Here is a 114,105-nt window from a genome sequence, read left to right on the forward strand (position 1 = left end):
GGACGGGCAATGATAGTTTGTCTGGCGGCGCAGGGGATGACACTTATCTGTTCGCCAGTAACGACGGGCAAGATGGGGTGGGTGATTACGGTGGCGGTACGGATACCGTCAAATTTACGGATGTCACCGCAGCAGACGTTACCGTGAGCCGCGATCCCTATAATAATTTGGTGTTTGCCTACGGTAACGGTAGCCATCTAACGGTCGGGTCTTATTTTTATACGGACAGCTACCGTATCGAGCAATTCCAATTCAGCGACGGGACGGTATGGGGTTCGGACGACATTAAGGCGAAAGTTTTACAGGCGACGGACGGTAATGATTTTTTGGTCGGCGATGACAGCAACAATGCCCTGAACGGTTTGGCGGGCAATGATACCTTGATCGGCTACGGCGGCAACGATACGTTGGACGGCGGCATAGGCGATGATACGATGTACGGCGGCACAGGCGATGATACTTATAGTGTCGATAGCACCTTAGATGTCGTGTTTGAATATGCCAATCAGGGTAATGACAGCATCTTCAGTTCGGTGGACTTTAGTTTATCGGGGGCGGGGGTGTTCAATGTGGAGAACCTTAGCTTACTGGCAGGTGCGACGGCAGCGAAAACGGCGGTCGGCAACCCATTGGACAATGCCTTAACGGGTAACGCCAATAATAATAATTTGTTTGGCGGCGACGGCAACGACACCCTGTATGGTAATGACGGCAACGACAGTCTGATGGGCGGGGCGGGCACTGATATTTTGCTTGGCGGTAATGGTATCGACATTGCCCAATACTACAGCGCCACGGCGGGCGTGACCGTCAACTTGGCGATAACAATCGCGCAAGGCACGGGTGGCGCGGGGGTGGATACCCTAAGCGGCATTGAAGTCGTCAACGGCAGCGCCTATAACGACACCCTAACGGGCGATGCCGCCAGTAACACGCTGCTGGGGGGCTTGGGGGACGATGTGCTGGACGGCGGTTTGGGCGGCGACGCGTTGAAAGGCGGCTTAGGCCAAGACACTTTCGTCTTTGGCAGTGCCTTAAGCGCGGCTAATAAAGACGTTATCACCGACTTTAGCGTCACCGACGATACTATCCGCTTAGACCACAGCATCTTTACCGCCCTGACGGGTACGGGCGCGTTGGCGGTGGCGGAGTTTGCCGTGATCGGCAACGGTAGCGTGGCGGACAGCACCGACCGTGTCCTCTACAACACCGTGTCCGGCGGCCTGTTTTATGATGCCGACGGCAACGGCGCGGGCGCGGCGGTGCTGGTCGCATTGCTGGGCAAAGGCTTGGCGATGACGGCGGCGGATTTTATGGTGGTGTAGGGTAAGGTAAAAACACCGGGCTTTTGTTATCACCCAACAGGGGCGGCTTCTAACGGAGCCGCCCCTGTTGCCGTTTTGGGGGCGACAAAAAACACCCCGTTGATAAAACCGTTTCTCGCGATTGTCATCAATAGGATCTATAATTACTATCATAGTAGTAGGTTTTTTTTAACGGCAACCCCCCCCACGGTGAAAGGCAAATGGCGATTTACAACGGCGATAACGGTAACAATATTTATACAGGCACATCCGGCGACGATATTATTAATGGTTTTGGCGGTAACGACAACCTGGTTGGTGGGGATGGTAACGACATTCTGACTGGCGGGATAGGCTTTGATACGCTGTTTGGTGAAGCAGGTAATGACGTTTTAAATGGCGGAACGGATTTTAATTATCTCTATGGCGGGATGGGCAACGACACATACCTAATCAGTAAAGCTAGCTTAGGGGCTAGTGTTTTGGATGATGGGGGAACTGATGCGCTCAAGTTTACCGACCTTGCCGCCACCGACATTACGGGGGTTAGCCGGATGGATTACAGCGGCAGCGACTTGGTGTTGACTTATGGCGTTAATAGCGTTTTGACAATAAAGTCTTATTTTTGGTCTGCATACGGCAGTATCGAGAAATTCAAGTTTAGTGACGGAACCGTTTGGAGTTGGGCAGATATTAAGGCAAAAATCGTCCAGATCCCTACCAGCGGTAATGACGATTTATCTGGCTATGATGACAGCAACGACACGCTGAACGGCTTGGCGGGCAATGATGCGCTGCATGGCTATGGCGGCAACGACACGCTGAACGGTGGGCAGGGCAATGATTTTTTGGAAGGCGGGTTTGGTGACGACACATACCTGATCGCCAAAAATGACGGCCAAGACACTATTGCAGATTATGGGATTGTAGATTCTAACGGTGTGCCTCAAAAAGACAACGATGCCGTCCAATTTAGCGATGTCGCCAGTACCGACATTAGCCAAGTCAGCCGTATCGACAATGGCACTGATTTGTTATTGGCCTATCCTGGGGGGCAATTGACCGTAAGAGATTATTTTTCTGAGGCAAAGGCACTTATTGAACAGTTCCGCTTCAGCGACGGTGTGGTGTGGGGCTGGGCAGATCTCAAGGCGCATACCCTCCAAACACCTACCCGTGGCAATGACATTATATATGGTTATTATGACGGCAATAATACCCTGAACGGCTTGGCGGGTAATGATACCCTCATCAGTTATGGCGACAACAATACCCTGAACGGCGGCTTGGGTAATGATACCCTGAATGGCGGGTATGGCAACCATAACACCTATTTGATCGCCAAAAATGATGGTCAGGATACGCTTGCTGATCCTAACGGTAACTATACCGTCAAATTTACCGATATGACCGCCGCCGACATCACCCAAGTCAGCCGGGTAGGTAGCTCAAGCGCCAGTTTGCTGCTCAAATATGGCAGTAACAGCCAATTGACGATTCAAAGGTATTTTGTAAATCCTTTTGCGTTAAATGACCGTACCGAACATTTCCAGTTTAGCGACGGCACGGTTTGGGGGTGGGAAGACATCAAAGCCAAAACCCTGCCTCCAGCCACTGCCGGTAATGACTCTTTATTAGGCGCTGATGGCAGCGACGACACGCTGAATGGTTTGGCGGGCAATGACAGTTTAAGCGGTTATGGCGGTAACGATAGCCTGATTGGCGGGCTGGGTAACGATGGGTTGTATGGTGGGGACGGCAATGATACCTTGGACGGCGGTTTAGGCAATGATAGGTTGGACGGCGGGGACGGCAACGATACCTTAAATGGCGGTTTAGGTAATGATTCCCTAACTGGCGGCTTGGGGGATGACACGTTTCTCATTGCCAAAAACGACGGCCAAGACACGCTTGTCGACACTGGCGGTAACGATACCGTCCAATTTACCGATATGGTCGCCGCAGACATTAGCCGAGTCGGCAGGGTAGGGACTTATGGCACGGATTTGCAATTAAATTATGGTAATGGCGGTCAATTGACGGTGAGTTTTTATTACTACGCCGCTAGCATCACAGAGGATTTTCGTATCGAGAAAATCCAGTTTAGTGATGGGGTGGTGTGGGATTGGGCGACTGTAAAAACTAAAGTGATCCAGCAGACCGCTGGCGATGACACGATATACGGCTATAGCGATAGCGACGACGTGTTGGACGGCTTGGCGGGCAATGATACGCTGATGGGCTTTGCCGGCAATGATACCCTGAAGGGTGGTGCGGGTAACGATTATCTGTCCGGCGGGAACGGCAATGATAGTCTTAATGGCGGTCAGGGTAATGATCACTTATCGGGTGATGCAGGCGATGATACCTATTTGATCGCCAAACATGATGGCCAAGATACGATTAGCGATTATGGCAGCGGCAATGTGCTGAAGTTCACCGATGTCGCTACTACTGACCTCGTGCGGGTAAGCCGCGTTAGCTATGATTTGGTGTTGAATTATGGCGGCGGCAACCAAGTGACGGTCACCGATTTTTATTATGCTGCGCCCGGTATCGGCCAATTCCAGTTTAGTGATGGCATTGTTTGGGATGTGGCGGCCGTGAACGCTAAAGTATTGCAAGGTACAGCGTGGAATGATGTCCTTTATGGTTATGCCGGGCAAAATAATACCTTGGACGGATTGGCGGGCAATGACCGTTTGCTGGGCGATAACGGTAACGACACCCTAAATGGCGGAGCGGGCAACGATACCCTGAATGGCGGGTCTGGCAACGATAGCTTGAATGGCGGTACAGGCAACGACACGATGGATGGCGGCTATGGTGACGACACCTATCTCATTGCCAAAAATGACGGGCAAGATATTATTTTCAGCTATAGCGGCCACGATGTGGTTAAGTTTACCGATAGGGTTGCTGCCGATATTGCTTCTGTCAGCCGTGTGAATAACGATTTGATACTGGGTTTTGGCAATAGTAACAGCTTGGTTCTCAGTGATTATTTTTATAGCAATAACTACCATCAGGAGCAGTTCCAATTTAGCGACGGCACACTGTGGGCTTGGGCCGACATTGAGCCAAAAGTGTTACATGCGACGGCGGGCAATGACACTTTGCGCGGCTATGACGACAGCGATGACACGCTAAATGGCTTAGCGGGTAATGATGTGTTATTGGGTGGTGCCGGCAACGACACCCTAAACGGCGGGGATGGCAACGATGCCTTATATGGTGGGTATGGCGATGATGTCTTGAATGGCGGCGCAGGCAACGACACGATGCAGGGTGAATACGGAGATGATACTTACTGGGTAGACAGTGCGTTAGACTCTATTTATGAATACAGCAATAGGGGTAATGATAGTGTCTATAGTTCGGTGAATTTCAACCTACAGACTTCTGATCATTACGCATTGGAAAACCTCATTTTATTGACTGGAGCGCAGACGGCTATCGGTAACCAACTGGATAACGTCCTGACGGGTAATGCCGCCGATAACACCTTGTTTGGATATGTCGGTAACGATACCCTCAATGGCAATGACGGCAACGACAGCTTGATAGGAGGCGCGGGTGACGACACCCTTAACGGCGGTAATGGCATCGATATTGCCCAATACTACGGCGCGACGGCGGGTGTGACCATCGACTTGGCGATAACAACCGCGCAAGACACGGGCGGCGAGGGCGTGGATACCCTAAGCGGCATAGAAGTTGTCAACGGCAGCGCCTATAACGACACCCTGACGGGCGATGCCAACAACAACACCTTGTTGGGCGGTGCGGGCAACGACGTACTGGACGGCGGCTTGGGTAGCGACGTGCTGCAAGGCGGCTTAGGCCAAGACACCTTTGTCTTTGGCAGTGCCTTAGGTGCGGCCAATAAAGACACCATCACCGACTTTAACGTCGCCGACGACACCCTCCGCTTCAACCACAGCGTTTTCACCGCCCTGACGGGCACGGGCGCATTAACAGCGGCAGAATTTAAAATCATTGGCAACGGCACTGTTGTGGACAGCACCGACCATATCCTCTACAACACGGTGTCCGGCGGCCTGTTTTATGATGCCGACGGCAGCGGCGCGGGCGCAGCGGTGTTGGTCGCATTGCTGGGCAAAGGCTTGGCGATGACGGCGGCGGATTTTATGGTGGTTTAAGGCCCGCTTACATAAACCTAAGTCCTGTTGCGGGGAGGTTTTTTTCTCTCCGCAAGCGCGGGCAAGATGTCCATCCCTAAGTGAGAGGGTTGAGAACGGATAATATCTGCAACCGCAAAGCCATCATGGTTCTACGCGCCATGATGGCCCTGACCTCACCCTGCCACCAATTTCGCCAAGGCCTTAGCCAACACCACCAGCGGCAATAAATCCAGCGGTGGGGCGTTGCTGACTTCTTGATAAACCCGCCGATACTTTTCCAATAAAGGTGTGTTAGCGGCTAGGGCGAAATAGCCGGCGCAACTGGAGGCCGGGCTGGCTTGGATGGTTTGGCTCAGCCTGCCGACCGTCTGTTTCAGTTCGGCTTTCAGGTCGGTGGCGACAGTGCGCTCCCACGCATCGTGGCAGGGTACGCCCGCTAGGCGTTCGAGCATCTTGCTAACGCCCAAATACTCGGCGGTGTCGTTGTAGCGTTGCAGCATCACGCTGATAGCTTGGTTGTCCGCTAGGGCGACCAGTAAGGGGAAATCATCCAGACAGGCCAACAGGGCGATGGCTTCCGCCAAATCGGCGGGAATGCCTTGTTGCAAATAGGTTTGGCGCAATTGCACTAACACTGGCGGCGGCTGTTGCCGCAGGCAGTCAAAATAGTCTTGCAGATAGCCACGGTAGCGGCTGATGGTGGCGCTGTCGGGGCGTAAGGGCTGAGTTGCCAACGTCCATTGGCAGGCGGTCAGCAGGGTGGTTTCCAGTTGCAGCCATAAGGCGTATTGGCTGGCCGTGGGGATATGATTATCCAGGGCGGCAATGGCGGCGCGTAAGGCATCGGCGTTGAAGATCCGGTCAAAACTCAAATAACAAGCTACCGCCTCCAGGACATTGTCGGCTTCGGCGGTGAGGTTTAAAAAGCCACAACCTGCTTGGTTGATGATCTTATTGCTGATCATCGTCGCCTTAATCTCTTTGGCTAAGGGGTGGTTGCGCAAATGGGCGGCGTAATGCCAGGACAATTGCGCCGGAAAATACCCCTGCAAATAACAGCCGCAGCATTCGTCGTTGAGCAACTCGGCTTGCTGGTGGATGCGCCACGTCAGATAACGTTTGCTGGCCGCCAGCAGCACTGCCCATTCAGGGCGGGTGAGGCTTTGTCCGGGGCGTTGCAACAAGACCTTATTGGGCGGGAACGACTCGACCGCCTTATCGAGGAAACCCGCCGCTTCCAAGCGTTCGGCCAGATGCAGATAGGCTTCGATAGCCCCTGCCCCGCGCAGTTGCTCCAACGACAGGCAGCCGCTTTGGCCGATATTGTTGGCTAAGACCAGATGGCAAACCGCTTCGGTCATATCGGTGAATAAGGCTTGATAATCGTTGATGACGGCTTTTTTCTGCAAGCCCGTCAGAAGGATTTTTAAATTGACCTCATGGTCGGAGGTGTCCACCCCCGCCGAATTGTCCACGGCATCGGTATTGATGCGCCCGCCGCGCAAGGCAAATTCAATCCGCGCCTTTTGGGTAAAGCCTAAATTCGCGCCTTCGCCGACCACCGCCGCCTGTAAATCACAGGCGTTAATACGGACATTATCATTGCTGCGGTCGCCGACTTCCTCGGTCTTTTCGCTGCTGGCCTTAACGTAAGTACCGATGCCGCCCAGCCATAACAAATCCACCCGTGCCGCCAATAAGGCGCGGATCAGGGCTTCGCCGTCCAAGACCTTATAACGCAAGCCCAGCCACTCGCGAACGGCGGGGGAGATGGGAATGTCCTTATCCGCCCGCGCATACACGCCGCCGCCTGCGGAAATTAGGCCACGGTTATAGCAATCCCAGGTTGAGCCGGGCAAGTCAAACAGGCGTTGGCGCTCGTTAAAGGCACTGCCGTCAGTGGGAGGGTTCGGGTCGATAAAAATATGCTGGCCACTGAACGCCGCCAATAAACGGATATGCGGCGACAATAACATGCCGTTGCCAAACACATCGCCGTCCATACTGCCGATACCGACCACCGTAAAGGCTTCTTGTTGGATGTCTTTGCCAAGTTCCCGGAAATGCCGTTTGACGCATTCCCATGCGCCCCGTGCGGTAATGCCTAAGGCTTTGTGGTCGTAGCCGTAGGAGCCGCCGCTAGCGAAGGCATCGCCCAACCAAAAATGGTAGTCGGCGGCGACACCGTTGGCAATATCGGAAAATTGCGCTGTGCCTTTATCCGCCGCCACCACCAGATAAGGGTCGGGGTCGTCATAAGTGACCAGGTTGGGCGGGGCGACGATTTGCCCGTCCACATAATTGTCGGTCAAATCCAACAGGCCGTGCATCAGTTTAAGGTAAGCTTTTTTCCCCGCCGCTTTCACATCCAGCTTGCCGCCGTTCTTTTTCACGACAAAGCCGCCCTTGGCTCCGGTCGGGATAATCAGCGCGTTCTTGCTGATTTGGGTTTGCATCAGGCCTAAAATTTCGGTGCGGAAATCATCCTGGCGATCCGACCAGCGGATGCCGCCGCGTGAGATTTTGCCGCCGCGCAAATGGATGCCCTCCATATCGACGGCATGGACATAAATTTCATATTGCGGCTTAGGCATGGGCATATCAATCACGCCTAAGCTATTAACCTTAAAAGCAATAAAATAATCGTCTAACTGGCGGCGGACATGGAAGTTACTGCGCATAGTCGAATCCAGCAGATTAAACAGTGTCCGCAAAATGCGGTCATCGTTCATATCCGCCACCGCTTGCAGGCTTTTCAGCAACTGCAAACGTAAAGGGAACAGGGCCAACTCTTCACGGCGCATGGCGGATTGCCAAGCCGGATTGGGGCGGAACCGCGCCTCAAAATAATTGAACAGGCTATGCGCCACCCCTGCATTATTAATCAAGGCATGGTTAACGCTGGTGCGGCTGGTGTGGTGGTCGAGCTGCAAGAAGTAGTTGCGGTAGGCACGGAGCAGGTCAATATCCTGCCAGGCCAGTCCGGTCAGCACACACAGTTTATTGAGGGGGTCGTTCTCAATCTTGCCGTCCATCACCGCCTGCAAACAGGCCAACAGCCGGGGCCGCAACAGCCTAAAATCCGCCTGTTGCCCACGCGCGGCCTTAATGGTAAAACTTTTGATAAAAAACAGCTTAGCGTCCACTACCACCTTAAACTGCACCTGATCCAGCACCCGCAAGCCGACATGTTCTAACAGCGGGATATATTCATCCAAAAAGCGTTCTTGCTGGCTGTAAAAATGCAGCCGAAACTCACCGACGTTTTGGCAAGGCCGTAACAGGCTGACGCTGTGGGCTTCGTCGTCCGCTAAGCGTTCCAGATGCAGCATATCTTGCAGTGCGAAACGCGGCGATACCAAGGCCTGATAGTCGCCGCCCAATAAGGGCGGGTAGGTTTGGCTAAGCCGCGCCGCCGTGGCCGACCCCAAGGCGCGTGCCGCCAAGTGCTGAAAGTGCTGATGCCAAGCTAATGAGAGTGCGTCCGTATTCATAAAAATTTAATTATCTCCAGCACGTTACCGTCGGCCTGTTGGGTATAAGTGACCGAGTCCATAAAGGTTTTAATAAAAAACAAGCCCATGCCGTGGTCTTGGGGGTTGTCGAAATCAGGTGCCGCCACCGTTTCCAAATCAAAGCCTTGACCATGGTCATAGACCTTAATGGTCAGTTGCTTGTCTTCGATGTGGATACAAATCCTGACCGTATCCTTGGCCTCTTTAGTGTCTTTAAGCTCTTGGCTATTTTTATCATGGGCGTGCTTAATGGCGTTGGCCGTCGCTTCGGTCAAGACCAGGTTAAGGTGGTAGGCCAGCGCCGTCCGGTCGCCCGTATAATTGTCCAATTCTTTGGCGATATGTCCGCCGATACTGCCGATCAGATCCAAATAACGGGTTTGGGTCGGGATAATGACATCGACCTGAATAATCGCCGGACTCATCGCATTTCTCCAAAGTAAGGGCTAGGCTTGCGCGGTAAGCGCTTCGTCAAGGTCGGTGTAAATTTCAAACACCCGGTTTAGGCGGGTGATTTCAAACATCGACAATACCGGCGGCTGAATGTTGACCAATACCAATTTGCCGCCGTGCAGCGCCGCCTGTTTATGGCCCGATAATAACGCCCCCAAACCGGAGCTATCGATAAAGCGCACCTGCGCCAATTGCACTATCAGCGTCCCGCCGCCTTGCTCAAGCTGCTGTAACAGCTCGGTTTTTAAGGCGATAGAATTATGCGCGTCAATCCGTTCCTCTTGGACGAACAAGACCTGACAGCCGTTATGGTGTTCCAGCGTAAAATTCATGGTGATTTCCCTTAAGGTTTTAGTGATTGTTATACCACTGGCGGTGACTTAAGCAAACTAAACAATGGCAGTAAGGTATTGGTGCATGGGAAGCCGGACAAGTTCAATGCGGAGGATTGTGCGGTTACAATAAAATAACTAAACGTATGGCAGGATGTGGCAGGCAGATTGTTTGGAAAGATTCTATTGTAAATAGGGCGATTGCAGCTAATATTATAGGCAGGGGATGTTTTGTCTGCGAGGTGCCTTGAAGGCTTTTGAATGGGGTAAAGCCCATCATTTTAAAGCCTAACCTTATAGGGGTTTTGCGGTTTCTTTACCGTTAATGAATACAAGGTCTATAACTCCCCGTCATGCCGGCAATCCCTTTATGCGCCTGAGGGTATGCCGGAATGGCGATGCTTTCTATGCACTTATAATACGAATTCGCCAGACTTTTCAAACTACTTATGTTATTATTTTAAAATCACCGCGCTTTAAGCGAAGGGATTACTTATTGTTAATATTAAAAAGGATAGATAATGCCCTTACCGAAAGGCTATATAGATAGCGATGCCCTCGATAAAATTGCCGAATTGCTCGGAGACATCAAGCAATCCAGCTATGCCGCTATGGATATCCAACCAAGCCATAAGGTTTTTGATTTAGGTTGCGGGCCAGGTACCGACACCATTCCGCTCGCTTCGCTTGTCGGTAGGGAAGGGCTGGTGGTCGGGGTTGATTATGATGCCGATATGCTAGTACACGCCCAGCAACGTGCCGAACAGGCGGGGGTTGCTACTTGGGTCAGGCATGAGCAAGCCGATGCAATGGCTTTGCCGTTTGCAGACAATTATTTTGATTCTGCACGCAGTGAGCGGGTTTTCCAGCATTTACCGGAACCTACACAGGCCTTGTCCGAACTGGTGAGGGTAACCAAGCCCCAAGGTTGGGTGGTTATTATCGATCCGGACTGGGGGAGTTTCTCCATTGATAGCGAGGACACCGACATAGAACGGCGGATAGCCCGTTATGCGGCTTCGCCGGCGTTGAATAACGGTTATTCAGGCCGCACCTTGAACCGTTTGTTTAAGCAACAAGGCTTAACGGACATCCGTGTCCAAACCTTTCCCGTTACGGTCACTAGCAATGCCTTCCTGCGTTTGTCGATACAGGCGGATAGGAACGAACAGGCCATGCTCGAAGCCGGCCTGCTTAGCCCGGAAGAGCTTCAGCAATGGCGGAGCAGCCAAGCCCAAGCAGATGCCGAAGGGGTGTATTTTGCCGCCGTTAATATCATACTGTGTGTAGGCAGAAAACCTTAGGAAGGGCTACGCAATAACAATGCGTTAATTTTTAAGACAAGCTTTAGGGATAGCCTAAACATTTAAAAATCAATAGAAGCCTCAAAATAAAAGCTCCGGCCTGCTAAAGGCAAGTTTTGTGGGAACGATGAAACGGCGGGTTCGAGCGGGTGTACGCCAAACGCATTGCGCAAGGAGGCGGAAAAGTTAAGGTGTTTCAATAGCTTTTTACCGCGCAGGGTCAAGTCCACCGTTTCGTAATCGTTCAGCGGGCGGAAATCGCCTATGGCGCTAGTCCTGCCGCCTATCCAGTTAATTTGGGGTTGTAAATGCCACTGGGGGGAGAATCGCCAACCCAAAGCGGCGTAAACATGGTGCTCAGGTACGCCAGTGACGCGCAGGTTGGTCGCTTCGTTAATGGCATGTTGCCACGCATAATTGCCTTTAAGTTGCCATTGTTGGCTTAATTGCCAATCCCATTCAAATTCCGACCCATAGCCGTTTTGGTTGCCGATGTTTTGGTATTGCGGGGTGGAGGCATCGCTTTTTGCCACCGCTAAGATCAGATTGTTGATTTCGTAATAATATAAGTTTACCGTTGTCCGTAAAGCCGACCAAGGCCGGTAGTCAAAAGACAATTCTGTGGTGTTGATGGTTTCCGGCTTTAAGTTTCTGTTACCCAAGACAAAAGGATTGTTTTGGGTGCCCAATTCAGAAAAATTAGGGGCGCGGAAGGCCCGTCCATAAAGCAGTTTGCTGGTCATCTGCTCGGTCATATCCCAAACCAAAGCGACCCGAGGGTTTACCGTGCCGCCAAAATCGGAATAATTGTCGTAACGCACCCCTGAAGTCAGTTGCCAGTCGCGGGCTATTTGCCATTCATCTTGGGCGACCAAAGACCCGACGGAGCGGCTGGTATCTGCCAAGTAGACATAGGACGTACCCGTGAGGTTGGTCAATTGCCCGTCTATGGCCGTTTGTGCCGTGTTAGTGATGACGCCGGGGCCAAAGTTTTTGCTTTCCGTCGCAGAAAATTGCTCGTAACGGTAAGCCGTATTGGCGCGTAAGATATGGCTGTCCAAGCCACGGTAAATAGAGGTAAACTCCAGTGACGGGATATTCTCCACCCGGCCAACGTTGGCATTGACACCATTAGGAAAATTGATTAATGCCACCGGATCCGTGGTATTAATATTGCCGTCAGCACCAATTGGCAGGCGGGCGTTATTAGGGAACAGTTGCAGTTGCGCGAGAAAATCAGAGTGCAGATAACTGGTATGGGCGATAAACTCCCAGTCAGTAAATTCATCTTCTGTCGAATAACGCACATCACCCAGATATTGTTCGCCATTGGCTAGCCCATTAGGGTCTAATGCCGAGGCATTGCCGCCCCTTACGCCGTCATTAATCGAATTGAACGTCCAAAAACCGATATCCCAGTGCTTGCGTTCCAGGTTCAGATGCGCGTTTAAGCTTTCGTTGCGCGTATTTAAGGCACCGGGCGCGAGGGAGGCATGGGTGCCAAAGGCATTGTCTAAGGTGGTCTGCACATCCTGATGGATAATCCGGCCATTATCGCCTTGGCTATGTTGGTATTGCAGGCTGGTGGCGACTTTCCAACCGCCCCATTCGCCGCCATGTTGCGCCCAAGCGTTTTGGCTATCCCAATTGCCGGCCCGTACCCCGACTTTGGTGCCGTTAATGTCATCGGCTTTTTTGGTGATGATATTGATGACCCCGGCAAACGCATCCGCCCCATAAAGGGCCGAACCGGGGCCGCGGATCACTTCCACGCGCTGGATGGCGGCCAGCGGCAATTCTGTGGTGGTCATCAGGGAGCCGCCAAACGGGGTAGTGATGCGGGTGCCGTTCAAAAGGATCAGCACTTCTGAGTTATTGCTGTTACTGATGCCGCGTATGCTATAGCTATAATCGTAATCGCCCGGTTTCAAGGTGGCATGGACACCCGGCACGGTTTCCATCACTTCATGCAGTTCGGTAGCGCCCATAGCCTTAATCTGGTCGGCAGTGATGACACTGGTGATCGCTGCCGATTGGAAAATAGGCTTAGGGGTTCCGGTGGCGATGGAGACAGGTATATTGGCCAATTCCGCAGGCGACAAGGCAAAATAATCGTCAACTTCAGCTTTTGCGCAAACCTTGTTGGGGCTGGTGCAAAAAGCAAACAGTAGAAAACTCGCGGAAGTGATGGCCTTGATGTTCATTAACGGTCACATGGAAAAGGGGATTATCAGTTTTAACTCATTCAAAGGCACTGGTTTGCCAATACCGTAGCCTTGAGCATAATCTACACCTAACTCTTTAAGCAAGTTAAATATTTTTTCGTTCTCAACAAATTCTGCAACCGTTTTTTTACCCATCATTTGTCCGACTTCGTTAATGGCTTTGACCATGGCGAGGTCTATCTTATCGTCCAAAATGTCTTTGACAAATAAGCCGTCGATCTTTAAAAAATCCACCGGCAGATTTTTTAGGTAGGCGAAAGACGATAGGCCGCTGCCAAAATCATCCAAAGAGAACGAGCAACCTTTATCACGCAATTGCTGGATAAATTTGGTCGCACTGGTCAGATTGGCGATGGCGGCGGTTTCGGTGATTTCAAAACAGATTTTATGGGTGGGGATTTCCCAGACCGCAAACTGCTCAAGGATAAATTTAAACAAGGTTTCATCCGAGAGGGATAGCCCTGATAAGTTGACTGAGCATAAGGCCAGTCGGTTAAGAAAGCCGGGGGTGGTGGCAATCCATTCGAAGAGGTTTTTAATAACCCAGCGGTCCATCAGCGGGGCGAGGTTATAGCGCTCGGCGGCAGGTAAAAAGGCCCCCGGCGGGATAATCAGGCCTTGGGTATCGCGGTATCTGATCAGGGTTTCAAAATGCAGTTTTTCATCACGGTGGGCGATACTGGCAATCGGTTGCCCATACAGGCAAAACAAGTTTTGTTCCAAGCCTTGTTCGATACGTTGCACCCACTGCATTTCGCCGTGGCGCAGGGCCAACTCCTTATCGTCAGGGCGGTAGACATGCACGCGGTTACGGCCCTTGTCTTTGGCCGCGTAACAGGCGGCATCGGCTTCTTTCAGCAGGTTGACGGCATTGCCGCTGGTGTCGGTGATGGAGGCGATGCCGATGCTGACCCCGACCGAAAAGCGTCGGTCATCCCAGGCAAAATGAAAGTCGCGGACAAAATCGCGGATTTTCTCGCTGGCGGCAATGGCTTGATCGACGCTACAGTTATACATCAGGACACCAAATTCGTCGCCGCCTAAGCGGGCGATGAAGTCGTTCCGGCGCAGTTGTTTTTTCAGTAAGTCGCTCAGTTGCCGGAGCAATTCGTCACCCGCCATGTGGCCGCAGGTGTCGTTAACAATTTTGAACTGATCAAGGTCAAGATAACACAAGGCATGTTCGGAGTTGTCGGTATGGGCCAAGGCGATGGCTTCTTTGATGGCTTTGTCGAATTCACTGCGGTTAGCCAGTCCGGTTAGGGCATCATGGCTGGCTTGGTAGGCGATTTGCTGGCTGAGGTTATAGGCTTCGGTGACATCTTCGCACACTAACAGCAGGCTGTTCTGCTGCTTATCGTAGGCGACTAACCGGGCCGTGGCCCTGACCCAAATAATCCGCCCGTTTTGGCAAACTTGCCTGAGCTCTTGTTTATGGACGATGGATGGGGACGTAAGGCACTGCTGCATCAGTTCGTGCATCAGCGCCAAATCGGCAGGATGGACAAAATCCAGAATCGAGCAGTCTTCTAAGGCACTGACCGCCGCGCCCAAATAGTGGGCGCCCGTCAGGTTGGCCGACATGATCTGCCCCTGCTCACTGAGGTTAAAAATCATCGTGGGGTTATCGTCGTACAGGGCCAAGTAACGGTCTTTGGCGCGGGTCAACGCCTGATTTTGGGTTTCCACCTTATCGATCAGTTCGTTAAAGGCATCGACCAGCAAACCCAGTTCATCTTGGTAGTGCTTGTTGGCGCGTAAAGAATAATCTTTGGTCTCGCTGATGGTTTTGACGGTGGTCACCAACTGTTTTACAGGTAAGGCAATCAGTTTAATGAACGGGGCGGTCAAAAAGAACGCCAAGACCGAACCGCACACCAAAACGAGAAACACCACGACGGTGAACTCTATTTTATGCCAGTAGGCTTCGGCATAATTGGCATGGACGAGGATACTCCCTTGCGGGCCGTCTTTATCGGTAATGGGTTCCGTCACCCACAGCAGGCTATGCTCATAATGGCTAGATAGCCCGGCACTGGTAGGCGGGCAATGCCAAGCAGTAGGTTCTGATACTTTGATAAAATCGGCAAACAATAGCCCTTGTTTGTTATAGACGCAGGCGGCCTGCACGGCGGGTTGGAAATTCAGGGCCGCCAAGTTTTCTTCCGCTAAGCCAGGGTCGCCGAACATCAGCGCGGCGGTGCTGCGGTTGCCGATGACGGTCGCTAAGGTGGTCAGGTCGTTCTGGGCGACTTTTTTAAATTCTACCGTCTCCAGCATCAATAAAAAGAACCCCGCCAAGAACAAGGAGATGATGCTAGGGAATAAGACCGTCAGCAGCAGTTTGCCGTGGATGGACAAGTTGCGGATTTGATTAATCATGGCCATCACCGTCAATAACGTCGGCAACTTCAAAGAGTTTGGCACTGACTTTCAAGTCGCTACGCCTTAGTGCCTGCCGATTGATTTGTAATTTAATCCGGCCATCTTCATTGACAAAGCCAATCATGCCGCCTTGCAGCGCAAAATTTTCGCTCTCACCGACAATTAAAACATTTTTTGCGTCTTGCACGGGGATATGCTCAATGGCCGAACTGATAAAGAGAATATGGCATATTGTGGATTTGCTGATGCTGACCAGTGCTTCGGCGCTGTCTAAACGGATCACTTTAATCGCTTTGTCGAACGCTTGGTGCTGTTGGATAGGGTCTATTAGGCCGCCAAACGGGTCTTTGCCGAAGATGCACAGATTAAACTTGGCGGAGGTGTCCGGTGGCCAAGTGATAAATTTAGTGAAATTATAAAGATAACCTGCCTTAACTTTATATTCGACATCATCGGCACACACAGGTGGCGACAATAATAGCCCACCAAAAACCAGACACAGCACTGGAGATCTTACGGTTTTTATTATCGTACCTAGCAAACGCTGGTGGCAGTAAGAGAAAAGGGGGTGCAAAAGGCCGGCCTACAAATAGAATTAATTGGGGTGCTCTAAGTATAGTTGCATTATTAGCCACAAAAGAATCTTTTCAGAGCCAAAATCATATAATTGTGATCCAGTACCCCTGCGCTTTCGCGGAGGCTGTGCATGGCCCACATAGGATTACCGACATCGACACAACGGATGCCCAGTTTTGCCGAAGCAATAGGGCCTATGGTGCTGCCGCAAGGCAGGTCACAGCGGTGGGAATAGTATTGGTAAGGTACCCCCGCTTCTTGGCAATAATGGGCGAACAGGGCTTCCGAGCCGCTTTCGCTGCTGTAGCGGCGGCTGGCGTTAACCTTAATGACCGGGCCGTTATTGACAATGGCTTTGTGTTCGGGTTCGTAAGCCAACGGGAAATTAGGGTGGTAGGCGTGCGCCATATCGGCGCTGACCATCAGGCTACGCGCCAAGGCTTGGTGGTAGGCTTCGGGGGAGGTGCCGGTGGCGAGGGCGATGCGGTTGAGGACATCGGGCAAAAAACTGCCCGCCGCGCCTTTATGGCTTTCGCTGCCGATTTCTTCATGGTCAAAAAAAGCGCAGACGACGGTATTGCCGCTGTCTAAGACGCTCGCGTCCAAGAAAGCAGTCAGGCCGGCATGGCAAGAGGCCAGGTTGTCTAATTGGCTGTCGGCATAAAATTCTTGGTTAGCCCCCCAAAACGCGCCGGGCTGGGTATCATAGACCGCCAAATCCCACGCTAGGATTTGTTCGGCGCTACTGTCCAATTGTTCTTGGAGCAGGCAGGTAAAATAATCCGGCGGCAGTTGCGCCTCCGTCCATTTGCTTAACAGTAAGGGCAGCTCGTTTTGTTTTTGCAGCTTGAGCCCGTCGTCATTGACCCCCCGGTTTAAGTGGATAGCCAAATTGGGTAATCTGAGCAGGGCCTGTTCAAAGCGCAACAAACCACTGGCGATTTGCCCGTCGGCGGTTTTGTAGCTGACCCGTCCGGCCAAGCTCAAATCGCGGTCGGTAAAGGTCGCCAGAATCGGCCCGCCATAAATTTCCACGCCCAAGCGCACAAAGCCTTCTAAGCAACTACCGGCATTAGGGCGGATCCGCAGGCCCGGCGAGTCGGTGTGGGCGCCCAGGATTCTAAAGCCGGTGTCATCAAGCGGCTGCTCGCCTAAGGCAAAGAAAATGATCGAAGAATCGTCACGGACGACATAATAATGTCCGCCCGCCCGCAATTGCCAAGGAGCCGTTTCATCTAAGGCAACAAAGCCGAGGTTTTCTAAGCGTTCGGTCAGGTTAGCCACCACATGCCAAGGGCTGGGGCTGGCATCAATAAAGGCCAAAAGTTCTTGGGTGTGGTGATGGGCGTTCATAAGGCCTCTTGCAAATTAAGTGCCGCAGAGTTAATGCAGTAACGCAACCCGGTCGGGGCCGGGCCGTCGGTAAAGACGTGGCCCAAATGGGCGGCGCAACGCCCGCAGGTGACTTCGACACGGCGCATACCATAAGTGGTGTCGCTGTGTTCGGCAACGCTGTCGGGGCTGAGCACCTCCCAAAAACTGGGCCAGCCGGAACCGGAATCATATTTAGTAGACGAGGCAAACAAGGCGTTGCCGCAGCAGACACAATGATAAGTGCCGACTTTTTTGCAGTCGACATATTTGCCGGTAAACGGCGGCTCCGTGCCTTTTAAACGGCAAATGCTGTATTGTTCGGGAGTGAGGGTGGTTTCATCTGGGGGTTGGCGATCAGTCATCAACGGCTTCCTGAGAGTGTGGCAACGCTTGGCGGTCGGTCGGTTAGTGGCTTATCCGCGCCGTGCCTGAATTAATGAAAGGTGTTCAGTTAAGGTGTAATGCCGCTTCGGCGGCGTTATTGCACTTGACTTTTGAGTTAGCGTTATACTACCAGATAATGGCTTTTTGTACAGATAAGCTATTGTATAACAACATTATTCGTAGTGTTTATAGTGAATGGCAGCAGGTGTCCGAACGGCCAAGCTTAAACAAGGCTTGCCAAGGTTTCTAGGCCATGCCAAGCCAGCAGGCCAGTCATTGTGTCATAACTGGCCACTAAAAACCAAGTGTCGGCACTGAGAAAAATGCCCCGCGCTTGTAACAGGTGACGCGTTTCTGGCCGGTTGAGCTGTGTTACCAACAGCTTAAGGCGATGTGTTTCCTCTGGGCTATCGGCATTGGCAGTGAGCAGCAGGATTTTATTGGCCGTTGTCTGCGCCAAACCTTGGGCGGTTAACCACTGGGCTAAACGGTCGATGTCCGCCTCTGTGCTAACTGATAACAACGGATTGGGCAGTACACCTAAGCATTCTGCCAAAAGCTGTGCCAAGACTAGCGGTGCGGCCAGCATCGCGCTCAGATAGCGGCCTATTCCATGCGCCAAGCCAGCCCGGCCAAGTAGGGTGGAACTGGCGGCAGCGGGTCGGATCAGCGTTGCCAAGAGGCCATTGGCATAGTTAGCGCTATGAATAATATGCAGCGGCACTAATGCCGTACACGGGAGATTAGGCTGTGTCGCCAAGGCTTGCTGGTAATGGTGGCGGTCGGCAGCTTGCCAGAGCCTTGCGCGTACGCTTAAAGGCAGGGCATCCAACAGCGCCAGCAGTTCCAGCAGGTCGGTTTTTGGCCAATCTAGCACCTGTCTGGCCGTCAGGCCTAGATGTTGGCAGAGCCGGAATAAGCGCCAAACACTATCGCCTGGCGCGGGGCTACGGGCCAGGCGGCGTTGCCTCAGTACCAGCACATCGGCCAGATGCTGCCAATCAGGGCGGCATTGGCGTTCTGAACCGGAACGGATAATCAGGGCTTCGGCCTGTTGGCTAAGATATTCCGGCAAGCCGCCTTGGTATAGGTGCAGGCGTACCCAAAATTCCGATAAATTTTTTTGGAAATAGCTCTGTAGGGCATGGGCGTTGGCTTCAATTTTCCATAAGTCATGGCACACTTGGTTGAGCCATAGCCTGTCCAGCGTCAGGCGAATGGCCAAGGTGTCCGCCAAGACGGTGGCGGATGCAGGGTTAAGTCCAGGCAAAAGCGGCAACTCTTGGCTTAAATGGCGCAAATAGGCCGCCCATTGGCCGGGCGGTATATCGAGGCTGTGCAGTTGCCAGACGATGGCCGCTATCGCCGTGTCCGGCAGTTGGGCAATAATGTCTTGCCAGTCCGGCAATTGCTGTAAAAACAGTCCGGCATCTTGGCGGGCGAGGAGCCGCCACGTTCCGTACCCATCCGCCACTTGGCCGTGTGCGCCCCAAGCACTGGGCGCGGCCGCCAGCGCGGTGCAGATTTGCCGCAAATGGCCATCCACCAAGGTCTTCAGATCCGTGCCGCTGAGCGCTTGAACAACATCGCGTAAACTTGCGGCGCTACCTAAGGTGGCCAGTAAACGGGTCAGTTCGGTATCGGCCAGTTGCCTTAATTCGGTATGTATAAAGCCGCCTGCCCCCTCGTCACGCGTGTCGGGGTCTGTAGCCCCGTCAGGTATCTCCAGCATCTCTACCAAGGCCGCCCATAGGGCTTGCAGCATTGGGGCTTCGGGTTCCGCCGCCAATAATTGGCGGCGTACGGCTACCGGCACATCCGCTTGAATATGCTGGAACGCCGCGCGTTCTTCAATATGCCAAGCCAATTGGCAAGGGTTAAGGGCAGATAAGTCAAAGAGTAGGGCAATCCGGCAGACGGCTTGGCGGGTGGGGGCAGATGCCGATAGGGGGGCGGTTTGGCAACCCAAATCAGTGCCGAAGGCGGCCGCGAGGTCGTCATCGGTAATGCGGCCTTGCCAGTACAGTTCGCGGTAACGGGCTTCCGGTAAGGTGTCGCCAGAAGGGGGCGCGGCTGTTGCCGCTAACGCGTGGAGTAGTGCCTGGACGTGGGCGGCATCGTTTGGGCTAGGCGTACGCATCGGTTCTAAGGCTCCCTGAAGGCCTGTTGCCAGTGTGCGGTGGTACTGGCGGACAAGTCCAGCAAACCGTTGGGTTGTAGGCCTAAAGCCAGCAACGTGGCGACCAGCACCCCGGCCGCCAGTTGTTCGGCAGGGCGCAGATCCGCCCAGGTTGCACGGTCGGGCTGGGTGCTGATAAACAGTAGGCTGAGGGTGCGGATAAGGTAAGCGGCGGTGATTAACAGGCTCAGTGCCACGGCCAGCCATAACCAGCCCGCTTGTTGGTAAAAAGCCGTCAGGGTCTGCACTTCGGCGACAAACCCTAAAGTACCCGGTATGCCCATGGCGGCGAACAGACTGAACGCCATCAGTGCCGACCAGCGTGGCATAGCCTGCACCAAGTTACCGTAATCTTGGCTATGGCGGTTATGGGTGCGTTGGTACAGTTGCTCGCCTAGCAGCAACAAGGCCGCGACGGTCAGGCTATGGGCGACCATTTGCAGTAGGGCGCTGTCGGCTCCGGCTTGGTTCAGGCCGCTGATACCCAGCAAGACCATACCCATTTGGCTGATCGAAGCATACGCGGTCATGGCTTTTAAATGGCTTTGCCGCCAAGCCAGCAAGCTACCGTAGAGCATTCCTATCAAGGCCAATAAAACCAGCAGCGGTTGCAGGATACGCGCGGCATCGGGCAAGATGGGCAAGACCCTGAGCAAACCATAAGCCGCCATTTTTAACAGCACCCCGGCAATAAGGATGCTGACGGCGACCGGGGCTTGGATATAAGCGGACGGCAACCAGCCGTGGGCGGGGAAAATCGGCACTTTGATGCCAAAACCCAGCAAAAACCCCAACAATACCCAGATTTGCTGTTGCACGGGCATAGCTTTGGCCGAATGTCCCAAGGCGGTCATCAGCGAACCGTTGGCGGCAAGATGGTATTGGCTGAGCGCCAAGAAACTCAGCAGCAAAAACACCGAGCCGGTTAAGGTATAGAACACGAAGCTAAGGCTGGCTGTGTGGCGGCGTTTGCCGCCCCAACGGCTGATCAGAAAAAATAGCGGAAATAAAGTGACTTCCCAAAAGATATAAAACAGCACCCAGTCTTGGGCAAGCAAGACCCCCAACATGCCAAACTCTAACAGCAACAGGCACAGATGATAGGCTTTGGCTTGGTTGTCTACGCTTGCGGAGGCCAACAAGGCCACTGACGTCAGCAGGGTGCAGAGCACCAACAAGGGCATGGATAAGCCGTCTACGCCTAGGGAATAAGCGCTGCCTGATGTTGGGTTGACGGCGACATATTCGGTCAACTGTAAAGCGGCGTTATGGGGGTCGTAATGGCCCAACAGCCACAGGCTGAGCAGCAAGGTCACGGCGGCGACCCCTTGGGCTGCGGTACGCACCCAATGCGGCTTATCGCCAGGCAAGCCCGCCAGTAAAAGACTGCCCAGTGCCGGAGTCCAGAGCAGTAGACTGAGTATCCCCATGATATTAGGCCTTTCAATCTGATGCGATCAGGTAGTTTGTTTAGATAAAGGCGATGCCCTATTCGGTCGGCAGATTGTCCGGGCCATCGGCAAAGGCCTGTGCGCTCAGTTTATAAGGGTGGTATGGTTGTTGTGCTACATCCCACCTGTCCCGAAAGCCATAGCCTAAAGCGTCCCGTCATGGCATTTACGGCGCATCACCCGCCGATTTTTGCTGAACGCTACGTCTGTCGTGGGTGGGGAGGCGAGTTGCAATAAACTACGGCTTTCAGTATAGTTTTGCTCTATAATTAATGCTATATTTACTTATAGCGATTTATTCGGGTTAGGCATGTTTGTTCAACGACAGCTCAATGGCAAAGCGCCGTGTCCATTGGTCATTGCGCTGGTCACTGATTTTTTTGATAATCGAGCCTTGGACTGGCATATAGACCGTGTTGGGGTTGGCCGCGACGTAGGCGGCAATGCGTTGCAGCACTTTAACCACGTTCTCGGCAATGTCTTCGTAGCTAATGCACAGCGGGTAAATGCTGTTTTCATAAAAATAGCTTTGCCAACCCTTTTCTTGGACGACGATATGGTCATACCAATATTTGATGGTGGCGTAATCATACTCTAAATCGTGCAGCTTCGCCAAAGCCTCTGGGCTATGTTCGGTGTCGGTGTGGAACACCCCGGTCGCCGTGGCTTTATATAACGACACGGCCTGCGCGGCCAAATTACGGCGGGTCAGGTAGATATATTTAAACCCCGCCAAATAAACCCGGTCATCCATGTAGCCGGTAAAGTTTTCAAACTGGAACCAGCTGGTTTTTAAGCCGGACACACCATTATCCGTTTGGCGGTTGCGCAGGATGTGACGGAGATATTCGTCAGGCGTACGCCCCGGCGCATCCTTAATGTGCTTGGCCAAACCATCTTGGTTAAGCAATTCGTTAGGTTGGCCAAATCGGCTGATACTGCTCATTAAGTCACAGAGGTAAGTGCTGCCTGAGCGTGGGGTCATGGCGATAACATAGCGGCTGGCCGGATCCGCTTGCGCTTGCAGGGCGTTTAAGCGTTTTATGTCAATAGTGGGGTTATAAAAAATTTCCGCAATTTTGTTCATTATGACCTTTTTTATAATTGTAAATGCGTCAGTGGGTGGGGGCTGTCGGCGCCGGAATTTGCTTGTCGTCAGCAAATAGCTTGGCGGTTGACAGTCTCCGGTCATCCGTCAATATAAGCAGCGGTAAAAATTCACATATTCTAACGTATAAAGCCACAATTATTAATCGTATATGACAAAAATATGAAAAAATCCATAATTTTTTAACGATTAGCCACTCAGGTGGTCGCTAAAGGCACGGGAGATGCGGTCATAACCCTTGCTGTGCCCTTAGGCCCCTGCCCAACGTGCGCCTGTTCCCGGCACTAAGGCCTATTCCGTGCGGTAGTTAGGCGCTTCTTTGGTAATGGTGACATCATGGACATGGCTTTCGCGCATTCCGGCACTGGTCACTCGTACAAACTGCGCTTTCTCGTGCAGGGAGTCGATGCTATGGCTGCCGGTATACCCCATGCTGGCGCGGATGCCGCCGAGCAATTGGTGGATGACCGCCAATAAGCTGCCTTTGTAAGGGACGCGGCCCTCAATGCCTTCGGGGACCAGTTTTTCCACTGAATCGGCTTCTTCCTGAAAATAACGGTCACTGGAGCCTTGCTGCTGCGACATTGCGCCCAATGACCCCATACCGCGGTAAGATTTGTACGAGCGGCCTTGGAACAGCTCAACCTCGCCGGGGGCTTCTTCCGTACCGGCAAACAGGCCGCCCAGCATTACCGCATACGCGCCTGCCGCCAAGGCTTTGGCGACATCGCCCGAATAGCGGATACCGCCATCGGCAATCAACGGTACGCCTGTGCCTTTGAGCGCGTCGGCGACATCACTGACGGCGGTGATTTGCGGTACGCCAACCCCGGCGATGATGCGCGTGGTGCAGATTGAGCCAGGGCCGATACCGACCTTAACCCCGTCCGCCCCGGCTTCAACCAAAGCCAACGCGGCGGCGGCGGTGGCGATATTGCCGCCGATCACTTGCACATCGGGGTAGTGTTGCTTAACCCAGCGGACTTTATCCAACACGCCTTGGGAATGCCCATGGGCGGTGTCGACGACAATCACATCCACCCCGGCGGCCACCAATGCGGCGACCCGCTCTTCGGTGTCATAACCGGTGCCGACTGCCGCCCCGACCCGTAAGCGTTCTTGGCTGTCTTTGCAGGCTTGCGGATAGTCTTTGGCTTTTTGGATGTCCTTAACGGTAATCATGCCGCGCAAATGGAAGCCGTCGTCAACGACCAGGACTTTTTCGATGCGGTGTTTGTGCAGCAACGCCACCGCCTCTTTCGGGTCGGCGTGTTCGCTGACGGTAATCAGCCGCTCCTTAGGGGTCATCACTTTCGAGACTGCTTCGTCAAAACGCGTTTCAAAACGTAAGTCGCGGCTGGTGACGATGCCGACCAGTTGGTCGCCGACCACGACCGGCACCCCGGAGATGTTTTTGGCGCGGGTCAACTTAATGACATCGCGGATACTGGTGTCCGGCGACACGGTAATCGGGTCTTTAATCACGCCGCTTTCATATTTTTTCACATGGCGGACTTCCCGCGCCTGTTGCTCGACCGTCATATTTTTATGGATGATGCCGATGCCGCCCTCTTGCGCCATGGCTATCGCCAAACGGGCTTCGGTCACCGTGTCCATCGCCGCCGAGACCAGCGGGATATTGAGCGTGATTTCGCGGGTCAATTGGGTTTTCAGTTCTACGTCACGGGGCAGCACAGTCGAGTGCGCCGGAACCAATAAAACATCATCAAACGTGAGTGCTTCCTGAATAATTTGCATAAACCACACCTAAACAAGCAGTAAAATAACTCTCTATTATACGGCTACCCCGTGTATTTAGTAACCTTAAAGATAGCCCGATAAGCCAATTGCCCCACAAATGCGCAATAGACTAGAATGCGCGTGAATAAAATGCTAAAGTTTGGGGCTTTCGCATGTCACTCGGTGTCCCCGTTTTTCGTGGCCCAGCCCCGATGGGGCGGGTTAAGTGGCCGGCCCGCTTTAGGGTTTACCGCTGGTTGAAAACCTGGGCATAGAGTATGAGTCACTGGCTTTAGACCCATCAAGCCCGTGCCCCGTTCAACTGTCCGCAAGCCGTGCGCCCTTTAACCTTGCCAACTTGTTAACGCTTATGAAGACTTTAACCTTACCAAAAACCGTGTTTGCCGCCCTGTTGTGCGGCGTAGTGGCCTTAACCGTCACCGCCTGTTCCGACGACAAACCGGAAAAACCGACCGCCAGTGCCAGTGCCGCCGCACCTGCCAAACCGACCCATAACCCTAATCCGTTCGACCATTCCGGTGACATTAAAGTGACCGACAGCGAAAAACAAAAATTTGAACAAGAATTTGCTGCCCAATGCGTCGCGCGGGAAGTGCATAACTCAGGTAACCCTGAAGACAAAGCCCGTTTTGACAAACCATGCACTTGTATCGCGACTTTTTTAATGAAAGACCTGACTTATCAAGAGGCCGAAAAGTTCTTGACCGAGCATGAAAACCCCCAGTCGCTGCGTATCAAATACGAAAACGCCGCCTACCATTGCTTGCAAGAAAAAACGCCGCCCAAAGAGCCGGACTTTTCCCGCCCAGCCCCCGCTGCCGTACAGTAATACGGGCAAGATGGATATTAAAGCCGCCCTCCAGACCGTTTTAGAGCGCCAAGACCTCAGCCTTGCGCAAATGCGCACGGTAATGCGCCTGATTATGTCCGGCCAAGTGACCGATGCCCAACTGGGCGGGTTTTTAATCGCCCTGCGTTGCAAAGGCGAAACGGTTGATGAAATTACGGCGGCGGCGCAGGTGATGCGGGAGTTGGCCGAACCGGTCCATATCAGCGGTGCGCATGTCATCGACACCTGCGGCACGGGCGGCGACGGGGCCAACACCTTTAACATTTCCACCACTTGCGCGTTTGTCGTTGCGGCGGCGGGCGGGCAGGTCGCCAAACACGGCAACCGTTCGGTGTCCAGCAGTTCCGGCAGTGCCGACGTGCTGGAAGCGGCGGGCCTTAACCTCAACCTGAACGCCGAACAAGTGGCCTTATGCGTCAACACCTTAGGGGTGGGCTTTCTGTTCGCCCCTAACCACCACGGGGCGATGCAGCATACCCGCCAAGTGCGCAGGGATATGGGGGTGCGGACGCTGTTTAATGTCTTGGGGCCGTTGGTTAATCCCGCCGCCGCCCCCAACCAGCTGATCGGCGTATTTGCAAAAGACTGGCTGGTGCCCTTGGCGGAAGTGCTCAAACAGCTCGGTAGCCAGCATGTGCTGGTTGTCCATGCCGACGACGGCCTGGACGAGCTGAGCATCGCCTGCGCTTCCAGTGTCGCCGAACTGAAAAACGGCCAAGTGTCCACCTATACGGTCAGCCCCGAACAGTTTGGCCTGCAACGCGCCGGTTTAGACAGCTTGGCGGTGGCCGATGCCGCCGCCAGCTTGGTCATGGTCAAGGCGGTGCTGGACGGACAGCTAGGGCCTGCCCGCGATATTGTCCTGCTCAACGCCGGGGCGGCTTTATATGCCGCCAACGTCGCCACCGATTTGGGTGCGGGTATCACCTTGGCGCGGCAAGCGATTGATAGCGGTGCGGCCCGCACAAAAATGGCGGCTTTGGTCGAGTTTAGCCAGCGTTTTTAAGCCTGCCGCCGCCCCACGCCGAAGCGGCCATTACTGCCGCCTATTCGCGCAAATTCATATAATTGCCTAAATAATCAATTGGTTATATAATTAACAAAGGCCTTTTCGGTCGTATAGGTTTGAGCCTATGCCAATAGCCTTAGGAAATAAGCCGGGGTTTAGGATAAACGCGGTGCAGGCTCTGTTTTACCGGGTGGCCTGTGGTCGGTTTGATTTTGCAACCCCACGGCCCGTCCGCCTCCTTTCCATTTTTTGCCCCTTACTGATACCCTTAGGATACCCCCAAGATGAGCAACGAACCTGATATTTTACAAAAAATCCTGAGCCAAAAAGTCATCGAAATCGCCACGCGCAAGCAAGCCATGACGATTGCCAACTTGGAGGATATGGCGGAATCCGTCGCCAGTCCGCGCGGCTTCGCCCATGCCCTACAGCGGCAAGTGCAGGCGAAAAAACCCGCCATTATTGCCGAAATTAAAAAAGCCTCGCCCAGCCAAGGGGTCATCCGCGAAAACTTTGAACCGGTCAGCATTGCGCGTGATTATGCGATGAGTGGGGCGACCTGTTTGTCGGTGCTGACCGACAAGGCATTTTTCCAAGGTTCCGAAGTGTATCTGCAAATGGTCAGGGAGCGCTGCCCGTTGCCGGTGCTGCGCAAAGATTTTATGATTGACGTTTATCAAGTCTACGAAGCGCGGGCCTTAGGGGCCGACTGCATTCTGCTGATTGTCGCGGCGCTGACCGACGGGCAAATGCACGAACTGGAAGATGTCGCCACCCAATTGGGCATGGATGTGTTGGTGGAAGTCCATAACGCTGATGAGCTGACCCGCGCCCTGACCCTAAAGACCCGCTTATTGGGCATCAACAACCGCAATTTGCGCACCTTTGAGACGTCCTTGCAAACCACCTTAACATTGCAGGCGGCCATCCCTAGCGACCGCATCATCATCACCGAAAGCGGCATCCATAGCCATGACGATGTACAATTGATGCTCGATAACGGCATTTATGGCTTTTTAGTCGGCGAAGCGTTTATGCGTGCCGACAGCCCCGGACAAAAAATGCGTGACTTGTTCGCGCTCTAATGGCTTTGTCTGACCAAGCTGTGCTCTTGCATTTAACTGACCGTGGGTGATTTTATGGCTGAGAAAAAAAATCTGACAATTAAGGTCAAATATCCGACTGCCGCCAAAACCAGTAAGGCCTTATCGCCCAGTGCCGCCGTGATTACCGTCTGGAATGTCCAACGGATCGGCTTGGCGGCGGCGGCATTGCTGGGGTTTTTGCTGCTGATCGTGTATGCGTTCAGCGATGATGATACGCCACCGCCCGCCGTAGTGGCGGACAGCCCTAGCGCCCAAGCTGCACCCGCACAGGCAGTGCCTGCCGCGCCTAAAACGCCCGCCGCACAACCGCCGGTAGTAACGCCTGTGCCCGTCGCGGCAAACCCGTCGGTGGCCGTTGCGTTGCCGCATGAGCAAGCACGGATACGGCGGGCAGTGCTGGCGGCGCGTATCACCGATAAAGAACCGGCAGACGAAATTGTCCGGGGCGTGACCGTGCCGCCAGGACAATTGAAAACCGCCTATTACTTCAACGAATTGCGTGGCATGACCGGAAAAATACTCTATCATGAATGGCTCCGTGATGGGGTTTCGGTCATGAAAGAGCCTTTGCAGGTCGGTGCCGACCGTTGGCGGGTCAGCTCGCATAAAACCTTTGATGATAAGGCCGCTGGGCAATGGACGGTAAGGCTTTTGGACGATACCGGCAAGCTGTTGGACGAAAAAACGTTTGCTGTCAGTGTCGGGCAGTAAGGAAAAATAACGGCAACTTGAACTCCCCGCCGCCGCCTTCTGTCTTACGCGTAGTTTCCCGCTGTCGGCACTGTTCAGATTTTATTCATGAAGGCTTTAGTAGACTGAAGCCAATTTTATAACCAACCCATGCAGGACATTTTATGAACAAACTCTCCATCTGTATCGCCCTTACCGGAGCCGCATTACTGTCTGGTTGCGCGAGCCAGACGGGCTGGGCTCCCACCGTTGATACCTATAACGACCCTAAAGCTTTCCGTCTTAACCAAGATATGCAAGAATGTCAGCAACTGGCGGCACAGGCTTCCGGCGGCACGGCTAAGGAAGCGGCGATTGGCGGTGGTGTCGGTGCGGTAGCCGGTGCGGCGGGCGGTGCTATGCTCGGCGCTATTGCCGGTAATGCCGGCACCGGCGCAGCCTTAGGCGCGGTGGTCGGCGGTCTTGGCGGTGCTGGCCAACAAGGCCTTGAATCCGACAAACGCTATAAAAGCGCCTATAACAACTGCCTCAGTGGCCGCGGCCATCGGGTCATCCGCTAAAGCGTTTTGCCAACACCGTATTTTAGGGGGGCTGCGTGCCCCCCTTTTTATTGACGAACCTTTCATCTGACGAGTATCACTGTGACGCAAACAGCAACCGACATCCACGCCCATAAAATCCTGATTTTAGATTTCGGCTCCCAATACACCCAACTGATTGCCCGCCGCATCCGCGAAATCGGCGTGTATTGCGAAATTTATTCCTGCGAATGCAGTGCGGCGGAAGTGGCAAACTTCGCGCCCAACGGCATCATCCTGTCCGGCGGCCCGGAAACCGTCACCAGCGCCGACACGCCCCGCGCCCCGCAAATCGTCTTCGAATTGGGCGTACCCGTATTGGGGATTTGCTACGGTATGCAGACCATGGCGGAACAACTGGGCGGCAAAGTCGAAAGCTCCAACCACCGCGAATTTGGTTATGCGCAAATCCGGGCGCGGGGCCATTCCAAACTGCTCAACGGCATCGAAGACCATCTGTCACCCGAAGGCTTCGGCCTGCTTGATGTCTGGATGAGCCACGGTGACCGCGTGAGCGTCCTGCCCGAAGGCTTTAGCCTGATCGCCAGTTCCGAAGGCGCACCGATTGCCGGTATCGCCAACGAAGCCCAAGGCTTTTACGCCGTGCAATTCCATCCCGAAGTGACCCACACCCACCAGGGCGGGCGTATCCTATCGCGCTTTGTCTTGGACATTTGCGGCTGTGAGGCCTTATGGACAGCCGGACATATCATTAATGACAGCATCCAAGCGGTACGCGCCAAAGTCGGTAGCGATGCGGTGATTTTAGGCCTGTCCGGTGGGGTCGATTCCTCCGTGGTCGCGGCCTTGCTGCATAAAGCCATCGGTACGCAACTGACCTGCGTATTCGTCGATACTGGACTGTTGCGCCTGCACGAAGGCGACCAAGTGATGGCGATTTTTGCCGAACATTTGGGCGTTAAAGTCATCCGCGTCAATGCCGAATCCCGCTATCTCGCCGCCTTGGCAGGGGTCAGCGACCCTGAGCAAAAGCGCAAGGTTATCGGCAACCTGTTTGTCGACATCTTCGACGAAGAAGCGGCGAAATTGACCGATGCCCGCTGGCTGGCACAAGGCACCATTTATCCCGATGTCATCGAATCTGCCGGGGCGAAAAGCGGCAAAGCGCATTTGATCAAATCCCACCACAATGTCGGCGGCTTGCCGGAAAACATGACACTGAAACTGGTCGAGCCGTTGCGCGAGCTGTTTAAGGACGAAGTGCGCAAAATCGGCTTGGAATTGGGTCTGCCCGCCGAAATGGTGTTCCGCCACCCCTTCCCAGGCCCCGGCCTAGGGGTGCGGATTTTAGGCGAAGTCAAAAAATCCTATGCCGACCTGCTACGCCAAGCCGATGCGATATTTATTGAAGAGCTGTATCGCCATGACCTGTACCACAAAGTCAGCCAAGCCTTTGCCGTATTCCTGCCCGTCAAATCGGTCGGGGTGATGGGCGACGGGCGGCGTTATGATTACGTCATCGCCATCCGCGCCGTCGAAACCATCGACTTTATGACCGCACGGTGGGCGCACTTGCCTTACGAGTTCTTAGACCTGATTTCCCGCCGCATCATCAACGAAGTGGCGGGCATTTCCCGCGTCACCTACGACATCTCCGGCAAACCGCCCGCGACCATTGAATGGGAATAAGGTATGGGGAGTAGCGCCAGCCCCGATGATGAAGCCTGGCTGCGTTATGCCATTCGCTTGGCACAACGCGCCGAAGCCCAAGGCGAAGTCCCGGTCGGCGCGGTCGTGGTCAAGGATGGCCGCTGCATCGCCGAAGGCTGGAACGCCCCCATCGCCCAACACGACCCCACCGCCCACGCCGAAATCATCGCCCTGCGCCAAGCGGGCTTGGCGGTGCAAAACTACCGCCTGACCGATGCCACCCTGTACGTCACCTTAGAGCCGTGCGTGATGTGCATGGGCGCGATCAGCCACGCCCGCATCAAACGCTTGGTGTTCGGCGCTTTCGACCCCAAACGCGGCGCAGTCTGCCACGCCCTCAGCCTGACCGACGCGGCGTTTTTAAACCACCGGGTCGAATGGCAGGGCGGGGTGTTGGAGGAGACGTGTGGGGAGTTGCTGCGGGAGTTCTTTCGGGCTAGGCGGTAGGGTGTTGCCGTTTGGCTGAGCTTTTGCAGGGGGGTAGGAGTACGCACCCTAAGTTATCCCTCAGCGCATAAGTGCCTTTCATTCTCGCCAACCCTGCCGGATATCGCTTACCATAAAACAGAATAAACTGCTTGATCCACTGTGCATAAAGCGCATCCGTACTGATGCTATATACTGGACACGGAGGCGGTCACGCACTTGGCTCAAGAGCGTCGGAGGCTGAATAACCACTGTGGAACGCATCGGCATAAAAAGTTTGCTAACAATATAATTGGGTAGTATATTCTTGAAAAAATATAAGTAATGTTATATGCCTTTTTATATGTCATTCAATGTGTGTTTACAGATACACCATTAATATTAGACCTTAAATCGAGTATTTCGATTCACAGTAGGAGTTTAAACATTGAGCATTGAGTTCTTAGAAACTGATTTTGACAAAGTAAGCTACCTTGTTAATTTGCTAACGGCACGAGCGACTGGCATGGCTGCCGATTCAGGAGAATTTGAAGTTCTTAGGCGTGAGCTTCTGAGTAACCCAAAGCTAATGCCGTATTTACCGCAATGGCTAAAGCAGCATCCTAATCTTGGTTCATTTTGGAGTTTCATTAAGCCCAAGTTTGGTAGTTATGCCGAGCGACGTACATATCTATCGGAACAATTTACCCCACTGTTAGATTTTTTAGAGCTTGGGCAGCAAGCAACCCTTCCAAAAAATGAACCAATTCAAAATGAGATTAAGCTATCAAAAGTTGCAAGAAATAAACGAAAGGTATTTATTGTTCATGGTCGAGATAATGGAGCCAAGCAGGAAGTCAGCCGCTTTATCGAGCAGCTTGAATTAGATGCAATTATATTACATGAGCAAGCCAGCTCTGGAATGACAATAATTGAAAAAATCGAACGATATTCAAATGATGCAGATTTTGCACTTGTGCTTTATACGGCTTGCGATCAAGGAAGAGGTGTGCATGAATCAAACATCCATCCTAAAAATCGGGCACGCCAAAATGTAGTTTTTGAACATGGATATCTTATGGCGAAACTTGGTAGGGAAAATGTCTGTTCTTTAGTTAAAGGCGACATTGAAACACCTAATGATATTAGTGGTGTTGTGTATGTTGATTTAGATAGTTATGGTGCGTGGAAAATTGTAGTGGCAAAAGAATTAATAGCTTGTGGTTACGCAATTGGTAATATTTTCTAATCAATACCGAAAACCTAACAAGCCAGTCAAAGGGGCTGCTCGCCATTCCCGTTTGCGAAATTTTTAGCTTTCACAGGTAAACGGCTTTGCTGTAGGCCATCGGGCGGGGCTGCCCTTTACCGTAACGTTATGCCCACTGATCGAAAAACATCCGATACAACGTAAACATCGTTTAAACTGAAAAAAGAGGTGAAAAATGCTCTCTGAAGTGGAACGTTTTCAGCAGGATTTGCTTGGGTCAGCCAAACAAATGTATATAAATCAACGGGGCTCGGTCTTTCTCAGCAACGCATCGTCGAGTACCCGTCGGGTTGTCATAGAGCCATGGGCAGTGGAGTTTGAGCTTCCAAGCAAGTCATACTGTGAGGTCGTTTCAGTTGGGGGATCGCTTCCCCCCGACATTGAAGTCGAAGATGACGAATATGGGTTCATGTTCTGGATCAACAACATGGGTGCAATCTACGAGTATTGGCAGGATGGAGAACTGATCGATTGAGGTTCCTCAAAACTTAAGGGCATTGAAGCCATTTTTACAATGGAGAACCCATTTTGTCTGGTTTTTTGCCGTCACTTTATGAGCGAGTAATGGAGGTTGCTGCATGAATGCAAAAATTCAACCTATAACGTTCTGAGCTTTTGCCGGAAAAACCCAAACCCACCGAAAAATAAACAATATCCCACGAAACCCTACTGCTTCCCCGCCAGTATTGTTATCATAAGCTATTGAATGGCGGCAGTTCGCCGCTGTTCGCTTGCCTACAAGAGCCATTCGTGAATACTGCCGCTTTTTCGTCGTTACCCCTCAACCCAGCTTTGCTGGAAAATATCGCCTCGTTGGGCTATACCCACCTGACCCCCATCCAAGCCGAAACCCTGCCGCCCATCCTGGAAGGCAAAGACGTGATTGCCCAAGCGAAAACGGGCAGCGGCAAAACGGCTGCGTTCGGCATTGGCGTATTGTCGCGTTTGGAGTTTAACCGCTTCAATGTCCAAGCCTTGGTGATTTGCCCGACCCGCGAGCTGGCCGACCAAGTTTGTAAAGAAATCCGCCGCTTGGCACGGTTTACCCAAAACGTGAAAGTGCTGTCCTTATGCGGCGGTGTGCCGTTTGGCCCGCAACTGGGATCTTTGGAGCATGGTGTGCATATTGTGGTCGGTACGCCGGGGCGTTTGCAGGAGCATTTGCGCAAGCGCAGCCTGCGCCTGAACCATCTGAAAGTGCTGGTGCTGGATGAGGCGGATAGGATGTTGGACATGGGTTTTGAAGAAGCCATTTCAGATGTCATTTCCTACGCGCCCACGCATCGGCAAACCCTGTTGTTCTCGGCGACTTATGCTGACCCGATCCGCGAGATCAGCAAGAAATTCCAATTTAAGCCGATTACCGTCAGCATCGACAGCAGCCACCACGATAGCGTTATCGGCCAGCATTTCTACCAAGTCGACAAGGCGCGGCGCATGAGCGCTTTAGGCTATCTGTTGGCCTATCACCGCCCCGAATCGACGGTGGTGTTTTGCAATACCAAGCGCGAGTGCCAAGATATTGCTTCGACTTTGGATAACTGCGGCTTTTCGGTGCAAGCTTTGCACGGCGATTTGGAGCAAAAACATCGCGACCAAGTGTTGGTCAGGTTTGCCAATAAAAGTTGTTCGGTGTTGGTCGCCACCGATGTCGCGGCGCGGGGGCTGGACATTAAAGAATTGCAAGCGGTGATTAATTATGAACTGCCTTGGGACCCGGAAATATACGTCCACCGCATAGGCCGTACTGGCCGCGCGGGCAAGCTGGGCTTGGCCTTAAGCTTATGTACCGAAGCCGAATTGCCGCGCGTTAAGGCCATAGAAGACTATCAGGGTGTGGCGGCAAAATGGGATGAAGTCGCTCCGTTCCCGATGGCTTACGCCGAACGCTTCCAACCGCCGATGGTGACGCTGTGGATAGACGGCGGGCGGAAAAACAAATTGCGCCCGGGCGACATTTTAGGAGCGTTAACAGGCGACGCGGGTCTGGCGGGCAGTGCCATCGGCAAAATTGACATCTTCGACGACCATGCTTATGTGGCGGTTAGCCAAGATAGCGTTGATGAGGCGTTGGCGTGGCTGAAAAGGGGCAAGATTAAGGGGCGTAGCTTTATGGTGCGCAAGTCGCAGTGGGGCTAAAGTTGGTACACTCGGTTATATCGTGCAATGGCTAAAGACCATTGCACTCCGTTCGGTGCGGTCTCTCCGTTGCGGTTGCCTTGGGCATAGTTATATGGCTTTTATACGGTTGACGTAGGTATTTCATACACATACAATAACCTTTCGTAATTCCTCGGTATTTTAGGATAGGCAACTATGGCGACAAGAAAAGTGACGGTGAATCTGCCAGAAGATCAAATCGAGTTTCTCCAGCAGATTGCTGCAAAAGATCACCTGACATTTACTGATGCCCTGCGTAGGGCGATCAACTCCGAAAAGTTCTTTGTGCAACAGGAAAATGCCGGGTGCAAGGTGCTTGTTGAAGGCCCTGACCAGCGCATCCGCGAAATTTTACGCAAATAGCGGCACATTGGAGGCTTTATGACCCAAGGCGATGGTCTGTCAGATAGTGTCATGGTTAGTGGTGACGCATTAGTAGCGTCATCCGGGCAAGACGATAGTTTGGATTATTCGGGTGATGCCGCCAGTAAGAACCCTGTTGTTACGCCGCAGTTTGGTGATTTCTATGATCCGAGACCCCAAGAAGATGGGGCCCGAAGGATCATAGCGTATCTTTTAATCGGGCTGCTATGGTTTGTTGTGGGTGGCATGTTTGTGCTGTTGGCCTTCGGGTCAATTAAGGTTATTGATATTAAAGAGTTTGCTGTAGTGCTCGGCCCTATAGTCACTCTGGTCTCGGCGGCAACGGGTTTTTACTACGGGACAAAATCCACCGTACCGTCAAATAATGCCTAAAGCGGCTTTGCTGTCATGCCCTGCATTTGGTTAGCGTAGTCTTTTCCGCTGGTTGCTGGCGGTAAAGGCTTACCGCTTCTTATCGACAGGGCAATGCTTGCCTCGGCTATCTCACAAAGTTCAGAGAAAACCTGTTTTTCGTCCTTACCGTGGCAACCGCCATAAAACAGCCCCGGACAACTGCCGATAAAGCATTGGTCTTCATCCGACCATGCCATGATTTTTGCATAACGCTGTGCCGTCTTCACTTTATGGTTCCCTAATCAGCCTTATTCGGCTAAAAATGGTTTTACTGAGGCGAACACAGGGCGGTAACTGATGACGCGCCCACCAACCCGGCAACCGTGCAAGCGGCTTCTGCAAACAGTCTCAAAAAACTAGTTGCAGAAGCCTCCTGCTTCCGGTGCTTAGCGTTGCGGCGGTATTGGGTTTTATCTTGGAAGACGTGCGCCTTATTAAACTGGTGGGCGAACTTGGCGACGGGATTTTGTAAAACAATCTCCGGCGTTGGCTGTTGATTTTTACGTTTTTTCATGGATTACCTCTTATAATATGCACATTAATGCGCCGCGCCGTTGCGGCACTATGAACAGAGTAAAGTAAAAGCCATGAAATTCAAAAAAGATTTTGATGTGATTGTGGTCGGTGGCGGACACGCGGGTACTGAAGCGGCGTTGGCGGCGGCACGGGCAGGGGCTAAGACCTTGTTATTGACGCAAAATATCGACACCTTAGGGCAAATGAGCTGCAATCCGGCCATTGGCGGCATCGGTAAAGGCCATTTGGTGAGGGAGATTGACGCACTGGGCGGGGTAATGGCGCAAGCCATCGACGTGGGCGGCATCCAGTTCCGCACCCTTAACGCCAGCAAAGGCCCGGCGGTACGCGCCACCCGTGCGCAAGCCGACCGGAAATTATACAAGCAAGCCGTGCGCACGGTGTTGGAAAACCAGCCGAATTTGGCCTTGTTCCAGCAAACGGTCGCCGACTTGATTGTCGAAAACCACCGCGTCGCCGGGGTCAAAACCCAAATGGGTTTGGACTTTAAGGCCAAAGCGGTGATATTGACCACAGGCACATTTTTGGCGGGTAAAATCCATATCGGTTTGGAAAATTATAGCGGTGGCCGGGCGGGCGATTCGGCTTCGGTCGCCTTGGCGGAACGCTTGCGGGAAATGCCGTTTCGGATTGACCGCTTAAAAACAGGTACGCCGCCGCGTATCGACGGGCGCACCATTGATTTTAGCCAATTGCAGGAGCAGCATGGCGACACGCCGATTCCGGTGTTTTCGTTTATGGGCAAGCCGAGCCAGCATCCCCGGCAAATCCCTTGCCATATCACCCGCACCACGCAAAAAACCCATGATATTATCCGCGCCGGGCTGGACAGGTCGCCGCTGTATTCGGGGGTGATCGAAGGCATCGGCCCGCGTTATTGCCCGTCGATAGAAGATAAGGTGGTGCGTTTTGCCGACCGCGATTCGCATCAGATTTTTATCGAACCGGAAGGTTTGGACACCCACGAGATTTATCCGAACGGCATTTCCACCAGCTTGCCGTTTGATGTCCAGTATGAATTTGTCCGCTCTATGCCGGGCTTTGAGAATGCCGAAATCATCCGTCCGGGTTATGCGATTGAGTATGACTTTTTCGATCCGCGCGATTTAAAAATGTCCTTGGAAACCAAGCATCTGGATGGGCTGTTTTTCGCAGGTCAAGTCAACGGCACGACCGGTTATGAAGAGGCGGCGGCACAGGGGCTGATTGCGGGCTTAAATGCGGCGCGGCAGGTGCAGGGCTTGGAAGCATGGTGTCCGGCGCGGGATGAGGCCTATATGGGCGTGATGATTGATGATTTGATTACCCGTGGCACCCAAGAGCCGTACCGCATGTTCACCAGCCGCGCCGAGTACCGCTTGTTGTTGCGCGAAGATAACGCCGATTTGCGCCTGACCGAAAAAGGGCGTGAATTGGGGCTGGTCGATGATGCCCGCTGGCAAGCGTTTAGTGCCAAGCGCGAGGCGATTGGCGGCTTGCAAGAGATCCTGAAAAAGACCTGGGTGCGGGCGGACAGCGAAGCCGCCGCCCAAGCGGAAGCTTACTGGGGTAAGCCGTTGTTAAAAGAAGCCAATTTAATGGAATTGTTACGCCGCCCTGAAGTGGATATCGCCCGGTTATTGGCTTTTGTGCCGGATACCGACGGCTTGTCCGAAGCAGTCAGCGAGCAGGTGGAAATACAGGCGAAATATGCCGGGTATATCGTCCGGCAGCAATCGGAAATTGACAAATCTTTGCGCTATGACCATTTAAAACTGCCGGAAAGCCTCGATTACAAAGGCATTCCTGGCTTATCTAACGAAGTGAGCGAGAAGCTGAAAAACCAACGCCCGGAAACCTTAGGGCAAGCCTCGCGCATTCAAGGTATCACCCCGGCGGCCATTTCCTTGCTGCTGGTCCACTTAAAGAAGAAATCGGCCTAATGGACGCTTGCGAACACGAATTACACCACGGCTTACAGGCTTTAGGGCTAACGGTAGAACCAGCCGCCAGCACCGCGTTGCTGGCGTTTATCGCCCTGATGGAAAAATGGAATAAGGCTTATAATCTGACCGCCATCCGTCATAAGGAGGCGATGGTCGGGCTGCATTTGTTGGACAGTTTGGCGATTATGCCGCACCTGCACGGGACACGCATTATCGACATCGGTACGGGAGCGGGCTTGCCCGGCATCCCGTTGGCGATTTGTTGCCCCGAAAAATCCTTCACCTTGCTGGATAGCAATGCGAAAAAAACCCGTTTTGTCCAACAAGCCATCTTGGAACTGAAACTGAAAAATGTTACTGTCTGCCATCAGCGCGTGGAAGATTATCACCCCGAACAGGGTTTTGACTCTATACTGACCCGTGCTTTTGCCAGTTTGCCGGACATTATCGCCTTAACGGCGCATCTGGTGGCGGCGGACGGGGTGCTTCTAGCCATGAAAGGCCAGGCGGCCGAGGCGGAAATGGCGCAAGTCACCGCGCCGACAACACTGATACCTATCACCGTGCCGGGCATTGCAGCCGAAAGATGTCTGGTGCGTGTCACAACGCTAGACCAACCGAGGTAAGGAAGTGGGAAAAATAATTGCCGTCACCAACCAAAAAGGGGGGGTAGGAAAAACAACAACTAGCGTTAACCTTGCGGCTTCCTTAGCCGCCGCCAAACGCCGCGTGTTGCTGATGGATTTGGATCCGCAAGGCAATGCCGCGATGGGCTGTGGGGTTGATAAGGACAATGTGGCGTATTCCAGCTATGATGTGCTGATGGACGATGTCCCCGCCAGTGCGGCGGTGGTGGTGCGCGACGAATTGGGCTTCTCGGTGATTCCCGGCAATGCCGACCTGACCGCCGCCGAAGTGCAGTTAATGAACGCCGACCGCAAGGAGTTGCGCCTGCGCGATGCTTTGGGGCAAATCACCAGCCAATACGACTATATCCTGATCGATTGCCCGCCGTCGCTGAATATGCTGACCTTAAACGCCATGGTCGCCGCCAATAGCCTGCTGATTCCGGTACAATGCGAATATTACGCCTTGGAAGGCTTGTCGGCGTTGATGACGACGCTGAAAAACATCCAGAACACGGTTAATCCCGGTTTGTATCTGGAGGGTATTTTGCGCACCATGTTCGATGACCGCAACCGTTTGACCAAAGATGTCTCCGAGCAACTGCTGCGCTATTTTGGCGACCAAGTGTTCAGGACGTATATCCCCAGGAACATCCGCTTGGCCGAGGCCCCCAGCCACGGCTTGCCGATCTTGGCTTATGACAAATCCTCACGCGGGGCGGTGGCCTATAACGCGCTGGCCGAAGAAATGATAAACAATGAAAAGAAATAACCCCTCTAACGAAAGAAAACGCGGTGGCCTCGGTAGGGGCTTAGAAGTCTTGTTGGTCGACACCAGCCCCGTGGAAGGTGTTGCCCCACCGCCCGCCGCCGCATCAGAAACGGCCCCCGCAGCGAATGCCAGTACCATCGCCTTGCAAGGCGCCTTACACGTTGAGCGTAAGCAATTATTGCAGGAAGCCGAGGCGTTAAGGATTTTGTTGCTGGAATTTGACTTGCTGGTGCGGGCGGATTTGCATTGAGGGCGGGGCGGCTTTCATTATAGTTAATGGCTATTTGCCAAAATTCGCTTAAGTAGGTGTGCCTATATTTTTTAACATTGTTATCTCTGCCTTGCCCTGAGCGAAGCCGAAGGGAACAGGGGGAAGGGGCTTTTTCCCCTGACTTTCACCTGTACGACGGGGAGATGGCTGGGGCGGGGTTTATTCACGAATGTTAAAAGATATAGGCACATCTACTTATGCTCGATCATCAAGTTTTTCATAAAACCCGCCCTGAATAGGGTAGGGAATTTGTTAAAAACACAAATGTGTAGGGTAAGACTGCTCCCTCCCCTGATGGGGAGGGTTGGGGTGGGGAGAATAAAATCAATGATTTATACTTATGGCTTAGAGATTTTAATCAGACTGCTTTCTGTCTGATTAATGAAAAAAGCCTTATTTAGATTCTCCCCACCCCATCCCTCCCCATCAGGGGAGGGGGGGGGGCGGATTCCATTGCAACTTGTTGTTTTAAATTAATTTGTTAAACTTTTCAATATCCGGTAGCTGAGCTATTTATCCGAATATTAAAAACTGGATGATCGAGTTATAGGGTTCTTATTCCAACCATCAAACCGACAAGTAGCAAGCAATGGCTGTACAAAAACGTGGATTAGGCCGTGGCCTGGATGCTTTATTGGGAGAAATAACGCCAAAAGACGGCGGGATGGCTGCCGATGACAGCGTTGTGGCAGTGGCTAAGCAGCAACCGCAAAATTTGCCGATAGAATATCTGCAACGGGGCAAATACCAGCCGCGTAAGGATATGAACCCTGAAAAATTACAGGAACTGGCCGATTCTATCAAAGCCCAAGGCATTATCCAGCCTATCGTGGTGCGTCAAGTGGCGGCGGAAAAATACGAAATCGTTGCAGGCGAACGGCGTTGGCGGGCGGCGCAATTGGCTAGCTTGCCAGAAGTGCCGGTGCTGATCCGGGAGATTGACGACCGCGCCGCGATGGCGATTGCCCTGATCGAAAATATCCAGCGCGAAGACCTCAATCCCTTGGAAGAGGCCGATGCGTTGCGGAAATTGCTCGACGAGTTCGCCATGACCCATCAGCAAATTGCCGATGCTGTCGGCAAATCCCGGGTCACCGTCACTAATTTGTTGCGCCTGCTCGAACTGAACTTCGAAGTCAAAAAACTGCTGGTGAACCGGCAGTTAGAAATGGGCCATGCCCGTGCCTTGTTGTCGCTGGGCGACCCGCAGCAATTGGCGATTGCCCAAAAAATTGTCAAAGATGGCCTGTCCGTCCGCGCCGCCGAGCAATTGGTCAAGCAATCCCACGCCGAACCGAAAACGCCGGCGGAAAAGCGGCTTGATAACGACACGTTGCGCTTGCAGGATGAATTGACCGCGAAACTGGGCGCGAAAGTGGTGATCGACCACAAAGACCACGGCGGCGGCAAGGTGGTGATTAGCTATACCAGCTTAGACGAATTAGACGGGATTATCGGGCAAATAAAATAAGCCCGTCAAACCCGCAGCGTAGGGTGGCTTACTGGGGAGCGCGGTCATCTTGACCGCAAGCCGAAGGTCTGCCTTCCCTAATTTTTTGACCAGCCAGTAAAATCGATCATGCCTACCTTACTTCATCACCTGCTTTCAGAAACGCAAGCCTTACGCCCGGATGCCGAGGCTATCGTCCACAAAAAAACCGCATGGACGTATACGCAATTGCACACCTTAGTTGGGCAACAGGCCCGCGCCCTGCAAGCGGTGGGTTTACAGCCGCAGCAGCGGGTGGCGGTGTATTTGGCCAAGCAAATCGAAACGGTCAGCAGTTTTTTGGCGGTTAGCCAAGCGGGCGGGGTGTTTGTGCCGGTCAATCCGGTGTTAAAAGCTGCGCAAGTGGGCTATATCCTCAGCAACTGCAATGTCACCATCCTCATCACCTCCAAAAACCGTTTGGCAGGGTTGGCCGAGGTGTTGGCGGCTTGCCCGGATTTGCATACCGTTATCATTACCGAAGCGGAAGAGGCGGCTTATCCGCCTGTAGCGGCAAAGGCGGTGTTCGGTTGGCAAGCCTTTTTGGCGCAGGCGGCCGATTTTACGGTACCGCCGACTATCGACACCGATATGGCGGCGATTTTGTACACTTCCGGCAGTACCGGCAAGCCGAAAGGTGTGGTCATTTCGCACCGCAACCTGATTACGGGAGCGTACAGCGTCAGCGAGTATCTGGGTATCGGCCCTACCGACCGCTTGCTCGCGGTGTTGCCGTTTAGCTTTGATTATGGCCTTAACCAATTCACCACCGCGCTGTTAAAAGGCGGCTGTTGCGTGTTATTGGATTATCTATTGCCGCGTGATGTGGTGTTGGCTTTGGCACTGTATCAGATTACCGGCCTGGCCGCCGTGCCACCGCTGTGGGCGCAATTGGCGAACGTCAACTGGCCGGACGGCATCAATAGCCATTTGCGCTATATGACCAACTCAGGGGGCAAAATGCCTAAGGCCATTTTGGCGACTATCCGCGCCAAAGTCCCCGACGCACGGTTTTTCCTGATGTACGGCCTGACCGAAGCCTTCCGTTCGACCTATTTGCCGCCTGAGCAAATCGACCTGCGCCCCGATTCGATGGGCAAAGCCATCCCCAATGCCGAAATTGTTGTGGTGCGCGAAGACGGTAGTTTGTGCGCGGCGCACGAGCCGGGCGAGTTGGTGCATCGCGGTTCTTTAGTGGCGATGGGCTACTGGAACGACCCGGAAACCACCGCCGCCCGCTTCAAGCCCGCCCCCGGCCAACTGCCGCAACTGCCGTTGACGGAAATTGCCGTGTGGTCAGGCGATACCGTGACCCGCGACGAGGAAGGCTATTTGTATTTTGTGGGCCGCAAGGACGATATGATTAAAACCTCCGGCTACCGCGTCAGCCCCAGCGAGATTGAAGAAGTGGTTTATACGTCGGGTTTGGTGAAAGAAGCCGCCGCTTTGGGTATCGCCCATGACAGCTTGGGACAAGCGGTGGTGGTGGTGGTCAGTGCCGAAGCGCCGGACAGTTTCGACGCGCCCGCGTTGCTTGCCGTTTGTAAAAACCAGCTACCTAATTTTATGGTTCCCGCCAAAATCATCGCCTTAGCTGCCTTGCCGAGAAACCCTAACGGCAAAATTGACCGCAAAGCCTTAACTGAACAGTTTGCCGCCCTGTTCCAAACCGGAAACGCGTCATGAGCATTACTCCGCCCCAACATGCCGATATGGCGGATTTTCCTGTCCAGGGCAATGACTTATTGGTGGGCGGCATCCCTTTGCCGCAATTGGCGCAACGGGTCGGCAGCACGCCTTTTTATGTCTATGACCGCCGCCTGTTAAGCCAACGCGTCGCCGAGTTGCGCCATGCCATGCCGCCAGACTTAAAAATCCATTATGCCTTAAAGGCCAATCCTATGCCCGCCGTGGTGCAGCATCTGGCAACCTTGGTCGATGGTTTTGATCTGGCTTCGGCAGGGGAAATGAAAGTCGCCTTAGATACGGTTATGTCGCCCGTACATATCAGCATGGCGGGGCCGGGTAAGCGCCCCGCTGAATTGTTGCAGGCCTTGGCGGCGGGTATTACCGTCAATGTCGAGTCTTTTCATGAGCTGGAGACCCTCGCGCAATTGTCGGCACAAACCGGGTTGAAAGCGCGGGTGGCGGTGCGCATTAACCCCGCGTTTGAGCTGAAAGCGTCGGGCATGAAAATGGGCGGCGGCGCGAAGCCGTTCGGCATTGATGAAGAGCGTCTGCCGGACGCGTTACAGCGTATTAAAGCCCTTGATTTGGCCTTCCAAGGTTTCCATATTTACAGCGGCTCGCAAAACCTCAAAGCCGAGTCCATTATCGAAGCCCAGCAACAAAGTCTAGATTTGGCTTTACGCTTGGCGGCGTATTGCCCCAGCCCGATCCGCACCCTGAATATCGGCGGCGGCTACGGCATCCCGTATTTTCCCGGCGAAAGCCGTTTAGATACCCGGCAAGTCGGCACCGCTTTAGGGGCGGCAATGGCGCGGTTTAAGGCCGAGCAGCCGGACACCGAGATTGTCATCGAATTGGGGCGTTATCTGGTCGGTGAAGCGGGCTTGTATGTGGCGAAAGTGCTTGATAAAAAAATCTCGCGCGGGCAGGTTTTCCTGGTGGTTGACGGCGGTTTGCACCACCATCTGGCGGCATCGGGTAATTTCGGCCAAGTCATCCGCAAGAATTATCCGGTGGCGATAGGCACTAACATGCGCGGTACGGCCTTGGAAACGGTCAGTATCGTAGGGCCTTTGTGTACGCCTTTAGACATTCTCGCCGATAAGATGGCCTTGCCGATAGCGGACATCGGCGATTTAGTGGTGGTCTACCAATCTGGCGCGTATGGTTACACCGCCAGCCCCGGCCTCTTCCTGTCCCAGCCTAAGGCAGAAGAGCTATTAGTTTGACACGCTGTCTGGCTAACGCCCTAGGCAATGAAGGCTTTATTAACTGACGTTACGCAGTAACGTGCTTTACTCCCGTTTGCCGCGCCGAGCATCGCAGGTTTTGTCGGGATAAGCCCGCAGGGGCGCGGCAGGGATGCCGCGCGTCGGTAAATGGGCAGGAAGCCCATTTTACCGACCCCCGACAAAACCGAGAAGCGCAGGAAGAAGCGGCAACTGGGCCGCCTTTTCTTTGGATACTTTCTTTTCGACTGCAAGGATGCAGGAGGTAGAGCAATGCAGGAGCAATTGCCGAGGCGGAGCAAAAGAAAGTATCTCGCCTTCGGGTGCGAGAACCCGATTAAAAAAACCGTCGCGACAGCGACTCATCGCTACATTTTTCAATACCGAAAAAGTGACTGCGTAATATCAGTTATTAACCTCACCCCGAAAACCCATTTTGAACAGCATCAATAAGTCGTTAATTTACTCTCTGGCGGAAAGCTATCTGTGTATGCTGATCCAGATAGCATCCAGCATGATTATTGCCAGATTACTGACCCCCAGCGAAATCGGCAAGTTTTCCATCGGCATGGCCGCGTTAGCGATAGCGCACATGCTGCGTGATTTTGGGGTCGGGGCTTATATGGTACACGCGAAGGAGTTGACCAAACAGGATATGAAGGCGGTGTTCGGCATTGCCATTTTGACCGCGTGGAGCCTTGCCGCCGCCCTGTATTTTGCCCGTTACGCCATTGCCGGATTTTACCATGAACCCGCTTTGGCAGAGATTTTGGGCTGGATGTGCATTAACTTTCTGGTTATCCCCTTTAGCTCGACAGTCTTCCCGTTGCTGATGCGGGAAATGAAATTCCATCTGCTGTTTTATATTAACTTGATCCCGACCTTATTGTCGTCTGGACTGTCAATTTATTTGGCCTACCATGGCTATGGCTATATGAGTTTGGTCTGGGGGTCATTAGCCAATATCAGCTTGGCGGCGGTCATGGCGACTGGTTTGCGGCCCCGTTATTCCTTCGTATTGCCTAGCCTAAAAGGTAGCCTTCATATCCTCGCGTTTGGCGGCAAAGCCAGTCTGACCAATATCGTGGCGCAAATCGGCAATAATGCCGCCGAGCTGATGATAGGCAAAACCTTAGGCTTTGCCAGCGTCGCGTTGTTCAGCAAGGCGCAAACCTTGACGGAAATGTTCTCGCACCAATTTCTTGGCGCGATCACGAAAGTGTATTTTCCGGCAATAGCCCAACGCCATCGGGATGCGTTGCCGATTAATTCCGCTTATGCCGATTCCACCGTCTACATCACCGCGTTCGCTTTCCCGTTTTTCGGTTTTATGGCCTTATACGCCGAAGAAATTATCTTAATTATGTTCGGTAGCCAATGGTTAGCTTCGGCGGAACTGATCAGAATCTTGGCCTTAGGCGGTTGCCTGTACGCCATCACTGCGTTTGCCCCCAATACTATCAACGCCATCGGTAAGCCGGGTTTGCTGTTAAGGATACAACTGTTTATCCAATGTTTCCGCATCGGCGTTACCCTGCCTGCCGCTTTTATGTCGTTAAGCATGGTCGCCTGGGCGCAAACCGTTGCCTTTGGAGTGGGTTTGTTCATCTATCTGCCCGTACTCCGTTATTTAATCCAACTGAATGCCTGGCGGCTGTTAGGGCGGATATTCGCCGCTAATTTGATTATGGCTGCGCTAGCTTTAGCCCTCCCGTTTGCCATCAAACATTATCTGGAAGTGCAGGGCCTGCCCACGGTTGGCTTGCTGGCCTTAGCGGGCGGCAGTTTTGCGCTATCGTGGGTAGTGGCGTTATTTGTGACCCGCAACCCGTTGGCGGGGCAGTTTATGAAAATATTAGGAAAAAAACCATAACTTAAAAAAAGCCGGGCAAACCGCTTAAACCAGTGAACGTTACGCCCAACTAGGCAAGTATGTGAACATTTGTCACTCCCAGCCGTTTAGGCGCAGAAAAAAGCATATAAAATCCCCAGAAAGCCGTAGAATAGTAGGGTTAAGGCCTCACTATTTAAGCGGAATTCATGGGTTCAAAATTATCAGTCAATAGCCATCGTGCCGATATTATCGGCCTGACCTATATCTACCCGGTGCTGTCCAGACGGGCGGGCGGATTGTCTATCGGGATTAACTTTAACACCAACAATACCTGCAATTGGCGGTGCGTCTATTGCCAAGTGCCTAATCTGACCCTGGGCGCGGCTCCGGCCATTGACTTTGCCTTATTGGCGGCAGAATTGCGGCAGTTTTTGGCGGATGTCCTGCACGGGGATTTTTATGACCGTTTTGAAGTCGATGCCGATAAGCGGGTGATTAAGGATATTGCCATTGCGGGTAATGGCGAGCCGACGACGCTGAAGGAGTTCGCGCGGGCGGTCGGGCTGATCGGGCAAATCGCCACCGAGGCGGGGGTATTTCCGGCCAGCGATTATGTGCTGATCACCAACGGCAGCCTGTTGCACCAACCTAGGGTGCAGGAAGGCTTGCGGGTGCTGAACGCGTATCACGGGCAAGTGTGGTTTAAGTTTGACAGCGCCACCGAAGCGGGGCGGTTGTTGGTCAATAATTCTGGCCAAAGCTGTCAGGCGGCGGTGCAAAATGTCCTGACCGCCAGCCAGCTCTGTAAGACCAAGCTGCAAACCTGCCTGTTCGATTTTGCCGGACGCGGCTTGCCGGAGAGCGAAAAGCAGGCGTATCTGGCAATGTTAAGGCAACTGAAAGACCACTGTAATGTCCGGCAGATTATGCTCTACACCATTGCCAGACCATCGGTGCAACCGGAAGCGGCACAGTTGGCCAAGCTGCCGGTTGAAGAATTGGCAGCGTTTGCCGAAGAGATCCGCCAACTAGGTTTTACCGTGTCCGTAAGCGGCTGAGCGGGCTTATCCCTTAGCTTTTAAGGCTTACAACGGCCTGCCGTACCCGGCGGGCTGTAAGGCCCGGCGATAAAGCCCTTGTTGCTATCGTAAATCATGCTGTTATTGGCCAGCACCGATAGCTGATGGGTATAATCCACCATTGAACTCATGATTTGCTGCACGGCAGCGGACACCAGCATGGCGATAGGGTCAGCACCGCCGGAGCCTTGGCTGGCTTCTTGTTTGCCCTGCCAAAGCACTTGCCCGGTCGCAGTATCCACCAGCTTGGCATGGGCGGTAATGACTGTCATCGATTGGATGGCGATATATTTTTGCCCCCATTCTTCAATCATAATATACAGGACGGCATCCGCTCCGATGATGCTTCTGATCTTATCCAAAGCGACCCCGTGCATCTCATCAGGGTAAGGCAGGCCGTTTTCCTTCAAATACGCATCCACCACCGCCACCGGAAACACATAATAGCCGCATTCGGCTAACGGTTGGGTAATGGTCGATAAGTCAGTATAAGGGGCATTAACGTTAGTGGTCTTATTTAAGGGCGGTAAGACCAAAATGGAGCGGGGGCGGTGATTGCGGAACGCCACATAATCGGTACCTGGCGGTGTCGCACAGCCTGCAACCGCCATAACCGCGCTGAGCAGCGCCACGTTTAAAGGGTACTTGACGGGCTTCATTTTTTTAACCTCCCTATCATGCCATCGATAAAAGTTACCGACTCAGGAAACAGCACTTTTTCCGCGCTAAACTCGGTCAGTGCGGCTTGGGTATTGCCCTGCAAAAAATACATATAGCCTAGATGGGCATGTAAGCCCGGCGGCACTTTTAGCCCTGCCGCCTTGGCGTTGGCGAGGTCTTCCTGTAATTTTACGACTTGGGTGTCGGGTTCCGCCGAACCGGGTTTGTTATACATAGTATAAATCAGCCCTTCATATTCACCCCAATAGTATAGGGGTTTAGGCGCACAGCCTGCCATTATCAGACCACCTGCCACTAATCCGGCTTTTAGCGCTTGCTTCATAGTGACGGTTTCCACGCACCTTGCTCCAGCCCCGCCACCAAATGCTGGACGGCTTCCATAATCGCCAAATTGATGACTTTACCGTTCAAGGTTGCATCATACCCCGCGTCCGAACCGAAGCCGATAATTTCCCGGCTGCTCAGCTCATATTCGCCCGCGCCTTGTGCCGAATACAGGATGCGCGAGGTTTTGACATCGACCACGTTTAAGGCGACTTTAGCATAAGCGGTTTGGCTTTTACCGTAGCCGAGTATCCCGAACAGTTGCGTATCGCCCGTGGTACGGCGGCCAAATTCGGTGACATCGCCAGTCAACACCACTTGGGCACCTTGAAGCTGTTGCCCCGCGCCGCGAAACTTGGCTTCTTGGGCAATTTCGTCCATATTTTCCCGGTCAACCACATCAAAACGCCCCGACTGTTGCAAATGGGTTTTTAAGATCGTCTTGGCCTGATTACCTAACTGGTCAACCCCATCGGAAAAAATGCCGCGCATATAGGTCGAGCGGTTCTGGAATTTGCCGACCACCAAGACTTGCTTTTCGCCAAAATAAGGGCGCTGGTAAGTCGTGACCGTCTCTGGCACTAATGCCTTATGTGATTCGGTCGCGCAAGCGCCCAACAGCAGGGTTCCGGCCATAACCAAACCTGCGCTAAGACGGCTTGGCTGAGATAATAAACGCCCCATAAAATGTTTCCCTCTAGTTTATCGTGATCAATGCGGATGGATGGCAAATACTGCCGGCCTAGTAATGGTGGGATAGTGTAAGGCTTTGGAGGATTTTAGCCTATAGGTATTTATACCAAGACCTTATCCAACAGGTCTTTAAATTCTTGCCCCTTGGGTAAGTGTAGGGCATGGAGGCCGACCGCCTGCGCCCCTTGCACATGGCCTAAGGTATCGTCAATAAAGATTGTTTCCTCAGGTTTGAGGCCGTTTTCCTCTAAGACTAACTGAAAAATGTCCGGGTCGGGCTTGCGCAACTTCACGTCGCAAGAATAGTAGACTTTATGGAAAAACGGTTGCAAGTTCGCCACCGCATGATGGTCGGCTAAGGTTTTTTCAAAGGTGCGGATGTGGGTGGTGTTGGTGTTGCTTAACAGAAACGTCCGGTAATGTTGTTTGTAAACCGTCAGTTGCGCTAAGCGGTGGCCGGGAAAATCCAGCAACATGGCGTTCCAAGCCCGCTCCAATTCGGCAATGGGCTGGGGTAAGTGAAAGTCGCTTTTAAGGGTGGCGAAAAAATCATCTTCGCTGATCAGCCCCTTATCGAATTGGTCAAACAACGGAGTTTGCGCCAATTGGCTGAACACCTGGGCAAACTCGGCAATGCCCAAGGCTTCAAACGCGCGGATAGTGCGGGGTATATCAAGGTTAATGACCACACCGCCTAGGTCAAAGATAAGGTTTTTAATGGTTGGCATATCGGCTTTGCTCAGGGAATGTGAGGTATCCTGCTCCCTGAGCGAAGCCGAAGGGAGCGGCTATTATCAAACAATGGCGTTTATCCGCCCCTTAGCGGTTATACAAAGCCAGCACTTGCCGGACATAGTTTTGGGTTTCTGGGTAAGGGGGGATGGAGTTGTTGTGTCTGATGACGGCGTTTTCGCCGGCGTTATAGGCGGCGACGGCCAAGTCGATATTGGGTTCAAACATCGTGATCAGATGCTTGAGATAGCGGGTGCCGCCATCGATATTTTGTTCGGGGGCGGAACTGTCCATCACCCCAAACCGCCGTGCGGTGGCGGGCATTAACTGCATTAGCCCGACCGCCCCTTTCGGTGATACGGCATCGGCATTATAAGCCGATTCGGTTTGGATAACGGCATGGACTAGCTTAGCGTCAACTTGGTGTTTGGCCGCCGCCTGTTCGATCAGGTCAGCAAAGCGTTGCTTATTGGCTTCGTTATAACGGCCTATCCTGGGGCTAGTATTAGTATTGGTGCTAAGGTAGACGTTGGTAAAATAATTGCGTGACCGCCGTTCGGCTTTAGATTTAATAATCCGTTTATACATACCGCCTTTCGGCTCGTCAGTATAATAAGTGTGTCCGTCGCTATCGACATATTTATAAATATCAGCACCAGCCTCTTGGGTGAGGCTCAAGATGAATACAATAAACAGTTTTTTTACCATAAGAATACCTTTAGGCGGTTTTAATCACGATTAATTGCGCAGCTTGTACGGCTTTGCTACGCGCGGCTTCTATACTTGTCCCGGTGGCTAAGGCTACGCCCATACGCCGATGGCTATAGGCGACCGGCTTACCGAACAGGCGGATGTCGCTATCGGGTACAGCCAAGGCTTGGGCAAGACCGGCATAGACTACACCCTCGGCATCCACTCCGCCAAGAATTACCGCACTAGCACCGATGTTTTGCAGGGCGGGGTTAACCGGCAAGCCTAAAATGGCGCGGGCGTGCAGGTCAAATTCGGTTTGGCGTTGCGTTACCATCGTCACCATACCCGTGTCGTGCGGCCTAGGGCTGACCTCGCTAAACCATACGGTATCGCCCTGCACAAACAGCTCGACCCCAAACAGCCCTAAGCCGCCTAAGGCGGCGCAGATTTTTAAGGCTATCGCTTGGGCATTAGCCAATGCGGCGGCGGTCATGGCTTGCGGTTGCCAGCTTTCGCGGTAATCGCCTTGCTCTTGGCGGTGGCCGATAGGCTCGCAAAAATGGGTTTCTATTTCGCCTTGGGCATTGAGGGCACGGACGGTGAGCAGGGTAATCTCAAAATCAAACTCAATTTTCGCTTCGACAATCACCTTGCCCGTATCGACGCGGCCACTGGCTTTGGCGGTGTCCCAAGCGGGGCGCAATTGTTCGGCGGATTTGACCATAGACTGGCCTTTGCCGGACGAAGACATGGTCGGTTTGATAAAGCAGGGGTAGCCGATACCGCCGTCGACCGCCGCTTGCAGTTCCTCAAACGATTCGGCGAAGGCATAAGCCGAGGTGGCGATGCCCAGCTCTTCGGCGGCTAAGGCGCGGATGCCCTCGCGGTTCATGGTCAATTGGATGGCGCGGGCGTTCGGGACGATGGTGCAAAGCCCTTCAGCCTCAATCTCCGCCAGTGCCGCCGTGGCAATCGCCTCAATTTCTGGGATGATAAAATGCGGCCGCTCCAAGGCAATCAGTTGCTTAACCGCCACCGCGTCGGTCATATCAATGACATGGCTGCGGTGTGCGACTTGCTGGGCGGGGGCATTGGCATAGCGGTCAACGGCAATGACCTCGACCCCGTAACGTTGCAGGGCGATAGTCAGTTCTTTGCCCAACTCGCCACTGCCCAAAAGCAAGGCGCGGGTGGCGTTGGGGGTTAATGGCGTACCTATCATCATTTTGTCTCTGCTAAATAATTGTCGATGTCTTCTTTAGAAAAGCCGATTTTCTTGGCGACCCGGTCGGCATGGCTGACGCGGGAAATGCCTTCCACCAGCCGATAGGTCGGTGCGTCATTGGCAAATTCGACTTGTTTGGGCATCCCTATCCTTTTCTTAACGAAGTGGTCGACCAATTGGTGGTTATGGGTAATCAATACCGTGCTGTTGCCCTTGCGGTAAAAACCGTCGAGGACATTGGTGGAGGATTCCATTTTTTCTTCAAACGTGGTGCCTTCCGATAATTCATCAAGCACCACCAAGCTTTTCGCGGTGGTCGCCAAAAAGATGTCCTTGGTGCGTTTTAGTTCCGTACCGAAGCGGCCTTCGCCGTCATTCAAATGACTAATTTCCGGCACTTGGTAGAAAATCCGGTCGGCTACCGTCAGGGTGGCGGTTTTGGCAGGGACAAAACAGCCAATCTGCGCCAGCAATTGGATTTGGGTGATGGTCTTGCAAAAGGCGGTTTTGCCGCCGCTGTTAGGCCCTGTGACCAGCAACAGTTTTTCGTCGTCTAAAGCCAAATCATTGCCGACATAATCATTGTAGGCCTTGCTTAACACCGGATTTCTGGCCTCGGTCAGGTTCATCCGGTGGTGTGGGCTGTCGATCAAGCTGGGTAGGACCACATTGTGGCCAAACTGCTCGGCAAATTTTAAGAACGACAACAGTTCATCCAGCTGCCCCAGCGCGTCTAAGGTTTCGCCGACGGCGGCGGAACTGCGGTAAATGCCGCGCAACGGCACAATGGCCTTGTCGCGGTCAAAGCCACCGATAATCGGAAAATACAATAGCAGCAACGGTGACAAAAACACCACCTGATCGGGCAATTCCACGCGCATATCAGCCGGGGCAAAAGTGCTGATCAGCCAGTACAGGGCAAACACCGTCACCAGCAATAAAGGCTTAAGGATACGCGGCACAAACACCACCGCAGGCAACAGCGAACCGCGCCGTTCTTCGCGGCATTGGATACCGCGCTCGGTCAGGTACACAGGCCCCTTCATCAGCGAATAGGAGCGGGTGTCGGCGAAGTTGCTGATGGTGGCGAACAGCTCTTGCAAGTACGCGCTGTCAGGCTTTTCAATAGCCTGGATGTGGTCGACCGCATCAAGCAGAAACTGTACGCCTTTTTTGTATTGCGCATAGCCATAACCTTCGATCTCGTGGGCTTCCCGCGCCGTAGTGAATGAGCCGAGGAAGTTGCCGAACAGTAGGCGGTAAAAATGGCCTTCTTGCTGGGCCGCGTGGTCAATCAGCGCGGTCAGGGCTGCCGCCAGATGCGGCTTGTCGCCCAGTTCCTGCACCGCTGCCTGCTTGGCGTGCAGCACTTCTAGCGAGTCTGAGGGTTGGGTGAGCGAGCGGTACAGCACGGCTTGCCCGGCGGTGGTGGTGGCGTAGTTGACGGCATCGAACACTTTATCGACTTCTAGGGTACTGAACGCGCTTTCGTCGATCACCCCCTCGCCCGTCGGTAACGGCTGGGAAGCTTTTATGTTAGGCCAGACATCTTGCCAGAGGGTTAACAGGGTCTCTTTCATAGTTGCGTCTCTTTAATTATTATTTTGAGGGCTAGAGGTTTTTTAACGGCACGGCTGTGGCATGTTACGCGTGCCGCACTGCTAAAGGTATATCCTGTACTGAAATACTACGCAAGCTTGGAGTGCAAAGGTCTTTAGCCTTTGCACGATGGCCTAAATTGCTTACTTAGGAACGTGCATAAAAAAAATCTGTTGAACAGGCAAAAGTACGGCAACTCCCTCCCTCCTGAGCGAAGCCGAAGGGCTCCCCCTTGTCAGGGGGAGGGGCGTTTTCCCCTTGATTTTCGCCTGTATGACGGGAAAGTCATTTGCTCCCTCCCCTGCCAAGGGGAGGGCTGGGGTGGGGTTTAACACGCAGAGATATAATGGAACGCCCACTTAATTTCATGCGCCTTCCTTAACGCCGGAAGACAGGTTGACCTATCCGGTTAGGCCATCGTGCAATGGCTAAAGAACATTGCACTCCACTCTGTGCCGCGCAACGGGTGACGGTTCTTATAACGGATAGCTGGCCGTCTACTTAAACCCTACTGGCTACGGCGTTGCGGGGTCTGCACCACAGGTTTGGTCGGGGCCATTTCGGTGACGATGACATTCGCGCCCATGGTTTTTAGGCGCAAACGGATGTCGTTGACGCTCTTCATCTGCGTGAAAGGCCCTAACTTGACACGGTGGGTGGTCACGCCGTCGATTTTTGCCTTATCCACTTTCGAGGCGATGCCCATTAAGGCCAGCTTGGCGCGGAGTTGGTCGGCTTCCTTAAAAGTTTGGAACGAACCCACCTGCATGACATATTTGGCATCTTTTGCCTTACCGATACGCTCTTCACGGACACGGGTTTTTAGCTCATAATCGGGCACCACCACTTCCTTATCGGGCAAGACGGTGTAGAACTCAAAATGCGGGGGCTTAGGCTTGGGCGGTTCTTTGGTCTCAGGCACCGCCGCTGCCGTACCTTTTTTAGGGTCGGTAGCTGTGGCCGTAGTGCCCGTACCCGCCGCCGTGTTGTTACCCGCCACATAAGACGGCGGCGGCTCTTTTGGGGAGGTGAGTTTTAGGTAGGCCAAAAAGGCAATGAAAGCAAACACCAAAGCCCCAACCAACAGCCCTTGCCAGCGGGTAATAACCCGTTTGGAAGACGGGCTTTTCTTTTTGATGGTACCCCGGTGTTTGTAATCTTTAGCCATACATCACATAACTTCAGGCGTGTTAATGTTTAATAGGTTTAGGCCGTTTGCCAACACTTGCTTGACGGCGCAAACCAGATTCAGCCGCGCATTGCGCAGCGGTGCATCGTCAACCAAAAATTGGTGGGCGTTATAATAAGTATGCAATTCAGTTGCCAACTCACGCAAGTATAGCACCACTTGGTGCGGTTCATACTGTGCCGCCGCCTTTTCCAAGACTTCGGGATAACGGCCCAAGGTTGCCAACAAGGCCAACTCATGACTTTCCGCCAACAGCGGCAAGTTCGCCATGCCCAAATCAATATCGCGCGACCAACCTTTTTCATCCAATTGCCGTAACACGCTGCATACCCGCGCATGGGCGTACTGGACATAAAACACCGGATTTTCATTGGTTCTGGAAGTCGCCAACTGCAAATCGAAATCCATGTGCTGCTCGGAGCGGCGCATCACATAAAAAAACCGCGCCGCATCCTTGCCGACTTCGTTACGCAATTGCCGCAAGGTGACAAACTCGCCGGAACGGGTCGACATCTGCACTTTTTCTTCGCCCCGGTACAAGGTCGCAAACTGCACCAGCAACACTTTCAGCTTTTCGGCATCCGCACCCAAAGCCTGTATCGCCGCGCGTACGCGTGGGATATAACCGTGATGGTCGGCACCCCAAATATCAATAATCTGGTCGAAACCCCGCGCCAGTTTATGGTGGTGGTAGGCAATGTCGGAGGCAAAATACGTGTACTGGCCGTTTTCGCGCACCACCACCCGGTCTTTTTCGTCGCCCAATTGGCTGGACGCAAACCATATCGCCCCGTCTTGCTCGTACAAATGCCCGCCCGCCCGCAACTGCGCCAAGGCCTTTTCCACCGAGCCGTCATCCATTAACTGCCGTTCTGAGAACCATTGCTGATAATCGACACCAAACTCGTGCAAATCGTCCTTAATGTCGCCTAAAATGTCGTTCAGGCCGATTTGGAAAAAATCCCGGTACAGTTTGCTGCCCAGCAACATTTTTGCCCGCGCGATCAGGGCATCAATATGGACTTCCTTATCACCGCCTTGCGGCTCGTCGGGCGGAATGCTTTCCTGCACCAACGCCGCCGGACGGCGGTAGTCGTTGCCTGCATTTTGGTGGATGCCCCGTGCAATGTCGCGGACATAATCGCCGCGATAGGCGTTGCTCGGAAACGGCAACACTTCGCCGCATTCTTCCAAATAGCGCAACCAGATACTGGTCGCCAAAATGTCCATTTGCCGGCCCGCATCGTTGACATAATACTCCCGGTGCACCTCAAAGCCCACCGCCGCCAACAAGTCCGCCAGCACCGAACCATACGCCGCACCGCGCCCGTGGCCGACATGCAAGGGGCCGGTGGGGTTGGCGGAGACAAACTCCACCTGTACTTTCTTACCCGCCCCGCTTTGGCTTAAACCAAACGCCGCGCCCTGTTCGTTGATACGCGGGATAATCTGATACTGGGCATCTGGATTAACAAAAAAATTGATAAAGCCAGGGCCTGCCAGCTCCACTTTAGTGATCGCCGCATCAGCGGGTAGGGCGGCAATGATTTTCTCGGCCAATTGTCGTGGGTTGGCTTTGGCGGGTTTGGCCAGCATCAAGGCCAAGTTAGACGCAAAATCGCCGTGTTGTGCATCACGGGCGCGCTCTATCACTATTTGCGGCGCAATGTCCTGCGCCAAAACACCCTCAGTTTTCAGGCTCTCAAGCGCCTGCCGGATCAGTTCCTCTATCTTTTGTTTCATCGCCACACTGCACAGTTAAATCAAATTAAAGTGCTTCATTATCCACGAAAATTAGCCGATTATCCATTAAGACCTGCAATTGGCTGGCTAGCCCTTATTTACAAGCCACACCAAAGTGCCGATAATGATTCGGTATAAGGGGGGCCTTATGGCATCAGCCTGTTTTTGTTGTGGAAAATAAAGCCGCCGCTAGATACCGTTATCCGCCGCCTAAAAGGTGATGCGCGGCTTTAGCGGCAAAAATGAAAAAATTCAACAAAAGCATTGAATTTTTCGGCTAAATTCCATATTCTTTACGGGTTTAACTTTGCGTCGGACTGTACACTTAAATTAAAGCAATACAGTTCTTTTTTTAACATCAAGAGAGGTCATTATGAAAAAATCATTAATCACAATCGCAGGTATTGCTTTAATCGCTTTAAGTGGCCAAGCATTTGCTGACGAACAAATCGAAGTCGGTAAAAAAATCTATGAACGCGCTTTTGGCCGTGGTTGCGGCACTTGCCACGACATCGCTTCTAACCCACAACTGACCGCTTTAATCAAAGCTGGCCAATTGGACCGCGCTAAATTTGAAACCACTCTGAAAGAAGGCAAAGGCGGTATGCCTAAAGCCATCGCAGAAATCATGAAACAACCTTCAGTGGCTAAAGCCGGTTACGGCGAAGACCAAGCGGTTGACGCACTGTACAAATATTTGGAAACCAAATAAGCGTACTGTTGACCTAAATCGGGCCTTTCTTTAGCCCGAAAAAAAGCCGCCCCAAGTGCAAACCTGGGGCGGCTTTTTTGTGTCGGGACTTAAGCCTAAGCTTAGGAACGTGCATAAAATAAAATCTGTTAAACAGGCGAAAGTACGGCAACCCCCTCCCAGCCTCCCCCTTGGCAGGGGGAGGAGCGTTGTCCCCCTGATTTTCGCCTGTATGACGGGGAAGCCATTTGCTCCCTCCCCTGCGAAGGGGAGGGCTGGGGTGGGGTTTAACACGTTGAGGAGCAATGGAACGCCGACTTAATTTTATGCACATTCCTAAGCCTAAGCTTACTTGCCGCTTAAATACCGGACAATCTTTTCCCGCAACGGCAGTTTTTTGAGGTTTCTGATCCAGATGCCCGCCACGGCGGCGATCATCAGGCTACAGGAAGCCAGCGTCCAATAAATCAGCCGCTTTAATTGCGACATTTCCTGCATCAGTTGCGCATTTGATAAGCTGGCCGCCGGAGTAGGGGCAGCTTGGGCGGGTCCCGAATAGGTGCGCAACACCCGCACATCGTTTTTAATGTCTTCCAACGCCCCTAAAGACGCGGGAACCGCCCCGGCGCGTAGGCTTTCTTCTAAAGAACGTAGCTTGCTTTCAATCGAGCCGCTGACCAAACCGACCATTTGCCCTTTCAGTGCGTTAACTTCCGCCGACAACTGCGGACTGTCCGCCGTTACCGTGCCATCATCCGCCGTCACTTTTTTATAAGCCGTCAAAAAATCATTGCTGGGCAGTAACAAAAAGCCCGTGACAAAAATCACCGTCATAAGGAAAAACACCCCCCTCAGCAACCATCGGTTGGTTTTCATCAACTGCTGGTGGGATGGCACACTTTGCAAAACAACAATTTCTGAATGGGTTTTATTTTTCTGGCTCATTATTAACTTCCTCTCGAAACGCACAACAGCCGCTTCGGACAAATTATTTATTATTATGGCTCTAATGGGTTTAGGGATACACGGCACAACAGGGCGTTAGGCTCACCAATACGCAAAGTACAAGGTGATACTGCCCCCTCCCCTGATGGGGAGGGTTGGGGTGGGGAGAATCTAAACAACACTTTTTTCATCAAATAGACTGAAAAATAAGTTGCTCAAAATGGCTTACACACAAAATACCCATCATTTCGGCAATCCCTTTATGCCTCGTGGGTATGCCAGAATGATGGGGGTTGAAGGTCGCTATGTTTATACTCTGAACAGTCCAGCCTTCGACAGGCTCAGGCCGAACGGTTAATCCTAAAAACCGAAAACTTGACCGTTTGAAGTATATTAATAGACAAAAGACCTTAAAACCCCTATATAGCCTCGTTTTATTCTCCCCACCCCAGCCCTCCCCAGCAGGGGAGGGAGCGGTTAGCCAATGCGCTTGGGCTTTTATAAAGCTCCTCGCCCTATTTAGGGCTGATGGTATAAAAAGCTTAAGCATCAGCTAACCCCCAAAGCCGCCGTGCCAATTCCCAAGGCGTAACTAACGGCCAATTATACAAGCTAAATGGAAATTTGTTCTGGGTTTTATTTCAGACGCTTGGCGGCGGCGATACGCATCCGCAACGCGTTGAGCTTAATAAAGCCCTCGGCATCTTTTTGGTTATACGCGCCGCCGTCTTCTTCAAACGTGGCGATGCTTTCGTCAAACAAGCTGTCGGTATCAGAGGCGCGGCCTACCACGATGACATTACCCTTATACAGTTTCAGCCTAACCTTACCGTTAACCGACACTTGCGACGCATCAATCATGGTTTGCAGCATCTGCCGTTCAGGGCTCCACCAGTAGCCGTTATAAATCAACGACGCATAACGCGGCATCAACTCATCTTTTAAATGCGCCACTTCGCGGTCTAAGGTTAATGACTCAATCGCCCGGTGCGCTTTCAGCATCACCGTACCCGCTGGGGTCTCGTAACAGCCGCGCGACTTCATGCCGACATAACGGTTTTCGACAATATCCAAACGGCCAATACCGTTTGCCCCGGCAATCGTGTTCAGCTTTGCCAACACCTCAGCAGGCGAATGCGGCACATCGTCAATGGCGACAATATCGCCTTGGCGGAAGGTCAATTCTATATAAGTCGCTTGATCCGGCGCGGCTTCAGGCGATACCGTCCAACGCCACATATCTTCTTCCGGCTCCGTCCACGGATTTTCCAAGACGCGGCCTTCGTAAGAAATGTGCAGCAAATTCGCGTCCATAGAATAAGGCGAGGTTTTGCCTTTTTTCATCTCGACCGGAATGCCGTGCTTTTCGGCATAATCCAACAGCGTTTGCCGTGAGGTCAGGTTCCACTCGCGCCAAGGGGCGATAACATGGATGTCAGGACGCAGCGCGTACGCGCCCAGCTCAAAACGCACTTGGTCGTTACCTTTGCCGGTCGCGCCGTGGGAAATGGCATCCGCGCCGGTTTCGTTGGCAATTTCAATCAAACGTTTAGCGATTAAAGGCCGCGCAATGGAGGTGCCTAACAGGTATTCGCCTTCGTAAACCGTATTGGCGCGGAACATCGGAAACACAAAATCCCGCGCAAATTCTTCGCGCAAATCGTCAATGTAAATTTCCTTAATGCCCATGCTTTGCGCCTTAGCCCGTGCGGGTTCCACTTCCTCACCCTGGCCCAAATCCGCCGTAAAAGTCACCACCTCGCAGTCATACACATCTTGCAACCATTTAAGGATAACGGAAGTGTCCAACCCCCCGGAATAAGCTAAAACAACTTTATTGATGTCCGACATAGTTCTCTTGATCTTGATGTTGAAAAATGGGGGGATTATACCTGAAAATGGCGCGGGGCAGTGTAGGGATTCGGTGGGGTTAACAGCATTGCTTGCGCCCTGTCGGGCGCATTAGTGTTTATCCTTTCCATTACGGGGTACTCGCGTACAACGCCCAAGCCCTTAACCCGCGAAAAAAACAACCGCAAGAACAAAACCGCCAACGGTTTAGGCTTCCCTTCTGCTATACTCAAACTGACTTTAGCCCTATCCGAACCGCTAAGCCCTACCTACACCAACAACCCAACCGCCATACCTATGACTTTAGAAACCGAAACTGAAGGCCTGCGCATAGCGCGTGAACGTATCGCCCAAGAAGCCGAGCAACGTAGCGGCTTTTTGGATTTGGGAATGCTGGGTTTAAGGGCTTTGCCGGAAGAATTGTTTAGTTTACGGCATTTGCGGGGGGTGAATTTGGGCTATGGTTATATAGACCAAATAGATGGTGAATGGCAGGACGCATCCGGTATTGATAGCGACAATATTTTGGAAAATAGTTTAACTGGCATCGGTGCGTTAGTAGAATTAGAAAATTTATCTTTATGTGGCATAGCTATACATGATTTGTCGGCGCTGTCCGGCCTTGCCGCCCTGCAAACGCTGCATTGCTCTGATACAGCGGTCAGCGACCTGTCGGTGCTGTCCGGCCTTGCCGCCCTGCAAACGCTGCATTGCTCCGGCACAGCGGTCGGCGACCTGTCGGCGCTGTCCGGCCTTGCCGCCCTGCAAACGCTGCATTGCTCCCGTACAGCGGTCAGCGACCTGTCGGTGCTGTCCGGCCTTGCCGCCCTGCAAACGCTGTATTGCTCCGGCACAGCGGTCAGCGACCTGTCGGCGCTGTCCGGCCTTGCCGCCCTGCAATCGCTGGATTGCTCCCGTACAGAAGTCAGTGACCTGTCGGCGCTGTCCTGCCTTGCCGCCCTGAAAACGCTGGATTGCTACAATACAGCGGTCAGCGACCTGTCGGCACTGTCCGGCCTTACCGCCCTGCAAACGCTGGGTTGCTCTGGCACAGCGGTCAGCGACCTGTCGGCGCTGTCCGGCCTTGCCGCCCTGCAATCACTGCATTGCTACAATACAGCGGTCAGCGACCTGTCGGCACTGTCCGGCCTTGCCGCCCTGCAAACGCTGCATTGCTCCGGCACAACCGTCAGCGACTTGTCGGCGCTGTCCGGCCTTGCCGCCCTGCAATCGCTGGATTGCTCCCGTACAGCGGTCAGTGACCTGTCGGTGCTGTCCGGCCTTGCCGCCCTGCAATCGCTGCATTGCTACAATACAGCGGTCAGCGACCTGTCGGCACTGTCCGGCCTTGCCGCCCTGCAATCGCTGGATTGCTCCGGCACAGAGGTCAGTGACCTGTCGGCATTGTCCGGCCTTGCCGCCCTGCAATCGCTGGATTGCTCCCGTACAGCGGTCAGCGACCTGTCGGCATTGTCCGGCCTTGTCAATTTGCAAAGATTGAATTGTTCTGACTGCAAATTGACGAATATCTCTCCTGATTTTTGGGTAAAATCCTCTTTGCAATGGCTTTATCTTTATCAAACCGAACTCCCCAATATCCCTGCTGAGGCGTTATCCCAATCGAGTTATAGCGACTGCCTCCCCTCCCTACGCGCCCATTTAAACGACCTAGAAGCCGGAAGCGAAGCTATCCCCGATGTAAAGCTGATGATCTTGGGCAATGGTCGGGTCGGTAAGACACAAATCTGCCGTAGATTACGCGGGGAAGCTTACGATAGCACTATCAGCTCCACGCATGGCATTCGCCTAGCCACTGCCGATTTGCCGCCTACCGATACCTACGAAGCGGCTAATTTAGCGATTTGGGATTTTGGCGGGCAAGACATTTACCACGGCACTCACGCGCTGTTTTTAAAAACCCGCGCCATTTTCCTGCTGGTCTGGATTCCCGCCAGTGACGGGGCGGCTAGCCATGACTGCGATGGCTTAGTGTTCCGTAACCATCCCTTAAGCTATTGGTTGGCCTATGTCCGGCATTTGGGCGGTGCGGACAGCCCAGTGCTGATAGTGCAAACCCGTTGTGACCGTATCGAAGACGAGGCGCGGCGGTTGCCGATAGAGGATAGCGAGTTGGAGGGCTTGGGTTTTGTCAAAAGCCTGCATTACAGCGCCTTGAAGGATAGGGGAAGGGCGGCGTTAGATGAAGCCTTAGGCGAGGCGGTGGTATGGTTGCGTGAGCGGCAAGGTACGGCGTTGATCGGGGCGGGGCGCTTACGTTTGCAACGGCGCTTGGAAGCCTTACGCGCGGCGGATGCGGTGGCAGCAGAACAACGCCAATACCGTACCCTTAGCCAAGCCCATTTCCGGCAATTGTGCGAGGAAGTGGGTGGCATCAGTGCGCCAGAGCATTGTTTAAGCTATTTGCACAATGCCGGGGTAGTGTTTTATCGCCCCGGCTTATTTGGTGAGCAGATTATTTTAGACCAAGCCTGGGCATTGGAAGCGATTTATACCGTTTTCCAGCGCGGTAGCTGTTACCGCGAACTGCAACGCTTGCGCGGGCGGTTTAGCCGGACGTTACTGGCCTTGTTAGTCTGGCGCGACTACAGCGACGCGGAACAGCGGCTGTTTTTGGACATGATGCAATCCTGCGGGATTTGTTTTGTCCATAAACACGGTGACAGGCAATTAGGCACAGAAGACGAATACATCGCCCCCGAACTGTTGCCGGATAAAGCCGCAGTTGCTAGCGAATTGGCGGAAAAGTGGTCGGCACAGGCGGACATGGTAACAGCGTTATACCGTTACCAATTGCACCAGCCCGGTTTATTGCGTAGCCTGATGGCGGAGATTGGCCAACAAGCGGGGGTGAACGGGATTTATTGGCAGAACGGCGTGTGTGTTTATGAGCAGACCACCCGCAGCCACGCGCTGATTGAGCAAGAAGAAGTCGGCACTTGGCAGGGCGTGTTACGCATCAGTTGCCAAGGCGGGCAAGCGGGGCAGTTGTTGGCGCAGTTACGCGAACGGATTACTCAGCAAAACCACCATTGGGGTTTGGAGCCTATCGCCGAACCTGCCGAGGTTGCCTCACGCGCCCAGCCGGAGCCAGTAAACGCGCCGCCGCTGGCCTTTGTCCAGCCGCCTAAAGCAGGTATTACTTATTGTGTGTCGTATGCGTGGGGCGATGATACGCCGGAAGGCAAGCCGCGTGAGGCGGTGGTTAACCAGCTTTGTCATGCAGCGGAGGCACGGGGTATTCATATCCTGAGGGATAAGGGTGATTTAAAATTCGGCGATCAGCTATCGGCGTTTATGGGACGCATCGCCCAAGGCGATAGGGTGTTTGTGATCCTCAGTGATAAGTATCTGAAATCCGCTAACTGCATGTATGAATTGTTTGAGATTTGGCGCACTAGCCGTCATGATAACGCCGAGGCCTTACAGCGGGTACGGCTGTTCAGCACGGATTGTGCGCGGATTTTTTCGGCGTTGGATAGGGTAAATTATGCGATATATTGGCGGCAGCAACATAACGCGCTGCAAGCGGTGATTAGCGAACACGGCGCGGCAGTGTTAGGCGAGACCGATTTCCGCCAATTTAAGTTAATGGATGATTTTGCCCGGCATATCGGCGATATATTGGCGGCTTGCGCCGATACCATCCACGCGCGAAAGTTTGAAGATTTGATCGCTTATGGCTTTGATGACCCCCATGATGAGTAAAACCTAACCATGCCCAGCAAATACCTTAACCCTTACACCGATTTCGGTTTTAAAAAGCTGTTCGGCGAAGAAGCCAGCAAAGATTTGTTGGTGGATTTTTTAAACCAACTGTTGCCGCCCCAGCACCAAGTGGCGGAGCTGAGCTTTAAGAACCCCGAAAAAATCCCCGGCACGGCGAAAGAGCGCAAGGCGATTTTTGACATTTACTGTAAGAACGTCAATGGCGAGCAGTTTATCGTCGAGATGCAGAAAGCCAAGGTGAAGTTTTTCAAAGACCGTTCGCTGTTTTACTCGACCTTCCCAATTAAGAACCAAGCCCAAAAAGGCGGCTGGTCGTTCAGGCTGTTGCCCGTATACATGATCGCCATTTTGGATTTTGTCTATGACGAACAGGAAGAGGTCGCCAAGTTCCGCCGCGATGTTTGCCTGAAAGACCAAGACGGCGATGTCTTTTACGACAAGCTGCATTTTAAGTTCCTGCAAATGCCCTTGTTTAACAAGCAGGCGCATGAGTTGGTGACGCATTTTGACAAGTGGCTGTATTTTCTTAAAAATCTGGAGAACTTCGACCATATCCCCGCGATACTTAACGAGCCGATTTTCCAAAAAGGTTTTGAGATTGCCGAATTGGCACGTCTAAAGACCAAACTGCTCAACGACTACCGCCAAAGCTCGCTGGATTATTGGGAAATGAAAAACGTGAGGGATGCGTCGTTTGAAGACGGATTTCTGGCTGGTATTAGGATCGCTAAGGAAAAAACCCTTACGGAAAGCGGAGGAGAGAGAAGCGAAGCCATCGCCAAAATGATGCTGGCAGAGGGAGAACCCTTGGACAAAATCATCAAATATACCCAACTGTCAGCCGAGCAGATTAAGGCTTTGGAGTAGCTTAGGAATGTGTATAAGTAGGTGTGCATATATCTTTTAACATTTAAAATTGTTATCTCTGTAACCCCCTCCCAACCTCCCCCTTGCCAGGGGGAGGGGCTTTTGCCCCTCATTTTCGCCTGTTCGACGAGGAAGATGCCCCCTCCCCTGCGAAGGGCGACTGCACGGATGCAGGAGGTAGAGCAACGCAAGGAGCGGTTGCCGAGAGGGCTGGGGTGGGGTTGAATTCGCAAATGTTAAAAGAGATATGCATACCTACCTACTTAAATTAATTTCGCCAACAACTTAATGAGCAAGTTTTTCATAAAACCCGCCCCCCAAATTTTACGCAAAAAAAAGCCCAAACCCGAAGGTTTGGGCTTTTTACCCTAAGCGATGTAAAGCCTTAAGAGGCCATCCTTAGCGGACAGCCTCAAAAGCTCAAGCGTCAGCCGCGATAACGGTCATAAACCATTTGCAGCATTTGCACTTCGCCTTCTTCGGGCTTGCTCCAGCCTTGGATTTGGATGTCCTGCAAAATTTGCTTGCCTTGGTCATCTTCGGTCATGGCGGTGAGGATTTCGCCTAATGCTTCGGCTTGGTTTTGTATATGCGGGGCGACCAAGAACAAATGGCAGGCGAAGTCGGTTTGGCTTTCGTCCAATTTGCGGACGCTGTTTTTACTGAACGAAGACAGGCCTTCGTAAGTCTTTTTCAGCATAAACGCCAGGTCGGCTTTTTTCCGAATTAACGTCTGCAAGGCTTTAATTTCATTGCCTGAAAAATCAAAGGTCAATTTTGACGAATCCAGGCCGTTCTCATCGCACAAAAAGCGTCCTAGCAGATAGACAAAGCTGCTTTCGGTGGCGGTACTGACGCAGACATTGGCGTAGTCGGCCAAGGTGCGGGTATCGTCGGAACGGGTCAAGATCACCACTTCGTCGGCTTCCGAGGAAGGGCGCATCACGGGGATAAAGCCGTGCCGCTTAATCATTAACGACGCTTCAAACGGTTTGGCAAACAGCAGGTCGGTGCTGTCCGGGTTTGGCGTGTCCACTGTTTGCTCAAAGTGGATGGCTTTTTTCATGCGCCGTTGCAAATAGGTATTGAGCAAATACCAGCCCGTCAGTTGTTGGCCGGACTGCATACTGGCGACAAAATTGAGCTTGTCGCTGGCGACATGGGCTACTGGCGCAGCGGCTTTGATTTCGACATGGCGGGGCGGCTCTGGATTGATGCTTTCAGCCGTACCAGCGGCGGCAGCGCCTTCGGTTTTGATAAAACGCCCCAAGCCGGTAATTTTAAAGAGCATACTGACCATGCGGTCGAGGTTTTGCACTTCAATGCGGGTTTTTTGCTTTTCCCAATTTTCAAAGACTTTTAATAATAACGACAAGCCCATTGAATTGACCCGTTCCACTTGGCTGAAATCTAACAGCACATAAGAATTGGCGGGAATTTGCGTTAAAGAACCCAGCATTGTATCGGCGTGGGCATCAATCGCTCCGACTAAGTTAAAGGTAAAGTTGTTGTTGTCGCCAGCGATTTGCTTAATGGTAAAATTATTGTTCATGCTCATGGGTTTACGCTCCTACAGGGTATGCGGCTTCATATTCAGTATGATAGATGAACTGAATGCCGGAATCGACGGCCATATCAATGGGGTTGTTTACATCCCATAAGGTTGTCACCTGCGTGCGTTTTTGCGGATGGACACGGATTTGCAGATAATCGGACAAACGCCACATCATATACAGGCCGACACCGCCGACCCCGGCTTCCACGCCATTTTCCATCGCATGGGCGATATTTCTTAAGAATACCCCAGGAGTCAATGTCCCCCAGTTATCGGTAATCATCAAACCTAATAAGCCGTCGGCCAAGGCAATATCGATACGCACTTCTTCGTGCGCGGACAATTCGCGGGATTCGCCTTTGCTGTAGTAAGCCACCCCTTTACCGTCGCGTGGCGCGGCATAGAGGCTGTTTTCGGTCATTTCGTCGAGGATCACCATCAGCGCTTCGATATGGTCTTTCGGCAAATTGCCTTGGTCGTTCAGCCACGAGAAAATCTCTTCGGTGATGAAGGCCTTGTCTTCGGTATGGGTCAGATGGAATTGGCGGTATTGCGGTTGTCCGGGCATCAGCGCGTACAAGTCATCGTCAGCCGATTCATGGTGCTGGTTGAGCAAATGTTCCCAGCCTAAGCGTTGGCAGAAATCATCATTTTTCGGCAAGATCCGGCAAATGCCGTCTTGGCTGAAACGGGTCAGCAGGTCGGAATAGCCCTGTTCGGCCAAGAACACCACATATTCTTTGGAAATCCGTGGGATAGGGTGTTCGCCTTGGCGGTAGAAGCCTTCGGAGATACGGATGATGTCACTGACATCGGTGTTGGTTTGGGCAGATTGGCTGACCCGGTCAGTATGGCTGATGACCACAATGGTGATGTCATCAGTATACGCCGTGCCCCGGCAATGTACGCGTAAGGCATCCATCAGGATGTTACGCAGTTCTTCAGGGTCTTCAACATCGTAATTGGCGTTCAGTAAGAATTCCAAACGGTCATAGCCGAACGGCTCGCCGCTGGGGGATTCTTCTTCGACCAAACCGTCGGTGTATAAGAACAGTTTGTCGCCGACGTTCAGGGTCATTTCGACAGCGGACTGCAAATAATCCGAATCTAAGCTTTTACCTAAAGGTAAGCCGGACGCTTCAATCATTTCCCAGTGTTGGGCATCTTTACGCAACAGGTACGGTAAAACGTGACCCGCGTTGGCGAACACTAAGCGGCCACTACGCGCATCTAAGCTCAAACAGGCCATGGTCATCAGCAAGGATTGCTGGGCGGTCGCCTGCATGTTGATGTTAAGCGAGTTTAAGATTTCGCCAGGGTTGGTGAAGCCTTCATGGATCAGCGGATAGACACCCGCTTTGGCCGCGCCCACCATCGTACCTGCCGCCACACCGTGGCCGCTCACGTCACCGATGAACAGGATGCTATGGTGGCCACCGACTTTATAATAGTCGTAATAGTCGCCGCCTACCTCGCTGGAGGTCAGCAGGTTTGCCACCCCGGCCAGACCGGGCAGGGCAATGATAGGTTGGGGCAAGATTGAACGTTGCAATGTCGCGGCCAAGTTGACCTCGCCTTGCAGACGGTCGGACAATTGCGCCAATTCGGCGTTGGCTTGTTTGACTTGCAGTTCGGCCTCTTTACGCTCGGTAATGTCAAGGCCGGTCGCCAAGAACATCAGCGGCGTGCCGTGCGAGTCGGTAATGATGGTCGGGTTCCAGATAATGTTAAGCAAGTCGCCGGTACTGATACGCATCAGGGTTTCGATAGAATCGGCATATTGCACCTCGCCGGACATCATATCCGCGAACAGCTTACGCAGTTCGGTTTGGTCATGTGCGGGGATGAACTGCTCGAAAAAGTCATGGCCCTTAATTTCTTCTTCCGACCAGCCGCTGTTCTCTTCGGCGTAATGGTTGAACAGCACCACCTGGGCATTGGCATCCAAGCCGATAATCAAGGCTTGAGTCGTGTTAATCACGTTATCCGCAAAGGCTTTTTCTTGGCGCATCTTAACCGCGCTGTCTTTCAGTTTTAATACCAGCGGTTGCAGCAGCAAGGTGCCTACCATGATTAACGAGGCCAAGGAAATGGCGAACATCATGTGTTGTTTGCTGGCGGTGATACCGATCATCATCTCGCTTTGGCGTTGGTAAATCGAGCTGGCTTTGCCAATCTCTTCCAGCAACCGTGGCGATAAGGTGTAGAGCAGGGTTTTCAGCTCAGGATCGTCAGGGGTAAGATGGGTGGCGGAGCGTCTGTACAAGTCCCTGACCGTGGTCAGGTAGGTGCGCATTTGCGGGTCCAGCGGCTTGGGGTTATCGAAGTAAATCAAACGCAGGTCTTGCGACAAAGTACCCGGAACGTGGACAAGACGGTCGCCCTCACGGATATAACGGTCACCGGCAATCAGCGAGGCGTGGTTTTGGTCGATTTGGGTCAGGTTGGAAATGATTTTGGCATCGATGCGGCGGATTTCATTGGCATCGGTCAAATAAATTTTTTCGATCAGCAATAAGTTGATGTCCTCAACCAACTGACCTTGCTCCGTACTCATTTTAACCAGACGGGCATTACCTTCTTGGCTACGGATATCGGTGATAAGAACCATATAAGTGACGGTGGCCACGGCCCCGAGCACTAATAAAACCGTTGCGTATTGGTCGGCAATGCGACCAATAAATCGTCGAAATAGCTCTTGCATCGCGACTTACTCCTCTTAATTTTATTATTGTTAGTTATATTTATTATGTTGCCGAGCCTGTAATAGCGGCTCCCAACACTATTACTGCGTGGGTCTCGGCTATTTGCATTAACTGCTTTAATCAGGTTATAGACGCAATTAGTTTACACCTTATCCACAAGAAATGCGTTAGAAAAATCACCCTAAAAGCCTGTGCAGAAGTTGAATATACTGGCAATGTCTAAATATGCCCGATATTCCCTTAAAAGGTAATAGATATTGGCCCGATAGCAAAAGGCAGGTGCAGGGATTCTAAAGCGCAGGCCTAAAAATAAGCGGCAACGGCTGCCTGTTGGTGGCGGAATACGCGCTTAAGCGACAGGATATAGGGGAGGGGCAGACCGTAAAAAAACAGCAACGGCCATTAACCATAAAAAAGTAAGGGTAGCGAAAGGCTTGTGGATTTTTAGGTAGGGACACAGTGGCTGTAATCGGGCGGGGCAAACCGAAAAGCCGCCCCGCCTTAGGTCACGATGTAACCAGACCACTGACAGTTAGGTTACATCAAGGTTTGGTAAGGCGTAGTGACGCTTGGCAATTAATGGTCGCAACCTGCGCCATGGATATGCCCGTGCGCCATTTCTTCATGGCTGGCAGGGCGCACATCCATGACTTCCACGTCAAAAATTAAGGCCATACCCGCCAGCGGATGGTTGCCGTCGATGGTGATGTCGTCGCCTTCAACCTGAACGACCGTCACAATGCCGGGGCCGGCGCTGACATCGGCGTGGAACTGCATACCGACTTCAACGGTGTCAATGCCTTCAAACATGGCCCGTGGGATGACTTGGACGCGGTCTTCTTCAAATTCGCCATAGGCATTTTCGGCTTCAATGCGGACTTTGAAGGTATCGCCAACCGCTTTGCCTTGCATAGCTTGCTCAAGGCCGGAAATGATATTGCCACCCCCGTGTAAATAAACTAACGGCTCACCGTCCGCCGAACTGTCGATGACTTCGCCTTCGTCATTGGTCAGCGTGTAGTGGATAGAAACAGCCATATTGTCAGCAACTTGCATGATAAAACCTATTGGGTCATTAAAAAGGCACATATCATATAGATTTACGGGGGGTTTGTCTGAAAAAAGTGTCCTGGTCGCTTACGAATAACGCGGCACCGAGCTGTCGCAATACAGCGACCAGGCATCAATGCCGCCTTGCAGGTTGGTGATGTCGGGAAAACCGGCATCGGCTAAAAAATGCGCGGCGCGTTGGCTGCGCATCCCATGGTGGCAAATCACTACAATCGCTTGCTTGGCATCCAGTTCATAGATGTGTTGGGGCAGTTGGTTTAAGGAAATACGCACGCTGCCGTCGATTCTGGCGTATTTGAATTCATAATCTTCCCGGACATCCAGCAAGAACAGCGGCTCGCCTTTCTCTAGTCTGGCTTTTAGTTCGAGTGCGGTAAGGGTTTTGACAGTCATGGCGGTTATCCTTTGGTAATGAAGTGTTGCAGACGCTGCATAGCGACAGCCATTTTATCGGTAGTTGTGGTATAGGCAAAACGTAAATGTTGCCGGGCGTTGTGGGTGCCGAAATCTTTGCCGGGGGTGATTGCCACCGCTTCTTGCTCCAGCAAGTCCAAAGCGAATTGGAAGCTGTCATCGGTAAAGCGTGAAGCGTCGGCGTAAATATAAAACGCGCCTTCCGGTTTGACCGGAATGCGAAAGCCTAAATCCAGTAAATGCGTGTACAAAAAATCCCGGCGCACCGCCAGTTCGGCGCGGCGGCGTTCCAATTCGGCGCGGGTGTCGGGGCTAAACGCCGCCAGCGAGGCATATTGCGAATGTGTGGAGGTGGCGATGAAAATATTTTGTGCCAATTTTTCGGCGGCGGCAACAAAATCCTCCGGCACCACCAGCCAACCGATACGCCAGCCGGTCATGCCGAAGTATTTGGAGAAGCTGTTAATGACAAACACTTCGTCGCTATAGTGCAGGGCGGTGGTGGCGGGCTGTCCGTAGGTCAAGCCGTGGTATATTTCATCGGAATAAAAACAGCCGCCCAAGCTGTTGACGGTGGCAATGGCCGCTTGCAGCGCGTCGGGGGCAATTAATGTCCCGGTCGGGTTGGACGGTGAGGCAATCAACACGCCCTTGCTGTTAGGCCGCCATTGCGCTTGGATTTGCGCGGCACTCAATTGGTAGGCACTGTCGGCACCGACGGGCAAGGTGCGTGGGATAGCGCCGAACAAGGCGGCAAAATTGCTGTTACAGGGATAACAGGGATCAGCCATCAGCAGTTCCTCGCCTGGGTTCAAACTAATCCCTAAGGCCAGCAAAAACGCCCCTGACGCGCCAGGGGTAATAAAGATACGCTCCGGGGCGACCGTTACGCCGTGCTGCTGCCGATAAAAATCGGCGATGTGCTGGCGCAACGCGGGTAAGCCCGCCGCCGGGGTATATTTTACCTCGCCGGTTTGCAGTAAGGCGATGCCTGCGGCGACGATGCCGGGCGGGGTCGGGAAGTCCGGTTCGCCGATTTCCATGTGGATGACATCCCTGCCTTCGGCCTGCAATTGTTGCGCCCGTTTTAGTATCGCCATCACATAAAAGGCTGAAATGTCTAGCATCCTCGTTGCGGTTTCTTTGCTCATCGTCTCAGGAAAGGTGAAAAAATGCCGATGATACCAATAATCCTTGCTAACGGCCTGCTATTCTGCTAAAAATGCGCGGTTTTATTTAATTTTGTAGGAGTTTATGGATGGCTACTGGTTCTAACGTGGTTGCGTCGCCTTTTACCTTTAAGCCTTATGTGCCAGCAGAAGGCGAAGAGTACATGAATGAAGCCCAATTAAAACATTTTGAGGCTATCTTAAAAAACTGGAAAGCGGAATTGATGCAAGGTGTCGACCGCACGGTCAACCACATGCAGGACGATGCCGCCAATTTTCCTGACCCTAACGACCGTGCCACCCAAGAGTCCGAATTCAGCTTAGAATTGCGTACCCGTGACCGTGAGCGCCGCCTGATCAAGAAAATTGACGATGCCCTGAAAGAAATCGAATCGGGCGATTATGGTTACTGCGAGTCTTGCGGTATCGAAATCGGCATCCGCCGCCTCGAAGCACGGCCTACGGCAACCTTGTGTATCGATTGCAAAACCTTGGACGAAATTCGCGAAAAACAAATGGGCTAAACCTTCGGGCCGTCCTAAAGCCTTTTACCCGCCGTATTTTGAGGGTGTCTGATCATGCTGACCAACATCGACGGCAATGCGCCGGTAACGTGCAGTAAAAGCCTGCTCATCAACGCCACCCCTGCACAGGTTTGGGCGGTGTTAACGGCTATTAACCAATGGCCGGATTGGCAAAGCGGCATTAAACAAGCCCGGCTTAACGGACCGCTGCAAGCCGGCAGCACGTTTGTCTGGCAAACGGGCGGGGCGACTATCCGCTCCACCCTGCACACGGTCGAGCCTTATAGCCAATTGGGCTGGACAGGCAAAACGATGGGACTTTATGCCATCCACAACTGGCATCTTGAGGCCGTCGGTGACCAGACCCAAGTGGCCGTAGAGGAGAGCATGGCTGGCTTATTGGCCACTGTGTTTAAAAAAACCTTTAACAAAACCTTGGCGAACGGAATGCAGCACTGGCTGGCGCAGCTCAAGCAAGCCTGTGAGCAGTAGCCGGACATAGACCGTCGGTTTCCCGTGTCTGCCGATAAACCTCCCATCATTGGCCGATTTGCGCCCTCGCCCACCGGCCCGTTACATTTAGGCTCGTTGTATACCGCCTTAGCCAGCTTTTTGCAGGCCCGCAGCCAACAAGGCCGCTGGCTGTTGCGCATTGACGATCTGGACACCCCGCGTAACCGCCCCGATGCCGTGGCGGCCATCCTTAACGCCTTGGATAATCTGGGTTTACATTGGGATGGCTCTGTCGTTTACCAAAGCCAACAGCTAGACGCGTATCAGGCCATTTTAGCGCAGCTGGAGCAGCGCGGTTGCCTGTACCGTTGCGATTGCAGCCGGAAAATGCTCGGCGGCGAGGCCTATTCGGGGCGTTGCCGTCACCGCCAGATCCCCCCGGACACCGACCATGCCCTGCGCGTAACAACCACCAACCAAACCATCCGCTTTACCGATGCCCTGCAAGGGCCGATAGCAGAAGAACTGCTCAGCCCGCACAGCGATTTTATCGTCCGGCGTAAAGACCATATCATCGCCTATCAGTTTGCTGTGGTGGTCGATGATTATTTGCAGCAGGTCAACGAAATCGTCCGGGGCTGCGACTTGCTCAGCGCCACGCCCAAGCAAATCTATCTGCACCAGCTCTTAGGCTACCCTATACCCCGCTACCTGCATGTGCCGGTGCTGGTCGATGCCCAAGGTTACAAACTCAGCAAACAGACCCTAGCGACCGCCGTTGACACCCGTCATCCGACGGCAGTGCTGTTTACCCTGTTGGCGCTATTACAGCAACAGCCGCCCGTGGCCTTGCAGCAGGCCAGTGTTACGGAAGTCTTGGCCTGGGCCATTGCCCATTGGCAACCGGAACGGCTCCGCAACCAGCAAAGCTTAGGGGTTTAAGTATGTCGTCACTGGTCGGCCATCTTGCCTGTGGGGTCGCCGTGTATCTGGCGCAACCCGCCCACCACCGCGCCCCACGCGCTTTATTGCCCGTGCTGGTCTGGCTCGCCATCTGCCCCGATTTGGATTATCTGGCGTTTTGGCTGTGGCATATCGACTTCCACCCGCGTTTTAGCCATTCTATCGCCTTTGCCGTAGCGACCAGCACCCTAGCGTATTTAGCCTTGTGGCGGTGGCGCATACCGTTTAGTGTTTTGGCTCTAGCGGCACTCTCGCATCCGCTGTTGGATTTCTTGGTGGGCGTACATCCTGTGCCTTTATGGTGGCCGTTTAGCCTGCCCGAAGCCCTCTCGCCCATCGGCCTACTGCCCAGCGCGGGCCGCCTCAGTTTTAATAATGCCTATTTATGGCGCAACCTGTTCATCGAATGCGGCGTATTGCTGCCTGTTCTCGGCGTATTGGTCGCTAGGGCACGGGGCTACCGCATCCGCACCGCGCCGTTGGGTGTGTGGCTGGTATTGCCTTTGTTTGTTGGCTGTTTGTGGTGGTCGTTAAGTTTGCATCGTTGATGCTGATTAAATGGATGGGCATCAGCAAGCGGCAAGCGTAAGGTAAACCGCGAAGTTGAGCATTGCTATCTGGATGTGATTATTTCCGTTATGAGTGTGCAGACAAATGATTATCCGCTCCCCATAATCCGATATAATTAGTAATTAATCATTCCCTTTGGTGGCTGTGATGGCTATAGCGATACTTGATAGCGGTACAGCCCATTTTGTTAACAATGAAGATGTGGCTGAAAAACTGGAAGCTGTAACGCCCCTATTATTTGAGATTTTAAGTGGTTTGCATGGCTTTCAGCTTCCGGTAAATAATCCTGTTTTTCTTAGAAAAAAAAGCAGGCTCAGCTAACAAAGCAACATTTTTCTGTTCCGGGCAGGAAGATTACCTTATTTGAACACCCGCTTGGATTTGCTTTTGATGTTTGCGGTTTGTTGACGGTTATAAGAATGCCATGCTCATGGCTGGCGTTTACAGAAAATGCCGCATGGAATAAAGCAATGCAGGAATGTTTAAACTGCATTGCCGAAGTATTCATGGCAAAAACTATCGCCTATGTTCCTGACAGCATCACTGGGGCATCTGGGTGCTTAGATTTAATTTATTCTTATCAGAAAAAGCCATTGTCAATACAGGATATTATTAATTATCTTAAAGAAAATGGTGATGGCGGTTACTTAATTAAGACAAGAATGCTTGATGGTGAGAACGATATAGAGATAAAAATGCAATGCGACATTATTAAAGATAGGCTGCTGTTTTAAATTTAAATGCCATTACCGATAGGGTGATGGAAGCTACCAAAATCGGCTAATGTCTCTGGGAAATAAAAACTGGCAAATGGTGATGGTTATTTATCTTGTCAGTCTGTGGGGTTGCCAAGAAAATAATAGCAAAAATCAATTGGAACTAAAGCGTAAGGCAGACAATATGACAATTACCCATCAGCATTCGGGATACACGGCAGGGCCAAACCAATGGCAGGCGTTTCTGTCGTGCTGGTACAAAGCTTACCAGCGTCGGTATCAGGTATTGCTTTCGGAAAGCCCGGATTATCCTGAGCTGCCTATTTTAAGTAAATATGGCCTGGAACCTGCGCAACAACAAGTCACCGGAGATATTAACGAAGCTATCGATAAGCTTGAAATGTCACTGGGCACAACCTTACCGAAATCTTACAAGGATTTTTTGCTGGCTTACCAGCCCCCACTGTTTGAACCTAATGTAGTCTATGGATGGGCTGCGGCCATTGGCCTATATGCCCCGGTGCAAGTAGGCCGCGCGGGTATATTAGAACCTGAATTGGTAGGGATCTATGAAGAAATTGCCCAAAAAGAAAAGGGGAGTCGCTATTTTTGCGAAAGATTGCTTCGGCATCCTTGCCGGTCAATCAGCAAAAATCACGCGACCGCTTATGCCTTCGGCTGCCCCAGCCGTCCTGGTCACTCGCTCGCCACCCAACAAGGGGTGGCTCACATGCTCTCCAATGACTCGACGCGATTTCGTATAGCCTGCATTTTCACTTCCGCTTCGCTTCGTGAAAACTCAGGCACTATCGCTTCTGGGGACTACTCGACTCCTGTCTCGCAGCGATGGAGTTCATGGACATAGAGGCGACCGATGAAGACTATTTTGTTTATGGCATAGAGCAAGATTCTGTCACGGGCAGAACCCATTACCTGCGTGATGCGATTGTGGTTGGCAAATATGAGGATGACAGTTCCGCACTCATTTTACTCTATCCGCAAGTCAAGACCGCAGACGGGGAGATGGAGGCGACGATACTCTATCACGCAGGACAATTTCGCGCCCCTTCATTTGCCGAACTGATGCGTCAGCTCAGTTTTTATGAAACTCAAGACATTACCCATGTGCCGCCGTATTCCCAACAATTATTGCAAGGCACTTGTGCCGACAAATTGCCGATGGTTAATGTCTGGTGGAAATGATACTTGGCTTGATAATGCCGTGGCGTATCCGGTCAGAAAAGGTCTGCCATTATTTAGTGTTTTTCTGTTTGAGGTAACGAAAGCCTTAAACGAGAAGGTATTATGCAAAACCCACTGATTAAAACTGGGATTGAATGTGTTCCGGCAGTTGAATGGGTAAAAATACGCCCTGAAATGTATTGGGGTACTTTACAGCCTAAAGCAAGCGACGCGCTGCAAGGCATGGTCGAACAGCTAGCGGTATTGGGGTGCGATGATATTAAAACCTTGATTGCAGGGGATTGGTACTATGTCGGTAGCCGCCATGATTGGCTTAAATCAGGTTTGGATAAAGCGCAAACGTTAGAAAACTTGTTTGGACGCAGCTATGGTTTTCCTGAAGCTGGAGAAACTGCTTTGCGTACGGAGTTTTTTCTTAGCATCTTCGCTGAAAATCTGTTGGTGTGGCGCAATCAGCGTTTAACCAACATCAAAGGCGAATATACTGTAGAGCAGCGGCGGCAATTAGAAGCTAATTTTTATGATGGGGTTGCCGTGGCGTTTAACGGCAATGTCTACGAAACGAATGCTTAATACGAAAAATCCTGCCGCCAACAATCTCTAGCATCAAACAGCAGCTAAGTGAGAATAAAATGACAGAAAACAACGATAACGCCATTATTATTTATGCACTGGACGGAGACCAAGCACAGGTTGCAGTGCAACTGCGTGCAGAAACTATTTGGTTATCGCAAGCGCAAATGGCGACTTTATTTGATAAAGATAGCGATACGATTGGTTTGCATCTCAAAAATATTTACCAATCTGGCGAGTTAGAGGAATCGGCAACTACCGAGAAATCCTCGGTAGTTCAACAAGAGGGCAAGCGGAAAGTTAAAAGAATTATCAATGTTTATAATCTGGATGCCATTATTTCCGTCGGCTACCGCGTCAATTCCAAAAAAGGCACGCAATTCCGCATTTGGGCAAATAACATTCTCAAACAATACCTGATCCAAGGCTACGCGCTGAATGAAGAAAAATTAAAAGCGCAACAGGAAAAATTAGCGGATTTAAAACAGGCGATTGCCTTGTCTTCGCGCTTGTTTCACAGCAAGGATTTGTCGGGCAGCGAATCCCAAGGCATTTTGGCGATATTGGCAAAATACAGCCACGCCCTGACGGTGTTGGACGACTACGACCATCAGCGTTTGCAAGTTGAAGGCACACAGGTCTTAGCACACCCTAAAATCAGCTACGAAGAAGCGATACAGCAAATTTGGCTGTGGCGTGAAAAAGAAAATCTGAGCGGCTTGTTTGGCAATGAAAAAGACCATTCTTTCAAAAGCTCCTTAGCCACCATTTACCAAACCTTCGGCGCAACGGAGTTGTATCCCAGTATTGAGGAAAAAGCCGCTAATCTGTTGTATTTTATTGTTAAAAACCACTCGTTCAGTGACGGTAACAAACGCATTGCGGCGGCTATTTTTGCTTGGTTTTTAGAACGCCATGCGTATTTGTATAACGCCGAAGGGGAGAAGCGGGTAGCCGATAACGCCTTGGTGGCGTTTACCTTATTGATAGCCGAAAGCAAACCCGACGAAAAAGAAACGATTGTTAAGGTCATCATTAACTTAATTAATGATAAAAATTAATGGGGCATATAGATGCCACCACTCATTAAGCGACACAGAGACAGGCCAACCTGAGATTTTGGGTTAGGCGCGAGGTTAAAGCCCTCGGCAATAGCTAAAGGCCATTGCACTCCACTGAGAGGCCGCCGTGAACGGAGTACAATGGTCTTTAGCCATTGCACGATGGCCTAACCGTGTGTGCTAACCTTTAGCCGGTCTTTTGCTCAACGCCGGACTCTAATATGTATCAAATACCGTAGGAGATTATGATGCAACCACAAAATGCAACAGCAGCCCATAGCCTATATGTGCTTTATGAAAGCTTATCCGATGAAACACAGCAATTGTTTTTGCAAGAATTATTAACCAAACAAGCGGAAAAAGTGCAGGCATCATTAAAACAAAGCAGGCAGTCAAGCAAAACACCAGCAGACAGCCATAACCGCTTTGCTGATATATGCGGTATTTTGACTTCCGAAAAAAGCGTATCGCTTGAAGAGATGGAACGGGCTATTGCTCTGCAAGGCGTGGAGCGGTCGGTTTAATGATTGCAATTGACACCAATGTATCAAGCAGGTGTGCATATATCTTTTAACATTGTTATCTCTGAAACCCCCTCCCATCAAACAATCGCCCCCCCGCAACTGCTCCCTTGCCCCGCCGTGCAGCCATAGCAATGCTGTAAGGTATGGATGGGCTGATCCAATAAATCCGCTACCGCGCTGATATGCACGGGCTGTTGTGCCGTGCCTAAGGGCAATTTAAGCATTTGGTTAAAATCACAGTCATAAACAAAACCCTGCCAATCGACGCTTAAGGTATTTTTGCACATCACCTGCGCCAAGGCTTTAGGGTTGTAGTGGTCTTTCAGCAAGGCCATGTAGCTATCGAACTGGCCGTGGCTGAGCAAGACGCTGCCGAAACGTTGGATAGGCAGGTTGGCGAGGGCGAATAAGCGGTTAAAGACGATGCCGTAATGGGCGGCTAAATGCTGTTTATAGGCGAGTTCCAAGGCTTGTTGCGGCGGCGGCAGGCTGGCCCCTTGCGGGTTGAAGACTAGATTTAGCACGAGGCCGCTGTCGGTTTGCCCATAGCCTAGGGCATTGAGTTGGCGCAGGGCGCTAATGCTGGCGTTAAACGTGCCTTTGCCGCGTTGTTTATCGACATTATCTTCCAGATAACAGGGCAGGGAGGCGACAATTTGCACTTGTTGGTCGGCCAAAAATGCCGCCATGTCGGTGTAGCCTTCTTCCAATAACACCACCAGATTGCAGCGGTCGATGACGGTTACGCCTTGGGCGCGGGCGGTGCTGACCAGGCGTTTAAAGTGCGGGTGTAATTCGGGTGCGCCGCCAGTCAGATCCAAGGTATGCAGGTGCTGGCGCTCAAGCAAGGCCAGTACCTGCGCGATGGTGTCCTCGTCCATCATTTCGGTGCGCTTAGGGCCGGCGTTGACGTGGCAGTGTGTGCAACTGAGGTTGCAGCGGTAGCCGAGGTTGACTTGCAGTATCTCCAAACGGTTGCGGCGCAGGGGCGGAAAGTCGCTGTTTTGTAAGTAGGGCAGGGTATCGAGCATAAGCGCTTAGGAACGTGCATGAAATAAAATCTGTTGAACAGGCGAAAGTACGGCAACCCTCTCCCAGCCTACCCCTTGCCAGGGGCAGGGGTATTTTTCCCCTGATTTTTGCCTGTACGACGGGGGAAGGCATTTGCTCCCTCCCCTGCGAAGGGGAGGGCTGGGGTGCTTACAAGTGTAGGTTTTCTTACCCTCCACCCCCTTCTGCGTAAATAGCCAAAGTCACGCCGTTGATTTCCGTCAAACCGGGCCATGCCTCAGGCCGCCCCGGTTTGACGGGCAGGAGTTGGTGGTTCAGCAAGGCGGCGACAATCAAAGACCAGCCGTGTTGGAAAATGCCGACCATCCGCCAGCGCTTCCCTTGTCGCCGTGCCGCACCCGGCACTGATGGTTCCTTGATGTCCAACGGCGTGTCGGCTCCGGCCTCGGCTTCGCCACCGACGGAAAGCAGCCACCAGGTGGCGATGGCAATGGCCATCCACAGCCGCTCCGCCCGCGCCGGATCATCCATGCGCGTATGTTGCCATTGCCAACCGCCCCGCTTGCTGTGCTTGAAGCCCTGTTCTATCCATGCCCTCAAACCGTACCAGCAGGCGTCGGCGCATTCGGGCGCCAGATCGGTCAGCACCAGCCACGGGCCGTTGTGCCCTTCGCCCCAACAGCCCAACAACGTGCAGGGCAACTGTGTCTTTTTGCCGCTGAACGCGGTGCCGCGCCCCTGCCAACGGCGGCCTTCCGCAGGCACCAAACTGCAAAAGGGATGCCAGCGGCACCAGCCTTCGGGACGGAACGAACCTTGGACATTGACGCGCAGGAACGGATGCCATTTCAGTTCCACGATGGCCCCGAACAGCCATTTCGCGTATAAGCCCCGGTCGGCCAGCACGATGACCGTCCAGCCCTCCGGCAACAGTCCCCGGAAACGCCCCAACAACGCCAGCCATTCCGGTTTCCAGGCGTGTTTCTCCGTGGCTTTCAGCACCTTCCAGGCGATCGGCACGGCACAGCCACGGTACACGACACTGATGGCCAGCACGGTGAACCGATCCCCCAGGCTCGTCGCATCCATGGCGATGGCGAGCTGGCGGCCTGCCCAGCCGTCCAATACCCAGGCCAGCCACGGCGCCCAACACTCGGTGACGCAAAGGTCGGCACGCCGCCGCCCCGATTTCGCGCCCGCTTCCCGATAGGTGTCACGCAACCTTTCACGCAGCGTGTTGTACTTTTGCCACAGCAGCGGCGACAACACGTCGGCCACGGCGCTCAGGCTGCATGAACGCGCGACGGCCATGCCAAAACTCCACAACGCCAAGCCCAATGCCTGTGGCTTGCTGAGGGACGGAAAATGCATGGCAATCGTGTCGATCCATTGGTATAGTTCTGGATGGCGGGGCATGGCGGCACCTTCGGTAAACGGATGTTGATGACACTCATCAATTTACTCTCAACGCTTTGCCCCGTCACTTTTTAAAAACCTACACTTGTAAGGGGCTGGGGTGGGGTTTAACACGCAGAGGTGCAATGGAACGCCTACTTAATTTCATGTACATTCCTTAGTGCCGCCGCCAGCGGTGATAGGCGGCGACTAAGGTTAATAGGGTTTGTGGGGCGTGGGCGCGTTTCCAGACCCCCGCCGCGTATTTGTTGGCTTCCGCTAAGGTCGGGTAGCTGTGGACGCTGCCGAGGATTTTATTTAAGCCCAGTTTGTGGGTCATGGCCAAAACATATTCCGCTAACAATTCGCCCGCCTGTTCGCCGACGATGGTGACACCTAAGATTTTGTCGGTGTCCGGTACGGTCAGGACTTTGACAAAGCCGTGCGCAACCCCGTCGGTGATCGCCCTGTCCAGTTCGGCCAGCGGGTAGGTGCTGGTTTCGTAAGCGATGCCTTGGGCTTGCGCCTCTTGTTCGTTAAGGCCGACCCGCGCCACTTCGGGGTCGATGAACGTGGTATGGGGCAGGGCGGTATAATCGGTGCGGAATTTTTTGACCTGTCCGAACAGGGCGTTAACGGTGGCATACCAAGCCTGATGGGCGGCTGCATGGGTAAATTGATAGGGGCCGGCGACATCGCCACAAGCGAAGATGTTAGGGTAATTGGTGGCTTGGAAGCCGTTGGTGGCGAGGGTGTGTGTTTCGGACAGTTTCAGCCCCAAGGTTTCGCCGCCAAAGCCTGTGACCGTGGCGCGGCGGCCTAAGGCCACCAGCACTTGGTCGAAGCCTAGGCGGCGGCTTTGGCCTTGCTGGTCACAAATCAGAATTTTTTCGCCGTTTTCGATAACAAACGCCGTCGCTTCATGTTCCAGCAACACGGTGATGCCTTCTTGCCAGAACCGGGCGTGGATAAGCTCGGAGACCTCGCTGTCTTCGCCCGCCAATAAGCGCGGCAGGCGTTCGACGAGGGTGATGCTGCTGCCTAAACGGGCGAAGGCTTGCGCCATTTCGCAGCCTATCGGACCGCCGCCTAAGATCAACAGGCGTTTGGGTTGTTCCTGCAAATCCCATAACGTGTCTGAGGTCAGATAGCCTATATCCGCCAAGCCCGGAATCGGTGGCACGAAGGGCTTCGCGCCCGTGGCGATGATAATGGCGCGGCTGGTGATGACTTGACTACCGCTGTCGGTGCTGACCGACACCGACCACGGTGACAGCAAGGTTGCCTTGCCGTGGATGACGTTGACCCCTAAGTCTTGGTAGCGTTCGGGCGAATCATGCGGGGCAATGGCTTGGATGGTGGCGTGTACCCGCGCCATCACCGCCGCAAAATCGACTTCGGCAACCGGGACGTGGATGCCCAGTTCGCCGCTGCGGCGAATTTGCGCCACGGCTTTGGCGCTACGGATTAAGGCCTTGGACGGTACGCAACCCGTATACAGGCAATCGCCGCCCAGGTGTTGCTGTTCGACCAGCGTCACTTTGGCGCGGACGGCGGCGGCGATATAGGCGCTGACCAAGCCCCCCGATCCCGCCCCGATGACCAGCAGATTATTGTCGAAATGTTGAGGTTTAGGCCAGTTGCCGTAGGCTTTGCGGGCTTCTAGGGTACTAAGGACGGTTCTGGCCAGCCACGGGAACAAGCCCAATAAGACAAAAGAGCCGATAAGGCCGGGCGATAAGATGCCGCTGAGCGAGTCCAGTCCGGCGAGTTGGGTGCCTGCGTTGACATAGACTATCGTGCCCGCCAACATGCCCAACTGGCTGACGGTATAAAAGCTGCGGGTGCTGATGTGGGTCAGCCCCATGACCAGGTTAATGACGAAAAACGGGAACAGCGGCACGAGCCGTAAGGTGAATAGGTAAAACGCGCCTTCCCGCGCCATGCCCTCGTTAATGGTTTTCAGGCGGTCGCCAAAATGGCGTTGGATGGGGTCGCGGAATAAAAACCGCGCCGCCAAAAATGCCAAGGTCGCGCCGATGCTGGAGGCAAACGAGACGATGATAGTCCCCCACAACAGGCCAAACAAGAGCCCCCCGGCCAAGGTCATGACGGTCGCACCGGGTAGGGAGAGGGCGGTCACGATGATATAAAGCAGACTGTACAGCAACACCGTCATGGCCCAGTGTCCATCCCGCCAAGCAAACAATTGCTCTTGCTGGGCTTTAAGGCCGTCCAGCGTCAGATAATCTAAGCCGCCAACCGCAAAAAACACGGTGATGGCGACGGCGATAAAGCTCAGTAACAGGATGCGGGGCAGAGTCATGGGGTGGCACCGAAGTGGGTAGGCGCAAGGTTAGCCCCTATTCTTACTCCCTTTTCGGCGGGGTGTCGATGGATTTTTTAGGGCTGGCTTAGGCTGTCTGAACAAGGTGGGGTGCTGGAATCGTCAGCAAACCACGCCGAGACCCGCTCCTTAACGCTGGCGGGGCTGATGGCGACAATACACGGGCAGGCTTGCTGGTTTTTGTCGCCGCAGCAGGGCGTGGTGCTGTGGAGTATCGCCGCCGCCCGCCCGACCGGGGCCCAGCGTTGGTAAATGCTGGGCTTGGATTGGAACAGGCCTAAGGTATGCAGGCCTAAGGCGGCGGCGAGGTGCAATGGGCCGGTGCTGCCGGCGACTAGGCCGTCGCAGGCCATCATTAAGGTCATCAGTTCGTCTAAGGTCAATTGCCCGACGGTATCGACCACATCCGCCTGCCGCCCAGGGCTGTTAAGTAACGGCGTTAAGTACGCCCGCTCCGCCGCCGTGCCGGTAATCAGCCATTGATAACGTTCCGGGTCTAGGGAGTCAATCAGTTGGGCGTAACTGGCTAACGGCCATCGGTGGGCTTGGGAGGTAATTGATGCGGGATGCAAAATAATCCGGTGTTTGTTAACGTTCAGCCCGAAGCGTCCGGTTAAGGCGTGGTCAGTTTTTGGGGCAAACCGGTAGTAATCCGGCACGGCGTTTAGGTCATCGGCGATAATATGGAGGGGGCGTAAATATTGCAGATCCAGCAGGCGCTTGTTCAAGTGCCGGAAGCAGCGGGAGATGGCGACGGTATGGGTACACAAAAACCAGTTGTAGTAACGGTATAAAGAGCCGATACGGATGGGGATGGCGGCGGCTTTGGCCGCCAAGCCGCGTTTTTTTGAGGTGTTGGCTTGGATAAACACGTCGATATTGAGGCTTTTTAGCAGCGGCGGCAAGTCGGCGGCGGCTTCGGGCAAGCTATAGACTTCATCGACATCCAAGCACCGCCGGGCGACAGTGGCGGTGTTGGGGCAGGTTAAAAAAATGACGGTCGCTTCGGGGTAATGGCGTTTGATCGCCGCCGCCATCGGTAAGCTGATGACCAAGTCGCCTAGGTGCGAGGTTTTGGCGATTAGGATGCGCTGAAAGGATATGCCCGGCTTCATGTCACTAAATTCCTTTCCGTCATCTGTTCATCGGTTATCGCGCTGCGCCTGGGCATTAACGGGTTAGGCCGCGCTGGCGGGCGAAATCTGCATAAATTTTATCTAAGGTCTGCTTTAGCGCTAACGGTTGGATGGCTTGGGTACACGGGCACTGCGCTTTGTCTTGGCGGCAATCGTTACAGGTTTTGTCCAGGACGAAGATGTGCGTATGTTGGCCTATCGGTTGCCAGCGTCCCGGATGGATAGGGCGCATCGGCGGGTAAATGCCCAGCGCGTGTTTTTGGAGGGCGGCGGCGATATGCAACGGCCCGGTGCTGCAAGCGACTAAGCCGTCACAAGCGGCGACAAAGGGGATGAATTCAGGCAAGCTCATCAGGCCGCTGATGTCAGTGACGCGCTCGCCCACAGCGGCGAATAAGGGCTGTAATGCGGCTTGCTCATTGGCGGTGCCGGAAATGAAAATTTGGAACTTATCCGTATCCAGCAACTTAATCAGGCTGATGTAATGCTCAATAGCCCATTCCCTGGCGCTGCCGCGTGATTTAGGATGTAGGATAAGCTTAAACTTATCGGCTTGCAACAAGGCGGCAAAAGGTGCGGGCAGGGCGGGCAGGCGGCTCATGTCGACCAGTTGGGCGATTTCGGGTAAGGTAAAGTCATGGCGGATCCCTAACGGCTTTAACAGTTTGAGGTTTAACTGCGCCTCGTGCAGGGGCGAGTTGCTGCGGCTGAGTTTGACCAGCTTATTGCAGGTCAGCCAGTGGAACCAGCGGTTAGTCGTGCCTATCCGCCACGGTATCTGTAGCTCTTTGCCCCGTTTGGCAAGGTCGGCACGCGGTAGGATATGCAGCAGGCATTGGGGTTTTTCGCCCGCCAGCGTGACGGGGCCGCTTAAAAAATCGGCTTTATCAATAAACACGTCAATATGCGGACAGGCCTCAACAATCGCCTTGGTGTAAGGCGTACCGATAAAGCCGATGGTGGCATTGGGGAAATGCTGTTTTAAGACCGCTGCAACGGGTAGGGTTAGCACGACATCGCCTAAGCTGTCGGTGCGGCTGATAAGAAAGTTGGTGGGAGTGGGCATAAAATCTCAAATCATTTTAAAAAAAGCTTTAATACAGTGCAGCCGCTGTTTTAATTCGGGGTGGGCATATTTTTTATGCAGCAAAATTTGATGCCGGTGGCGGAAAAATAGGCGCATCCTTAACCAATTGTTGCGCAAAGAAAAGCTTTGGTGGCTTTGGTAGAGTTGATAAATCACAGCTTTTTCAGGCAAATGATCGGGGCATTTCTCATAGAGGGTCTTTAAGCGTTGTTGGGCATGGGCCATGCGTTGGTGGGGGTCGGCTTTTGTTCCGGCCAATTTTTTCCGGTCTTTTTTATGTAGGGCGTTAGTCAGGTTGGCATCATGGCGGCGGTATTGTACCAGCACTTGGTCGACGAACTTTACCGAGCCGTTAAAGCTGGCGACGAAGCCTAGCCAGTTATCATGGGAAAAAATGGCCGGGAACGGCGCTGCCGCTTGGACGAGCTGGCGGGTCATTAACATGGCATGGCCGAGCGCCGAGATGCCCACTTCGATATACATCAGCGGGTTATCAAAATCGGTCAGATTTTTGGTGTCGCTCATTTTACTGCCCAAGCGTTGCCCGGCGCTGTCGATAAATTCCGAGTCACCGTAGGCGATGGCATGGTCGCCGATGTGCGCCAGCAGCACGGCGATTTTGTCGGGCAACCAAATGTCGTCTTGGTCGCAGGGGGCTATATAATCACCTTGGGCCAATAAAAAGCCTTGTTCAAAATTTTTGGCATGGCCTAGGTTAGTCGGGTTTTTTACGGCGCGAAAATGCGGGTAGCGGGCGGCGTAACGGTCTAAGAGCGCGGGCGTGCTATCGGTAGAGGCATCATCAACGGCGATAATCTCTATGCGCTGATAAGTCTGGCGCAATAGGCTTTCGACCTGTTCGGACAGAAAACGTTCCCCATTGTAGGTGGCTAAAATAATAGAAACGAGGGGCGTGTGGGGATTAGGGGTCATGATGGGGTAGATGCAACTGATTTAAGTTATTTTAAAGAACATTTTTAAGCAGTATAGGCAGCGTCTGAATTCGTTGCGTTTTTTGTAACTGAGGATTTGTTTTCTGTACTTAAAAAAGATCATCATCCGGGTGAAGTTATTGGTGATAGAGTAACTCTGATAGCTATTGTAGAGTTTCCGCAACACTTCTTTGGTTTCGCTTAAATGCTCAGGACATTTGTCGTACAGCAATTTTACCCGGTGCTGGGCGTTTTCTTTGCGTTGGCGGGCGGTTTCTTTTTGCTTGTTGCTGGAGTTGAGGGAGCCAAATATGTTGGCATCGTGGCGGCGGTAGAGCACTAAGGTTTGGTCAATGAACTTCAGCGAGCTGGCAAAGGTCGCTACAAACGCTAACCAGTAATCATGGGGCATAATGGTGCTGGGAAAAGGCATGGTGTCCATGACCAGTTGCCTTGTTATGAGCATGGCGTGTCCTGGCACGGAACCGCCGACGATGAACATCAGCGGGTCGTCAAAATGGGTAAGGACTTTTTCTTGGCTCATTTTTTTTCCCAGCAATTCCCCCGTGCTATTAATGAAGCTGGAGTCGCAATACACGATCGCATGTTCACCAATATGCGCTAATAAGACGTCGATTTTAGTGGGCAACCAGATGTCGTCTTGGTCGCAAGGGGCAATATAATCGCCTTTGGCCAGCAGAAACCCCTTTTCAAAGTTTTTTTGGTAGCCGAGGTTTTGCCCGTTACTGACGGCTGTAAAATGGGGATGCCGGGCGGCATACTCGGTTAAAATGGCGAACGTATTGTCGGTAGAGCAATCATCGACGGCAATAACTTCAAGGTGCTGGTAGGTCTGTTGCAGGATGCTGTCGAGCTGTGCGCGTAAAAAGCGTTCCCCGTTGTAAGTGGCTATCACAACCGATACGAGAGGAAGAGGTAACGAGGTATCCATAAATGCTTTAATTGCCAGGTTATTTGGAGTGGTATTACGGGTGCCGCCGGGTTTTCAATATAATAAAGCCGCCTAATGGGCTGCTTTTTCTGGGTCAGGAGGCTGTCGGTTATGGTGTGGGTTGCCGTTGCTGTCAACATTCAATTTAAGTGACCGCTCATTAATCATTTAACATAACCCCCTCCCAACCTCCGCGTTCCCTGAGCGAAGCCGAAGGGGACAGGGAGAGCGGATTTTTCTCCTGGCGTTCACCTGTACGACGGGGGCGGCGCTGGGGGCCTCCCCTGCGAAGGGGGGGGCTGGGGTCAGACAGTTTAACGGATGTTAAAAAATATATGCACACCTACTTACTTTCCGTAGGTAGCCTTAGGTTAAAAACGCAATGCAGACAAGCCTTATCACTAAAAATACATCTCTTCTGTTAGCTTTATTTATTATCGCCATTTATTTTTCCACCAGCCTTGTAACGATTTTATCAGTTTTACTCGGTCTGTTGTGGCTATTTTCTGGACGCTTTAAGACCTTGCCGACCATTGTCAGGCGTTGCCCGATTGCCGCTTGGGCAGTGGGGCTATGGGCGTGCTTGTGGCTGGGCTTGGTTTATAGCCGCGCCCCGTTGCCCGATGGCTTGGCAATGGTGAACAAATACAATGAGTTGTTTTTTATTCCGGTGTTGTTGGCGTTTTTAGATGACAGCCATGCCCGCGCTTGGTTATGGAAGGGCTTTATCGTGGCCTCGTTGGCGGCGTTGCTGTGTTCGTATCTGATGGCGATGGGCGTTTTGCCGCTGAACGAACAGGGCGACCCGTGTTTTAAGAGTCGCATCACTTACAGCATTTTTATGGCGTTTTTTACCTTTTACTGCGCCCATCAGGCTCATCAGAATAAAGGTGGCCGCCTGTTATATCTGTCGGTGGGGCTGTTATGCGGGTATAACCTGTTTTTTATCGTGCAAGGCCGGACGGGGCAGTTGGTGTTGGTGGCCTTGGCCTTGTTGTTTGCTTGGCAACGCTTTCATCGCTTAGGCCGGGTGGTGGCAGTCGTGGTGTTGGCGGTGTCTTTAGGCGTGTTTGTCGGCTATTCCGATAAGGCCAAACGGTTGCAGGAAGGCATTGAAAATACCCGGGCCTATTTAAAGCCCCAACCTGAGCAAGTCGACTCTACGCTGAACTTACGCTATGGTTTTTGGCAAAATTCGCTCAAACTCATGGCGGAAAAGCCCTTATTGGGTTTCGGCACGGGCAGTTTTAACCAAGAATACCGGCGCGTGGTGGCAGACCCCCGGCTGTGGACGAGCAACCCGCATAATGAGCCGTTGATGATAGGCGTACAGTTGGGGCTGGTCGGTGTCTTGGTTTACGCAGGCTTTTTGTGGAGCCAATTTAGTTGTGCCCGCCAGTTACCCATACCTGACCGCTGCTTGGCGCAAGGGCTGTCGCTGGCATTGGTGGTCGCCAGTGTCTTTAATAGCCCGATGCTCGACCATGGTGAGGGGCATTGGTTTGCCGTGTTGATTGCGTTGTGTTTTGCGCCGTTGTATGGGGAGGTCGCCAAGCCGTTAGCTTGAGCCTATTTGTAGGGCAATTTAGTGATGAAATTAATGTAGGCCTAAAATTTGCGCGATACCTGAAGAGATGGCGGTCAAATCAGATGTTGACAGGTTACCTATTTTGGCGATAAGCCGATCTTTATCCACTGTGCGGAGCTGATCGCATACCGCTACTGAATGGAGTCCTGCCGAAGGTACGGCAACCACCGCTGCGAGACAGGAGTCGAGTAGTCCCCAGAAGCGATAGTGCCTGAGTTTTCACGAAGCGAAGCGGAAGTGAAAATGCAGGCTATACGAAATCGCGTCGAGTCATTGGAGAGCATGTGAGCCACCCCTTGTTGGGTGGCGAGCGAGTGACCAGGACGGCTGGGGCAGCCGAAGGCATAAGCGGTCGCGTGATTTTTGCTGATTGACCGGCAAGGATGCCGAAGCAATCTTTCGCAAAAATAGCGACTCCCCTTTATGGGTGGCCTTGCTTGGGCTGAGCTGGATAATGGCACGACAACTACGGTGCGTCTGGCTTTGTTTAAGGGGTTGACGGTTACTATGACGCTTGGGCGTTGTTTTTTAATTTCACTGCCCCGTGTCGGTTCAAAATCAACCCACCAGATTTTACCGCGTTGCAAAACCGTCTCCAACAGTGCTTTCCCAATCAGCTTCCAGTTCTGCTACAGCAGGGTCGTTGTCAACGGCGATGGCTAACTTAAACAGTTCATCTTCTTGTTCAGCAATGGCTTTGCTGAGCAGGTCGGCAATGAAAGCGCTGCGTAGGCGTTTGGGTACTGTTGATTTAAACCGATTGGCGAGATCGTCAGGTAAATGGACAAGGACTTGCATAAGGCTTTCCTAAAAAGAGTTTAGCGTGGATGGGTTAAGATTATCGCTTTACTGAGCTAAGCAGTATGAGTAAGGAACGTAATCTGTTGAACAGGCGAAAGTACGGCAACCCCCTCCCTCCTGAGCGAAGTCGAAGGGCTCCCCCTTGCCAGGGGGAGGAGCTTTTTCCTCTAACTTTCGCCTGTACGATGGGGAAGCCGTTGGCTCCCTCCCCTGCGAAGGGGAGGGCTGGGGTGGGGTTGAACACGCTGAGGTGCAAAATGAACGCCTACTTAATTTTATGCGCGTTTCTAAGCAGTTGACTTGCGCGTACCTTAAGCCAACACCCCCGCATAAATGTCCTGCACACTCAGGCTGGTATCCACACAAACCAACGGCACTTGGTCGCCCTTGCCGTAAAAGTCTAAAAACCAATCCTGCGGGTTGGCGGGGTTGCGGGTGTATTTTTTGATGCTGTATTTGTTTTGGGCGACCAGACAATATTCTTGTACACTGGGGATGTGTTGGTAAGCGGCCCATTTTTCGCGTTCGTCGGTCAGGGCGGTGGCGGGCGAGAGGATTTCGACGATCAGGCACGGTTCGGTCACGGCATAGCCGTCGGTTTCTTGGCGGCTACAGTCCAGCATCACGTCGGGATAATAATAGGTTTTTTTGTCGGCTATTTTCAGTTTGACAGCACTCATATAGACGCGGCAGGGCGTATTTTTGACCTGTCCATGCAGGAAGCTGACGATATTGCCGCCGATTTGGTTATGCGCCCGGCTGGCTCCGGTCATGGCAAAAATCACCCCATCCACATATTCATGGCGTTCTGGGCTAGTCATTTCCCTTGCCAAATAGTCCGCTTCGCTGAGGTAGGGGATGACGGTATGTGCTAACATATTTTAGGCTCCAAAACGAAAGGTTCGGCTTTTGCTGGCCACATAGGGCGCGATTGCCCGCTATTTTACAATAAACACTATGGACAACACACCCAAGACTAATGCCGAGATTTATAAACGCCTGTTGACCTATGTCAAACCGCATCGGCGGCTATTTATCATCAGTATTTTCGGCTTTCTGATTTATTCCAGTACCCAGCCCCTATTTGCCAGCCTTATCCAACAGATTATCGACACCTTGCAGGCCAAGTCGCGCGAGAAGATGTATTATTTGCCGCTGTTTTTTAGCGGCCTGGTGCTTATGCGCGGGGTCGGCAACTATCTGGGCAACTATTTTCTTGCCAAAGTGTCGCTGAATGTCATCCATACCTTGCGCTGTGAGATTTTTGCCAAATACACGCAATTGCCGACCGCACATTTTGACGACAACAACAGCGGCTACATGATCTCTAGGATTACCCACAACGTCGGCCAAGTCGCCCAAGCCACCACCGACGCGGTGCGTAAAGTGGTGCAGGAGGGTTTGACGGCCTTGGGTCTGCTGATTTATCTGTTTTATATCAACTGGCGGTTGTCGTTGGTGTTTTTGGTGGTCGCGCCCGTTATCGCGTTGCTGGTGAATTATGTCAGCAAACGTTTGCGGATGTTGAGCAAGCGCATCCAAGAATCCATCGGCGACATGACCCATATCACCTCGGAATTGGTCAACGGCCACCGCATTGTCCGCAGTTACGGCGGCGAGGCTTACGAAAAGCAGCGGTTTGTGGAGAGCAGCTTGTATAACCGTCGCCAGTCGCTGAAATCGACCACGACCAGTGCCGTCCATAACCAGGCCATGCAGTTGGTGATTGCCATCGCCTTGGCCGTTTTAATGTATATGGCCTTGTTTTTTATGGAAGAGTCCAGTGTCGGCACCTTTGTCGCCTATCTGACTGCGGCCTTCTTGTTGCCCAGGCCGTTCCGGCAATTGAGCGATGCCAACAGTGACATCCAGCGCGGCATTGTCGCCGCCGAGTCTTTGTTTGAGATTTTAGATACCGCCAGCGAGCCGGATGACGGACAGTACCGGAAAGACCGCTGCCAAGGCGCGTTGGAGTTTAAAAACTTGACCTTTTACTATGCGGGCGCGGCCGAACCCGCGTTGCGTGACATCAGCTTTAAGGCCGAACCCGGCCAGACCATTGCCTTGGTCGGCGCGTCCGGCGGCGGCAAAAGCACCTTGGTGAACTTGGTGTCGCGGTTTTATCCGCACGACCAAGGGCAGATTTTGCTGGACGGCGTGGAAGTCAATGACTATCAGTTGGCCAACCTGCGCGAGCATATTGCCTTGGTGAACCAGCAAGTCATCCTGTTTAATGACTCCATAGCCAACAACATCGCTTATGGGGCGTTGGCGGGGGCGGCGCGGAGTGCGATTACGCAAGCCGCCACCGACGCTTATGCGATGGAGTTTGTCGGTAAGCTGGAGCAGGGGCTGGACACCGAAATCGGCGAAAATGGCGTAAAACTGTCGGGTGGCCAACGCCAACGTTTGGCGTTGGCGCGGGCATTGTTGAAAGACGCGCCGATTTTGATTTTGGACGAGGCGACTTCGGCGCTAGATACCGAATCCGAGCGTTATATCCAAGCCGCCCTGCAAAAAGTCATGGGCAACCGTACCACCTTGGTCATCGCCCACCGTTTATCGACGATAGAGAATGCCGATATGATTTTGGTGATGGAGCAAGGGCGTATCGTCGAACGCGGCACACACAGCGGCTTATTAGCCAAAAATGGCGCGTATGCCCGGCTTCATGCCATGCAGTTTAAGGAAATGCCGGAAGCGGTGCCATCGCTATCATAATTTTTTGGGGGTAGCTGCATCCAGTCACCCAGTCTTTGCGTAGATAAGGTTAACGATAACACGATGAGCGGAACTTCCGGCACAGACAGAGACGAGCTGATGGATACTTACCTTACCGATGCCCCTATCTCAGGTGCTGGAGCGGCGTTGCCGGGTAGTGTGGCGATGGTCACGCCTGATGAGCTGTATTTACAGGATTTGTTAGGCCGCATTGTTGACCAAGACCAACGCGCTTTCGCCGCTTTGTATGAGCAGTTATTGGAGCGGGTCTATGGCTTGGTTTTGCGGATTACCCGCCATGTCCAGCTGGCCGAAGAAGTGACCGAAGATGCGTTTTGGCAAGTCTGGCGGCAAGCCCCGCGTTTTGATGCCGAACGCGGCAGTGTCGTGGCGTGGGTGCTGACCATTGCCCGCAGCCGCGCCTTGGACGCGCTCCGCCGCCTAGATAGCGTTGACTATGCCGAAACGGCGGACGACTTGGAAGACGTGTTGGGCGATAACCCCCACGATTTGCTGGTGGCGGTCGAAACGGGCAGCCAACTTCATGCGGCGCTGCAACACTTGTCGCCTTTGCCTAGGCAATTAGTGGCCTTGGCATTTTTTCGCGGCCTCAGCCACGAAGAAATCGCCAATTACATGGATTTGCCCTTAGGGACGGTAAAATCACACATCCGCCGCGCCCTGGTCAGCCTTAAGCAAACCCTGGCAGAATCTGCCTATTATTGATTGACTGTAACGATTATGACTAGCAAAACCGACCCCTCCGATTCCGACCTTGCCCCCGCCGAATGGGCGCATTTGCTGGGCGGGCATATTGCCCCGGTCAGGCCGGCACCCGACCGTCAACAGGGCCTAAGCCGCCGCTTGCAAGAGCGGGTCGCTTTGAGCGCCGCCGCGCACCAGCATTTTCTGACGGTCAGAGCCAAGCACGGCGTTTGGCAAACCCTCAAACCGGGTATCCGTTTCAAATTGCTTTGGCAAAGCGACCAAGGCAACTCGGTATTGATTGAGCTGGCACCGGGTACAGCCCTGCCCGAACACCGCCATCAATGGTTGGAAGAAGGCCTTATTTTGCGCGGTGGCCTGCAAATAGACGGCTTGGAACTGGGCGTGGCCGATTATCATGCCGCCCCGGCGGGTAGCCATCATGGCCGCATCCAATCGCGTCAAGGGGCTTTGGCGTATTTGCGCGGCACGTCGCTAGGGCATCCCCCGTCCGTCGCGCTGGAAGTGTTGGGCGGCCTGTTGCCGTTTGGCGACCGTCTGGCACATACCGTCTTTGCCGCTGACGGGCAGGGCTGGCAAACAATCGCTGACGGCGTATCCCAAAAAATTCTTCAGGCCGACCAGCGGCTGTCGTCCGCCCTGTTCCGTTTAGCGCCCGGCGCGGCCGTTATGGCGCACGGCCATCCCTTGCCCGAAGAATGTATGATGCTCAGCGGCGAGGTGTTTTTGGGCGATATTTTACTGCGCGAAGGCGATTACCAACTCGCGCCCGCCGGCATCGGCCATGGCGAGGTCTACAGCGATGTCGGGGCGTTGCTGTTCCGGCGCGGTGCGGTCGCTTAAGGCCACTCATCACATTGTCATAAAACTACGCTACTCTAAACGCCGCCGTTTCCGTTTGCATCTTAGCCTCCGCTACGAAGTTCACGGAAACACCGCTTAAGAAAGCGTCGTGCCTCATGGTGGGCCGACGTTGTGCCGACAGGTCGCCGCGTGTGCGCAAAACCCCTATTTCGTCGTTTTCAGCGGATTATTCTGCCGATATTCCCCCCGTTTGCCCCAACATTACGCTAAACTATACCCCCTAACACTTCAACCCACTCTCGGAACACCATTTTGATCTCTACAGCTAACATCACCATGCAGTTTGGGGCCAAGCCCCTGTTTGAAAACGTCTCTGTCAAATTCGGCGACGGCAACCGTTACGGCTTGATCGGCGCGAACGGCTGCGGCAAATCCACCTTTATGAAAATCCTCAGCGGCGATCTGGAGCCGAGCGCGGGTAACGTCAGCGTCACCCCTAACGAACGCCTGGGCAATTTACGCCAAGACCAATTCGCCTTTGAAGACTATAGCGTCATCGATACCGTGATTATGGGCCATAAGGAACTTTGGCAGGTCAAGCAAGAGCGTGACCGGATTTACGCCTTGCCGGAAATGTCCGAAGACGAAGGGATGCAAGTGGCCGAGCTGGAAGTGGAATTCGCCGAAATGGACGGCTACACCGCCGAATCGCGGGCAGGGGAAATCCTGTTGGGGCTGGATATTCCCCTAGAACAGCATTATGGCCTAATGAGCGCGGTCGCCCCGGGCTGGAAATTGCGGGTCTTGCTGGCGCAAGCCCTGTTCGCCAATCCTGATATTATGCTGTTGGACGAGCCGACCAACAACTTGGACATCAACACCATCCGCTGGTTGGAAAACATCCTCAACGAGCGCAACTGCACCATGGTCATCATCTCGCATGACCGCCATTTCTTAAACAGCGTCTGCACCCACATGGCCGACATGGATTATGGCGAACTGCGCGTGTATCCCGGCAATTACGACGATTACATGATTGCCGTCACTGAAGTGCGCGAACGCCTGTTGGCGGGCAATGCCAAGAAAAAGGCGCAAATTGCCGAATTACAGACCTTCGTCAGCCGTTTTTCCGCCAACGCTTCCAAAGCCAAGCAGGCCACCTCCCGCGCCAAGCAATTGGATAAAATCAAGCTGGATGAAGTCAAGCCCTCCAGCCGCGTCAACCCCTTCATCCGCTTTGACCAGAGCAAAAAGCTGCACCGTTTGGCCTTGGAAGTGGAAGGCGTGGCAAAAGGTTACGGCGACGGCCCGCTGTTCCAAAAGCTCAACCTGATGATCGCCGTCGGCGAACGGGTCGCGGTTATCGGTCCGAACGGTATCGGTAAATCGACCTTATTGAAAACCTTGGTCGGTGAGCTGGCCCCGGATGCCGGGGTGGTCAAGTGGTCGGAAAACGCCGAAGTCGGCTATTTTGCCCAAGACCATGCCGAGGATTTTGCCGACAATATGACCTTAATCGAATGGATGGGGCAATGGCGCAAAGACAGCGACGACGACCAGACCATCCGTGGCACCTTAGGGCGGCTGCTGTTTTCGCAAGACGACATCAACAAATCCGTACAGGTGTTATCGGGCGGGGAAAAGGGGCGGATGCTGTTCGGCAAGCTGATCCTGCAAAAAAACAACATCATGGTGCTGGACGAACCGACCAACCATTTGGACATGGAGTCGATTGAGTCGCTGAACACCGCGTTGGAAAACTATCCGGGCACGTTGATCTTCGTCAGCCATGACCGCGAATTTGTCTCGTCGCTGGCGACCCGCATCATCGAACTGACCCCACAGGGTATCGTCGACTTTAACGGCAGCTACGATGATTATCTGAGCAGCCAAGCCTAAAAAAATAGCCGGACGGGTGCTTTTGCTAAGCACCTGTCCGGCTAGCGTCTAAAAGCCTAAGCGGGCCGCTGGGCCGTTAAATTTTTTCTAAACCTGACAGGCCGTCGACCGACCAGTTTTTAATGTCGGCAACACCTTCTTGGTCATCACCGTTATTGTAAGTGATCCGGCAGGCATACTTATGGGCGCCGCTGGCGGTGGTCACTTCGGCGTTAATGACATATTGATAATTGCCCAAGCTCCAAGCGTTGATCGGTTTGGCCGGAAAAGTGATGGTGGTGTTTGGGTCAAGTGTCGATTTTATATAGGTATTGCAGTTGTTAAAAGCCAATTCGGTCAGGTGTGTCGAAATGGGTAACTGGCTGGCCTTGTCATTGCTGTCGACCAAAAACAGGTCGGATTTAATGATGTCATATACAAAGGGCATGACTACTTTTTGTTGGGTCAGAAACAGCGTGCAAAGGCCGATGATCAATACGACAGTTGGGTACTTTTTGAGAAAGTTTTTCATAAAATTAGTTTTTCTTAAGGCGATATAAAATTAAAGTCATCTACGGAATTTTAACAGACATCAATATCTTAAGAGGAAGTATATTTTTAGCAAATATAAATTGTCACGACCGAAAGCATTTTCTGCAATGATTGGGCTTGACAAGGTTAGCCGAACTGGTAGACTGATTACTCACCAAATAGAGTTGGTGTCTTTCTTAATAGTAGCACTATGAGATTGGGCAAAAGGGAATTGTTACTACGATTCTTGGATAACCTCTGAGATTTTAATAATTTTTAGGAGATAGAAATGGCAGCTACAACTGAATCAGTGAAAGCTGATGCTGCGGAAGCACCGCTGTTAAATAAAAAGAATATGTATCTAGGCGCTTTAGTCTATATCATTTTCTACGGTTGGGTTCGTTGGTATGAAGGCGTCTACGGCTGGTCAGCTGGTCTGGACTCTTTTGCCCCTGAGTTTGAAACATACTGGATGAACTTCCTGTACATCGAGTTCGTATTAGAAGTTTCTACCGCAGGTATCCTGTGGGGTTACATCTGGAAAACCCGTGACCGTAAAGTTATGTCAATTACTCCAAGAGAAGAATTGAGAAGACATTTTACACATTGGGTTTGGTTGGTAATGTACGGCATCGCTATCTACTACGGCGCTAGCTACTTCACCGAACAAGACGGTACTTGGCATCAAACTATCGTTCGTGACACTGACTTCACTCCAAGTCACATCATCGAATTCTACTTGAGCTACCCAATCTACATCATCACTGGTGGTGCAGCTTTCTTGTATGCTAAAACCAGATTGCCAGCTTACCAACAAGGTTTGTCTCTGCAATACTTGGTATCAGTAGTTGGTCCTTTCATGATTCTGCCTAACGTAGGTTTGAACGAATGGGGTCACACTTTCTGGTTCATGGAAGAATTGTTTGTTGCTCCTTTACATTACGGCTTCGTATTCTTCGGATGGGCTGCTCTGGGTGTAATGGGCGTTGTAAACACAGAAGTTGCTTCAATTGCAAAACTGTTGAAAAAAGACTTGGCATAATCTGCCCCGTCTGAAAAACATTTATAAAAGTAAACAAATCTATCTCCTAAAATGAACGCCGCCAAGGCGGCGGGCATGAGAGAAGATAGCATTTATAAAAATAATTTAAATCCTTTTAGGAGGTAAGCTAATGAGCGCATCTCAATCAGCTGTACGTTCACGCGCTGAAGCGGTAAAAGCTTCACGTACGTTCGATTGGCTAATCTGTTTTACATTGTTCTTCGTTGTTCTTGGTGGTTATCACATTCACTATATGTTAACCGGCGGTGACTGGGATTTCTGGACTGACTGGAAAGATAGACGTCTGTGGGTTACTGTTGCCCCTATCGTTGCAATTACTTTCCCAGCTGCTGTACAAGCTATGTTGTGGTGGCGTTACCGTTTACCTTTCGGTGCTGTTCTTTGCATCTTAGGCCTGCTGTTAGGCGAATGGATCAACAGATACCTGAACTTCTGGGGCTGGACATACTTCCCAGTTAACTTCGTATTCCCTTCTAACCTGATGCCAGGCGCTATCGTTCTTGACGTTATCCTGATGCTGTCTAACAGCATGGTATTGACAGCGGTTCTGGGCGGTTTGAGCTTCGGTCTGTTGTTCTACCCAGGTAACTGGCCAATCATTGCTCCATTACATGTTCCTGTTGAATACAACGGCATGATGATGACTTTGGCTGACTTACAAGGTTACCACTACGTTAGAACTGGTACTCCTGAGTACATCAGAATGGTTGAGAAAGGTACACTGAGAACTTTCGGTAAAGACGTTGCTCCAGTATCAGCGTTCTTCTCTGGTTTCATGAGTATCTTAATTTACTTCATTTGGCATTTCTTCGGTCAATGGTTCAACAAGACTGATTTTGTTAAATCTGCTTAAGAACCAATAATTATGACCTAGTGGCTTAAATTGAAAAAATTAACAGCACTAGATACTTAACAAACTATAGATTCTCTATTATAGAGGAGGATATATGAAATTATTAAAAGACAAGGTTGCTAAATTGTCCTTTGTCGCATTGCTGGCTACTGTAACAGCATCGATGTTCTACACACCAACTGCTGCTGCACACGGTGAAAAATCTCAAGCTGCGTTCATGCGTATGCGGACTATCCACTGGTTCGATTTGAACTGGTCGAAAGAAGAAGTGCCTGTTAACGACACTATGACTATCTCCGGAAAATTCTTCGTTTTCAGCGGATGGCCAGAAACTGTTGATAAACCAGAAATTTCTTTCTTGAACATCGGTATCCCAGGCCCAGTATTTATCCGTGCCGGATCTTGGATCGGTGGTCAATTGGTTCCACGTTCAGTTTCTTTGGAACTGGGCGAAACTTATGACTTCAAAGTCCTATTAAAAGCTCGTCGTCCAGGTGACTGGCACGTTCACACTATGTTGAACGTGAAAGGCGGTGGTCCAATCATTGGTCCAGGTAAATGGGTAACTGTTACCGGTTCTATGAAAGACTTCAAAAACCCGATTACTACTTTGACAGGCGAAACTATCGACCTGGAAACTTACAATCTGGACAACACTTACTTCTGGCACGCCTTCTGGTATGCTTTAGGTTTGGCTTGGATGGGCTATTGGATGAAAAAACCAATGTTCGTTCCACGTTCTATCGCTGTTGAATCTGGCAAAGCTGACTCTTTAATCAGCAGCACAGACAGAAAAGTAGCAATGGGCTTTGCCGCTGGTACAATCGCTATCGTTGCTATGTCAATGAGCACTACCAACGAAAAATTCCCTGTTACTACTCCATTACAAGCTGGTTTGCTGCGTGGCATCAAATCAATTGAAATGCCTGTAACATCAGTTGCTGTTAAAGTTGAAGACGCTACTTACCGCGTACCAGGCCGTGCAATGCAAATGACTTTGACCATTACTAACAACGGTGATTCCGCTGTTCGTTTGGGCGAATTCAACACTGCTGGCGTTCGTTTCTTAGACTCTAACGTTGCTCAAGACGAAACTGGTTACCCAGACGACTTGTTGGCTGAAGAAGGTTTGACTGTTAGCGATAACAGCCCACTGGCTCCAGGTCAATCAAGAACTGTTCAAGTAACTGCTTCTGACGCTGCATGGGAAGTTTACCGTTTAGCCGACTTGATCTACGATCCAGATAGCCGTTTTGCTGGTTTGTTGTTCTTCTATGATGAAGCTGGTAAACGTCAATTGATCACTATTGACGCTCCATTAATTCCTACTTTCATCTAAGCTTAGCAATAACTTAGTTTAAGAGTTAAGAATTGGAACCCCTGCCGGTTGTAAGACTGGCAGGGGTTTTTTATTGTGTGCCATTTGGCCAACTAGGCTAGTCCGCTAGGATGCTAAACCTAATGGCTGTTAATATAAGGGCTTATTTTTCAGGCAACGGTTTTGCCGTTACTTGGCAAATACACCTTTTTCCAGCGGATACAACGCGTGACCCCCTCCTGTTTTAGGTTTGACCCACCTTCCATACTACATTTTAAAACGCTCCCATGCTAAATTTTAAAAATATCGCCTTACGCCGAGGCGTAAAGGTTTTGTTTGCCAATTCCTCGTTTACCCTGCATAAAGGCCAAAAAATTGGCTTTACTGGGGCGAACGGTGCGGGTAAATCCAGTTTGTTTGCTATGGTCAGAAACGAACTGCACCCCGATGAGGGCGAGTTTTCCATGCCGCCCAATTTGGAAATCGCCCATGTCGCCCAAGAAACCCCGGCCATGGCCAGTGCCGCGATTGATTACGTCATAGACGGCGATGCCGAGTTACGGCGGGTACAACAGCGTTTAGCGGCGGCGGAAGCCGCTAATGACGGCTTAAAACAAGCCGAACTGCACACCTTATTGGAAACCATCGGTGGCTATACCGCCCAGGCCCGTGCGGCGCGGCTAATGAACGGCTTGGGCTTTACGGTAGACCAAGAGGGTAATGCGGTCAGTTCGTTTTCGGGCGGTTGGCGGATGCGTTTGAATTTGGCGCAAGCGTTAATGTGCCGCTCAGATGTGTTATTGCTGGACGAGCCGACCAACCATTTGGATCTGGATGCGGTGATCTGGTTGCAAGATTGGTTATGCAAATATCCCGGCACTTTATTGCTGATTTCCCATGACCGGGATTTTCTCGACACCATCACCGACCATATTGTCCATATCGAGCACAATAAAGCCGACATTTATACCGGCAATTATTCCGCTTTTGAAAAAATGCGTGCCGAAAAATTGGCGCAGCAACAATCCGCCTATTTAAAGCAACAGCGCGAAATTGCCCATATCCAAAGCTTTGTTGACCGATTTAAGGCACAGGCGACGAAAGCGCGGCAAGCGCAAAGCCGTATTAAAGCCTTAGAGCGTATGGAATTGATCGCTCAAGCCCATGTCGATTCGCCGTTTGATTTTAGTTTCCCTGCGCTGGGCAGAATGCCCAACCCTTTGTTGAAAATTGATAAGGCGACGCTAGGTTATGGCGATAAGACCATTATCAAACAAGTCAGCTTGGCGATTGCTCCGGGCGACCGGATTGGCTTATTGGGGCCGAACGGGGCGGGTAAATCGACGTTGATAAAACTGTTGGCGGGCGATATGGCGGCGCAAACCGGGACGCGTCTGCCGGCAGAGGGCTTAAAAATCGGTTATTTTGCCCAGCACCAATTGGAACAGCTTCGCCTGGATGAAAGCCCGTTATGGCATTTGCAACAGCTTAACAAGCAAGCCACCGAAAAAGACCTGCGCAATTTCTTGGGCGGTTTCGATTTTCAAGGCGATAAAGTGATGGAGGCGGTCAAGCCGTTTTCGGGTGGGGAAAAAGCCCGCTTGGTGTTGGCGATTTTGGTGTACCAAAACCCGAATCTGCTCTTACTGGATGAGCCGACCAACCATTTGGATTTGGAAATGCGCCACGCCTTAAGCGTAGCTTTGCAGGACTTCCAAGGGGCGATGGTCGTCGTCTCGCATGACCGCCACTTATTGCGCTCGGTCACTGACCAATTGCTGTTGGTTGCCGATGGCAAAGTGCAAAATTTTGACGGCGACCTTGACGATTACCGGAACTGGTTAACTGAGCAGAAGAAAGCCGAAGAAAAAACCGTCGCCACCGATACCGCCGCGACAGTGTCGCGCAAAGACCAACGCAAATTGGATGCGGAACGCCGCCAACGTCACAAGCCCTTATACGATGCTTTGAAAAAAGCCGAGCTGGCTGTGGAAAAATACCATAAGGAACAGCAGCAATTAGTCCAGCAATTGGCCGACCCGGCACTTTATGACGATGCTGCCAAAGGCCGTCTGAAAGCCTTGCTGGAAAGTAAGGTGAAAGTGGATAAGGCCTTGGAAGAGGCGGAGATGCTGTGGATGGAAGCACAAGAGCAGGTGGAGGCGGCGCAGTAAGGCTGGAGCGCGGGCATCTTGCCCGCACGCAGGCGGGCAAGATGCCCGCGCTCCACGAGCGTAACGCCTTGCTCTTATTCTTTAGTGATAAACGCCAGTTTGTTAATTCCGGCTTTGTGTGCCACCGCCATGGCTTCGGCGACTTTGCCGTAAGGGACGGCGGTGTCGGCTTGGAACTGTACGGTCAGCTCGGCATCAGCGCTGTGCAAGTCGCGCAGTTGCTGCTCCAATGCCGCCAAGACTTGCGGTTTTTCATTCACAGTCAGGTTGCCTTGGGCATCAATGCTGATGGTCGCCAGATGCTTATCCGGCGCAGGGTCGGTCTTTTCGGTTTTGGGCAGGTCGACATGCACCGCTTGGGTCAATAAAGGGGCGGTGACGATAAACACGACTAACAGCACCAGCATGACATCGACCAGCGGGGTGACGTTAATTTCGCTCATCGCTTCGCGGTCGGACGAGGAATCGGTTTTAAAGCTCATGATACCTCTCCTGCACTGGCTTTCAGGCCGGATTTGACCGCCAAATTAAGAAAATCAATGGCGAAGTATTCCAGTTCGGCTTCGGTCAGCTTAATGGTGCGGATGAAAAAGTTATAGGCCAATACCGCCGGAATGGCGGCGGCAATACCGATGGCGGTGGCGATTAAGGCTTCGCCGATGGGGCCGGCCACCACGTCCAAGCTGGCCGATTTGGCTTGGCCTATGGATTGCAGGGCGTGCATAATCCCCCAGACCGTACCGAACAGGCCGACAAACGGCGCGGTGCTGCCGATACTGGCGAGCATGGATAACCATTGCTCCAAGGTTTTGCGCTCTTTGCTGATTTGTTGGCGTAAGGAACGCTCTAAAATGGATTGCAGGTCTCCGCTGAGCACTAGCATGGAGGCGACATTGTTATGGACATCGCTTAAGGCATGAAAACCCGCCCCGGCGATACGCCCTAAGGCGCTGTTGGTTTGCTCAAGCTGCGCCGCCGCCTGTAAGGTGCTGGCCGCCCAAAATTGTTCGGCATAAGCGCGGTTATTACGGTTAATCCCCCAGATCAGCCAGCTTTTTAAGAAAATGATGGCCCAGGTCAGTACCGAAAAACCAATCAGTATCCATAAGGTGATTTGGACAATGTTGGCGGAAGAAATGTGTATCATGAGCTTTCCTTTAAGATTTTAATTTGAATGAAATAGGTACGCGTACCCAATCCTCAACGGTTTTATCGCCCCGGTGCGCGGGTATGAAATGCCATTCCTTGACTTGTTCAACCGCCGATTCATCGAGGATTTCGTGGCCGCTGCCGCTGACAATCTGAATCTCCCCCGCTCTGCCGTCCGCTAAGACCTTCACTTTTAAGGTGACCGTGCCTTCCCACTGGCGCATTTGCGCAATTTTTGGATACCGGGTCGGCGGATTTTTTAAGCCGGGTGCGGAATAGGCGGCGTTAACTAGCGGCGGTGCGGCGCTAGGGACGGATGTCGGAGCGGCTTTCGCGGGCGCGGGTGCCGGGTTAAACGCAGGTGGGGCGGTGAACCGGGGTAGGCTGTCGGCCTCTGGCACAGTTTCCTTCGGCACAGGTGTGGGTTTAGGTGGTGCGGCTTTTTTCGGCTCGGCGAGTTTGGCCACAGGCTTAGGCTTAGGTGCTGGCTTGGGCTTTTCAGGCGGTTTCGGTAACGGTTTGGCGGGTGTCGGCAACGCCACTGGAGGCGGTGCGGCGGGCGTAACCATCGGTGCTACCGGACTAGGTGCGGCATGGGTTAAGGCGACTTCGATCACCTGGGGCGGCTTAATGTCGGGCAAAGGCTCGGTAGCCATACCTTGCCAAGCCCGCCAAATTTCGCCGTGCAAGGCAATGGAGATCAGGCAAGCCAAAGCCATGGCCCATAGGGGCTGGTTTGGGCGGGAGGGACTGGCGGCAAGGGTTTTGGCGTGCATTTAAGTGCAAAATAGTGATGTAATAAGCGGTGGCTTTACAAGCCGCCGCCCTGTTTTGACAGGGTGAGGACGGCTAATTATATCAGCCAATTGCGCTAAAACGGCAATTGCTTATCAATAGCGGTTCCGTCGCGTCGGCGAGGCAGGCTGTTTCTGCCCAGCAAGCCTCTCGGCTAAACGCTACCTTTGCCAAACCCCACACCCTTAAAGCAGGTCTTTTGGCACTGGCGATAATGAAAAAACGGCTGGCAGGGCTTATGCCACTAAGCACTCGGCAATAAACCGCTCCCAAACCGCATCCGGTTCCCAGATGCCCCGTTGTAACGCGAAAGCGTCCGCCACCGTTTGGCCACCGTACAAATGCCAATATAAACCCAAAAATACCGACACCCGTTTGTTTGCCGCACAATGCACCCACGTTTTGGCTGTCTGGTGCGCCGCCATCGCCGTGCAAAACCGCGCCAAATCCTCACGGGTCGGGGCGGTGAATTGTACGGGGACATGCAGGTAGGCCATTCCCAACGCCTCAACCGTCCTGCGCTCATCCGGCAGAACATAGCGCGGGTCGTCGTGCAAACCAAGGTTGATGACGGTCGAATAGCCGTGGGCGGCTATCTCGGCCAATTGCCGTTCGTCCGGCTGGCCGGAGCTGGCTAGGAGCGGGGAGATTGCCTGGTAATGACAGATGTCGCTTAGCATAAGCGACTAACCTTTAGGTGACATTCCGGCTCGGATATGCCGGAATGGTCTTAAGCACAGGCATAAAGCAGATAAGCCTCTGTTTTATAGTTGGGGCAGGGCTAGCGTAATTACAATTTTTCAGCCAAGTTTTTCGATAACTGCGCCCCGGCCACCGCCATCGGCTCTATATAGGCATCAATCGTTGCCCAACCTAAGGACTGGGCTTGCGCCTGTTCCTTATGCTGCAACTCATCCAACAAGATTTTTTCAATAGCTGCGCTGACTTGCGGATCATGCGCCTGGAAGAATTCACTGGCGGCCAGCAGTTCCTGTTCGACAATCGCCTCAATAATCGCCGTGCTTTTCCAAATCGCCCGCCGCCCTAGTAGCGCGGTAACGACACCGTACAAGATACCGCCTGCACACCATAAGATCGGCAACCCGACCTGTGACGAATTTTTAACCGCCAGCAATTGCCCGAACAGTGCGTAATGCTCCGTCTCATGGCCGTGCATGGCGGTCAATGACGGCACCAAATCAGGGTAACGCCAAGCGGCGACCCAACGGTGTCCCCAATAAACCCCAGTCGCACCTTTTTCACAGGCGTGGATAACCCGCAAATGGCGGCTAAATTGTTTGTTTACCGATAGCATCATGTCACTAAGCCCTTAAAACGAGGCTCAGGGGCTTGCCAAAATCGGCACCGCCGCCTAAACCGATCAATAAACCGCGCACCCAAACGGTTGCGCCCCATTGCCACGCCCAAGCTGTTAACGGCAACTCAGGCCGGGCTGGCGTTTTTTTCGTAGAGTTTGATAAACCAAGAAAAAGCCCACCGAATGGTAAAATAATAAATCCACGTCAGTATCATCCAGCTCAACACAATGACACTTATTATAAGCCTAGAACCTATCGCTTCGCCTAGTTCTTTGATTTCGATAGGGGTAAGCACTAACGCCATATAGGGGACAGCCATTATGACGGAAGCGGCCCAAACACCGATGACCGCAAACCAGCTAAAACGCCGCACTTCGCTGGGGGTCGCTTGGCGGGCATGTTCCTTATAAAAAAACCGGGCAGGCACCGAAGCGGCCACGAAGAGGGAGGCAAATGCAAGGCCGCTACTATGGTTAACATTCAGTGCGGTCATGATACCTATCAGCACGAGGGTGATGACGAGATAGGCGGCGGAAAAAATAAGGGCGAACTTTTTCATAGATTGTAAGGGGGTAAAGGTTTAACAAGCATAAAACTACGCTGGATATGCTTACTTAGGATACCAATGCGACCAATGGCTGTTGGCTAAATGGGTCGGTATAGTGACACTGGGGTCGCCGCTCGCCAACCGCCGCGCCAGTGCCGGAAAAGTGGTGGTGTGGCTTGGGAATAGGTCAAAATCAGGATGCTGCCATTCGTCCAGAGTGATAATTTTCTCCAGCCCCGCCGGAACAAATCTTTGATATTCTTCGGGTTGGGCGAAAAGTTGTTCTTTATAATCGTCCAACAGGGCGACGCACACACAGAACCCTAGCTCCAGTTGTATTTGCAAATCGAGGGGAATTGTCAGCGAATCCACCGCCACCTTACGCCCACGGACAACAATACTCTCTACTACTTGGTCGTCCTCCTCGGTAATGACTTCCCCCGGTACAAAATATCGGTCATCCTGATACCCTTGCTGATTGGCGGGTAAAGTATTGCCGACCAGTTCCACCAAAGTCGCCAAGCCTTCGGCAGACGGCCACCAGACAATAGAGTTAAACATCAATAGCCAGCGCGTCTCATCACGGAAACCGACGAGGCGGGAGGCGACATAATCCACATTCATATTGCCGAAACACGGCAGATAATCATCTTTATGCGCCCGATCTAAGTCGGCTAAAATCAATTGTTCATCCAGCATGGTTCTTGGTCCGATAGTGTTGCGGCACGGGGATAACCCAAAGCCAATGACAAAAAACTTAATCTCATGGCGTAGGAACAAACGCCGAAGCCAAGCCTCTTGCCGCCCTAAAACTACTTTTGGCGAACTATACAATAAAAAAACGCGTAATGAAATAAAGTATTACCAAAAATATACACCAATACCTTGCAAAATAACCTATTTCTCCGGCTCTAGCGCGTTAAAAATCACCCGACAATCAACCTACCGTCCGTCGGAACTGGCGGAAGTATCCAGTCAGGTGTTGGTATAATTCCGCCACCCAAGGCGGCTGGGCGTGGTTAGGCAAGGCCTTGAGGCGCGGGTCGGACGGGGCGATGGCGACGGCGATATTGGTTTTGCCGATGGTCGCCGCCAATACGAACAACTCCTCAATCGCCTCGTCGCCCATCGCCAAACAACCGACCGATTGGGCTTTGCCGTGGATAAAGATATTGCTGCCGGGCTGGTGGCGTTGTTCGGCGGCGGCGTGTTGCAAATCGAAAGCGTTAGGGTAGTTGAGCTTCATCGACAAATGGAAGGCGCTGTTGGGGTTTAGCCCTGCTATGCCATAAAACCCCTCCGGCACTTGCCGATCCCCTTCCAGGCGTTTCGGCCCTGCCGTGCCGCTTAAGGCTTTAATCGGGTAAGTGCGGATGAACGCCCACCCTGCTGGGGTTTGCGCCCATAGTTCCAGAGTCGCGCTGTCCTTAATGCCCAGCAAGGCAATTTTCGGCGGCGGATAAGCCACCCCCGCCGCCTGAAAATACGGCTCTAACCGCGCCCGCGCCGGCTCGCCGTAGTCCGCCAGCACCCCTTCCACCGTTTGTTTAATACCCGTCATATCCTGATACACCGGCACCCAAAGCGACCGCCCATAAAATACCAGCCCGGCAAGTGCCGCCAGGCCGATAAGCCCTACCCCGATAAGAAAACGCCATTTTTTCGACATGCCAGTTATTGAGTGTATACATTATTATCGTGAGGCCGGAGCGCGGGCATCTTGCCCGCTCTTGCGGGCAAGATGCCCGCGCTCCCCGCTTTTGCCAAGCTAAAAACCACTTTTCGCAGACTATACAACAAAAAAACCAGTAATAACATTAATTATTACTATCTATGCAAGCGGTGCCTTATAAGTGCCATTGGGCAATCTGTTGATATTAAAGCTAAAAAACGTAAAGGAGCCGCACTTAAGCGGGATGGCCGCTGTGCTGTTACCTTAGGCGGCATTGCCCGTTTTGCGCCTTACCGCTATGATTAGGGCTTACAAGACAAGTCTGTCCGCTTAGCCAGACTAACAACGGGGGAGTATGAGATACACAGGGCAACTGGATACTTGGCAAGACGATAGGGGCTTTGGTTTTATTAGGCCTGATTTGGGCGGTGGGCGGCTGTTTGTCCATGCCACTGCTTTCCAAAACCGCTTGCGCCGCCCCGCAGTGGGCGATATTGTTTCTTATGAGATAGTTGACGATGGCAACGGCAAGCGGCAAGCCTTAGTGGTGGTGTATGCAGGCGAACGGCTGCGGCAGGTGCAGTCATCGGTGCGTCCACGCGAGCTGATGATTGTCGGGCTCGTGGCGGCGGCTTTCCTGTTGGCTGTGGTTTGGCTGGGCAGGTCGGGGCAGTTGCCTTGGCCATTGGTTTGGCTATACTTAGGCGCGAGCCCAGTGGCTTTTGTAATGTATTGGCTGGACAAATCGGCGGCGCGGCGCGGGCGTTGGCGTACCCAAGAAAGCTCATTATTGCTGTGCGGTTTAGTCGGCGGTTGGCCGGGTGCGTTCGTGGCGCAACGCTTGTTCCGGCACAAATCCGCCAAACTCCCCTTTCAGCTCTGTTTCTGGGCGACAGTGCTGGTCAATATCGGTGCGCTAGGTTGGGCGTTAAGTCCGGCGGGTGTGGGCAAGTTGTCTGTGTTAATAGCGGCCAGCAGGGAAGCGCTACTGCGGATGCTCAAATTATTGCTTATTTTGTTGCAATAACAAAGGACAGTAAGGGTTATCCTATAAACCTGACAGATAATATGGCAAATTTTTTTGTTTTCAACAAGTGCAACTACCCAAGAGGATTCAATGATGGCTGATGATTATACGCGCATAGCAATTGTAACTGGCGCGACCTCCGGTATTGGTGAGGCTACGGCGCGGAAGCTGGTCGCTTCCGGTTTCGGCGTGGTCGGCAGTGGCCGTAATGCTGCCAAATTGGCCGAACTTGAGCAAGAGCTGGGGGCGGCGTTTTGCGGGGTGGCGGGTGATGCCGCCGATCCGGCGGTGATCGGGCAATTGTTCACCAGTGCATACAGCCATTTTGGCAAGCCCGCTGATATTGTGGTCGCCAACGCCGGGCGCGGCTTGGGCGGGTCGGTCAAGGATGCCGATTTGACGCAATTTGCCGACGTGGTCAACATCAATATCACCGGCACACTGGCCTTGCTGCAAAAGGCCGCGCAGGACATGCTGGCTTGGCAACAACCCGCTTACCCAAAATCGGCGGCGGATATTGTCATTGTCGGTTCGGTGGTCGGACGGAACGTTTCGCCGTTTAGCGCGGTTTATGGTTCGACCAAGTTCGCCGTCCATGCTTTGGCCGAAGGGCTGCGGCGCGAGGTGGGGCCTAAAGGTATCCGCGTTTCGCTGGTGGAGCCGGGGATTGTGCTGAGCGGCTTCCAAGCGGCGGCCAATTACAGTGACGAGATGGTGCAGGGCTTTGAGGATAGGTGGGGGCCGTTGTTAATCGGCGATGACGTGGCCAATGCCATTCACTACATCGTCACGCAACCGCCGCATGTGCATATCAGCGACATTATGATCCGCCCGACCCGTCAGGATTATCCTTAATAGGGCAAAAACATCCTACTCCTTGGTAGCCAAAATCCACTACAAAGAGGCATTATGCTTAAGCATCTGTTATTGATAGGGCTGTTATTCTCCGGCACTTGTGCCGCTAAAGACATTACCTATAGCACTTATGAAAACGGGGCGGCGGAGTACTCGGTCGCCATTCCTGACGGCATCTTATACGGCCAAGGCGAATCCGGCAACCACATGGGGCAAGTGTTCAAGTCGGAGGACATGGATGCGGTGTTGTTTACCTACGGTGAGGGTAATATCGATGACAAAGGCATTGACGCGTTATTTTTTGATGCCTTACACCCGGACGATAAGGCAGAGCGGGTATTTGTCTATCAGGCGAAAGGTGACGACTGGTTTGTGGTCACGGGTTTTTATAAACAGGAGGTGTTTTATCAAAAAACCTTGGTTAAAAAGGATAGCTTACTGAAGACGATCTATTTTACCTACCCCAAGGCAAAAAAGGCATTGTATGACAAGATTACCAGCCATATCGCCAAGTCTTTTAAGAATTGGTATGAATGAGCAAGGCGCGTTTAATCCACTTTTTATGCCAAGGAAATAAAATGAAAAATAGCCGGATTGGGTTATTCTCCTTAAAGCCAATTAGAAATCATCAATCAACGCCCAACTGTACGCGGTTATTGGTATTTGCTTTGTTAGCGGTGCTGGCCCCGTCTAGCCATGCCGAATGCGAAATGTATAAGATGCTAGACTTGCCGCCCATCAACGTGCCCAAACTGGCGATGCACGGCAATACGGCGGCGGCGTTTGTGCCCGCCCAGTGGCGGCTGGTGGACAAGGTCGAGAGCGATTTTAACGGCGACAAGCTCGCCGATTTGGCTCTGGTCATTGTCGGCACCGACCCCCGCAACATTTTTAAGCATGATTGCCCTGAATCGCCTGATTTGGAGGACGTAGACGCTAACCCCCATGGCCTGATTGTCGCACTCCGGCAACAAGGCGGTTATCGGCGGGTGGCGCAAGACTTCGTCCTGATCCCGCGCCCGCAGAGTATGGAAAACGATCAGCCTTATGACTCATTGGCGGTCAAAAAAGGGGTTTTACATCTGGTTTATAACGATAACCCCTCATGGCGGCCAAGGGTGGATACCCGCACCTACTTGTTCCGCTTTGAAAAAGGCTGCATGAGGCTGATAGGCCTTGAAGGGAAATATTTAGAAGGCCCTTACATAACGGCTACGGTCAGCACCAACTTCTTGACCGGCAAAACCATCAGCTCTTCCGTCAGTGAACACACGCCGTACTCGGAACAAACGCATAAGCTCAAATCCAACCCGCTGTACTGCCTAGGCAACAACAAGATGCCGGAAGCGTTTAAAGAAGAGATGGGGGAGGACAGCTTCCAATAGGCATCATCAGCTAACGTTAAGATTGTTAACCTAGTCCCGTTTAAAATAGCCCAAAAAGCCCTGCCGGGTTTGACCACCCGCGTGCAGAATTATTATTTTGCCAGAATGATGGCCTTGGGGATTATTGACAAAACCATCTATGCCGAAATGCCGCCGCGCGTGGAGTATTATTTGACCGACTACGGGTTGCGCATTTTTGAGATACTTAAATATATTAAAGCCGTGCAAAAGGATATTGAAGCGGAGCTTGAGCTGGAAAATGCCGAAGGGTTGGGTACTTTTTTGACTGTTAGGGATTAAAAAACCATCGGATTTATTTTTTAAACAAAGGTTTCTGCTGCGGCCATTTGGTGGCGGCACTGCCTTTACCGTTCATTAAACCTTAGTGGAGGAAAATACAATGTATAAAGGCAGTTGTTTGTGTGGGGCAGTGCAGTATGAGCTTCAAGGTGATTTAGGGGCTGCCGTTTATTGCCATTGTTCGCGCTGTAGGAAGGCCAGCGGGTCGGCGTTTGCTTCTAACGCGCCAGTGTCCGCAGCCTTATTCAGGCTGGTCGAAGGTACGGATCAGCTCAAAGCCTTCAGTACGCCGGAAGGGGTACACCGCTATTTTTGTTCAGTATGCGGGTCGCCGATCTACAGCCAACGCGAGCAATTCCCTGACGTGCTGCGGTTGCGGCTGGGTACTTTGGACACCGTTATCAGCCAAGGCCCGCAAGCGCACATCTATGTTGGCTCAAAAGCGCAGTGGTACGACATCCACGATGATTTACCCCAACATCCCGAACGGGCGGTTTAGGCGTTGCCATTACTGGCTCACCCGCTCTCTGGTTTGGGTAGCGGGGCTTTACGCCAGCCCCAATTTTTTCGCCGCAATCAACACCCCAATCACAGTCAAACTGTCCTTCACCTCGTTACGGTAAACCATCCCCAGCAATTCGCTAAAGGGGATTTTTTTCACCACCAGTTCTTCGGTCTCTTCCGGTTCGGCTTCGCCGAAGCTTAGCCCGGTCGCCAGATAAATATAGGCCCGCTCGTTGGTAATGGAGTTGCTGGTGTTAAATTCATAAATCATCTCCCAGTTTTCGGCGCTGATGCCGGTTTCTTCGGCCAGTTCGCGCTGGGCGGAGGCCAGGACGGTGGCGGCTTTGTTGCCGCCGCCTTCGGGGATTTCCCAGCTATATTCTTCCAGCGGGAAGCGGTATTGGCCGACGATGTAGGTGTTGCCTTCGCTGTCTATGGGGATAATGCCGATGGCCCAGTTTTTAAAGTCCACGGTGGCATACATGCCGGGAGTGCCGGTGGGGGTGATGACATCGTGGTAGTCTATGCGTATCCACGGATTTTCGTAGATCAGCTTGTCGCTCAGGATTTGCCAGGGGCCGCGTTTGGTCATGGTGGGTATCAGGGTAGGGTGAGTGGGCACAGGCATTCTTTAATGCTGTGGTTACGCGCTATTGCGTATAAAATAGGCGGTTAGTATTTTGCTTTTTTCGCTATTAGGTTTTCATGACAATCGGCACCCTTTACATTATTGCCGCACCGTCGGGTGCGGGCAAAACCAGTTTGGTCAAACAACTGGTGGCGGATACCGCCAATCTGACCGTGTCCATCTCCCATACCACCCGCGCGATGCGTCCGGGCGAGACGGACGGGCAGGATTATTATTTCGTGTCCGTGGCCACGTTTCAAGCCATGCTCGCCGGGCAGGCCTTTTTGGAACACGCGCAAGTGTTCGATAATTTCTATGGCACGGCCCGGCAGACGGTGCAGGATAACCTTAACCAAGGCTTGGACGTGATTTTGGAAATCGACTGGCAGGGGGCGCAGCAGATTAAGCGCCTGCTGCCCGACAGCCTCGGTATCTTTATCCTGCCGCCGTCCATTGCCGTGCTGGAGCAACGCCTGCGCGGGCGCGGTCAGGATGACGAAGCGATTATCGCCCGGCGGATGCGCGATGCGGTCGCCGAAATGAGCCATTACCGCGAGTTTGATTATCTGGTGGTCAACGATGACTTTGCCCTGGCTTTGCAGGAGCTAAAAAGCATTATTACCAGCCAACGGTTGCTGCGCGTCCGGCAAGAGCAGCAATGCCAGGCTTTATTGGCGGCGTTGCTGTCTTGATCCCCTTTTTTATTTTCCCTACCGCTTAACTTTAATACATTTATGACATATACGCCAACAGTGGGTTTTATCAGTTTAGGTTGCCCTAAAGCCCTGGTCGATAGCGAGCGCATTTTGACCCAATTGCGCACCGACGGTTACACCATTTCCCCCACTTATCAAAATGCCGATCTGGTGGTCGTCAATACCTGCGGCTTTATCGATGCGGCGGTGGCGGAGTCTTTGGACAGCATCGGCGAGGCTTTGGCGGAAAATGGCCGGGTTATCGTCACGGGGTGCTTGGGGGCGCGTGAGGATGAGATCCGGGCGCGGCATCCGCAAGTGCTGAAAGTTACCGGAGCCCATGCCATTGACGAGGTGGTGGCTTCGGTGCGCGAGCATTTGCCGCCGCGCCATGACCCGTTCACCAGCCTGTTGCCGCCCCAAGGCGTTAAGCTGACCCCTAGCCATTATGCCTATCTGAAAATCTCCGAAGGCTGTAACCACCGCTGCACGTTTTGCATTATCCCATCCATGCGCGGCGATTTGGTCAGCCGTCCGGTCGATGATGTGCTGGTGGAGGCCGAGCGTTTGGCGCAAGCGGGCGTTAAAGAATTGCTGGTGGTGTCGCAAGACACCAGTGCTTATGGCTTGGATGTCAAATATCAGCCGCGTGACTGGCGCGGGCGCAGTGTGCAAACCCGGTTTTACGATTTGGCCGAAGCCTTGGGCGATTTGGGTATCTGGGTGCGGATGCACTATGTTTACCCCTATCCGCATGTCGATGACGTGATCCCCTTGATGGCGGCGGGCAAGATATTGCCGTATTTGGACATCCCTTTCCAACATGCCAACCCGCGCATTTTAAAGCTGATGAAGCGTCCGGCGGCGAGCCAGAACAATCTGGAACGCATTAAGGCTTGGCGGAGTGTTTGCCCCGACATTACCTTGCGCAGCACCTTTATTGTCGGCTTTCCTGGCGAAACCGAGCAGGACTTTACCGAATTATTGGATTTTTTAAGCGAAGCCCAGTTAGACCGGGTCGGCTGTTTTGCCTATTCGCCCGTGCGCGGCGCTGCCGCTAACGATTTGCCGGATGCGGTGCCGGAAGCATTGAAACAAGAACGTCTGGCGCGGTTTATGGCGCACCAAGAGGCCATCAGTGCGCAGCGTCTGCAACAGCGGGTCGGGCGGATTGAGACGGTGTTAGTGGATGAAGTGGTCGAAGAAGGGGCGGTCGCCAGAAGCCGCGCCGATGCGCCGGACATTGACGGGCAGGTGTTTATTGACGGGGCCACGCACCTGAAAGTCGGTGATTTTGTCCAAGTCGAGTTGGAAGAGGCCGACGAGCATGATATGTGGGGGCATTTGGTGTAGGTGGTTCTGGGGGTTATTGCCCTGATCGGCGTGCAAAGGCTTTAGCCTTTGCACGATGGCTTATCCGTGCGTATGCCCTGCGAAAGTCGGCCACCACTTCTAAAGCCAATTATCCTAAACCCTATCTTGCCGCTTATCAGCTTGGCAAGCCAACAGCCTATAACCTTCAATGCGTTCGGCGATTATCTCTTTAATGGCATGGTCTTCACAGGCTTGAAGCAGACCCTGTTCGGCAAGAAAATCATCAAATGTCTCGTCGCTTACGCTGCTTTTTTTGCATTGTTCCATCACATTACCTCCCGTGCCAGATTAAATACTCGATAATCAATTTTTTCATAAAGCCACCTCTATAGTGGGCAAGATTAGTGAAGAGCTAAGGCTTATCAAAGTGGACGGCTCCCTCCCCTGATGGGGAGGGAGACGGACTCCGTTACAATTTATTGTTTTTAATTAACTTATTCATATTTTCAATATCCGGTAGCTGAGCTATTTATCCGAATGTTAAAAACTTGAACATCAAGAAATAGAAAATAGATGCGCACTTATTTTTTGGTTTGTCACCAAGACCGCCGCTTTCCGCCAGGCGAAAAAAAACCCAGCCCGAGGGCTGGGTTTTTTTTTGCTTCAAAGCGTTTGCTTACAGTTCGATTGAACTAGAAACTTTTTGTTTTGAACCATCTGGATCATCCATACAGCCAGACAAGCCAACAACCATCAATGCCATAGCCAAAAGTGCTAGAATTTTTTTCATAATATTATCCTCCAAAGGGGTTTAACTTATTTTATTTATTGTGCGTCAATGTATGAAAGCACGGGCAATTTATATCATGGCTCAGGGATTCATGCAATAATTAAAGTCATTTGCTTTATTGGCCGCTTTACAGCGAATTGATATTATTGGGCAAATCAACGGCAATCACATTGTTCGTCCATTTGGCCGAACCGATAGGAACCCACGGCGCGGCAAAGTTTTGGTGCAGTTGGTCGTATACCCAATGGTTGGGGGCGTTAATTTTCTTAAGTTGGATATGAAAAACGGTGTTATTGAGGTTTAAGCCTAGCTGATGCCCCCAAAATGCCGTCACTTTCATGATGAATTTTTCTAGCCGGACATTGTTGATGGTCGGTGTCACCGCAATGTTTGCCCACATCGAATGTACCCGCCCCCAATTGGGCGCGAGCAAGCGGCCTTGTTCGTTGACGAACGGCAGCCATTGCTCCTGCCCTTGCGCATCGGTGTAGGTGATGGCGACAATCCGGTCGTAGCCGGAAAAATGGTCGTGCAGGTACAGCGCGTGCGGGGCGATGCCTAAAAAGGTTTGCGACAGCTCCAGCACGGCGTTACTGCCTTTGGCCATGATGTTGGTGACGGGGTTTTGTGTCGTGTCGATGTCCAGCCGGTAGACAATGCCGTAGTGGAAGGTGCTGTTCAGTTGCAGCAGTACGATGGCGGTCAGGATTTTGCCCAGTTTACGGGTAAAGGCTTTGGGTTTGGTGTTGGCCAAACCGACAAAGTAGCGTTGGTAAGCGGTGGTCTCGGTAAAAGGCGGGCTGACCAGGCAGGTGCTAGTGCATTCAACCCGCGCCCGGGTGTCGGCAATAGCGCGGTATTGTC

At 52.6% G+C, this 114,105-nt stretch carries 108 protein-coding genes (1 of these 108 only partly in view); 55 read left to right on the top strand and 53 right to left on the bottom strand.

Annotated elements, in window-relative coordinates; translation table 11 throughout:
* The coding region (locus tag AADEFJLK_RS25075) for a calcium-binding protein (RefSeq protein WP_211299182.1) at positions 1-1,325 on the top strand (1,325 nt) is incomplete at its 5' end.
* Between the two features lie 200 nt (positions 1,326-1,525).
* Positions 1,526-5,467: a calcium-binding protein gene (locus AADEFJLK_RS09165; protein WP_146054549.1), complete on the top strand. Its 3,942-nt coding sequence runs from the start codon at positions 1,526-1,528 to the stop codon at positions 5,465-5,467.
* Between the two features lie 155 nt (positions 5,468-5,622).
* On the opposite strand, the gene AADEFJLK_RS09170 is transcribed toward AADEFJLK_RS09165, so the two are convergent.
* The 3 genes from AADEFJLK_RS09170 to AADEFJLK_RS09180 are packed head-to-tail and all read right to left on the bottom strand — an operon-like array spanning position 5,623 to position 9,749.
* Positions 5,623-8,943, bottom strand: a complete 3,321-nt coding sequence (locus tag AADEFJLK_RS09170) for an NAD-glutamate dehydrogenase domain-containing protein (protein ID WP_103974031.1) — start codon at positions 8,941-8,943, stop codon at positions 5,623-5,625.
* Positions 8,940-9,389: an ATP-binding protein gene (locus AADEFJLK_RS09175; RefSeq protein WP_088619798.1), complete on the bottom strand. Its 450-nt coding sequence runs from the start codon at positions 9,387-9,389 to the stop codon at positions 8,940-8,942. Before AADEFJLK_RS09175 ends, AADEFJLK_RS09170 begins: the two co-directional genes overlap by 4 nt.
* A gap of 21 nt (positions 9,390-9,410) precedes the next feature.
* The gene (locus AADEFJLK_RS09180) at positions 9,411-9,749 is read right to left on the bottom strand and encodes an STAS domain-containing protein (protein ID WP_103974032.1); all 339 of its coding nucleotides are present in this window, start codon (positions 9,747-9,749) and stop codon (positions 9,411-9,413) included.
* A gap of 521 nt (positions 9,750-10,270) precedes the next feature.
* On the opposite strand from AADEFJLK_RS09180, the gene AADEFJLK_RS09185 reads away from it, so the two are divergent.
* Entirely contained in the window at positions 10,271-11,053 is a 783-nt protein-coding gene (locus AADEFJLK_RS09185) for a methyltransferase domain-containing protein (RefSeq protein WP_088619800.1), read from the top strand.
* Positions 11,054-11,115: 62 nt separating this feature from the next.
* On the opposite strand, the gene AADEFJLK_RS09190 is transcribed toward AADEFJLK_RS09185, so the two are convergent.
* The 9 genes from AADEFJLK_RS09190 to guaB form a co-directional block, all read right to left on the bottom strand.
* Complete coding sequence (locus AADEFJLK_RS09190) at positions 11,116-13,257, bottom strand: TonB-dependent receptor plug domain-containing protein (protein WP_103974033.1); 2,142 nt, start codon at positions 13,255-13,257, stop codon at positions 11,116-11,118.
* A 6-nt stretch (positions 13,258-13,263) separates the two neighbouring features.
* Complete coding sequence (locus tag AADEFJLK_RS09195) at positions 13,264-15,660, bottom strand: EAL domain-containing protein (protein WP_103974168.1); 2,397 nt, start codon at positions 15,658-15,660, stop codon at positions 13,264-13,266.
* The gene (locus AADEFJLK_RS09200) at positions 15,653-16,168 is read right to left on the bottom strand and encodes a YfiR family protein (RefSeq protein ID WP_157679220.1); all 516 of its coding nucleotides are present in this window, start codon (positions 16,166-16,168) and stop codon (positions 15,653-15,655) included. Before AADEFJLK_RS09200 ends, AADEFJLK_RS09195 begins: the two co-directional genes overlap by 8 nt.
* Before the next feature lie 122 nt (positions 16,169-16,290).
* On the bottom strand, positions 16,291-17,592 hold the full coding sequence (locus tag AADEFJLK_RS09205) for a M18 family aminopeptidase (protein WP_088619803.1): 1,302 nt from the start codon (positions 17,590-17,592) through the stop codon (positions 16,291-16,293).
* The gene (msrB, locus tag AADEFJLK_RS09210; RefSeq protein WP_088619804.1) at positions 17,589-17,975 is read right to left on the bottom strand and encodes a peptide-methionine (R)-S-oxide reductase MsrB; all 387 of its coding nucleotides are present in this window, start codon (positions 17,973-17,975) and stop codon (positions 17,589-17,591) included. The genes AADEFJLK_RS09205 and msrB overlap by 4 nt, the downstream gene beginning before the upstream one ends.
* Before the next feature lie 245 nt (positions 17,976-18,220).
* The gene (locus tag AADEFJLK_RS09220; protein WP_103974035.1) at positions 18,221-20,137 is read right to left on the bottom strand and encodes a putative inorganic carbon transporter subunit DabA; all 1,917 of its coding nucleotides are present in this window, start codon (positions 20,135-20,137) and stop codon (positions 18,221-18,223) included.
* Positions 20,138-20,142: 5 nt separating this feature from the next.
* A complete protein-coding gene (locus AADEFJLK_RS09225) occupies positions 20,143-21,606 on the bottom strand; it encodes a complex I subunit 4 family protein (RefSeq protein WP_103974036.1) in 1,464 nt (487 codons plus the stop codon).
* Positions 21,607-21,931: 325 nt separating this feature from the next.
* Positions 21,932-22,714: a Stf0 family sulfotransferase gene (locus AADEFJLK_RS09230; RefSeq protein ID WP_157679224.1), complete on the bottom strand. Its 783-nt coding sequence runs from the start codon at positions 22,712-22,714 to the stop codon at positions 21,932-21,934.
* Positions 22,715-23,026: 312 nt separating this feature from the next.
* Positions 23,027-24,493, bottom strand: coding sequence for an IMP dehydrogenase (gene guaB / locus AADEFJLK_RS09235; protein WP_088619808.1), 1,467 nt, complete (start codon positions 24,491-24,493; stop codon positions 23,027-23,029).
* Positions 24,494-24,845: 352 nt separating this feature from the next.
* Between guaB and AADEFJLK_RS09240 the strand changes: the two genes are divergently transcribed.
* From AADEFJLK_RS09240 to AADEFJLK_RS09295, 12 genes are all read left to right on the top strand, one after another.
* Positions 24,846-25,325, top strand: coding sequence for a hypothetical protein (locus AADEFJLK_RS09240; protein WP_088619809.1), 480 nt, complete (start codon positions 24,846-24,848; stop codon positions 25,323-25,325).
* Between the two features lie 10 nt (positions 25,326-25,335).
* Positions 25,336-26,352: an anthranilate phosphoribosyltransferase gene (gene trpD / locus AADEFJLK_RS09245; protein ID WP_103974037.1), complete on the top strand. Its 1,017-nt coding sequence runs from the start codon at positions 25,336-25,338 to the stop codon at positions 26,350-26,352.
* Positions 26,353-26,639: 287 nt separating this feature from the next.
* The gene (gene trpC, locus AADEFJLK_RS09250; RefSeq protein WP_103974038.1) at positions 26,640-27,440 is read left to right on the top strand and encodes an indole-3-glycerol phosphate synthase TrpC; all 801 of its coding nucleotides are present in this window, start codon (positions 26,640-26,642) and stop codon (positions 27,438-27,440) included.
* Between the two features lie 54 nt (positions 27,441-27,494).
* On the top strand, positions 27,495-28,172 hold the full coding sequence (locus tag AADEFJLK_RS09255; RefSeq protein WP_103974039.1) for a DUF2914 domain-containing protein: 678 nt from the start codon (positions 27,495-27,497) through the stop codon (positions 28,170-28,172).
* A 143-nt stretch (positions 28,173-28,315) separates the two neighbouring features.
* Positions 28,316-28,711 carry a hypothetical protein gene (locus AADEFJLK_RS09260; RefSeq protein ID WP_103974040.1) on the top strand — a complete coding sequence of 132 codons (396 nt, stop codon included), beginning with the start codon at positions 28,316-28,318 and terminating at the stop codon, positions 28,709-28,711.
* A gap of 81 nt (positions 28,712-28,792) precedes the next feature.
* The gene (guaA, locus tag AADEFJLK_RS09265) at positions 28,793-30,379 is read left to right on the top strand and encodes a glutamine-hydrolyzing GMP synthase (protein WP_103974041.1); all 1,587 of its coding nucleotides are present in this window, start codon (positions 28,793-28,795) and stop codon (positions 30,377-30,379) included.
* 3 nt (positions 30,380-30,382) lie between these two features.
* Positions 30,383-30,847 carry a tRNA adenosine(34) deaminase TadA gene (gene tadA / locus AADEFJLK_RS09270; protein WP_103974042.1) on the top strand — a complete coding sequence of 155 codons (465 nt, stop codon included), beginning with the start codon at positions 30,383-30,385 and terminating at the stop codon, positions 30,845-30,847.
* A 406-nt stretch (positions 30,848-31,253) separates the two neighbouring features.
* Complete coding sequence (locus AADEFJLK_RS09275; protein ID WP_103974043.1) at positions 31,254-32,054, top strand: TIR domain-containing protein; 801 nt, start codon at positions 31,254-31,256, stop codon at positions 32,052-32,054.
* A gap of 196 nt (positions 32,055-32,250) precedes the next feature.
* The gene (locus tag AADEFJLK_RS09280; protein ID WP_103974044.1) at positions 32,251-32,550 is read left to right on the top strand and encodes a hypothetical protein; all 300 of its coding nucleotides are present in this window, start codon (positions 32,251-32,253) and stop codon (positions 32,548-32,550) included.
* 275 nt (positions 32,551-32,825) lie between these two features.
* Entirely contained in the window at positions 32,826-34,214 is a 1,389-nt protein-coding gene (gene dbpA / locus AADEFJLK_RS09285; protein ID WP_103974169.1) for an ATP-dependent RNA helicase DbpA, read from the top strand.
* A gap of 177 nt (positions 34,215-34,391) precedes the next feature.
* Entirely contained in the window at positions 34,392-34,598 is a 207-nt protein-coding gene (locus AADEFJLK_RS09290; RefSeq protein ID WP_088621245.1) for a CopG family transcriptional regulator, read from the top strand.
* Between the two features lie 18 nt (positions 34,599-34,616).
* A complete protein-coding gene (locus AADEFJLK_RS09295) occupies positions 34,617-34,991 on the top strand; it encodes a hypothetical protein (RefSeq protein WP_211299183.1) in 375 nt (124 codons plus the stop codon).
* Here the strand turns inward: AADEFJLK_RS09295 and AADEFJLK_RS09300 are convergent.
* Both AADEFJLK_RS09300 and AADEFJLK_RS09305 read right to left on the bottom strand, forming a co-directional pair.
* Positions 34,988-35,239 carry a hypothetical protein gene (locus tag AADEFJLK_RS09300; protein WP_103974045.1) on the bottom strand — a complete coding sequence of 84 codons (252 nt, stop codon included), beginning with the start codon at positions 35,237-35,239 and terminating at the stop codon, positions 34,988-34,990. The two genes, AADEFJLK_RS09295 and AADEFJLK_RS09300, sit on opposite strands and share 4 nt — an antisense overlap.
* Positions 35,240-35,280: 41 nt before the next feature.
* Positions 35,281-35,526 (bottom strand): DUF7230 family protein, encoded by a 246-nt coding sequence (locus AADEFJLK_RS09305; RefSeq protein ID WP_088621243.1) that lies wholly within the window; start codon positions 35,524-35,526, stop codon positions 35,281-35,283.
* A 73-nt stretch (positions 35,527-35,599) separates the two neighbouring features.
* Here AADEFJLK_RS09305 and mnmG point away from each other — a divergent pair, with 73 nt between their 5' ends.
* From mnmG to AADEFJLK_RS09355, 9 genes are all read left to right on the top strand, one after another.
* Complete coding sequence (gene mnmG / locus AADEFJLK_RS09310; RefSeq protein ID WP_103974170.1) at positions 35,600-37,471, top strand: tRNA uridine-5-carboxymethylaminomethyl(34) synthesis enzyme MnmG; 1,872 nt, start codon at positions 35,600-35,602, stop codon at positions 37,469-37,471.
* On the top strand, positions 37,471-38,100 hold the full coding sequence (rsmG, locus tag AADEFJLK_RS09315) for a 16S rRNA (guanine(527)-N(7))-methyltransferase RsmG (protein ID WP_088621241.1): 630 nt from the start codon (positions 37,471-37,473) through the stop codon (positions 38,098-38,100). The genes mnmG and rsmG overlap by 1 nt, the downstream gene beginning before the upstream one ends.
* 4 nt (positions 38,101-38,104) lie before the next feature.
* Positions 38,105-38,872, top strand: coding sequence for a ParA family protein (locus AADEFJLK_RS09320; RefSeq protein WP_088621240.1), 768 nt, complete (start codon positions 38,105-38,107; stop codon positions 38,870-38,872).
* Positions 38,859-39,122, top strand: a complete 264-nt coding sequence (locus AADEFJLK_RS09325) for a hypothetical protein (RefSeq protein ID WP_103974046.1) — start codon at positions 38,859-38,861, stop codon at positions 39,120-39,122. Before AADEFJLK_RS09320 ends, AADEFJLK_RS09325 begins: the two co-directional genes overlap by 14 nt.
* Positions 39,123-39,732: 610 nt before the next feature.
* Positions 39,733-40,614 (top strand): ParB/RepB/Spo0J family partition protein, encoded by an 882-nt coding sequence (locus AADEFJLK_RS09330; RefSeq protein WP_088620804.1) that lies wholly within the window; start codon positions 39,733-39,735, stop codon positions 40,612-40,614.
* 108 nt (positions 40,615-40,722) lie between these two features.
* Positions 40,723-42,318 (top strand): acyl-CoA ligase (AMP-forming), exosortase A system-associated, encoded by a 1,596-nt coding sequence (locus AADEFJLK_RS09335; protein ID WP_103974047.1) that lies wholly within the window; start codon positions 40,723-40,725, stop codon positions 42,316-42,318.
* Positions 42,315-43,550: a pyridoxal-dependent decarboxylase, exosortase A system-associated gene (locus AADEFJLK_RS09340; RefSeq protein WP_211299184.1), complete on the top strand. Its 1,236-nt coding sequence runs from the start codon at positions 42,315-42,317 to the stop codon at positions 43,548-43,550. The genes AADEFJLK_RS09335 and AADEFJLK_RS09340 overlap by 4 nt, the downstream gene beginning before the upstream one ends.
* Before the next feature lie 436 nt (positions 43,551-43,986).
* Positions 43,987-45,423: a lipopolysaccharide biosynthesis protein gene (locus AADEFJLK_RS09350; RefSeq protein WP_146054550.1), complete on the top strand. Its 1,437-nt coding sequence runs from the start codon at positions 43,987-43,989 to the stop codon at positions 45,421-45,423.
* Between the two features lie 167 nt (positions 45,424-45,590).
* Positions 45,591-46,442, top strand: a complete 852-nt coding sequence (locus tag AADEFJLK_RS09355) for a radical SAM protein (protein WP_103974049.1) — start codon at positions 45,591-45,593, stop codon at positions 46,440-46,442.
* 20 nt (positions 46,443-46,462) lie between these two features.
* Here AADEFJLK_RS09355 and AADEFJLK_RS09360 read toward each other — a convergent pair whose 3' ends face one another.
* The 9 genes from AADEFJLK_RS09360 to argS all read right to left on the bottom strand — a co-directional run bounded on the left by AADEFJLK_RS09360 (position 46,463) and on the right by argS (position 55,342).
* Positions 46,463-47,122 (bottom strand): DUF799 domain-containing protein, encoded by a 660-nt coding sequence (locus AADEFJLK_RS09360; RefSeq protein WP_103974050.1) that lies wholly within the window; start codon positions 47,120-47,122, stop codon positions 46,463-46,465.
* Positions 47,119-47,466: a DUF4810 domain-containing protein gene (locus AADEFJLK_RS09365; RefSeq protein ID WP_103974172.1), complete on the bottom strand. Its 348-nt coding sequence runs from the start codon at positions 47,464-47,466 to the stop codon at positions 47,119-47,121. The genes AADEFJLK_RS09360 and AADEFJLK_RS09365 overlap by 4 nt, the downstream gene beginning before the upstream one ends.
* Positions 47,463-48,104, bottom strand: coding sequence for a CsgG/HfaB family protein (locus tag AADEFJLK_RS09370; RefSeq protein ID WP_211299185.1), 642 nt, complete (start codon positions 48,102-48,104; stop codon positions 47,463-47,465). Before AADEFJLK_RS09370 ends, AADEFJLK_RS09365 begins: the two co-directional genes overlap by 4 nt.
* 158 nt (positions 48,105-48,262) lie before the next feature.
* Positions 48,263-48,889, bottom strand: coding sequence for an HAD family hydrolase (locus AADEFJLK_RS09375; RefSeq protein ID WP_103974052.1), 627 nt, complete (start codon positions 48,887-48,889; stop codon positions 48,263-48,265).
* A 91-nt stretch (positions 48,890-48,980) separates the two neighbouring features.
* Complete coding sequence (locus tag AADEFJLK_RS09380; RefSeq protein ID WP_103974053.1) at positions 48,981-49,601, bottom strand: lytic transglycosylase domain-containing protein; 621 nt, start codon at positions 49,599-49,601, stop codon at positions 48,981-48,983.
* A gap of 10 nt (positions 49,602-49,611) precedes the next feature.
* The gene (purT, locus tag AADEFJLK_RS09385; protein WP_103974054.1) at positions 49,612-50,811 is read right to left on the bottom strand and encodes a formate-dependent phosphoribosylglycinamide formyltransferase; all 1,200 of its coding nucleotides are present in this window, start codon (positions 50,809-50,811) and stop codon (positions 49,612-49,614) included.
* A complete protein-coding gene (locus tag AADEFJLK_RS09390) occupies positions 50,808-52,391 on the bottom strand; it encodes a MutS-related protein (protein ID WP_103974055.1) in 1,584 nt (527 codons plus the stop codon). The genes purT and AADEFJLK_RS09390 overlap by 4 nt, the downstream gene beginning before the upstream one ends.
* 527 nt (positions 52,392-52,918) lie before the next feature.
* The gene (locus tag AADEFJLK_RS09395) at positions 52,919-53,578 is read right to left on the bottom strand and encodes an SPOR domain-containing protein (RefSeq protein ID WP_088620793.1); all 660 of its coding nucleotides are present in this window, start codon (positions 53,576-53,578) and stop codon (positions 52,919-52,921) included.
* A gap of 3 nt (positions 53,579-53,581) precedes the next feature.
* Positions 53,582-55,342, bottom strand: coding sequence for an arginine--tRNA ligase (gene argS / locus AADEFJLK_RS09400; RefSeq protein WP_088620792.1), 1,761 nt, complete (start codon positions 55,340-55,342; stop codon positions 53,582-53,584).
* Positions 55,343-55,715: 373 nt separating this feature from the next.
* Between argS and AADEFJLK_RS09405 the strand changes: the two genes are divergently transcribed.
* Positions 55,716-56,054 (top strand): c-type cytochrome, encoded by a 339-nt coding sequence (locus AADEFJLK_RS09405; protein WP_088620791.1) that lies wholly within the window; start codon positions 55,716-55,718, stop codon positions 56,052-56,054.
* Between the two features lie 327 nt (positions 56,055-56,381).
* Here the strand turns inward: AADEFJLK_RS09405 and AADEFJLK_RS09410 are convergent, their stop codons facing one another.
* Both AADEFJLK_RS09410 and AADEFJLK_RS09420 read right to left on the bottom strand, forming a co-directional pair.
* The gene (locus AADEFJLK_RS09410; RefSeq protein ID WP_088620790.1) at positions 56,382-56,978 is read right to left on the bottom strand and encodes a hypothetical protein; all 597 of its coding nucleotides are present in this window, start codon (positions 56,976-56,978) and stop codon (positions 56,382-56,384) included.
* A 636-nt stretch (positions 56,979-57,614) separates the two neighbouring features.
* Positions 57,615-58,829: an argininosuccinate synthase gene (locus AADEFJLK_RS09420; protein ID WP_103974057.1), complete on the bottom strand. Its 1,215-nt coding sequence runs from the start codon at positions 58,827-58,829 to the stop codon at positions 57,615-57,617.
* A 114-nt stretch (positions 58,830-58,943) separates the two neighbouring features.
* On the opposite strand from AADEFJLK_RS09420, the gene AADEFJLK_RS09425 reads away from it, so the two are divergent.
* The gene (locus tag AADEFJLK_RS09425) at positions 58,944-62,555 is read left to right on the top strand and encodes a leucine-rich repeat domain-containing protein (protein WP_103974058.1); all 3,612 of its coding nucleotides are present in this window, start codon (positions 58,944-58,946) and stop codon (positions 62,553-62,555) included.
* A gap of 9 nt (positions 62,556-62,564) precedes the next feature.
* Complete coding sequence (locus AADEFJLK_RS09430) at positions 62,565-63,443, top strand: Rpn family recombination-promoting nuclease/putative transposase (protein ID WP_103974059.1); 879 nt, start codon at positions 62,565-62,567, stop codon at positions 63,441-63,443.
* A gap of 427 nt (positions 63,444-63,870) precedes the next feature.
* Here the strand turns inward: AADEFJLK_RS09430 and AADEFJLK_RS09435 are convergent, their stop codons facing one another.
* From AADEFJLK_RS09435 to AADEFJLK_RS09455, 5 genes are all read right to left on the bottom strand, one after another.
* Positions 63,871-65,001, bottom strand: a complete 1,131-nt coding sequence (locus AADEFJLK_RS09435) for a PhnD/SsuA/transferrin family substrate-binding protein (protein ID WP_103974060.1) — start codon at positions 64,999-65,001, stop codon at positions 63,871-63,873.
* 4 nt (positions 65,002-65,005) lie between these two features.
* Positions 65,006-67,702, bottom strand: a complete 2,697-nt coding sequence (locus AADEFJLK_RS09440) for a SpoIIE family protein phosphatase (protein WP_088620294.1) — start codon at positions 67,700-67,702, stop codon at positions 65,006-65,008.
* A gap of 577 nt (positions 67,703-68,279) precedes the next feature.
* Entirely contained in the window at positions 68,280-68,759 is a 480-nt protein-coding gene (locus tag AADEFJLK_RS09445; protein ID WP_088620295.1) for an FKBP-type peptidyl-prolyl cis-trans isomerase, read from the bottom strand.
* An 81-nt stretch (positions 68,760-68,840) separates the two neighbouring features.
* The gene (locus AADEFJLK_RS09450) at positions 68,841-69,167 is read right to left on the bottom strand and encodes a rhodanese-like domain-containing protein (protein ID WP_103974061.1); all 327 of its coding nucleotides are present in this window, start codon (positions 69,165-69,167) and stop codon (positions 68,841-68,843) included.
* A gap of 5 nt (positions 69,168-69,172) precedes the next feature.
* Positions 69,173-70,339, bottom strand: a complete 1,167-nt coding sequence (locus AADEFJLK_RS09455) for a pyridoxal phosphate-dependent aminotransferase (RefSeq protein WP_103974062.1) — start codon at positions 70,337-70,339, stop codon at positions 69,173-69,175.
* Between the two features lie 107 nt (positions 70,340-70,446).
* On the opposite strand from AADEFJLK_RS09455, the gene dksA reads away from it, so the two are divergent.
* The 11 genes from dksA (at position 70,447) to AADEFJLK_RS09505 (ending at position 76,944) form a co-directional block, all read left to right on the top strand.
* Positions 70,447-70,881 (top strand): RNA polymerase-binding protein DksA, encoded by a 435-nt coding sequence (dksA, locus tag AADEFJLK_RS09460; RefSeq protein ID WP_088620298.1) that lies wholly within the window; start codon positions 70,447-70,449, stop codon positions 70,879-70,881.
* A gap of 54 nt (positions 70,882-70,935) precedes the next feature.
* Positions 70,936-71,373, top strand: a complete 438-nt coding sequence (locus tag AADEFJLK_RS09465) for an SRPBCC family protein (protein WP_103974063.1) — start codon at positions 70,936-70,938, stop codon at positions 71,371-71,373.
* 24 nt (positions 71,374-71,397) lie between these two features.
* Positions 71,398-72,276, top strand: a complete 879-nt coding sequence (gluQRS, locus tag AADEFJLK_RS09470) for a tRNA glutamyl-Q(34) synthetase GluQRS (protein ID WP_103974064.1) — start codon at positions 71,398-71,400, stop codon at positions 72,274-72,276.
* Positions 72,277-72,278: 2 nt separating this feature from the next.
* On the top strand, positions 72,279-72,845 hold the full coding sequence (locus AADEFJLK_RS09475; protein ID WP_103974065.1) for a metal-dependent hydrolase: 567 nt from the start codon (positions 72,279-72,281) through the stop codon (positions 72,843-72,845).
* Positions 72,846-73,014: 169 nt separating this feature from the next.
* Positions 73,015-73,188 (top strand): hypothetical protein, encoded by a 174-nt coding sequence (locus AADEFJLK_RS24455; protein WP_170065069.1) that lies wholly within the window; start codon positions 73,015-73,017, stop codon positions 73,186-73,188.
* A gap of 98 nt (positions 73,189-73,286) precedes the next feature.
* Positions 73,287-73,601 (top strand): hypothetical protein, encoded by a 315-nt coding sequence (locus tag AADEFJLK_RS09480; RefSeq protein WP_103974066.1) that lies wholly within the window; start codon positions 73,287-73,289, stop codon positions 73,599-73,601.
* Positions 73,602-73,650: 49 nt separating this feature from the next.
* Complete coding sequence (locus AADEFJLK_RS09485) at positions 73,651-74,448, top strand: SMI1/KNR4 family protein (RefSeq protein ID WP_103974067.1); 798 nt, start codon at positions 73,651-73,653, stop codon at positions 74,446-74,448.
* Positions 74,439-74,786 carry a uroporphyrinogen-III synthase gene (locus AADEFJLK_RS09490; RefSeq protein ID WP_170065071.1) on the top strand — a complete coding sequence of 116 codons (348 nt, stop codon included), beginning with the start codon at positions 74,439-74,441 and terminating at the stop codon, positions 74,784-74,786. Before AADEFJLK_RS09485 ends, AADEFJLK_RS09490 begins: the two co-directional genes overlap by 10 nt.
* A 102-nt stretch (positions 74,787-74,888) precedes the next feature.
* Positions 74,889-75,359: a hypothetical protein gene (locus AADEFJLK_RS09495; RefSeq protein ID WP_103974069.1), complete on the top strand. Its 471-nt coding sequence runs from the start codon at positions 74,889-74,891 to the stop codon at positions 75,357-75,359.
* Positions 75,360-75,418: 59 nt separating this feature from the next.
* Positions 75,419-76,420, top strand: a complete 1,002-nt coding sequence (locus AADEFJLK_RS09500; RefSeq protein WP_103974070.1) for a virulence RhuM family protein/type II toxin-antitoxin system death-on-curing family toxin — start codon at positions 75,419-75,421, stop codon at positions 76,418-76,420.
* Positions 76,421-76,668: 248 nt separating this feature from the next.
* On the top strand, positions 76,669-76,944 hold the full coding sequence (locus tag AADEFJLK_RS09505) for a hypothetical protein (protein WP_146054551.1): 276 nt from the start codon (positions 76,669-76,671) through the stop codon (positions 76,942-76,944).
* Positions 76,945-77,021: 77 nt separating this feature from the next.
* On the opposite strand, the gene arsS is transcribed toward AADEFJLK_RS09505, so the two are convergent.
* The 7 genes from arsS to AADEFJLK_RS09540 all read right to left on the bottom strand — a co-directional run bounded on the left by arsS (position 77,022) and on the right by AADEFJLK_RS09540 (position 85,804).
* On the bottom strand, positions 77,022-77,975 hold the full coding sequence (gene arsS / locus AADEFJLK_RS09510; RefSeq protein ID WP_103974072.1) for an arsenosugar biosynthesis radical SAM (seleno)protein ArsS: 954 nt from the start codon (positions 77,973-77,975) through the stop codon (positions 77,022-77,024).
* Positions 77,976-78,162: 187 nt separating this feature from the next.
* Positions 78,163-79,371 (bottom strand): transposase, encoded by a 1,209-nt coding sequence (locus tag AADEFJLK_RS09515; RefSeq protein WP_103974073.1) that lies wholly within the window; start codon positions 79,369-79,371, stop codon positions 78,163-78,165.
* A 157-nt stretch (positions 79,372-79,528) separates the two neighbouring features.
* Positions 79,529-81,676: a dihydrolipoyl dehydrogenase family protein gene (locus AADEFJLK_RS09520; protein WP_103974074.1), complete on the bottom strand. Its 2,148-nt coding sequence runs from the start codon at positions 81,674-81,676 to the stop codon at positions 79,529-79,531.
* Positions 81,677-81,753: 77 nt separating this feature from the next.
* Positions 81,754-82,812, bottom strand: a complete 1,059-nt coding sequence (locus AADEFJLK_RS09525; protein WP_103974075.1) for a glycosyltransferase family 9 protein — start codon at positions 82,810-82,812, stop codon at positions 81,754-81,756.
* A 55-nt stretch (positions 82,813-82,867) separates the two neighbouring features.
* Positions 82,868-83,899 carry a glycosyltransferase family 9 protein gene (locus AADEFJLK_RS09530; RefSeq protein WP_103974076.1) on the bottom strand — a complete coding sequence of 344 codons (1,032 nt, stop codon included), beginning with the start codon at positions 83,897-83,899 and terminating at the stop codon, positions 82,868-82,870.
* Between the two features lie 6 nt (positions 83,900-83,905).
* A complete protein-coding gene (locus AADEFJLK_RS09535) occupies positions 83,906-84,853 on the bottom strand; it encodes a glycosyltransferase family 2 protein (RefSeq protein ID WP_103974077.1) in 948 nt (315 codons plus the stop codon).
* A gap of 21 nt (positions 84,854-84,874) precedes the next feature.
* Positions 84,875-85,804, bottom strand: coding sequence for a glycosyltransferase family 2 protein (locus AADEFJLK_RS09540; protein WP_088621039.1), 930 nt, complete (start codon positions 85,802-85,804; stop codon positions 84,875-84,877).
* A gap of 382 nt (positions 85,805-86,186) precedes the next feature.
* Here AADEFJLK_RS09540 and AADEFJLK_RS09545 point away from each other — a divergent pair, with 382 nt between their 5' ends.
* Positions 86,187-87,371, top strand: a complete 1,185-nt coding sequence (locus AADEFJLK_RS09545) for an O-antigen ligase family protein (RefSeq protein ID WP_103974078.1) — start codon at positions 86,187-86,189, stop codon at positions 87,369-87,371.
* A gap of 30 nt (positions 87,372-87,401) precedes the next feature.
* On the opposite strand, the gene AADEFJLK_RS26070 is transcribed toward AADEFJLK_RS09545, so the two are convergent.
* From AADEFJLK_RS26070 to AADEFJLK_RS09565, 4 genes are all read right to left on the bottom strand, one after another.
* Positions 87,402-87,560 carry a type II toxin-antitoxin system PemK/MazF family toxin gene (locus AADEFJLK_RS26070; protein WP_103974079.1) on the bottom strand — a complete coding sequence of 53 codons (159 nt, stop codon included), beginning with the start codon at positions 87,558-87,560 and terminating at the stop codon, positions 87,402-87,404.
* On the bottom strand, positions 87,524-87,991 hold the full coding sequence (locus AADEFJLK_RS26075; protein ID WP_428839026.1) for a type II toxin-antitoxin system PemK/MazF family toxin: 468 nt from the start codon (positions 87,989-87,991) through the stop codon (positions 87,524-87,526). Before AADEFJLK_RS26075 ends, AADEFJLK_RS26070 begins: the two co-directional genes overlap by 37 nt.
* A complete protein-coding gene (locus tag AADEFJLK_RS09560) occupies positions 87,966-88,190 on the bottom strand; it encodes a hypothetical protein (RefSeq protein WP_103974081.1) in 225 nt (74 codons plus the stop codon). Before AADEFJLK_RS09560 ends, AADEFJLK_RS26075 begins: the two co-directional genes overlap by 26 nt.
* 314 nt (positions 88,191-88,504) lie before the next feature.
* Complete coding sequence (locus AADEFJLK_RS09565) at positions 88,505-89,071, bottom strand: Uma2 family endonuclease (RefSeq protein ID WP_103974082.1); 567 nt, start codon at positions 89,069-89,071, stop codon at positions 88,505-88,507.
* A 79-nt stretch (positions 89,072-89,150) separates the two neighbouring features.
* Between AADEFJLK_RS09565 and msbA the strand changes: the two genes are divergently transcribed.
* From msbA to AADEFJLK_RS09585, 4 genes are all read left to right on the top strand, one after another.
* Complete coding sequence (gene msbA, locus AADEFJLK_RS09570) at positions 89,151-90,914, top strand: lipid A export permease/ATP-binding protein MsbA (RefSeq protein ID WP_103974083.1); 1,764 nt, start codon at positions 89,151-89,153, stop codon at positions 90,912-90,914.
* 63 nt (positions 90,915-90,977) lie between these two features.
* Positions 90,978-91,640, top strand: coding sequence for a sigma-70 family RNA polymerase sigma factor (locus tag AADEFJLK_RS09575; RefSeq protein ID WP_088620571.1), 663 nt, complete (start codon positions 90,978-90,980; stop codon positions 91,638-91,640).
* A 15-nt stretch (positions 91,641-91,655) separates the two neighbouring features.
* On the top strand, positions 91,656-92,483 hold the full coding sequence (locus AADEFJLK_RS09580; RefSeq protein ID WP_088620572.1) for a cupin domain-containing protein: 828 nt from the start codon (positions 91,656-91,658) through the stop codon (positions 92,481-92,483).
* A gap of 273 nt (positions 92,484-92,756) precedes the next feature.
* Positions 92,757-94,343, top strand: coding sequence for an ABC-F family ATPase (locus AADEFJLK_RS09585; RefSeq protein WP_088620573.1), 1,587 nt, complete (start codon positions 92,757-92,759; stop codon positions 94,341-94,343).
* A gap of 76 nt (positions 94,344-94,419) precedes the next feature.
* On the opposite strand, the gene AADEFJLK_RS09590 is transcribed toward AADEFJLK_RS09585, so the two are convergent.
* Entirely contained in the window at positions 94,420-94,854 is a 435-nt protein-coding gene (locus tag AADEFJLK_RS09590) for a hypothetical protein (protein ID WP_088620574.1), read from the bottom strand.
* Between the two features lie 288 nt (positions 94,855-95,142).
* Between AADEFJLK_RS09590 and amoC the strand changes: the two genes are divergently transcribed.
* The 4 genes from amoC to AADEFJLK_RS09610 all read left to right on the top strand — a co-directional run bounded on the left by amoC (position 95,143) and on the right by AADEFJLK_RS09610 (position 100,261).
* Positions 95,143-95,895 carry a bacterial ammonia monooxygenase, subunit AmoC gene (gene amoC / locus AADEFJLK_RS09595; protein WP_103974084.1) on the top strand — a complete coding sequence of 251 codons (753 nt, stop codon included), beginning with the start codon at positions 95,143-95,145 and terminating at the stop codon, positions 95,893-95,895.
* A gap of 130 nt (positions 95,896-96,025) precedes the next feature.
* Positions 96,026-96,769, top strand: a complete 744-nt coding sequence (amoA, locus tag AADEFJLK_RS09600) for a bacterial ammonia monooxygenase, subunit AmoA (RefSeq protein WP_088620576.1) — start codon at positions 96,026-96,028, stop codon at positions 96,767-96,769.
* A gap of 94 nt (positions 96,770-96,863) precedes the next feature.
* Entirely contained in the window at positions 96,864-98,108 is a 1,245-nt protein-coding gene (gene amoB, locus AADEFJLK_RS09605) for a bacterial ammonia monooxygenase, subunit AmoB (protein WP_103974085.1), read from the top strand.
* 266 nt (positions 98,109-98,374) lie between these two features.
* Positions 98,375-100,261 carry an ATP-binding cassette domain-containing protein gene (locus AADEFJLK_RS09610; protein WP_088620578.1) on the top strand — a complete coding sequence of 629 codons (1,887 nt, stop codon included), beginning with the start codon at positions 98,375-98,377 and terminating at the stop codon, positions 100,259-100,261.
* Positions 100,262-100,335: 74 nt separating this feature from the next.
* Here AADEFJLK_RS09610 and AADEFJLK_RS09615 read toward each other — a convergent pair whose 3' ends face one another.
* From AADEFJLK_RS09615 to AADEFJLK_RS09650, 8 genes are all read right to left on the bottom strand, one after another.
* Complete coding sequence (locus AADEFJLK_RS09615) at positions 100,336-100,743, bottom strand: ExbD/TolR family protein (protein WP_088620579.1); 408 nt, start codon at positions 100,741-100,743, stop codon at positions 100,336-100,338.
* Positions 100,740-101,408: a MotA/TolQ/ExbB proton channel family protein gene (locus AADEFJLK_RS09620; RefSeq protein WP_088620580.1), complete on the bottom strand. Its 669-nt coding sequence runs from the start codon at positions 101,406-101,408 to the stop codon at positions 100,740-100,742. The genes AADEFJLK_RS09615 and AADEFJLK_RS09620 overlap by 4 nt, the downstream gene beginning before the upstream one ends.
* A gap of 10 nt (positions 101,409-101,418) precedes the next feature.
* Positions 101,419-102,186, bottom strand: coding sequence for an energy transducer TonB (locus AADEFJLK_RS09625; protein ID WP_103974086.1), 768 nt, complete (start codon positions 102,184-102,186; stop codon positions 101,419-101,421).
* A gap of 255 nt (positions 102,187-102,441) precedes the next feature.
* On the bottom strand, positions 102,442-102,885 hold the full coding sequence (locus tag AADEFJLK_RS09630) for a protein tyrosine phosphatase family protein (RefSeq protein ID WP_103974087.1): 444 nt from the start codon (positions 102,883-102,885) through the stop codon (positions 102,442-102,444).
* Between the two features lie 110 nt (positions 102,886-102,995).
* Positions 102,996-103,523 (bottom strand): demethoxyubiquinone hydroxylase family protein, encoded by a 528-nt coding sequence (locus tag AADEFJLK_RS09635; RefSeq protein ID WP_103974088.1) that lies wholly within the window; start codon positions 103,521-103,523, stop codon positions 102,996-102,998.
* 125 nt (positions 103,524-103,648) lie between these two features.
* Entirely contained in the window at positions 103,649-104,083 is a 435-nt protein-coding gene (locus AADEFJLK_RS09640; protein WP_103974089.1) for an ABZJ_00895 family protein, read from the bottom strand.
* 51 nt (positions 104,084-104,134) lie between these two features.
* A complete protein-coding gene (locus tag AADEFJLK_RS09645; protein ID WP_103974090.1) occupies positions 104,135-104,770 on the bottom strand; it encodes a DUF7003 family protein in 636 nt (211 codons plus the stop codon).
* 238 nt (positions 104,771-105,008) lie between these two features.
* Positions 105,009-105,740 (bottom strand): L,D-transpeptidase family protein, encoded by a 732-nt coding sequence (locus AADEFJLK_RS09650; RefSeq protein ID WP_103974091.1) that lies wholly within the window; start codon positions 105,738-105,740, stop codon positions 105,009-105,011.
* Positions 105,741-106,098: 358 nt separating this feature from the next.
* On the opposite strand from AADEFJLK_RS09650, the gene AADEFJLK_RS09660 reads away from it, so the two are divergent.
* The 6 genes from AADEFJLK_RS09660 (at position 106,099) to AADEFJLK_RS09685 (ending at position 109,809) form a co-directional block, all read left to right on the top strand.
* Positions 106,099-106,770: a DUF1294 domain-containing protein gene (locus AADEFJLK_RS09660; protein ID WP_103974093.1), complete on the top strand. Its 672-nt coding sequence runs from the start codon at positions 106,099-106,101 to the stop codon at positions 106,768-106,770.
* A 90-nt stretch (positions 106,771-106,860) separates the two neighbouring features.
* Entirely contained in the window at positions 106,861-107,625 is a 765-nt protein-coding gene (locus AADEFJLK_RS09665; RefSeq protein WP_211299186.1) for an SDR family oxidoreductase, read from the top strand.
* A 54-nt stretch (positions 107,626-107,679) separates the two neighbouring features.
* On the top strand, positions 107,680-108,162 hold the full coding sequence (locus tag AADEFJLK_RS09670) for a hypothetical protein (protein ID WP_103974094.1): 483 nt from the start codon (positions 107,680-107,682) through the stop codon (positions 108,160-108,162).
* Positions 108,163-108,203: 41 nt separating this feature from the next.
* Positions 108,204-109,010 carry a hypothetical protein gene (locus AADEFJLK_RS09675; RefSeq protein WP_146054552.1) on the top strand — a complete coding sequence of 269 codons (807 nt, stop codon included), beginning with the start codon at positions 108,204-108,206 and terminating at the stop codon, positions 109,008-109,010.
* A gap of 60 nt (positions 109,011-109,070) precedes the next feature.
* Entirely contained in the window at positions 109,071-109,310 is a 240-nt protein-coding gene (locus AADEFJLK_RS09680) for a winged helix-turn-helix transcriptional regulator (RefSeq protein ID WP_282957360.1), read from the top strand.
* Positions 109,311-109,410: 100 nt separating this feature from the next.
* Entirely contained in the window at positions 109,411-109,809 is a 399-nt protein-coding gene (locus tag AADEFJLK_RS09685) for a GFA family protein (RefSeq protein ID WP_103974097.1), read from the top strand.
* 48 nt (positions 109,810-109,857) lie between these two features.
* On the opposite strand, the gene AADEFJLK_RS09690 is transcribed toward AADEFJLK_RS09685, so the two are convergent.
* Positions 109,858-110,406: an NUDIX domain-containing protein gene (locus AADEFJLK_RS09690; protein ID WP_103974174.1), complete on the bottom strand. Its 549-nt coding sequence runs from the start codon at positions 110,404-110,406 to the stop codon at positions 109,858-109,860.
* A 113-nt stretch (positions 110,407-110,519) separates the two neighbouring features.
* Between AADEFJLK_RS09690 and gmk the strand changes: the two genes are divergently transcribed.
* Both gmk and rimO read left to right on the top strand, forming a co-directional pair.
* Positions 110,520-111,134: a guanylate kinase gene (gmk, locus tag AADEFJLK_RS09695; protein ID WP_103974098.1), complete on the top strand. Its 615-nt coding sequence runs from the start codon at positions 110,520-110,522 to the stop codon at positions 111,132-111,134.
* 42 nt (positions 111,135-111,176) lie between these two features.
* Complete coding sequence (gene rimO, locus AADEFJLK_RS09700; protein ID WP_088620594.1) at positions 111,177-112,490, top strand: 30S ribosomal protein S12 methylthiotransferase RimO; 1,314 nt, start codon at positions 111,177-111,179, stop codon at positions 112,488-112,490.
* A 114-nt stretch (positions 112,491-112,604) separates the two neighbouring features.
* Here rimO and AADEFJLK_RS09705 read toward each other — a convergent pair whose 3' ends face one another.
* Both AADEFJLK_RS09705 and AADEFJLK_RS09710 read right to left on the bottom strand, forming a co-directional pair.
* Positions 112,605-112,778, bottom strand: coding sequence for a hypothetical protein (locus tag AADEFJLK_RS09705; protein ID WP_198328295.1), 174 nt, complete (start codon positions 112,776-112,778; stop codon positions 112,605-112,607).
* A 590-nt stretch (positions 112,779-113,368) separates the two neighbouring features.
* On the bottom strand, positions 113,369-114,105 hold the 3' end of the coding sequence (locus tag AADEFJLK_RS09710; RefSeq protein ID WP_103974099.1) for a DCC1-like thiol-disulfide oxidoreductase family protein. The gene runs 1,156 nt beyond the window's last position; 737 of the gene's 1,893 nt are visible here — the last part of the coding sequence; the start codon falls outside the window, past its right edge; it ends in the stop codon at positions 113,369-113,371.

The organism is Methylovulum psychrotolerans (assembly GCF_002923755.1).
Lineage (GTDB): Bacteria > Pseudomonadota > Gammaproteobacteria > Methylococcales > Methylomonadaceae > Methylovulum > Methylovulum psychrotolerans.

What these genes read in the sequence shown, in the direction of transcription:
- AADEFJLK_RS09365 (WP_103974172.1), bottom strand. Translation starts at nt 47,466, where the DNA reads ATGAAGCAAGCGCTAAAAGCCGGATTAGTGGCAGGTGGTCTGATAATG.
- AADEFJLK_RS09190 (WP_103974033.1), bottom strand. Translation starts at nt 13,257, where the DNA reads ATGAACATCAAGGCCATCACTTCCGCGAGTTTTCTACTGTTTGCTTTT.
- trpC (WP_103974038.1), top strand. Translation starts at nt 26,640, where the DNA reads ATGAGCAACGAACCTGATATTTTACAAAAAATCCTGAGCCAAAAAGTC.
- AADEFJLK_RS09475 (WP_103974065.1), top strand. Translation starts at nt 72,279, where the DNA reads ATGTCGTCACTGGTCGGCCATCTTGCCTGTGGGGTCGCCGTGTATCTG.
- AADEFJLK_RS09590 (WP_088620574.1), bottom strand. Translation starts at nt 94,854, where the DNA reads ATGAAAAACTTTCTCAAAAAGTACCCAACTGTCGTATTGATCATCGGC.
- AADEFJLK_RS09230 (WP_157679224.1), bottom strand. Translation starts at nt 22,714, where the DNA reads ATGAACAAAATTGCGGAAATTTTTTATAACCCCACTATTGACATAAAA.
- AADEFJLK_RS09340 (WP_211299184.1), top strand. Translation starts at nt 42,315, where the DNA reads ATGAGCATTACTCCGCCCCAACATGCCGATATGGCGGATTTTCCTGTC.
- tadA (WP_103974042.1), top strand. Translation starts at nt 30,383, where the DNA reads ATGGGGAGTAGCGCCAGCCCCGATGATGAAGCCTGGCTGCGTTATGCC.
- AADEFJLK_RS09620 (WP_088620580.1), bottom strand. Translation starts at nt 101,408, where the DNA reads ATGATACACATTTCTTCCGCCAACATTGTCCAAATCACCTTATGGATA.
- AADEFJLK_RS09295 (WP_211299183.1), top strand. Translation starts at nt 34,617, where the DNA reads ATGACCCAAGGCGATGGTCTGTCAGATAGTGTCATGGTTAGTGGTGAC.
- AADEFJLK_RS09185 (WP_088619800.1), top strand. Translation starts at nt 10,271, where the DNA reads ATGCCCTTACCGAAAGGCTATATAGATAGCGATGCCCTCGATAAAATT.
- AADEFJLK_RS09575 (WP_088620571.1), top strand. Translation starts at nt 90,978, where the DNA reads ATGAGCGGAACTTCCGGCACAGACAGAGACGAGCTGATGGATACTTAC.
- AADEFJLK_RS09280 (WP_103974044.1), top strand. Translation starts at nt 32,251, where the DNA reads ATGCTCTCTGAAGTGGAACGTTTTCAGCAGGATTTGCTTGGGTCAGCC.
- AADEFJLK_RS09290 (WP_088621245.1), top strand. Translation starts at nt 34,392, where the DNA reads ATGGCGACAAGAAAAGTGACGGTGAATCTGCCAGAAGATCAAATCGAG.
- msbA (WP_103974083.1), top strand. Translation starts at nt 89,151, where the DNA reads ATGGACAACACACCCAAGACTAATGCCGAGATTTATAAACGCCTGTTG.
- AADEFJLK_RS09445 (WP_088620295.1), bottom strand. Translation starts at nt 68,759, where the DNA reads ATGCAAGTTGCTGACAATATGGCTGTTTCTATCCACTACACGCTGACC.
- AADEFJLK_RS09195 (WP_103974168.1), bottom strand. Translation starts at nt 15,660, where the DNA reads ATGATTAATCAAATCCGCAACTTGTCCATCCACGGCAAACTGCTGCTG.
- AADEFJLK_RS09335 (WP_103974047.1), top strand. Translation starts at nt 40,723, where the DNA reads ATGCCTACCTTACTTCATCACCTGCTTTCAGAAACGCAAGCCTTACGC.
- AADEFJLK_RS09485 (WP_103974067.1), top strand. Translation starts at nt 73,651, where the DNA reads ATGTCTCTGGGAAATAAAAACTGGCAAATGGTGATGGTTATTTATCTT.
- amoA (WP_088620576.1), top strand. Translation starts at nt 96,026, where the DNA reads ATGAGCGCATCTCAATCAGCTGTACGTTCACGCGCTGAAGCGGTAAAA.
- AADEFJLK_RS09685 (WP_103974097.1), top strand. Translation starts at nt 109,411, where the DNA reads ATGTATAAAGGCAGTTGTTTGTGTGGGGCAGTGCAGTATGAGCTTCAA.
- AADEFJLK_RS09255 (WP_103974039.1), top strand. Translation starts at nt 27,495, where the DNA reads ATGGCTGAGAAAAAAAATCTGACAATTAAGGTCAAATATCCGACTGCC.
- AADEFJLK_RS09630 (WP_103974087.1), bottom strand. Translation starts at nt 102,885, where the DNA reads ATGCTAAGCGACATCTGTCATTACCAGGCAATCTCCCCGCTCCTAGCC.
- AADEFJLK_RS09610 (WP_088620578.1), top strand. Translation starts at nt 98,375, where the DNA reads ATGCTAAATTTTAAAAATATCGCCTTACGCCGAGGCGTAAAGGTTTTG.
- AADEFJLK_RS09645 (WP_103974090.1), bottom strand. Translation starts at nt 104,770, where the DNA reads ATGCTGGATGAACAATTGATTTTAGCCGACTTAGATCGGGCGCATAAA.
- arsS (WP_103974072.1), bottom strand. Translation starts at nt 77,975, where the DNA reads ATGCTCGATACCCTGCCCTACTTACAAAACAGCGACTTTCCGCCCCTG.
- AADEFJLK_RS09355 (WP_103974049.1), top strand. Translation starts at nt 45,591, where the DNA reads ATGGGTTCAAAATTATCAGTCAATAGCCATCGTGCCGATATTATCGGC.
- AADEFJLK_RS09205 (WP_088619803.1), bottom strand. Translation starts at nt 17,592, where the DNA reads ATGAACGCCCATCACCACACCCAAGAACTTTTGGCCTTTATTGATGCC.
- AADEFJLK_RS09225 (WP_103974036.1), bottom strand. Translation starts at nt 21,606, where the DNA reads ATGGGGATACTCAGTCTACTGCTCTGGACTCCGGCACTGGGCAGTCTT.
- AADEFJLK_RS09705 (WP_198328295.1), bottom strand. Translation starts at nt 112,778, where the DNA reads ATGGAACAATGCAAAAAAAGCAGCGTAAGCGACGAGACATTTGATGAT.
- AADEFJLK_RS09375 (WP_103974052.1), bottom strand. Translation starts at nt 48,889, where the DNA reads ATGCCAACCATTAAAAACCTTATCTTTGACCTAGGCGGTGTGGTCATT.
- AADEFJLK_RS09665 (WP_211299186.1), top strand. Translation starts at nt 106,861, where the DNA reads ATGATGGCTGATGATTATACGCGCATAGCAATTGTAACTGGCGCGACC.
- AADEFJLK_RS09220 (WP_103974035.1), bottom strand. Translation starts at nt 20,137, where the DNA reads ATGCGTACGCCTAGCCCAAACGATGCCGCCCACGTCCAGGCACTACTC.
- AADEFJLK_RS09165 (WP_146054549.1), top strand. Translation starts at nt 1,526, where the DNA reads ATGGCGATTTACAACGGCGATAACGGTAACAATATTTATACAGGCACA.
- AADEFJLK_RS24455 (WP_170065069.1), top strand. Translation starts at nt 73,015, where the DNA reads ATGGCTATAGCGATACTTGATAGCGGTACAGCCCATTTTGTTAACAAT.
- AADEFJLK_RS09520 (WP_103974074.1), bottom strand. Translation starts at nt 81,676, where the DNA reads ATGACTCTGCCCCGCATCCTGTTACTGAGCTTTATCGCCGTCGCCATC.
- AADEFJLK_RS09180 (WP_103974032.1), bottom strand. Translation starts at nt 9,749, where the DNA reads ATGAATTTTACGCTGGAACACCATAACGGCTGTCAGGTCTTGTTCGTC.
- amoB (WP_103974085.1), top strand. Translation starts at nt 96,864, where the DNA reads ATGAAATTATTAAAAGACAAGGTTGCTAAATTGTCCTTTGTCGCATTG.
- AADEFJLK_RS09615 (WP_088620579.1), bottom strand. Translation starts at nt 100,743, where the DNA reads ATGAGCTTTAAAACCGATTCCTCGTCCGACCGCGAAGCGATGAGCGAA.
- AADEFJLK_RS09540 (WP_088621039.1), bottom strand. Translation starts at nt 85,804, where the DNA reads ATGGATACCTCGTTACCTCTTCCTCTCGTATCGGTTGTGATAGCCACT.
- AADEFJLK_RS09395 (WP_088620793.1), bottom strand. Translation starts at nt 53,578, where the DNA reads ATGGCTAAAGATTACAAACACCGGGGTACCATCAAAAAGAAAAGCCCG.
- AADEFJLK_RS09670 (WP_103974094.1), top strand. Translation starts at nt 107,680, where the DNA reads ATGCTTAAGCATCTGTTATTGATAGGGCTGTTATTCTCCGGCACTTGT.
- rsmG (WP_088621241.1), top strand. Translation starts at nt 37,471, where the DNA reads ATGGACGCTTGCGAACACGAATTACACCACGGCTTACAGGCTTTAGGG.
- AADEFJLK_RS09240 (WP_088619809.1), top strand. Translation starts at nt 24,846, where the DNA reads ATGAAGACTTTAACCTTACCAAAAACCGTGTTTGCCGCCCTGTTGTGC.
- AADEFJLK_RS09535 (WP_103974077.1), bottom strand. Translation starts at nt 84,853, where the DNA reads ATGACCCCTAATCCCCACACGCCCCTCGTTTCTATTATTTTAGCCACC.
- AADEFJLK_RS09625 (WP_103974086.1), bottom strand. Translation starts at nt 102,186, where the DNA reads ATGCACGCCAAAACCCTTGCCGCCAGTCCCTCCCGCCCAAACCAGCCC.
- AADEFJLK_RS09330 (WP_088620804.1), top strand. Translation starts at nt 39,733, where the DNA reads ATGGCTGTACAAAAACGTGGATTAGGCCGTGGCCTGGATGCTTTATTG.
- AADEFJLK_RS09420 (WP_103974057.1), bottom strand. Translation starts at nt 58,829, where the DNA reads ATGTCGGACATCAATAAAGTTGTTTTAGCTTATTCCGGGGGGTTGGAC.
- AADEFJLK_RS09525 (WP_103974075.1), bottom strand. Translation starts at nt 82,812, where the DNA reads ATGAAGCCGGGCATATCCTTTCAGCGCATCCTAATCGCCAAAACCTCG.
- AADEFJLK_RS09490 (WP_170065071.1), top strand. Translation starts at nt 74,439, where the DNA reads ATGGACATAGAGGCGACCGATGAAGACTATTTTGTTTATGGCATAGAG.
- AADEFJLK_RS09450 (WP_103974061.1), bottom strand. Translation starts at nt 69,167, where the DNA reads ATGACTGTCAAAACCCTTACCGCACTCGAACTAAAAGCCAGACTAGAG.
- AADEFJLK_RS09440 (WP_088620294.1), bottom strand. Translation starts at nt 67,702, where the DNA reads ATGCAAGAGCTATTTCGACGATTTATTGGTCGCATTGCCGACCAATAC.
- AADEFJLK_RS09380 (WP_103974053.1), bottom strand. Translation starts at nt 49,601, where the DNA reads ATGGTAAAAAAACTGTTTATTGTATTCATCTTGAGCCTCACCCAAGAG.
- AADEFJLK_RS09505 (WP_146054551.1), top strand. Translation starts at nt 76,669, where the DNA reads ATGCAACCACAAAATGCAACAGCAGCCCATAGCCTATATGTGCTTTAT.
- AADEFJLK_RS09580 (WP_088620572.1), top strand. Translation starts at nt 91,656, where the DNA reads ATGACTAGCAAAACCGACCCCTCCGATTCCGACCTTGCCCCCGCCGAA.
- AADEFJLK_RS09545 (WP_103974078.1), top strand. Translation starts at nt 86,187, where the DNA reads ATGCAGACAAGCCTTATCACTAAAAATACATCTCTTCTGTTAGCTTTA.
- msrB (WP_088619804.1), bottom strand. Translation starts at nt 17,975, where the DNA reads ATGACTGATCGCCAACCCCCAGATGAAACCACCCTCACTCCCGAACAA.
- AADEFJLK_RS09495 (WP_103974069.1), top strand. Translation starts at nt 74,889, where the DNA reads ATGCAAAACCCACTGATTAAAACTGGGATTGAATGTGTTCCGGCAGTT.
- argS (WP_088620792.1), bottom strand. Translation starts at nt 55,342, where the DNA reads ATGAAACAAAAGATAGAGGAACTGATCCGGCAGGCGCTTGAGAGCCTG.
- AADEFJLK_RS09390 (WP_103974055.1), bottom strand. Translation starts at nt 52,391, where the DNA reads ATGAAAGAGACCCTGTTAACCCTCTGGCAAGATGTCTGGCCTAACATA.
- AADEFJLK_RS09175 (WP_088619798.1), bottom strand. Translation starts at nt 9,389, where the DNA reads ATGAGTCCGGCGATTATTCAGGTCGATGTCATTATCCCGACCCAAACC.
- guaB (WP_088619808.1), bottom strand. Translation starts at nt 24,493, where the DNA reads ATGCAAATTATTCAGGAAGCACTCACGTTTGATGATGTTTTATTGGTT.
- trpD (WP_103974037.1), top strand. Translation starts at nt 25,336, where the DNA reads ATGGATATTAAAGCCGCCCTCCAGACCGTTTTAGAGCGCCAAGACCTC.
- AADEFJLK_RS09560 (WP_103974081.1), bottom strand. Translation starts at nt 88,190, where the DNA reads ATGCAAGTCCTTGTCCATTTACCTGACGATCTCGCCAATCGGTTTAAA.
- AADEFJLK_RS09690 (WP_103974174.1), bottom strand. Translation starts at nt 110,406, where the DNA reads ATGACCAAACGCGGCCCCTGGCAAATCCTGAGCGACAAGCTGATCTAC.
- amoC (WP_103974084.1), top strand. Translation starts at nt 95,143, where the DNA reads ATGGCAGCTACAACTGAATCAGTGAAAGCTGATGCTGCGGAAGCACCG.
- AADEFJLK_RS09170 (WP_103974031.1), bottom strand. Translation starts at nt 8,943, where the DNA reads ATGAATACGGACGCACTCTCATTAGCTTGGCATCAGCACTTTCAGCAC.
- AADEFJLK_RS09480 (WP_103974066.1), top strand. Translation starts at nt 73,287, where the DNA reads ATGCCATGCTCATGGCTGGCGTTTACAGAAAATGCCGCATGGAATAAA.
- rimO (WP_088620594.1), top strand. Translation starts at nt 111,177, where the DNA reads ATGACATATACGCCAACAGTGGGTTTTATCAGTTTAGGTTGCCCTAAA.
- AADEFJLK_RS09360 (WP_103974050.1), bottom strand. Translation starts at nt 47,122, where the DNA reads ATGAAGCCCGTCAAGTACCCTTTAAACGTGGCGCTGCTCAGCGCGGTT.
- AADEFJLK_RS09635 (WP_103974088.1), bottom strand. Translation starts at nt 103,523, where the DNA reads ATGATGCTATCGGTAAACAAACAATTTAGCCGCCATTTGCGGGTTATC.
- purT (WP_103974054.1), bottom strand. Translation starts at nt 50,811, where the DNA reads ATGATGATAGGTACGCCATTAACCCCCAACGCCACCCGCGCCTTGCTT.
- AADEFJLK_RS09405 (WP_088620791.1), top strand. Translation starts at nt 55,716, where the DNA reads ATGAAAAAATCATTAATCACAATCGCAGGTATTGCTTTAATCGCTTTA.
- AADEFJLK_RS09325 (WP_103974046.1), top strand. Translation starts at nt 38,859, where the DNA reads ATGAAAAGAAATAACCCCTCTAACGAAAGAAAACGCGGTGGCCTCGGT.
- AADEFJLK_RS09675 (WP_146054552.1), top strand. Translation starts at nt 108,204, where the DNA reads ATGAAAAATAGCCGGATTGGGTTATTCTCCTTAAAGCCAATTAGAAAT.
- AADEFJLK_RS09465 (WP_103974063.1), top strand. Translation starts at nt 70,936, where the DNA reads ATGCTGACCAACATCGACGGCAATGCGCCGGTAACGTGCAGTAAAAGC.
- AADEFJLK_RS09435 (WP_103974060.1), bottom strand. Translation starts at nt 65,001, where the DNA reads ATGAGCATGAACAATAATTTTACCATTAAGCAAATCGCTGGCGACAAC.
- AADEFJLK_RS09565 (WP_103974082.1), bottom strand. Translation starts at nt 89,071, where the DNA reads ATGTTAGCACATACCGTCATCCCCTACCTCAGCGAAGCGGACTATTTG.
- mnmG (WP_103974170.1), top strand. Translation starts at nt 35,600, where the DNA reads ATGAAATTCAAAAAAGATTTTGATGTGATTGTGGTCGGTGGCGGACAC.
- AADEFJLK_RS09370 (WP_211299185.1), bottom strand. Translation starts at nt 48,104, where the DNA reads ATGGCCGGAACCCTGCTGTTGGGCGCTTGCGCGACCGAATCACATAAG.
- AADEFJLK_RS09650 (WP_103974091.1), bottom strand. Translation starts at nt 105,740, where the DNA reads ATGTCGAAAAAATGGCGTTTTCTTATCGGGGTAGGGCTTATCGGCCTG.
- dksA (WP_088620298.1), top strand. Translation starts at nt 70,447, where the DNA reads ATGGCTACTGGTTCTAACGTGGTTGCGTCGCCTTTTACCTTTAAGCCT.
- AADEFJLK_RS09410 (WP_088620790.1), bottom strand. Translation starts at nt 56,978, where the DNA reads ATGAGCCAGAAAAATAAAACCCATTCAGAAATTGTTGTTTTGCAAAGT.
- AADEFJLK_RS09455 (WP_103974062.1), bottom strand. Translation starts at nt 70,339, where the DNA reads ATGAGCAAAGAAACCGCAACGAGGATGCTAGACATTTCAGCCTTTTAT.
- AADEFJLK_RS09305 (WP_088621243.1), bottom strand. Translation starts at nt 35,526, where the DNA reads ATGAAAAAACGTAAAAATCAACAGCCAACGCCGGAGATTGTTTTACAA.
- AADEFJLK_RS09660 (WP_103974093.1), top strand. Translation starts at nt 106,099, where the DNA reads ATGAGATACACAGGGCAACTGGATACTTGGCAAGACGATAGGGGCTTT.
- AADEFJLK_RS09530 (WP_103974076.1), bottom strand. Translation starts at nt 83,899, where the DNA reads ATGCCCACTCCCACCAACTTTCTTATCAGCCGCACCGACAGCTTAGGC.
- AADEFJLK_RS09515 (WP_103974073.1), bottom strand. Translation starts at nt 79,371, where the DNA reads ATGCCCCGCCATCCAGAACTATACCAATGGATCGACACGATTGCCATG.
- AADEFJLK_RS09430 (WP_103974059.1), top strand. Translation starts at nt 62,565, where the DNA reads ATGCCCAGCAAATACCTTAACCCTTACACCGATTTCGGTTTTAAAAAG.
- AADEFJLK_RS09640 (WP_103974089.1), bottom strand. Translation starts at nt 104,083, where the DNA reads ATGAAAAAGTTCGCCCTTATTTTTTCCGCCGCCTATCTCGTCATCACC.
- AADEFJLK_RS09260 (WP_103974040.1), top strand. Translation starts at nt 28,316, where the DNA reads ATGAACAAACTCTCCATCTGTATCGCCCTTACCGGAGCCGCATTACTG.
- AADEFJLK_RS09500 (WP_103974070.1), top strand. Translation starts at nt 75,419, where the DNA reads ATGACAGAAAACAACGATAACGCCATTATTATTTATGCACTGGACGGA.
- gmk (WP_103974098.1), top strand. Translation starts at nt 110,520, where the DNA reads ATGACAATCGGCACCCTTTACATTATTGCCGCACCGTCGGGTGCGGGC.